102 protein-coding genes, 4 pseudogenes and 1 riboswitch (1 of these 107 running past the window's edge) are annotated in these 115,343 nt (G+C 69.9%); of the genes and pseudogenes, 51 read left to right on the top strand and 55 right to left on the bottom strand.

The genetic code is table 11. The annotated features are described in order from the left end of the window. Positions 1-491: the 5' portion of an isoprenylcysteine carboxyl methyltransferase family protein gene (locus tag ACKUU6_RS07585; RefSeq protein WP_407987693.1), read on the bottom strand. 28 nt of this gene lie to the left of the window's left edge; 491 of the gene's 519 nt are visible here — the first part of the coding sequence; it begins with the start codon at positions 489-491; its stop codon lies beyond the left edge, outside the window. A gap of 7 nt (positions 492-498) precedes the next feature. Next, positions 499-1,563 carry a type III polyketide synthase gene (locus ACKUU6_RS07580; protein ID WP_407987692.1) on the bottom strand — a complete coding sequence of 355 codons (1,065 nt, stop codon included), beginning with the start codon at positions 1,561-1,563 and terminating at the stop codon, positions 499-501. A gap of 78 nt (positions 1,564-1,641) precedes the next feature. On the opposite strand from ACKUU6_RS07580, the gene ACKUU6_RS07575 reads away from it, so the two are divergent. Together ACKUU6_RS07575 and ACKUU6_RS07570 are read left to right on the top strand one after the other, a co-directional pair. Next, the gene (locus ACKUU6_RS07575; protein ID WP_407987691.1) at positions 1,642-2,490 is read left to right on the top strand and encodes a UbiA family prenyltransferase; all 849 of its coding nucleotides are present in this window, start codon (positions 1,642-1,644) and stop codon (positions 2,488-2,490) included. Positions 2,491-2,600: 110 nt separating this feature from the next. Further along, positions 2,601-3,170, top strand: coding sequence for an EF-hand domain-containing protein (locus tag ACKUU6_RS07570; protein WP_407987690.1), 570 nt, complete (start codon positions 2,601-2,603; stop codon positions 3,168-3,170). A 123-nt stretch (positions 3,171-3,293) separates the two neighbouring features. Here the strand turns inward: ACKUU6_RS07570 and ACKUU6_RS07565 are convergent, their stop codons facing one another. Beyond that, positions 3,294-3,704: a hypothetical protein gene (locus ACKUU6_RS07565; RefSeq protein ID WP_407987689.1), complete on the bottom strand. Its 411-nt coding sequence runs from the start codon at positions 3,702-3,704 to the stop codon at positions 3,294-3,296. Between the two features lie 148 nt (positions 3,705-3,852). Here ACKUU6_RS07565 and ACKUU6_RS07560 point away from each other — a divergent pair, with 148 nt between their 5' ends. After that, positions 3,853-5,106, top strand: coding sequence for a hypothetical protein (locus ACKUU6_RS07560; protein WP_407987688.1), 1,254 nt, complete (start codon positions 3,853-3,855; stop codon positions 5,104-5,106). 77 nt (positions 5,107-5,183) lie between these two features. Here the strand turns inward: ACKUU6_RS07560 and ACKUU6_RS07555 are convergent, their stop codons facing one another. Next, a complete protein-coding gene (locus ACKUU6_RS07555) occupies positions 5,184-7,184 on the bottom strand; it encodes a transglycosylase domain-containing protein (RefSeq protein WP_407987687.1) in 2,001 nt (666 codons plus the stop codon). 173 nt (positions 7,185-7,357) lie between these two features. Between ACKUU6_RS07555 and ACKUU6_RS07550 the strand changes: the two genes are divergently transcribed. Next, complete coding sequence (locus ACKUU6_RS07550; RefSeq protein WP_407987686.1) at positions 7,358-7,798, top strand: hypothetical protein; 441 nt, start codon at positions 7,358-7,360, stop codon at positions 7,796-7,798. 58 nt (positions 7,799-7,856) lie between these two features. On the opposite strand, the gene ACKUU6_RS07545 is transcribed toward ACKUU6_RS07550, so the two are convergent. Together ACKUU6_RS07545 and ACKUU6_RS07540 are read right to left on the bottom strand one after the other, a co-directional pair. Next, positions 7,857-8,837 (bottom strand): glycoside hydrolase family 16 protein, encoded by a 981-nt coding sequence (locus ACKUU6_RS07545; protein ID WP_407987685.1) that lies wholly within the window; start codon positions 8,835-8,837, stop codon positions 7,857-7,859. A gap of 268 nt (positions 8,838-9,105) precedes the next feature. Further along, entirely contained in the window at positions 9,106-9,606 is a 501-nt protein-coding gene (locus tag ACKUU6_RS07540; RefSeq protein ID WP_407987684.1) for a hypothetical protein, read from the bottom strand. Between the two features lie 62 nt (positions 9,607-9,668). Here ACKUU6_RS07540 and ACKUU6_RS07535 point away from each other — a divergent pair, with 62 nt between their 5' ends. After that, positions 9,669-11,756: a bifunctional polysaccharide deacetylase/glycosyltransferase family 2 protein gene (locus tag ACKUU6_RS07535; RefSeq protein ID WP_407992058.1), complete on the top strand. Its 2,088-nt coding sequence runs from the start codon at positions 9,669-9,671 to the stop codon at positions 11,754-11,756. A 70-nt stretch (positions 11,757-11,826) separates the two neighbouring features. Here ACKUU6_RS07535 and ACKUU6_RS07530 read toward each other — a convergent pair whose 3' ends face one another. Then, positions 11,827-12,246 (bottom strand): MarR family winged helix-turn-helix transcriptional regulator, encoded by a 420-nt coding sequence (locus ACKUU6_RS07530; protein WP_407987683.1) that lies wholly within the window; start codon positions 12,244-12,246, stop codon positions 11,827-11,829. A gap of 61 nt (positions 12,247-12,307) precedes the next feature. On the opposite strand from ACKUU6_RS07530, the gene ACKUU6_RS07525 reads away from it, so the two are divergent. Continuing rightward, positions 12,308-13,084 (top strand): alpha/beta fold hydrolase, encoded by a 777-nt coding sequence (locus ACKUU6_RS07525; RefSeq protein ID WP_407987682.1) that lies wholly within the window; start codon positions 12,308-12,310, stop codon positions 13,082-13,084. Positions 13,085-13,430: 346 nt separating this feature from the next. On the opposite strand, the gene ACKUU6_RS07520 is transcribed toward ACKUU6_RS07525, so the two are convergent. Beyond that, complete coding sequence (locus tag ACKUU6_RS07520; RefSeq protein ID WP_407987681.1) at positions 13,431-14,432, bottom strand: LuxR C-terminal-related transcriptional regulator; 1,002 nt, start codon at positions 14,430-14,432, stop codon at positions 13,431-13,433. 705 nt (positions 14,433-15,137) lie between these two features. Between ACKUU6_RS07520 and ACKUU6_RS07515 the strand changes: the two genes are divergently transcribed. From ACKUU6_RS07515 to ACKUU6_RS07480, 8 genes are all read left to right on the top strand, one after another. After that, positions 15,138-15,272, top strand: a complete 135-nt coding sequence (locus tag ACKUU6_RS07515; RefSeq protein WP_407987680.1) for a hypothetical protein — start codon at positions 15,138-15,140, stop codon at positions 15,270-15,272. Positions 15,273-15,296: 24 nt separating this feature from the next. Beyond that, on the top strand, positions 15,297-15,551 hold the full coding sequence (locus ACKUU6_RS07510) for a hypothetical protein (protein WP_407987679.1): 255 nt from the start codon (positions 15,297-15,299) through the stop codon (positions 15,549-15,551). Positions 15,552-15,830: 279 nt separating this feature from the next. Then, on the top strand, positions 15,831-16,268 hold the full coding sequence (locus ACKUU6_RS07505; protein ID WP_407987678.1) for a hypothetical protein: 438 nt from the start codon (positions 15,831-15,833) through the stop codon (positions 16,266-16,268). A gap of 388 nt (positions 16,269-16,656) precedes the next feature. Continuing rightward, positions 16,657-17,538, top strand: coding sequence for a peptidoglycan-binding protein (locus tag ACKUU6_RS07500; protein ID WP_407987677.1), 882 nt, complete (start codon positions 16,657-16,659; stop codon positions 17,536-17,538). An 88-nt stretch (positions 17,539-17,626) separates the two neighbouring features. Next, positions 17,627-18,451, top strand: coding sequence for a CHAP domain-containing protein (locus ACKUU6_RS07495; RefSeq protein ID WP_407987676.1), 825 nt, complete (start codon positions 17,627-17,629; stop codon positions 18,449-18,451). A 365-nt stretch (positions 18,452-18,816) separates the two neighbouring features. Beyond that, positions 18,817-19,293 (top strand): MBL fold metallo-hydrolase, encoded by a 477-nt coding sequence (locus ACKUU6_RS07490; protein WP_407987675.1) that lies wholly within the window; start codon positions 18,817-18,819, stop codon positions 19,291-19,293. Positions 19,294-19,520: 227 nt separating this feature from the next. Beyond that, a complete protein-coding gene (locus ACKUU6_RS07485) occupies positions 19,521-21,134 on the top strand; it encodes a peptide chain release factor 3 (RefSeq protein ID WP_407987674.1) in 1,614 nt (537 codons plus the stop codon). A 450-nt stretch (positions 21,135-21,584) separates the two neighbouring features. Further along, positions 21,585-22,031: a restriction endonuclease gene (locus ACKUU6_RS07480; protein ID WP_407987673.1), complete on the top strand. Its 447-nt coding sequence runs from the start codon at positions 21,585-21,587 to the stop codon at positions 22,029-22,031. A gap of 187 nt (positions 22,032-22,218) precedes the next feature. On the opposite strand, the gene ACKUU6_RS07475 is transcribed toward ACKUU6_RS07480, so the two are convergent. From ACKUU6_RS07475 to ACKUU6_RS07440, 8 genes are all read right to left on the bottom strand, one after another. After that, a complete protein-coding gene (locus ACKUU6_RS07475; protein WP_407987672.1) occupies positions 22,219-23,538 on the bottom strand; it encodes a cellulase family glycosylhydrolase in 1,320 nt (439 codons plus the stop codon). 608 nt (positions 23,539-24,146) lie between these two features. Continuing rightward, positions 24,147-24,419, bottom strand: a complete 273-nt coding sequence (locus ACKUU6_RS07470; RefSeq protein ID WP_407987671.1) for a hypothetical protein — start codon at positions 24,417-24,419, stop codon at positions 24,147-24,149. Between the two features lie 30 nt (positions 24,420-24,449). Then, positions 24,450-25,754, bottom strand: coding sequence for a glycoside hydrolase 5 family protein (locus ACKUU6_RS07465; protein WP_407987670.1), 1,305 nt, complete (start codon positions 25,752-25,754; stop codon positions 24,450-24,452). Between the two features lie 60 nt (positions 25,755-25,814). After that, the gene (gene manA / locus ACKUU6_RS07460) at positions 25,815-27,008 is read right to left on the bottom strand and encodes a mannose-6-phosphate isomerase, class I (RefSeq protein WP_407987669.1); all 1,194 of its coding nucleotides are present in this window, start codon (positions 27,006-27,008) and stop codon (positions 25,815-25,817) included. 94 nt (positions 27,009-27,102) lie between these two features. Further along, positions 27,103-28,131: a LacI family DNA-binding transcriptional regulator gene (locus tag ACKUU6_RS07455; RefSeq protein WP_407987668.1), complete on the bottom strand. Its 1,029-nt coding sequence runs from the start codon at positions 28,129-28,131 to the stop codon at positions 27,103-27,105. A gap of 97 nt (positions 28,132-28,228) precedes the next feature. Then, entirely contained in the window at positions 28,229-29,110 is an 882-nt protein-coding gene (locus ACKUU6_RS07450; RefSeq protein WP_407987667.1) for a carbohydrate ABC transporter permease, read from the bottom strand. Continuing rightward, positions 29,107-30,078 (bottom strand): carbohydrate ABC transporter permease, encoded by a 972-nt coding sequence (locus ACKUU6_RS07445; RefSeq protein ID WP_407987666.1) that lies wholly within the window; start codon positions 30,076-30,078, stop codon positions 29,107-29,109. The genes ACKUU6_RS07450 and ACKUU6_RS07445 overlap by 4 nt, the downstream gene beginning before the upstream one ends. A 97-nt stretch (positions 30,079-30,175) precedes the next feature. After that, positions 30,176-31,459 (bottom strand): ABC transporter substrate-binding protein, encoded by a 1,284-nt coding sequence (locus ACKUU6_RS07440; protein ID WP_408649628.1) that lies wholly within the window; start codon positions 31,457-31,459, stop codon positions 30,176-30,178. 374 nt (positions 31,460-31,833) lie between these two features. Between ACKUU6_RS07440 and ACKUU6_RS07435 the strand changes: the two genes are divergently transcribed. From ACKUU6_RS07435 to ACKUU6_RS07425, 3 genes are all read left to right on the top strand, one after another. Beyond that, on the top strand, positions 31,834-32,835 hold the full coding sequence (locus tag ACKUU6_RS07435) for an ROK family protein (RefSeq protein WP_407987664.1): 1,002 nt from the start codon (positions 31,834-31,836) through the stop codon (positions 32,833-32,835). Between the two features lie 29 nt (positions 32,836-32,864). Continuing rightward, the gene (locus ACKUU6_RS07430; RefSeq protein WP_407987663.1) at positions 32,865-33,857 is read left to right on the top strand and encodes a LacI family DNA-binding transcriptional regulator; all 993 of its coding nucleotides are present in this window, start codon (positions 32,865-32,867) and stop codon (positions 33,855-33,857) included. A gap of 105 nt (positions 33,858-33,962) precedes the next feature. Further along, on the top strand, positions 33,963-34,991 hold the full coding sequence (locus tag ACKUU6_RS07425) for a LacI family DNA-binding transcriptional regulator (RefSeq protein ID WP_407987662.1): 1,029 nt from the start codon (positions 33,963-33,965) through the stop codon (positions 34,989-34,991). A 27-nt stretch (positions 34,992-35,018) separates the two neighbouring features. Here ACKUU6_RS07425 and ACKUU6_RS07420 read toward each other — a convergent pair whose 3' ends face one another. After that, positions 35,019-36,068, bottom strand: coding sequence for a LacI family DNA-binding transcriptional regulator (locus tag ACKUU6_RS07420; protein ID WP_407987661.1), 1,050 nt, complete (start codon positions 36,066-36,068; stop codon positions 35,019-35,021). 348 nt (positions 36,069-36,416) lie between these two features. On the opposite strand from ACKUU6_RS07420, the gene ACKUU6_RS07415 reads away from it, so the two are divergent. The 6 genes from ACKUU6_RS07415 to ACKUU6_RS07390 all read left to right on the top strand — a co-directional run bounded on the left by ACKUU6_RS07415 (position 36,417) and on the right by ACKUU6_RS07390 (position 41,845). Beyond that, positions 36,417-37,718 (top strand): ABC transporter substrate-binding protein, encoded by a 1,302-nt coding sequence (locus tag ACKUU6_RS07415; protein WP_407987660.1) that lies wholly within the window; start codon positions 36,417-36,419, stop codon positions 37,716-37,718. Between the two features lie 257 nt (positions 37,719-37,975). Further along, complete coding sequence (locus tag ACKUU6_RS07410; RefSeq protein WP_407987659.1) at positions 37,976-40,384, top strand: glycoside hydrolase family 2 protein; 2,409 nt, start codon at positions 37,976-37,978, stop codon at positions 40,382-40,384. A 260-nt stretch (positions 40,385-40,644) separates the two neighbouring features. After that, positions 40,645-40,857, top strand: a complete 213-nt coding sequence (locus ACKUU6_RS07405) for a hypothetical protein (RefSeq protein ID WP_407987658.1) — start codon at positions 40,645-40,647, stop codon at positions 40,855-40,857. A gap of 12 nt (positions 40,858-40,869) precedes the next feature. Then, the gene (locus ACKUU6_RS07400; RefSeq protein WP_407987657.1) at positions 40,870-41,142 is read left to right on the top strand and encodes a hypothetical protein; all 273 of its coding nucleotides are present in this window, start codon (positions 40,870-40,872) and stop codon (positions 41,140-41,142) included. A gap of 104 nt (positions 41,143-41,246) precedes the next feature. Beyond that, entirely contained in the window at positions 41,247-41,384 is a 138-nt protein-coding gene (locus tag ACKUU6_RS07395) for a hypothetical protein (RefSeq protein WP_407987656.1), read from the top strand. Positions 41,385-41,605: 221 nt separating this feature from the next. Next, the gene (locus tag ACKUU6_RS07390) at positions 41,606-41,845 is read left to right on the top strand and encodes a hypothetical protein (RefSeq protein ID WP_407987655.1); all 240 of its coding nucleotides are present in this window, start codon (positions 41,606-41,608) and stop codon (positions 41,843-41,845) included. Between the two features lie 101 nt (positions 41,846-41,946). Here ACKUU6_RS07390 and ACKUU6_RS07385 read toward each other — a convergent pair whose 3' ends face one another. The 10 genes and pseudogenes from ACKUU6_RS07385 to ACKUU6_RS07340 form a co-directional block, all read right to left on the bottom strand. Beyond that, positions 41,947-42,621 (bottom strand): response regulator, encoded by a 675-nt coding sequence (locus ACKUU6_RS07385; RefSeq protein ID WP_407987654.1) that lies wholly within the window; start codon positions 42,619-42,621, stop codon positions 41,947-41,949. Next, positions 42,618-45,197, bottom strand: a complete 2,580-nt coding sequence (locus ACKUU6_RS07380; RefSeq protein WP_407987653.1) for an ATP-binding protein — start codon at positions 45,195-45,197, stop codon at positions 42,618-42,620. The genes ACKUU6_RS07385 and ACKUU6_RS07380 overlap by 4 nt, the downstream gene beginning before the upstream one ends. A gap of 202 nt (positions 45,198-45,399) precedes the next feature. Next, positions 45,400-46,029 (bottom strand): potassium-transporting ATPase subunit KdpC, encoded by a 630-nt coding sequence (kdpC, locus tag ACKUU6_RS07375; protein ID WP_407987652.1) that lies wholly within the window; start codon positions 46,027-46,029, stop codon positions 45,400-45,402. Positions 46,030-46,040: 11 nt separating this feature from the next. Then, positions 46,041-48,146: a potassium-transporting ATPase subunit KdpB gene (kdpB, locus tag ACKUU6_RS07370; RefSeq protein WP_407987651.1), complete on the bottom strand. Its 2,106-nt coding sequence runs from the start codon at positions 48,144-48,146 to the stop codon at positions 46,041-46,043. After that, the gene (kdpA, locus tag ACKUU6_RS07365) at positions 48,146-49,807 is read right to left on the bottom strand and encodes a potassium-transporting ATPase subunit KdpA (protein ID WP_407987650.1); all 1,662 of its coding nucleotides are present in this window, start codon (positions 49,805-49,807) and stop codon (positions 48,146-48,148) included. Before kdpA ends, kdpB begins: the two co-directional genes overlap by 1 nt. Positions 49,808-49,809: 2 nt before the next feature. Continuing rightward, positions 49,810-49,899, bottom strand: a complete 90-nt coding sequence (gene kdpF, locus ACKUU6_RS07360; protein ID WP_097237446.1) for a K(+)-transporting ATPase subunit F — start codon at positions 49,897-49,899, stop codon at positions 49,810-49,812. 337 nt (positions 49,900-50,236) lie between these two features. Further along, on the bottom strand, positions 50,237-52,270 hold the full coding sequence (locus ACKUU6_RS07355) for an APC family permease (RefSeq protein ID WP_407987649.1): 2,034 nt from the start codon (positions 52,268-52,270) through the stop codon (positions 50,237-50,239). Between the two features lie 203 nt (positions 52,271-52,473). After that, positions 52,474-53,633 (bottom strand): annotated as a pseudogene (locus tag ACKUU6_RS07350) (APC family permease); the annotation flags it as partial. Positions 53,634-54,035: 402 nt separating this feature from the next. Continuing rightward, positions 54,036-54,683 (bottom strand): nucleotidyl transferase AbiEii/AbiGii toxin family protein, encoded by a 648-nt coding sequence (locus tag ACKUU6_RS07345; RefSeq protein ID WP_407987648.1) that lies wholly within the window; start codon positions 54,681-54,683, stop codon positions 54,036-54,038. After that, entirely contained in the window at positions 54,683-55,003 is a 321-nt protein-coding gene (locus tag ACKUU6_RS07340; RefSeq protein WP_407987647.1) for a hypothetical protein, read from the bottom strand. The genes ACKUU6_RS07345 and ACKUU6_RS07340 overlap by 1 nt, the downstream gene beginning before the upstream one ends. A 552-nt stretch (positions 55,004-55,555) precedes the next feature. Between ACKUU6_RS07340 and ACKUU6_RS07335 the strand changes: the two are divergent. The 5 genes and pseudogenes from ACKUU6_RS07335 to ACKUU6_RS07315 form a co-directional block, all read left to right on the top strand. Next, a pseudogene (locus tag ACKUU6_RS07335) lies at positions 55,556-56,182 on the top strand (IS5 family transposase); the annotation flags it as partial. Positions 56,183-56,886: 704 nt separating this feature from the next. Then, positions 56,887-57,621 carry a hypothetical protein gene (locus ACKUU6_RS07330; protein WP_407987646.1) on the top strand — a complete coding sequence of 245 codons (735 nt, stop codon included), beginning with the start codon at positions 56,887-56,889 and terminating at the stop codon, positions 57,619-57,621. A 105-nt stretch (positions 57,622-57,726) separates the two neighbouring features. Next, positions 57,727-58,191, top strand: coding sequence for a universal stress protein (locus ACKUU6_RS07325; protein WP_407987645.1), 465 nt, complete (start codon positions 57,727-57,729; stop codon positions 58,189-58,191). 47 nt (positions 58,192-58,238) lie between these two features. Further along, positions 58,239-59,414, top strand: coding sequence for a PP2C family protein-serine/threonine phosphatase (locus ACKUU6_RS07320; protein WP_407992057.1), 1,176 nt, complete (start codon positions 58,239-58,241; stop codon positions 59,412-59,414). Positions 59,415-59,510: 96 nt separating this feature from the next. Next, positions 59,511-60,359 carry a universal stress protein gene (locus ACKUU6_RS07315; RefSeq protein ID WP_407987644.1) on the top strand — a complete coding sequence of 283 codons (849 nt, stop codon included), beginning with the start codon at positions 59,511-59,513 and terminating at the stop codon, positions 60,357-60,359. A gap of 315 nt (positions 60,360-60,674) precedes the next feature. On the opposite strand, the gene ACKUU6_RS07310 is transcribed toward ACKUU6_RS07315, so the two are convergent. The 3 genes from ACKUU6_RS07310 to ACKUU6_RS07300 are packed head-to-tail and all read right to left on the bottom strand — an operon-like array spanning position 60,675 to position 62,097. Further along, a complete protein-coding gene (locus ACKUU6_RS07310; RefSeq protein WP_407987643.1) occupies positions 60,675-60,974 on the bottom strand; it encodes a DUF4193 domain-containing protein in 300 nt (99 codons plus the stop codon). Positions 60,975-61,033: 59 nt separating this feature from the next. Continuing rightward, positions 61,034-61,633, bottom strand: a complete 600-nt coding sequence (locus ACKUU6_RS07305) for a transposase (protein WP_407987614.1) — start codon at positions 61,631-61,633, stop codon at positions 61,034-61,036. Further along, positions 61,558-62,097 (bottom strand): winged helix-turn-helix domain-containing protein, encoded by a 540-nt coding sequence (locus ACKUU6_RS07300; protein WP_407987615.1) that lies wholly within the window; start codon positions 62,095-62,097, stop codon positions 61,558-61,560. The genes ACKUU6_RS07305 and ACKUU6_RS07300 overlap by 76 nt, the downstream gene beginning before the upstream one ends. A 353-nt stretch (positions 62,098-62,450) precedes the next feature. Between ACKUU6_RS07300 and ACKUU6_RS07295 the strand changes: the two genes are divergently transcribed. The 5 genes from ACKUU6_RS07295 (at position 62,451) to ACKUU6_RS07275 (ending at position 75,258) form a co-directional block, all read left to right on the top strand. Then, positions 62,451-63,956 carry a DUF2397 family protein gene (locus ACKUU6_RS07295; protein ID WP_407987642.1) on the top strand — a complete coding sequence of 502 codons (1,506 nt, stop codon included), beginning with the start codon at positions 62,451-62,453 and terminating at the stop codon, positions 63,954-63,956. Positions 63,957-64,033: 77 nt separating this feature from the next. Next, entirely contained in the window at positions 64,034-65,275 is a 1,242-nt protein-coding gene (locus ACKUU6_RS07290) for a DUF2398 family protein (RefSeq protein ID WP_407987641.1), read from the top strand. Further along, entirely contained in the window at positions 65,268-70,649 is a 5,382-nt protein-coding gene (locus ACKUU6_RS07285; protein WP_407987640.1) for an SbcC/MukB-like Walker B domain-containing protein, read from the top strand. The genes ACKUU6_RS07290 and ACKUU6_RS07285 overlap by 8 nt, the downstream gene beginning before the upstream one ends. After that, on the top strand, positions 70,649-72,034 hold the full coding sequence (locus ACKUU6_RS07280) for a DUF2399 domain-containing protein (protein ID WP_407987639.1): 1,386 nt from the start codon (positions 70,649-70,651) through the stop codon (positions 72,032-72,034). Before ACKUU6_RS07285 ends, ACKUU6_RS07280 begins: the two co-directional genes overlap by 1 nt. A gap of 374 nt (positions 72,035-72,408) precedes the next feature. Then, positions 72,409-75,258, top strand: coding sequence for a hypothetical protein (locus ACKUU6_RS07275; protein WP_407987638.1), 2,850 nt, complete (start codon positions 72,409-72,411; stop codon positions 75,256-75,258). A 171-nt stretch (positions 75,259-75,429) separates the two neighbouring features. Here the strand turns inward: ACKUU6_RS07275 and ACKUU6_RS07270 are convergent, their stop codons facing one another. After that, positions 75,430-75,630, bottom strand: coding sequence for a hypothetical protein (locus tag ACKUU6_RS07270; RefSeq protein ID WP_407987637.1), 201 nt, complete (start codon positions 75,628-75,630; stop codon positions 75,430-75,432). A gap of 165 nt (positions 75,631-75,795) precedes the next feature. Between ACKUU6_RS07270 and ACKUU6_RS07265 the strand changes: the two genes are divergently transcribed. Further along, positions 75,796-75,999 carry a hypothetical protein gene (locus ACKUU6_RS07265; RefSeq protein WP_408649627.1) on the top strand — a complete coding sequence of 68 codons (204 nt, stop codon included), beginning with the start codon at positions 75,796-75,798 and terminating at the stop codon, positions 75,997-75,999. Between the two features lie 17 nt (positions 76,000-76,016). Here the strand turns inward: ACKUU6_RS07265 and ACKUU6_RS07260 are convergent, their stop codons facing one another. From ACKUU6_RS07260 to argS, 4 genes and pseudogenes are all read right to left on the bottom strand, one after another. Beyond that, positions 76,017-76,616 carry a transposase gene (locus ACKUU6_RS07260; RefSeq protein ID WP_407987614.1) on the bottom strand — a complete coding sequence of 200 codons (600 nt, stop codon included), beginning with the start codon at positions 76,614-76,616 and terminating at the stop codon, positions 76,017-76,019. Further along, positions 76,541-77,080, bottom strand: a complete 540-nt coding sequence (locus ACKUU6_RS07255; RefSeq protein ID WP_407987615.1) for a winged helix-turn-helix domain-containing protein — start codon at positions 77,078-77,080, stop codon at positions 76,541-76,543. Before ACKUU6_RS07255 ends, ACKUU6_RS07260 begins: the two co-directional genes overlap by 76 nt. 86 nt (positions 77,081-77,166) lie before the next feature. Continuing rightward, positions 77,167-78,054, bottom strand: a pseudogene (locus ACKUU6_RS07250) (helicase-related protein); the annotation flags it as partial. A gap of 60 nt (positions 78,055-78,114) precedes the next feature. After that, entirely contained in the window at positions 78,115-79,875 is a 1,761-nt protein-coding gene (gene argS / locus ACKUU6_RS07245; protein WP_407987635.1) for an arginine--tRNA ligase, read from the bottom strand. Positions 79,876-80,047: 172 nt separating this feature from the next. Between argS and ACKUU6_RS07240 the strand changes: the two genes are divergently transcribed. Both ACKUU6_RS07240 and ACKUU6_RS07235 read left to right on the top strand, forming a co-directional pair. Next, on the top strand, positions 80,048-80,383 hold the full coding sequence (locus tag ACKUU6_RS07240; RefSeq protein ID WP_407987634.1) for a nucleotidyltransferase domain-containing protein: 336 nt from the start codon (positions 80,048-80,050) through the stop codon (positions 80,381-80,383). A 12-nt stretch (positions 80,384-80,395) separates the two neighbouring features. Next, positions 80,396-80,671 carry a hypothetical protein gene (locus ACKUU6_RS07235; protein WP_407987633.1) on the top strand — a complete coding sequence of 92 codons (276 nt, stop codon included), beginning with the start codon at positions 80,396-80,398 and terminating at the stop codon, positions 80,669-80,671. A gap of 31 nt (positions 80,672-80,702) precedes the next feature. Here ACKUU6_RS07235 and ACKUU6_RS07230 read toward each other — a convergent pair whose 3' ends face one another. Further along, positions 80,703-81,656, bottom strand: a complete 954-nt coding sequence (locus ACKUU6_RS07230) for a class I SAM-dependent methyltransferase (protein WP_408649626.1) — start codon at positions 81,654-81,656, stop codon at positions 80,703-80,705. A gap of 29 nt (positions 81,657-81,685) precedes the next feature. Here ACKUU6_RS07230 and ACKUU6_RS07225 point away from each other — a divergent pair, with 29 nt between their 5' ends. Next, positions 81,686-83,446 (top strand): proline--tRNA ligase, encoded by a 1,761-nt coding sequence (locus ACKUU6_RS07225; protein ID WP_407987631.1) that lies wholly within the window; start codon positions 81,686-81,688, stop codon positions 83,444-83,446. A 341-nt stretch (positions 83,447-83,787) separates the two neighbouring features. On the opposite strand, the pseudogene ACKUU6_RS07220 reads toward ACKUU6_RS07225, so the two are convergent. The 9 genes and pseudogenes from ACKUU6_RS07220 to ACKUU6_RS07180 all read right to left on the bottom strand — a co-directional run. Then, a pseudogene (locus tag ACKUU6_RS07220) lies at positions 83,788-84,126 on the bottom strand (PIG-L deacetylase family protein); the annotation flags it as partial. After that, entirely contained in the window at positions 84,123-85,004 is an 882-nt protein-coding gene (locus ACKUU6_RS07215) for a radical SAM protein (RefSeq protein ID WP_407987630.1), read from the bottom strand. The pseudogene ACKUU6_RS07220 and the gene ACKUU6_RS07215, both read right to left, overlap by 4 nt. A gap of 55 nt (positions 85,005-85,059) precedes the next feature. Then, on the bottom strand, positions 85,060-86,103 hold the full coding sequence (locus tag ACKUU6_RS07210) for a glycosyltransferase family 4 protein (RefSeq protein WP_407987629.1): 1,044 nt from the start codon (positions 86,101-86,103) through the stop codon (positions 85,060-85,062). An 81-nt stretch (positions 86,104-86,184) separates the two neighbouring features. Further along, complete coding sequence (locus tag ACKUU6_RS07205; protein ID WP_407987628.1) at positions 86,185-86,769, bottom strand: hypothetical protein; 585 nt, start codon at positions 86,767-86,769, stop codon at positions 86,185-86,187. A gap of 510 nt (positions 86,770-87,279) precedes the next feature. Continuing rightward, on the bottom strand, positions 87,280-87,864 hold the full coding sequence (locus ACKUU6_RS07200; RefSeq protein WP_407987627.1) for a class IV adenylate cyclase: 585 nt from the start codon (positions 87,862-87,864) through the stop codon (positions 87,280-87,282). Next, complete coding sequence (locus tag ACKUU6_RS07195) at positions 87,864-88,538, bottom strand: SAM-dependent methyltransferase (RefSeq protein WP_407987626.1); 675 nt, start codon at positions 88,536-88,538, stop codon at positions 87,864-87,866. Before ACKUU6_RS07195 ends, ACKUU6_RS07200 begins: the two co-directional genes overlap by 1 nt. After that, positions 88,456-89,097, bottom strand: coding sequence for a hypothetical protein (locus ACKUU6_RS07190; RefSeq protein WP_407987625.1), 642 nt, complete (start codon positions 89,095-89,097; stop codon positions 88,456-88,458). Before ACKUU6_RS07190 ends, ACKUU6_RS07195 begins: the two co-directional genes overlap by 83 nt. Continuing rightward, a complete protein-coding gene (locus ACKUU6_RS07185) occupies positions 89,090-89,992 on the bottom strand; it encodes a radical SAM protein (RefSeq protein ID WP_407987624.1) in 903 nt (300 codons plus the stop codon). Before ACKUU6_RS07185 ends, ACKUU6_RS07190 begins: the two co-directional genes overlap by 8 nt. Positions 89,993-90,099: 107 nt before the next feature. Next, positions 90,100-90,792 (bottom strand): HAD family hydrolase, encoded by a 693-nt coding sequence (locus ACKUU6_RS07180; RefSeq protein WP_407987623.1) that lies wholly within the window; start codon positions 90,790-90,792, stop codon positions 90,100-90,102. Between the two features lie 95 nt (positions 90,793-90,887). On the opposite strand from ACKUU6_RS07180, the gene ACKUU6_RS07175 reads away from it, so the two are divergent. Both ACKUU6_RS07175 and ACKUU6_RS07170 read left to right on the top strand, forming a co-directional pair. Continuing rightward, entirely contained in the window at positions 90,888-91,655 is a 768-nt protein-coding gene (locus tag ACKUU6_RS07175; RefSeq protein ID WP_407987622.1) for an XRE family transcriptional regulator, read from the top strand. Further along, complete coding sequence (locus tag ACKUU6_RS07170) at positions 91,648-92,115, top strand: NUDIX hydrolase (RefSeq protein ID WP_407987621.1); 468 nt, start codon at positions 91,648-91,650, stop codon at positions 92,113-92,115. Before ACKUU6_RS07175 ends, ACKUU6_RS07170 begins: the two co-directional genes overlap by 8 nt. Here the strand turns inward: ACKUU6_RS07170 and ACKUU6_RS07165 are convergent. Both ACKUU6_RS07165 and metG read right to left on the bottom strand, forming a co-directional pair. Then, the gene (locus tag ACKUU6_RS07165; protein ID WP_407987620.1) at positions 92,103-92,666 is read right to left on the bottom strand and encodes an HD domain-containing protein; all 564 of its coding nucleotides are present in this window, start codon (positions 92,664-92,666) and stop codon (positions 92,103-92,105) included. The two genes, ACKUU6_RS07170 and ACKUU6_RS07165, sit on opposite strands and share 13 nt — an antisense overlap. 110 nt (positions 92,667-92,776) lie before the next feature. After that, positions 92,777-94,504, bottom strand: a complete 1,728-nt coding sequence (metG, locus tag ACKUU6_RS07160) for a methionine--tRNA ligase (RefSeq protein WP_407987619.1) — start codon at positions 94,502-94,504, stop codon at positions 92,777-92,779. Positions 94,505-94,780: 276 nt separating this feature from the next. Here metG and ACKUU6_RS07155 point away from each other — a divergent pair, with 276 nt between their 5' ends. The 10 genes from ACKUU6_RS07155 (at position 94,781) to ACKUU6_RS07110 (ending at position 104,727) form a co-directional block, all read left to right on the top strand. Next, entirely contained in the window at positions 94,781-95,233 is a 453-nt protein-coding gene (locus ACKUU6_RS07155) for a nucleotidyltransferase domain-containing protein (protein ID WP_407987618.1), read from the top strand. A gap of 8 nt (positions 95,234-95,241) precedes the next feature. Further along, positions 95,242-95,400, top strand: a complete 159-nt coding sequence (locus ACKUU6_RS07150; protein WP_408649625.1) for a hypothetical protein — start codon at positions 95,242-95,244, stop codon at positions 95,398-95,400. A gap of 404 nt (positions 95,401-95,804) precedes the next feature. Continuing rightward, positions 95,805-96,929, top strand: coding sequence for a tyrosine-type recombinase/integrase (locus tag ACKUU6_RS07145; protein ID WP_407987616.1), 1,125 nt, complete (start codon positions 95,805-95,807; stop codon positions 96,927-96,929). A gap of 166 nt (positions 96,930-97,095) precedes the next feature. Beyond that, entirely contained in the window at positions 97,096-97,635 is a 540-nt protein-coding gene (locus ACKUU6_RS07140) for a winged helix-turn-helix domain-containing protein (protein ID WP_407987615.1), read from the top strand. Then, on the top strand, positions 97,560-98,159 hold the full coding sequence (locus ACKUU6_RS07135; protein ID WP_407987614.1) for a transposase: 600 nt from the start codon (positions 97,560-97,562) through the stop codon (positions 98,157-98,159). The genes ACKUU6_RS07140 and ACKUU6_RS07135 overlap by 76 nt, the downstream gene beginning before the upstream one ends. A gap of 676 nt (positions 98,160-98,835) precedes the next feature. Then, positions 98,836-100,080: a tyrosine-type recombinase/integrase gene (locus tag ACKUU6_RS07130; protein WP_407987613.1), complete on the top strand. Its 1,245-nt coding sequence runs from the start codon at positions 98,836-98,838 to the stop codon at positions 100,078-100,080. A gap of 793 nt (positions 100,081-100,873) precedes the next feature. Further along, positions 100,874-100,993, top strand: coding sequence for a transposase (locus tag ACKUU6_RS07125; RefSeq protein ID WP_407987612.1), 120 nt, complete (start codon positions 100,874-100,876; stop codon positions 100,991-100,993). Between the two features lie 133 nt (positions 100,994-101,126). Further along, positions 101,127-102,110 (top strand): serine/threonine protein kinase, encoded by a 984-nt coding sequence (locus tag ACKUU6_RS07120; RefSeq protein ID WP_407987611.1) that lies wholly within the window; start codon positions 101,127-101,129, stop codon positions 102,108-102,110. A gap of 20 nt (positions 102,111-102,130) precedes the next feature. Next, positions 102,131-102,712, top strand: coding sequence for an ABC-three component system middle component 2 (locus ACKUU6_RS07115; protein WP_407987610.1), 582 nt, complete (start codon positions 102,131-102,133; stop codon positions 102,710-102,712). 5 nt (positions 102,713-102,717) lie between these two features. After that, positions 102,718-104,727 (top strand): DNA recombination protein RecN, encoded by a 2,010-nt coding sequence (locus ACKUU6_RS07110; protein ID WP_407987609.1) that lies wholly within the window; start codon positions 102,718-102,720, stop codon positions 104,725-104,727. A 286-nt stretch (positions 104,728-105,013) separates the two neighbouring features. On the opposite strand, the gene ACKUU6_RS07105 is transcribed toward ACKUU6_RS07110, so the two are convergent. From ACKUU6_RS07105 to ACKUU6_RS07085, 5 genes are all read right to left on the bottom strand, one after another. Then, the gene (locus ACKUU6_RS07105; RefSeq protein ID WP_407987608.1) at positions 105,014-105,427 is read right to left on the bottom strand and encodes a nuclear transport factor 2 family protein; all 414 of its coding nucleotides are present in this window, start codon (positions 105,425-105,427) and stop codon (positions 105,014-105,016) included. A 2-nt stretch (positions 105,428-105,429) separates the two neighbouring features. Then, a complete protein-coding gene (locus ACKUU6_RS07100) occupies positions 105,430-106,236 on the bottom strand; it encodes an MBL fold metallo-hydrolase (RefSeq protein ID WP_407987607.1) in 807 nt (268 codons plus the stop codon). A 182-nt stretch (positions 106,237-106,418) separates the two neighbouring features. Then, a complete protein-coding gene (locus ACKUU6_RS07095) occupies positions 106,419-106,547 on the bottom strand; it encodes a hypothetical protein (protein WP_407987606.1) in 129 nt (42 codons plus the stop codon). Between the two features lie 262 nt (positions 106,548-106,809). Beyond that, positions 106,810-106,985: riboswitch (M-box (ykoK) riboswitch) on the bottom strand. Positions 106,986-107,299: 314 nt separating this feature from the next. Further along, positions 107,300-107,626, bottom strand: a complete 327-nt coding sequence (locus tag ACKUU6_RS07090) for a winged helix-turn-helix domain-containing protein (RefSeq protein WP_407987605.1) — start codon at positions 107,624-107,626, stop codon at positions 107,300-107,302. A gap of 114 nt (positions 107,627-107,740) precedes the next feature. Beyond that, the gene (locus tag ACKUU6_RS07085) at positions 107,741-107,971 is read right to left on the bottom strand and encodes a hypothetical protein (protein WP_407987604.1); all 231 of its coding nucleotides are present in this window, start codon (positions 107,969-107,971) and stop codon (positions 107,741-107,743) included. Positions 107,972-108,238: 267 nt separating this feature from the next. On the opposite strand from ACKUU6_RS07085, the gene ACKUU6_RS07080 reads away from it, so the two are divergent. Then, positions 108,239-108,748, top strand: coding sequence for a universal stress protein (locus tag ACKUU6_RS07080; protein ID WP_407987603.1), 510 nt, complete (start codon positions 108,239-108,241; stop codon positions 108,746-108,748). Between the two features lie 478 nt (positions 108,749-109,226). After that, positions 109,227-110,048 carry an SDR family NAD(P)-dependent oxidoreductase gene (locus ACKUU6_RS07075; protein ID WP_407987602.1) on the top strand — a complete coding sequence of 274 codons (822 nt, stop codon included), beginning with the start codon at positions 109,227-109,229 and terminating at the stop codon, positions 110,046-110,048. Between the two features lie 150 nt (positions 110,049-110,198). Here the strand turns inward: ACKUU6_RS07075 and ACKUU6_RS07070 are convergent, their stop codons facing one another. From ACKUU6_RS07070 to lanKC, 3 genes are all read right to left on the bottom strand, one after another. Next, positions 110,199-111,971 carry an ABC transporter ATP-binding protein gene (locus tag ACKUU6_RS07070; protein WP_407987601.1) on the bottom strand — a complete coding sequence of 591 codons (1,773 nt, stop codon included), beginning with the start codon at positions 111,969-111,971 and terminating at the stop codon, positions 110,199-110,201. A 165-nt stretch (positions 111,972-112,136) separates the two neighbouring features. Next, the gene (locus ACKUU6_RS07065; RefSeq protein WP_407987600.1) at positions 112,137-112,274 is read right to left on the bottom strand and encodes a SapB/AmfS family lanthipeptide; all 138 of its coding nucleotides are present in this window, start codon (positions 112,272-112,274) and stop codon (positions 112,137-112,139) included. 111 nt (positions 112,275-112,385) lie between these two features. Further along, positions 112,386-115,001 carry a class III lanthionine synthetase LanKC gene (lanKC, locus tag ACKUU6_RS07060; protein WP_407987599.1) on the bottom strand — a complete coding sequence of 872 codons (2,616 nt, stop codon included), beginning with the start codon at positions 114,999-115,001 and terminating at the stop codon, positions 112,386-112,388. Positions 115,002-115,343 lie beyond the last annotated feature (342 nt).

Here is a 115,343-nt window from a genome sequence, read left to right as displayed (position 1 = left end):
GCGGCGGTCTCGCAGCGCAGCCGGACGGTGAGCAGCGGCAGGTTGAGCAGGGTGAACACGGCGGCGGTGACCCAGGCCGAGTGCACCAGCGGCAGCGCGGCCCCTTCGACCACCACGGCGAGGTAGTTGGGATGGCGCAGTCGGCGGTACGGGCCGCCGGTGACCAGGGGCAGGCCGGGGACCACCAGGACCCGGGTGTTCCAGCGCGGCCCGAGGGAGGTGATGCACCACCAGCGGAGCGCCTGGGCGCCGAGGGCCAGCGCGAGCATCGGCCAGCCCAGCCAGGGCAGGAAGGGGCGGTCCGTCAGCCAGGTCTCGGCCAGGCAGCCGGCCAGCAGGGCGGTGTGCAGGAGGACCATCACGGGGTAGTGGCCGCTGCCGTACTCGACCGCGCCGCGGTCCCGGCTCCACCGGGAGTTGCGACGGGCGACGACGAGTTCGGCCAGCCGTTCGACGGCGACCAGCAGGACCAGGACGGTGTAGGGGATCACGGCGCCCCTACCAGCGCAGCAGGACGAGTTCGGAGCAGAACCCCGGCCCCATCGCCAGGAGCAGGCCGGGTGTCCCGGCCGGGGGCGGCCGCAGCGCCAGGGTGTCCCGGAGGATGTGCAGGACCGAGGCGGAGGAGAGGTTGCCGACCTCGTGGAGCGAACGCCGCGTCAGTTCCATGGCAGTGGCGTCCAGTTGGAGGGTCTCGCCCAGCGCGTCGAGGATCCGGGGGCCGCCGGGGTGGCAGACCCAGGCCGTAACGTCCGGCGGTTTCAGGTCGTGCTCGGAGAGGAACGACCTGACCTCCTCGCCGACGTGCAGGCGGACCAGCTCCGGCAGTTCGGCGCCGAGGACGATCCGGAAGCCGCTGTCGCCGATCTCCCAGCCCAGCGCGCCTTCGGTGCCCGGGTAGAGCCTGCTGCGGCTGGCCGTCACGGTCGGGCCGGGTGCTCTGCCGGCGAGCCGGTGCCGCGCACCGACGGCCACCAGGGCGGCGGCCCCGTCGCCGAACAGCGCGCCCGCCACCAGGTTGGCCGGGGTGATGTCGGCGCGTTGCAGGGTCAGCGAGCAGAGTTCGACGGAGAGCAGGACCGCGACCTGGTCCGGATGGCCCGTCAGGTAGTCGTGCAGCCGGGCGATCCCGGCGGCGCCGCCGACACAGCCGAGGCCGAAGACCGGGACGCGCTTGACGTCCGGCCGTAGGCCCAACCGCCCGGCCATCCGGGCCTCCAGGGACGGTGCGGCGATGCCCGTCACCGAGGTGCAGACCACCAGGTCCACTTCGTGCGCGGCGATCCCGGCCTCGGCCAGGGCGGCGGCGATCGCCTGCTCGCCGAGCCGGGACGCCTGCTCGATGAACAGGTCGTTGGCCTGACCGAAGCCCGTCACCCCGGCGTACTGCTCCAGCGGGAGCGCGAGGTGGCGGGCGCCGACTCCGGAGGTGGCGTGCAGACGGTCCAGCAGCGACCGTTCGGCCTGGTGCGGCAGGGACATCGCGGCGACCGCCGCAGTGATCTCGCTCTGCTCGTACCGGTGCGGGGGGAGCACTCCGTGGACAGCGGCGATTCGCGTCATTCCTGCATAATAGGGCGCAAAGTGACTTATCGTCAGAAATTGGGGGTTGTCGGCAATTCGCCCGCCTAGCATCGGGGCATGCAGACCCTCGCAGCACCGGGCCAGGCGGCCATCGCCCTGGTCCGGGCCTCGCACGCCCCACCAACCTTCGCCGTCACCGGGGTGGTCGCCGCCCTGGCCGTCGGCTCCGGGCACGACGCGCCGGGCGCCGTCCTGGTCGTACTGGCGGTGCTGACCGGCCAGTTGTCGATCGGCTGGTGCAACGACCTGGTCGACCACCGGCGGGACGCCGCCACCGGGCGGCGGGACAAGCCGCTGGTGTCAGGAGCGGTCGGCCGCCGGACGGTCGTACGCGCGGCCGGGGGTGCGCTCGCGCTCTGCGTCCTGCTGTCGTTCGCCAACGGGAGGGTGGCCGGTCCGGTGCACCTCGCCGCGGTCGCGGCGGCCTGGACGTACAACCTCGGGGTCAAGCGGACGGTTCTGTCCTGGCTGCCCTACGCCGTCGGGTTCGGCCTGCTGCCCGCCTTCGTCACGCTCGCCCTGCCCGGCCGCCCCTGGCCGCCGCTCTGGGCGGTGGCCGCCGGTGCGCTGCTAGGGACAGGCGCCCACGCGGCGAACGTGCTCCCCGACATCGAGGACGACCTCGGAACAGGTGTCCGGGGCCTGCCCCAACGCCTGGGCCCGCTCGGCGCCCGGACCCTGGCGGCGGCCACGCTCGCGACGGCGTCGGCGGTCCTGGTCCTCGGCCCGCCCGGACCGGTCGGCGTCACTGGCTGGGCGGGCCTCCTGGTCACCGGGGCCCTGGCCTTCGCCGTCGTGCTGCCGCCGCGCTCCGGACCGGACAGCCGACTGCCGTTCCACGCCGCCCTGGGGCTGGCCGCACTCGACGTCGCCCTGCTCCTCGCACGGGGGGTGGCGCTCGCCTGACCTGTCGGGTCGCCTCGCTGCGGGGGATCCGAGTCGTCGGGGTGTCCGACCGTCCGCCGGCTCGTTGTGCGAGTGACGGGCACGGTGATGTGAGCCCCAGGGAGGAAACCATGTCTGATGATCTGCTGATCGCCAAGATCGGCTACGGCTTCGACCACCTCGACGCGGACGGGGACGGGCGACTCACGGAACAGGACCACGTCCTGATGGGCCGTGCGTCGGCGCGTTCGCTCGGGCATGGCGAGGGATCGGCGGAGGAGGCCGGCATCGTCGCGGCGTACGTCGCCGTGTGGCGGGACCTGCACCTGCCCACGCTCCCGCCGGGGAGCGACGCGATCAGCCGTGCGGAGTTCATCGCCAGCACCGCGACGCTGGCCGACGATCCGGCCGCCGCGCAGGCCACCGTCGGAGCGCTCGCGAAGGCGTTCCTGTCCATCGCGGACGCCGACGGCGACGGGCGGGTCGACCGGGACGAGTTCTTCGCCTTCCAGCGCGCGCACTTCCCCGGCCTCGACCGCGCCGCGGCCGACACGGCCTTCCGCCACCTCGACCGGGACGGCAACGGGACGCTCTCCGCCGAGGAGTTCATCACCACGACGATTGAGTACTGGAGCAGCCGAGACCCGCAGGCCCCAGGGAACTGGTGGGCCGGCAACCCCGCGCTGACCGGCTCGGTCTGACGGGCCGACGGCTGCCGCCCCGGTCCCGCGCCCTCCGCGAGCACCGGGCACCGAGCACCGAGCGTCGGACGGAGAAGGCCGTTGGCCTGGATCACCAGAGCCAACGGCCCCGCCGCTCACCGGTCAGCCGCAGTGCGACCAGCCGGACGCCCAGCTGATGCCCTCCGCCGAACCGCCCCAGGAGATGCAGGTGTTCGCGGCGCTGAGCTTCACCGGCCCGGCGTAGTACTTGTAGAAGCCCGCGTCGGGAGCGTCCTGGAGGTCGCTCTGCCGCTCGATGTGCACCCGCAGGTCGTACGTCCTGGTCCCGTTCGGGCTGCGCACCCAGGTGACGGCACAGTTGCTCGAACCGTTGTAGAAGAGGTATATGTCGGCCACCGTGCCGAGGGCGTGGTGGTCGATCTGGTAGTAGCCGCTGCCGCAGGCCCCGCTCGGCGTCGTGGCCGCTTCGGCCGGAGCGGCCACGGACACCAGTCCCGCGGCGGTGCCCAGAGCGCTGAGCGCGAGGGCCATTGTCCGCTGAATCTTGCGCATGAGTCTCCGTTTCGTACGTCCCTGGCCCGGATCGGCCGCAGGCACGATAGCAGCGACCAAGATCGTCTCGCCAGGGTTTCGCATACAGTCCTACTGGCATACTGAGTGATCGTCAGTTCACGAGCGGTGTGGTCCGGGGGCGGGGTCGATGGTGGGGGCGGGGCGCGGGCGGGGCCGGTTCACGGCGGGGGCGGTGGCCGTGGTGCTCGTCGCGGTCACGGCCGCCTGCAGCGCACCGGAGCCGGGCGGCGGGACACCGGCGGTGGCGCCCGCCAGTCCGCAGGCGCCGCCCTCCTCCACCGCACCCACGCCGAGCCCGATGCCCTCCTGGGACGGCCAGGTCCGGCCGATCGGCGACGGTTCGACGTCCGACTCCGGCCCGCAGCCGGGGCAGGTGCCGGGGGAGAAGCTGGCGCCCGGTCAGAAGCCGCCGCAGTTCGTGGTCTTCTCCTGGGACGGCGCGCTGGAGAACGACGACCACCTGTTCTCCCGCTTCCGCCGGGTGGCCCGGGAGAACAACGCCCAGATGACCTTCTTCCTGACCAGCATCTACCTGGTGCCCAACGCCAAGCGCCAGCTGTACCACCCCCCGCAGCACGCCCCGGGAGAGGCCGCCATCTCCTTCCCCACCGACGACCACCTCAAGGAGACGCTGCATGAGGTCGGCGAGGCGTGGCGGGACGGCCACGAGATCGGCACCCACTTCAACGGGCACTTCTGCGAGGCCAAGGGCGGCGGCGAGTGGAGCGTCGACGAGTGGCGCTCCGAGATCGAGCAGGCGTACTCCTTCGTGGCGAACTGGAAGACCAACACCGGATACAAGGACCTGCCGCCGCTGCCCTTCGACTTCCGCAAGGAGCTGGCCGGTGGCCGCGCCCCGTGCCTGGAGGGGCAGAAGAACCTGCTCGCCGCCGCCAAGGGCTACGGCTGGCGCTACGACGCCAGTTCGCCCGGCGAGTTCCAGGTCTGGCCGGGTAGGAAGGACGGCATCTGGAACTTCCCGCTGCAACTGCTGCCCTACCCGGGGCGCCCGGTCCAGGTGCTGTCCATGGACTTCAACTTCCTGGCCAACCAGTCCGGCGACAGCACCGAGGGCGACCCGCGCAAGTACGCCGGCTGGCTGAAGGAGACCCGCGACGGCTACCTCAACGGCTTCGAGCGGGTCTACAACGGCAGCCGAGCGCCGCTGTTCATCGGCAACCACTTCGAGACCTGGAACGGCGGCATCTACATGCAGGCCGTCGAGGACGTGATGAAGTCCGTGTGCCGCCGGGACGGCGTCCGCTGCGTGTCCTTCCGCCAGCTGGCGGACTGGTTGGACGCGCAGGACCCGAAGGTGCTGGAGCGCCTGCGGCAGCTGGATCCGGCGCAGTCCCCGGACTGGGCGAGCTTCCTCAAGTAGCCTGCGGGCCCGGACAGGGCCCAGTCGGTCCGCCGGGCCGGGTGAGATCCCTCAAGTACCCTGCCCGGCGGCCCGGTTCACGGCGAGGCCGCGTTGGTCCGCCAGATGTCGGCCGGGTAGGACCAGTCCGGGGTGGCCGGATCCGCGCCCGCCAGGCCCTCCAGCGAGGCGAGTTCCAGCGTCTTGGGGTCCATCCGGAACACCACGACAGCCGTGGACACCCCGCCCGAGTAGCCGACGAACCAGCCGGCCGTACGGTCCGGGGTGGTGCCGGTCTTCGCGGCGGTCCGGGGACCGGCAGCGCGGGCGGCCCCGGCGGTGCCGCCGGTGACCGCGCCCTCCAGCGCCTCGTCGACCTGGCGGGCCACGTCCGGGCGCAGCGCCTGGGCGGCGGCGGGGAGCCGCAGTTTCACCGGCACTCCGCCCCGGGTGACCCGGGTGACCGAGTACGGGTCCGTCCGGCGGCCGTCGCCGAAGGCGGTGTAGGCGCCGGCCATCCGGATCGCGCTCGGCTTGGAGTTGCCCAGGGCGAAGGCCGGCACGGCCTCGCCGAGGCTGGTGGGCAGCAGGCCGAGGTCGAGGACGGTGCGACGCACCACGTCCAGGCCAACGTCCATGCCGAGCTGGGTCAGCGGCCCGTTGACGGACTGCTCGACGGCGGTGCGCAGGCCGATCCTCCCGTACGAGCGGCGGCCGTCGTTGACGGCCTTCACGATCCGGCCGTTCCGCCCCCAGTACGGCCCTTCGGGGGTCATCACGCTGATGCCGTCGTCGCCGTCGTACGGCGTGGCGGGGGAGACGGGGGTGCGGGCGGCGCCCCGTCGGAGCTGCACGCCGTGGTCGAGACCGGCGGCGTAGACGAACGGGGTGAAGGCCGAACCGGCCGGTACGTTCGAGGCGTTGGCGTTGTTGAAGCCCTGCTTGAGGTAGTCGGGGCCGCCGTAGAGGGCGAGGATCCGTCCGTCCGAGGCGACGCTCGCCGCGCCCACCCGGGCGTTCCGGTCGGCCGGGCGGTGCTCGGGGTCCAGCCGCCGCCCCTCCTGCTCGACGGACCGGGTGAGCGCGGCCGTCCTCGGCCGCTCGAAGGTGGTGTAGATCTGGTGGCCGCCGAGGTCCAGTTGAGCCGCCGTCAGGTCGCTGTTGCCCTCGACGTACGCTCGGGCGAGCTCCACCAGGTAGCCGGTCTGCCCGCTCAGGCCGGTCTGCGGCGGCGGGCTCTTCGGCTCGGGGAACTCGGTGTACCGCCCCCGTTCCTCGGCGGACAGGTGCCCGGTCTCCACCATCCGGTCGAGGGTCCAGGACCAGCGCTCGACGGCCCGCCGGTGGTTCTCGGCGCTGATTGCCGGGTCGTAGAGGCCCGCGCCCTTCAGCACGGAGGCCAGGAAGGCGCCCTCGCTGGCGTTCAACTCGGAGGCGTGCTTGCCGTAGTAGGCGCTCGCGCCGCGCTCGATCCCGTAACTGCCCCGGCCGAACCAGCTGGTGTTCAGGTAGCCGGCCAGGATGTCGTCCTTGCGCAGCCGCCGGTCCAGTTTGACGGCGAGGAAGACCTCGTTGATCTTGCGGGTGAAGGTCCGGTCCTGCCGCAGGTAGATGTTCTTGACGTACTGCTGGGTGATGGTGGAGCCGCCCTGGGTGTCTCCGCCGGTGCCCAGCTGGACCACGGCCCGGCCGATGCCCTTCACCGAGATGCCCGGGTCGGAGTAGAAGGACGCGTTCTCGGCGGACAGCACCGCCCAGCGGACCGACTCGGGCACTTCCGCCAGCGGGACCTCCTGGCGGTTCACCAGGCCGGTGCGGGCCAACTCGGTGCCGTCGGCCCAGAAGTAGACGTTGTTCTGCTGGGTGGCGAAGGCGTTGAGGTCGCTCGGGATCTCGGTGTGCACGTACATCCAGGCGGCGGCGCCGGTCAGCGCGGCCGTGCCGAGCAGTGCCGTGCCGAGCAGTTGCCGCCAGGACGGCAGCCAGCGCCGTACCCCTCTGCGGCCCCGGCGCGGGTAGTCCGGGCGCGGCCGTCTCGCCCACCGACGGATCCGCCCGAATGCCGCTGCCGCCCTCGGCCCGCCCGATCGGATCCGCACAGTCCGCCCCCGTCTCGTCGCCGTTCGTCACGCTGTTCCCTTGGGAGACACGTGTCGGGCGGCGGCGGGGGTTTGCCGGTCCGGACGTGATCATGATCACATCAGCGGCGCCCCGGTCCCCCGGACGGGTCGGCATTGCCGCCCGTGGCGGCCGGGCAGGCTACTTTGCTCGGGTGACTCTCCTTGATGATGTGGCCGAACGCGACGGCTGGCTGTGCTGGGTGTGCGACGAACCGGTGGACCCCGACATGTCGGTGAACGACGCCCGCGGGCCGAGCGTCGACAGCCGGACCGCCGACCGGAAGGCCAAGGTCGCCGAGCGGCTCGCGCACCGGGCGTGCAACACCCGCAAGGGCGCGGTCAAGGTGGTCATCGCCTGGCCGGATCGCCTGTACGTGGTCGAGCCCGCGCCGCTGATCACCGTTGCCGCGCGGCTGGAGCGCAAGGGCGGCCGCGAGATGGTGGGCCGCTGCCCGACCAGGAAAGACGCCCAGGAGGCGGCGGACTGGCTGGTGGACCGGTTCTCCCGCCTGGTCCCGGGGCTCCCGGTGACGGCCGACATCGAGCCGGGCGGCGGCCAGTTCCTCGTCGTCCTGGCCACCGGCCGCCGCTGACGACGGATCACCCCCGTCAGCTCGGTCCGGGGCGGGGCCTCCGCCGTTCCGGCCGGGCTCAGGGCTTCGCGAGGGTGTCCACGAAGTCGGTGCCGGCGCCGTAGAAGCCGTCCACCGTCTTCTGGACATCCGCGTACGGGACGGCCGCGGCATCCTTGTAGTAGAACCAGTTGATCTTCATGTTCCAGGTGCGCTGTCCGCCGAGGGACGGCAGCAGGTCGACGAACCAGTTGCTGAAGTGGACGTCCATCTTCTCGCGCGGCACGTACTTGCCGGTGCTGGTGAACAGTTCCTTGCCGTCCATGGAGTAGGTGGCCTTCCCGTCCACGGCGGTGACCATCATGACGTGCCAGCCCTCGAAGTGCTGCTTGTGCGGCTTGGTGGCCCGGTCCACCGGATCGGCCTTGAACCAGCTGGTGGTGTCGAGCTGCGGACCCGGCGCGCCCCAGCCGCCGTTCGGCATGTACTCGTAGTCGAGCTCGCTGTAGTTCGCCGAGTCGTCCGAGGGGGAGATCGGGAAGTAGGACTGGACGACGTGGTCGCCGTTCTTGCCGCCGGCCGGCTTGTCGCTGAGGTAGACCCGGGCGGCGTAGGTGCCGTTGAAGAGCTTGGTGCCGGTGCTCTGGATCTCGACCTGCTTGGTGCCCTTCCGGGTGCCGTCGGTGGACGCCTGCAGCTGCAGGGTCCGGCCGCCCTGGGCGGTGGTGTCGGCGGGGAAGCTCGCGCCGTCGGCGGACCAGGTGTCCTTGATCCCGGGGCCGCCCTCGCCGCTGCGCACCTCCCAGCCGTGGGCGGTGAGCGCGGGGTCGGTGGGGCCGGTGTAGTGGAAGCTGTCGAACAGGGTTCCCGGCGGGCCGGTCGGGACGCTCGGGCTCGGCGAGGCGCTGGTCGCGGACCCGCCCGTCGCCGTCGTGGTGCCGGCGCCGTCACCGCCCCCGGACGCCGGACCGCTCGAACAGGCGGTGAGCACGCCCAGCAGGACCGGCAGGGTCAGTACGCTCCACGCGCGGTGACGACGGGTGCGGCGGGGCTGACTCACGCGGACTCCTTGGGTCGTACCGATCACGCGTGCGCACTGATCAGATGAGGGGCCATCCTAGCCGGGCCCGCAGGCCGCTCGGGCGTGCGCCCGTCCGGGTCCGGAGGGACGGAGTCCGTGGTCGGAGGAGTATGCGCGGCTCCATTTCGATCCACGCCATCCGGCATTCCAATCCGATTACAACCCCCTGCCAGATCAGGCCAAATCCACCCATTGAACCTTATTCGATTCAGGCGGTGCACTAGCGTTCGCTCTACGCTCCCGCGGTCTACGTACCCTGCACTGAAAGGCGTCGCACGGTGCGCCCAGTCACCACCTCCGTCGAACGCGGACCGGCATGCCCGCCAGATGTTGACGTGTACGAATCAAGTCCCGAAGAACCTGCTCCCGCACCGGTGTTCGTCTCCCAGTCGGGTCTGCGCGGCCGGCTGCTGCGGGGCCTCGGCTGGCCGGTCTCGGTGGTCGGGGCGATCCTGGCGATCGTCATGGCCAGCAGCCTGGTCGGCATGCAGGCGGATGCACCGGCGATGGGGATACCCCTGCCGTCGCCCCCCCAGTCGCCCGCACCCGTGACGTCGCCGTCACCCACCCCGTCGGCCACCCCTTCGCCCTCGCCGTCGACGTCGCCCAGGACGCCTTCGCGCTCCGCGACCCCCCCGGCGAAGAGCACGTCGAAGCCGACGACCGGCTCATCGCGGGGCGCGAAGCCCTCGGGCCAGTCGACCAAGCAACCCTGAACCGCCGCACCACCCATCTCCAGGAGCGCCATTGTCCCGCCACCAGCGTCGCCGGCAGTCCCTGCGCAGGCCGCGCCGCCTGGCAGCGCCGCCCTTGCGCTTCTTCATGCCGCTGTCCCTGCTGGCGTGCCTGCTGTCGCTCATGGTCCTGCGCGGCCTGGCCACCAACGAGGTGTTCCACGACACCCGGGTCGCCGACTCGGGTGACAAGACGACCGTGCCGGAGGAGCTGCTCACGGGCGGCCCGATCATCGACGCGCGTGGCGACAGGAACGACCACCCGGTGAGCTACGGCATACCGGACCGCACCGTGGTCCTGAGCTTCGACGACGGTCCCTCGGAGGAGTGGACCCCGAAGATCCTGGAGATCCTCGCGGCCCGCAAGGTCCACGCGGACTTCTTCGTGACCGGCGCCATGACCGCCCGGAACCCCGACCTGATCCGGAAGATCGTGGCGGACGGCCACGAGATCGGCCTGCACAGCTTCACCCACCCCGACCTGGCCTTCCAGTCGCACGTCCGGATCAGCTGGGAGATGGCCCAGACCCAGCTGGCGCTGGCCGGCGTCGCGGGGGTGCACAGCTCGCTGTTCCGCCCGCCGTACTCGTCCAACGCGGCCGCGCTGGACGACTGGAGCTACCCGGTGATCAAGTACCTGGGTGCCCGCGGCTACGTCACCGCCTTCATCGACCACGACACCGACGACTGGAAGCGTCCGGGGGTGGACGCCATCGTCAAGGAGGCGGTGCCGGCCAAGCCCGGTGCGGGCGAGCTGATCCTGATGCACGACGCCGGTGGCGACCGCTCCCAGACGGTCGAGGCGCTCGGCGTGCTCATCGACAAGCTGCAGGCCGACGGCTACCGCTTCACCACGATCTCGGAGGCGCTCGGCGCCTCCAGCTCCACCGCGCCGGTGCACGGCTTCCAGCTGTGGGCGGGCAAGGGCTACATCTGGGCCACCCAGCTCTCGCTGCACACCCTGCCTGTGCTGATCGGGCTGCTGGCCGTGGTCGGCTTCCTGAACTTCGGGCGGTTCGCGCTGATGCTGGTCCTCGCGCCGATCCACGCCCGCCGCGCCAGGCGGCCGGACGCCTGGGGCGAGCCCGTCACCGAACCGGTCACCGTGCTCGTCCCGGCCTACAACGAGCGCGAGTGCATCGCCAATACCCTCAACTCGCTGGCCGCCAGTGACTACCCGATCGAGGTCATCGTCATCGACGACGGCTCCTCGGACGGCACCGCGGACATCGTGGAGGAGATGAACCTGCCGTTCGTCCGGCTGATCCGCAAGGTCAACGGCGGCAAGTCCAGCGCCCTCAACGTCGGCATCGCGGCCGCCTCGCACGACATCGTCGTGATGATGGACGGCGACACCGTCTTCGAGCCGTCCACGGTGCGCGAACTGGTCCAGCCCTTCGGCGACCCCGGGATCGGCGCGGTCTCGGGCAACGCCAAGGTCGGCAACCGCGACACCCTGATCGGCGCCTGGCAGCACATCGAGTACGTCCTCGGCCACAACCTGGACCGCCGGATGTACGACATGCTCGGCATCATCCCGACCATCCCCGGCGCGGTCGGCGCCTTCCGCAGGGAGGCCCTCCAGGCGGTCGGCGGGATGAGCGACGACACCCTCGCCGAGGACACCGACATCACCATGGCGGTGCTCTGCGAAGGCTGGCGGATCGTCTACGCCGAGCGCGCCCGCGCCTGGACGGAGGCCCCCGCGAGCCTCCAGCAGCTCTGGTCCCAGCGCTACCGCTGGAGCTACGGCTCGATGCAGGCGATGTGGAAGCACCGCCGCGCCGTCATCGCCGGCGGGCCTGCCGGGCGCTTCGGCCGCCTCGGGCTGCCGCTGGTCGTGCTGTTCGGTGTGGTCGCCCCGCTGCTGGCGCCGCTGGTCGACGTCTTCCTGATCTACGGCGTGCTGTTCGCGGACGCAGGGCTGACCCTCACCAGCTTCGGCGGTTTCCTGGCGATCCAGGCCCTGCTCTCCTGGTACGCCTTCCGACTCGACCACGAGAAGCCCTGGCACCTGATCAGCCTGCCGACCCAGCAGCTGGTCTACCGGCAGCTGATGTACATCGTCCTGCTGCAGTCCGCGATCACCGCGATGACCGGCGGCCGCCTGCGCTGGCAGAAGCTCCGTCGCACCGGCGAGGTCTCCGCCCCGGTCGAGGCCTGACCGCCCCCGGGCGGCGAGCCCGGCTCCCGTGCGACGAACACGCGATCGGTAGCTGAACGGTTAGGCCGAACTACGCGTCCGCTCCGGCGGCGAGCCGCCTCAGCAGGCCGAGCAGGATGGTGCGGTCCGCCTCGGGCAGCGGCGCGAAGCAGTCGGCGAGCACCTCGTCGGCGATCGCGTGGCCGGCCGTCAGCACCTGTTCGCCGGCGGGTGTGAGGTGGTGCTCGATGCGGCGACCGTGTCCCGGCCGACGCTCCACCAGGCCCTGAGCGGCCAGGCGGCCGACGAGCGCCCCGAAGGCCTGTTCGCTCTGGAAGGTCGCGGCCGCCAGCGCGCGCGCCGATGCCCCGGGTGAGCGGCTGACCGCACGCAGGGCGTCCCACTGCGCCAGCGTCGTGCCGACGGCCGCGAGAGCACTGTCGAGCGCCCGGTGCTGCCGGTACTGGGCCTGCTTGACCGCCCTGCCGAGTTCTTGCAGCTCACCATGCATGGAGCGATTCTACGACACAACCAAGCTAGCTTATATAAAGAACCTTAGTTACTGTGAGGGCATGCATCCCGACCTGTCCCTCACCCTGTCCGAGACCGGAGCCGGCCGGCCCGTCCTCCTTCTGCACGGCGGCGGAGGCCCGGCCACGGTCGCCGGCCTCGCCGAGCGCCTCTCCCGGAGCGCCCGCACCATCACGCCCGTCCACCCCGGCTGGGACGGCACCCAGCGGCCCGACTGGCTCACCGGCGTCGACGACCTCGCCCTTGCCTACCTGCACCACCTCCACGACCGCCGACTGCGGGACGTCCTCGTCGTCGGATCCTCACTCGGGGGTTGGATCGCCGCCGAGATGGCCGTCCGCGACAGCTCGGGAGTCATCACCGGCCTGGTCCTGATCGACGCCGTCGGTGTCCACGTCGAGGCGGAGCCCATCACCGACGTCCTCGCTCTCGACGCCCGCGGCCTCGCCGAGCACTCCTGGCACGACCCGGACCGGTACCACGTCGACCCGGCCGACCTGCCACCCGGCGAACTCGCCCGCCGGCAGGCCAACATGGCCACCATGCGCACGCTCGCCGACAACCCGTACATGCACGACCCCAAGCTGCTGCGCCGGCTCGGCCGCGTTCACGTCCCCACCCTCCTGCTCTGGGGCGAGAGCGACCGCATCGTCACCCCCGCCTACGGCGCGGCGTACGCCGCCGCCTTCGGCAACGCCCACCTGGAGCTCGTCCCGAGGGCGGGCCACCTCCCGCAGCTCGAACAGCCGGAGGCCACGTACGAGCTGATCGAGACCCACCTGCTCCGGACCACCACCCGGCCCGTGACCACCGGGTGACCCATGCGTCGCCTCAGTGCTGAGCCGGTCGGGCGTCGGCCTGCGGTGCGGGATCGATGCCGGCGGTGGTGTTCTCATGGCCCACGGTGATGTACGGCATGGTGGCCTTCCTCGCTCCGGATCGGTCCGTCCACGCGCCCTTGCAGCGCGGAACGCCGCCACGCTATGGCGAGGCAGGTGCCGCCTTTTGCCGCCCGGTGCCTGGGGCCTTGCCTGCCTGCGCAGAGTCCTCACCGGCTCCTGTGCGGGACCGGTGGCGCCGTGGGAGCGCGAGAGGGGCCGGCCGGTGGACGGGGGCGACGTCTTTCGTCGCGTCAGACGGCAACCCCGGCGGCCCCTCTCGCGGTCAGAGCCAGTCCTTCCGCACGGCTTCGGCCCCTGCCTGGAAGCGACTTTCGGCGCCCAGACGGATCATCAGGTCTTGCATCATGCGACGCACGGTCCGCAGGGACAGGCCCAGCTTGCGGGCGGCGGACTGGTCCGTGTGGCCCTGGCCCAGCAGTTGCAACAGAGCGCGCTCGGAGCCGGTGAGGTCCTGATCGTCACGGGGCGCGGGCTGCCCGAAGTCGGCTCCGCTGCGCCACAGTTCATCGAAGAGTGCGCACAGGGGCTGGATGAGGGCCTCGCCGTGCAGTTCCAGTGCGCCGCGGCGGCCGTCGGTGGGGTCGGTCGGGATCAGAGCGATGCTGCGGTCAACGATGACCAGCCGTATCGGAAGGACCGGCACGGTGCGCGCCAAACCGCCCAGATCGGCCAGCCACCGGGCGTAGCGGAGGGTCTCGGGGTCGTTGCGGAAGCTGTCCTGGAAGATGCTGCGGATGACCACTCCGCGCTCCAGTGCCATCTGGTTGGGGTGCTTGCCGGCTTGGATGGAATCGGGGCGAACGGCGCCCCCGCGCATCAAGGACAGGCACTCCTCGGTCGCGGTCGCCGCGAGTTCCTCGAGACGGTCGCGGACGGCTTCGAGGGAGTTCAGCCGCAGGACCCTGTCGTCGTCGGGTCGTCGGTCGACGTACTCGGCGGAGAGGGCTGCGATCGCGGTCCGGGTGCTCTCCAACTGCCGCTGCTGGAAAAGCAGTTGGTTCTGATTGTGGGCGAGTAGCCGGGTCAGCCCGACCTCCGGGCTGACGGCCCGCAGGGTTTCGGAATCGGCTGCTGGCCGAAGCAGCGTCAGTTCCAGTAGTTCGTCGAGGGCTTGACGTGTCTCTGCTTCGGACAGCTGCAGACTGGTGGCAATCCGGTCGACCCCCCAGTCCGGCTCGGCCAGAAGGCTCCGGTAGACGTTCTCGGTCACTGCGCTCAGCCCGAGTGCTTGCAGCATCGCTCCCCCTTCGATGTCGATGATCATCATCGGTCCAGGGCGGCCTGCGACGCAATGCTTTTCTGCGAAGTGAGAAGACATCTCATTTGGGGGTTTTGCGGCGGCAGGTGAGGGTTGCGGCGATACCGGCAAAGGGCGGCGAAGTGGTCGGCTCTGCGTGAGTGGCGGCGAGGGAGCGGGCGGAAGCTGCCGAGCTTGGTCTTGTCTGGGCGTCGACCACCCAGCGCTGTCGGCCGAAGTACTGGGAGGGGTCGTGCGGCGGGTGAAGCGGGCTCGTATCCGGGGGTTCCCAGGGGTCGGGGCAGAGGTGATCAGGTGGAGCCCGGCTCCTGCGCCACTCGGTGAACCACCGGTGCATACAGGATGTCAACGGGCTTAAGGACAAAGGTCATTGGGCTCTGGTGCACCCGGATGACGGGACGCGCACGGCCGTCGCCGACGCCTCGCGAACCCGGCGCGGGAGGCTCCACGCTTCAGCGCGTCCGGAGTCCCTCCAGTGTGCCGGCCGGAGTGGCTCTCTAAATGATCTTGCACCTAGCTGCCAGGCGACTTGGTGCCATACCTGTAGCCGTGACATCGCCCTGCGTGGACGGCAGGATCTTTCTCAGCAGCGGAAAGCACCACAGAAACCGGGGCGAGTTCCGCGAAGCATTCACGGACACAGCATTGGTTACGAAACAGGAGAGAACAGTCGTGGGTCACTCAATACGCATCGTGTGTACTGCCCTGGTCGTGGCATTCACCGCCGGCCTGGTCGCCACCGCGGCAGGCGGCATCGTCACAGACCGCTCGGCCGTCCAACACACCGTCCTCGCCACGGGTTTCGACTGGGACAGCACCCGCCCGGCACCGCCCGCACAGAGATGACCGGATTCCGTGCAATTAGTCGCAGTGACTCTCATCTGTCCTGACCTGGCGCCATCGCAGCTGACGGCCGAAGCGGTCACCGATCTGATCTGGGTCCACAGTCAACACGAAGACGGGGTGGAACACATCCGCACCCGCTTCGACCTCAATCGCTGCCACGTAGCTGCCGCGATCATCGCAGCCACTCCGGATGTGGCAGTCGCGAACCTGCGCCGCGTCTGCGAACGCGCTCTGCAGTACACGCCGGCCTTGCATGCCTGGTGCCTCGCCCTCACGTAAGGCCGCCACGAACCAAGCCCGCGGCTCTCCTGGCCACATGAGCGCAGCCGCAGGATCTTCCGCCTCATCCGCCGGTGTCCGTGCGCGCCCTTTGGTCCCTGGTCGGCCACGCCGACGAGGTGGACCGGCGCCCACGTGACCCGCGTCGGACCGGATGCGCCGTCAACTCAGTTCTATCACAAGCGAGTTCAGCCTGTCCGTGAACAGGCCCACTCAGACGCCCCGGCATCGCCCGAGAACTTCTCCTCATTCCCTTTTCTGAAAGAAGGCTGTTTCACCATGGCTATCTTCACCAAGATCGCTGCTGTCGCCGCCCTTGCCGTGCCGCTGCTGGTCGCGGTTCCCGGTACCGCTCAGGCCGCCGCCACCCCGTCCGGTTGTTCCAGCGTCACGCAGATCGGCAGCACCGCCTACCTCAACGTCGGCGGGGAGACGATGGCGTCGGTGAAGCAGTACAAGGGCTGCGGGAAGAACTACTCCTACATCTACGTGTGGCAGGGCTACCGCTCCAACCACAGCAGTTGGGACGTGTGCGCGGCCATCGTCACCGGCGGAGGCCACGACGTCCAGGACCCGCAGTGCGGTCACAACGACGTGGAGCTGTGGTCCTTCGGCGCCGCGACCCTGTCGGAGTGCACCCAGGCGCTGGGCTGGAACGGGACCGGCCCGATTCCCTACGCCGGCGAGGTCGCCGTCAAGACCGACGTCCGCTGCTGATCCCTCGGCCCGCGGCCGCCGCAGTAACGCCGTTTCCCACCAAGGCCGTTGTCGACAGTCCGGCGGATGCTGCGCAGCCGGTCATGTCCATCGAGCAGTACCGGTCGCCGAGTTGTGACCGGCACGCGTAGCGCCCACCCGGCTCCGCCGGGCTCCCGCCGGCTCAGAGCCGGTCATCACCGCCGCTGCGGACGAGCGGCGAGCGCGCCCGCGCGGGCGCCGTCCGTCTCCGTGGCGACCAGGTCGGCGACGGCCGCACCCATCACCGGTGCCGCTGAGCGCTGCCCCCAGCCCCAAGCTCTCCGCCCAGCCTCTCACCCGTCGGTGTGTCCGCCGCCGGGTCCGAGGTCAGGGCCGATCCTCTCCACCGAACCAGAAGGAACCACCCATGGCATCCGCCGTCAAGACCCGCAAGACCGCAACCCGGCTGCTCACGGCCGCGGCCGTCCTGAGCGGCCTGGTGCTGAGCGCCGTACAGGCCCACGCGGCAACGGTGCCGTCTCCCACCGAGGCCGTCGCCACCGTGCTGCCCGTGGTGGACATGGAGGCCACCGTCAAGGCCGCCCAGATCGACCCCCGGCGTGCCGACAGCACGCAGACCCCGGGGGCCCACGACTCGGTCCTGGCCGTCGAGCAGGCCCTGCAGGCCCGGGGCCTCCTGGACGCCCGCTGGGTCGACGGGTACTTCGGTACCACCACCGTCTCCGCCTACGCCGCGTTCCAGCGCTCGCTGGGCTACACCGGCCTGGACGCCAACGGGCTGCCCGGTGTCACCTCCCTCACCACGCTCGGGCAGGGCCGGTACACCATCACCCACCAGATCGGCGTCGGCGCGAAGCTCAAGCGCGACGGATACACCGTCAACACCCGCACCCAGAACATGCTCACCGAGGCCGAGCGCCTCGCGGGCCTCCACCTCACCCTGGACCAGGGTTCCTACAACCCCGGCGGTGACCCGACTTCGGCGGGCACCCACGACGGTGGTGGCGTCGTGGACATCAACGTCGACGGCATGACCAGCGCCACCCGCACCGCCGTCGCCAAGGCCCTGCGCCAGGTCGGCTTCGCCGCCTGGGTCCGCAACCCCACCCAGGGCGACTGGCCGTGGCACATCCACGCCGCGGCGATCAGCGACACCGACCTGGCCACCCAGGCCCAGAACCAGACCGGCGACTACTACCTCGGCTTCAACGGCCTGGCGAACCACGCCGCCGACGACGGCCCCCGCATCGCCATCCAGACCTGGGAGGAGTACCAGCGCACCCACTGACGGCGCGCGGTACCACCCGAGCACGACCCGGCACGGCCCAGCACTACCCGACAACCCGTCGATCACACGTCATGAGAAGAGACAAGCCTTGAAGAACATACGCACCACGCTCACCATCGCCGGCACCGCCCTGGCCATGGCCGTCCCCCTCGTCGCCGCCACCTCTGCCCCCGCCTTCGCCGCCGGCCGCGACGGAAACTGCGACTCCGGTGAGTTCTGCCTCTACTACAACAGCGACCAGGCCGGCTCGGTCTCCGACTTCACCACCTCCATCAGCGACTACGGCGCCACCCAGCCGAGCTGCTACGAGTTCAAGGGCTCCGGCTCCGGCCAGGGCGTCTGCGTCAAGAACAACGCCGCCTCGGTGTGGAACCGCACCGGGAAGACCGTCCGCGTCTACTTCAACAGCGGCTACGCCGGCGCCAGCCAGGACTTCGCCCCCGGCGCCAAGGGCAACCTCAACTCGACCCTGAAGAACAACGAGGCCTCGCACCAGTTCCTCGGCGCCAGTGGTGGCAACAACGAGAGCGCCACCAACGACTTCGACCACGGCACCCGCGGCTTCGCCGCCGACAACTGCACCGCCTTCGCGGCGTTCCGCATCGCCGACCGTCTCGGCGTCCCGAACTTCAGCAACTCCTGGGGCGGCACCACCTGGGGCAACGCCGAGAACTGGGACGACGCCGCCCGCAGCGTCGGCGTCACCGTCAACACCACCCCGACCGTCGGCGCCATCGCCGTGAACGACACCCACGGGGCCTACGGCCACGTCGCCTACGTCAACGCGGTCTACTCCGACGGCTCCTTCGACGTCGAGGAGTACAACTGGAACAACTACCACGCCTACGGCACCCGGAAGGGCCTCCGCGTCAGCAGCGCGGAGAACAGCTTCCAGCACATGCTCCACTTCTGAGCAGACTCCAGCAGGACACCGGCACTTCCCCGAACCAAGGGCAGCTCCACAGCCGGGATGATCTTGTAGGTGCGCAGGCCACGGCGGCGTGACGCCGTCCGCCGGAGCCGCAGCGGTACACAACGAAGCCCCGTCGAACGTAGGTGACCCGGAAAGCTCACCTACCCGACGGGGCTTCGACGCGCCGCCACGCTGGCGACGACCGACCGGCCCGGCCGTGAGTGCCGCGGCTGTCCCGTCTCCCTACGCCTCTAAGCGGATAGCTCATCCGATTGTGTGCTGCGGTCCGAGCAGGCGGATGAGCTATCCGAATAACTGGATGGGCACATAACGAAGACAGTCGTGGTCACAGTGTTGAGGTCGGCGTGCTGCTGACTGTTCCGCCCGGGCTCGACCATGTGTACGGAGTATTGGCGTGGTTCACCCGTATCGGTGATCAATTCGGGCGTCGGCCGCCAGGAGCGGGGGTAGGGAGGCGGTATGGACTTGCCTGCGGACCCGTACGACGCTCCGGGCGCCCTGTACCTGCCCTATACGGCTCGTCGGAGGAAGGCCAGGTCCTGGACTTCGCCGGCGGCGCCGTCGTGGTCGCCGTGCCGGGGCACACGGACGGATCGATCGCACTCCACCTGCCCGAGATGAAGGTGCTGGTCACCGGCGATGCCGTCGCGAACGTCGGCCGCACCATGCTGGGCGTCTTCAACACCGACCGCGCCCGAGCCGTCGAATCGCTGCACCGACTGGCCGAACTGGACGTCGACACAGCGCTCTTCGGACACGGCGAGCCGATTGTCCACGGCGCGGCCATCGCCCTGCGGCGAGCGGCTGCCGCAGCCGTGTGAAGTGGTAGGCGGTTGCCTGCCGCCGGGAGTTGATTCGGCACGGGTGGCCTGGAAACCGGCGAGGAGGCTCTTACGTCGCTCCAGCCTCTGCCCCCAGATCACGGGAATTTCGGGGTCACGCCGCCCGACAGCCTATTATCGCTTCCTGGGCCTGCGGACCTGATCCGGGCTCACCAGGTACGGAGAGGCGTCACCGGCCTGCTGTCGAGACGTACCCGAGGGAACACGTGAGCACCGTACAGTCAGTCCCCGTCCCGCAGGTCCTTCGTGAGGCCGGCCGCCGGCGGACCTTCGCTGTGATCAGCCATCCGGACGCGGGCAAGTCCACGCTCACCGAGGCGCTGGCGCTGCACGCGCGGGCGATCACTTCGGCCGGTGCGGTGCACGCCAAGGGCGACCGACGCGGCGTGACCAGCGACTGGATGGAACTGGAACGCGAGCGCGGTATCTCGGTGACCTCGGCCGCATTGCAGTTCGGCTATCGCGGCCACGTGATGAACCTGGTCGACACCCCCGGCCACGCCGACTTTTCCGAGGACACCTACCGGGTGCTGGCCGCCGTCGACTGCGCGATCATGCTGGTCGACGCGGCCAAGGGCCTGGAGGAGCAGACCCGCAAGCTTTTCGCGGTCTGCCGCCATCGCGGCGTCCCCGTGATCACCTTCATCAACAAGTGGGACCGGCGCGGCCAGGAAGCACTCACTCTGCTCGAGGACATCGAGACGCACCTCGGGATCACCCCCGTCCCGGTCGTCTGGCCGGTGGGCAGCGCGGGCAACCTGCGCGGCCTGGTCGAAGCGGGGAACACCGAGCAGATGCTGCGCTACACCAAGGTGCCGGCCGGCACGCACGCCGCCCTCGAGGAGCAGCTCACCTCCGAGACGGCCGCCGAGCAGGAGGGCGAGGCCTGGACGACCGCGCTGGAGGAGCTGGAGCTGGTGCTCTCGTCCGGCCCCGGTTACGACCAGGAGGCCTTCGAGGCCGGCAAGATCAGCCCGGTCTTCTTCGGCGCCGCGCTGACCAACATCGGTGTGAAGCTCCTGCTGGACGCCGTGGTCGACCTCGCTCCGGCTCCCGGGCCCCGCCCGCTGGCCAAGGGCGGCAGCCGCGACGTCAGCGAGGAGTTCTCCGGCCTGGTGTTCAAGATCCAGGCGAACATGGACCCGGCCCATCGCGACCGGATCGCCTTCGTCCGGGTCTGCTCCGGCGTCTTCGAGCGCGGCATGCACGTCACGCGGGCGGCCAGCGGCCGCTCGTTCGCAACCAAGTACGCGCACACCGTCTTCGGAGCCGAGCGCACCGTGGTCGACACCGCGTACCCCGGCGATGTGGTCGGCCTGATCAACGCGAGCGCGCTGCGGGTCGGCGACACCCTCTTCACCGGCAAGAAGGCCGAGTTTCCCCCGCTGCCCGCCTTCGCCCCCGAGTACTTCGCGGTGGCACGGCCCAAGGACATCAGCCGGTCCAAGCAGTTCCGGAAGGGCATCGCCCAACTCGACGAGGAAGGCGTGATCCAGGTGCTGGTCTCCGACCGGCGTGGCGACCAGGCGCCGGTCATGGCTGCGGTCGGCCCGATGCAGTTCGACGTGATCCTGCACCGGATGGAGCACGAGTTCTCTTCCCCGATCGCCCTCGACCAGCTCTCCTACCGCGTGGCCCGGATCACCGACGCCGACGGCGCAGCTGTCCTGGGCAAATCCCGCCTGATCAACGGCGAGGTGCTCACCCGCCGCTCGGATGACGTGCTGCTGGCGTTGTTCTCCGACAAGTGGCAGCTGAATGCCTTCCAGCGCGCCCAGCCCGACATCGTGCTCCAGCCGCTGATCGCCACGGCGGACTGATCGCCGACCTCTCCGGCCAACCCGCGCCGCGTCGCACGGCGCGGGTTGGCCGGAGAGCGTCCGCGGCGCCACGAAGGTTGACCGTTCACCGGCCTTCTGTTTGCGTGGTCGACAGAGTAACGACGGGCCTCCGAGATCGGCATCGGGTCAGTGCAGTCCGGGTGCTGCGGTTCCGCCTCCGTCGTGCATGCGCACGGGAAGCTCGTTCCAGTTCTGCAGGGTGCCCTGGAGCCGGTTGTCGAGCTGGGTTCTGCCTTCGTTTACGAGGAGGTCCCGTAGGCACGCGCAATCTCGCATCGCGCCTCCGTCGGTGAAGCAGATGAAGATGCCAGCTGCTTGGAGGCCTCGGGCGGCGACGGCGAGCTCGTGTCCGAAGGTCAGCGGTAGCCGACTGGCGAGTTCCCGCACGAAGACCTGCTCGATCCGGGGCCGGCCAAGGGCTGCCCAGATATGGCCGATGAGGCCGCCGAACAGATTGTGCAGCGACTTCTTGCCGTCCAGGAGCGCCCGCGCCAGGGTTGCGAGGGCTTCGCATCCGCCTCGATGCCGGTCGACGAGGCTGTCCCAGTCTGCTTCGCCGAACTCGTTCCCGATGAGCCGAGGTTGGATCCGCAGCGGTGCCTGCGCAACCTCGGGGCGGTGGTCTCCAAGAACGTGGTCGGGCCCGAGGCCGTGCGCGCGCTCCTGGGAACTCTGCAGGACAAGCAGGCCACCAGAGGTGTGCTGGTCACGACGTCCTGGTACGGCAAGACCAGCCTCGACTTCGGGCACCGCCACAAGCTGGATCTCATCGACGGCCGCAATCTCAAGGCTCTGCTCCTCGAGTACCTCGGCATCGACGCGCTGATCGGGTTGCCGAAGATCCCGCCCAGCTGGCAGCAGAGGGACATCAGTTGAGGGCCGGCACGGTGGTGGATGTGACTGTGCGGGTGATCAGCTGCCGGTTCAGCGGGTTCCGCTGTGGGTGCTGTGCCGTGCCGCAGAAGCCGGACACGCGGCCGTAGGCGCGAACCAGATGCCGAGGTGTGCCCCCCCGGAGACACAGGGGCGGCACACCTCGGCCCTCTGCTGACCGGGGGAGCGGTCAGAAGTCGGCGCGGCTGCCGCGGACGACGCAGGAGGCGCTGTTCTCCCAGCCCCAGCCGTCGCCGTCCGGGTCGGAGGAGGAACTGGCGCAGTACGGGTAGCCGTTGGGCGCCTTGGTCGGGAGCGGGGACTGGGAGGGGGTGGTACCGGTGTCGGCGCGGCTGCCGCGGACGACGCAGGAGGCGCTGTTCTCCCAGCCCCAGCCGTCGCCGTCCGGGTCGGAGGAGGAACTGGCGCAGTACGGGTAGCCGTTGGGCGCGGTGCCCGGCAGGGACTGGGACGGCGAGGGCGACTGGGTGGGCCGGTCGTAGATGGTGGCGGGGCGGGCGGTGGCGGCGATGCCGTTGGCGCCGTTGAAGAAGCGGTTGCCCCAGGCGGTCAAAGAGTTCTTGTCGAAGTTGTTGACCAGGTCGAGGTACTCGACGCCGCCGCCGTTGCCGCTCCAGGACCAGCCGATGTAGCCGACCGACAGGGACTGGGCGGTGGCCATGATGGCGTCCTCGTCGGGGTTTCCGTCGCTGTGGTTGGCGCCGAACTCGCCAACCACGATGGGCAGTCCGGCGTTGACGTAGGTGGTGAGGTAGCTCTGGACCTCGGCGGCGGTGTCGTAGACGCCGTACATGTGGATGGAGAAGACCGTGTTGCGGTCCGGGTCGGCGGCGAAGACCGAGGCGGCGTTGTCGCGCATGGTGTTGGACCAGTCCTGGCCCCAGTTCGGGCCGTCGACCATCAGGGCGTGGCGCAGGCCGGCGGCCCGGATCTTGCCGATGGCGCTCTTGGTGGCCGCGGTCCAGGCCGTGTAACCGCTGTTGCCCCACGGCTCGTTGGCGATGTTGACGACGATGTAGGCTTCCTGGCCGTCGAGGGCGGCCTTGTTGTCGACCCAGAACTGGGCGGCCCGGTCGAGGGTGGTGGCGGCGCCGTCCTCGCCGTAGCCGGTGGCGTCGTGTACCTCCAGCACGCAGATGACCTTGACGGCCTTGCACTGGCCGATCAGGGCGGAGACCTGGGCGGAGCTGGTGCGGGTCCAGCGGTCGCCGTTGCTGAGCACGACGCGGACGGTGTTGGCGCCCTTGGCCGCGATGTCGGCGATGGCGGTGGTCTGCCCGGGGTACCAGGTGTACGCGTGGTTGACCCCACGCATCACGAACGGGCTCCCGTTGGCCTCCAGGATGCGGCCGCTGCTGACGTGGATGCCGGTGCCGACGGCCTGGGCGCTGCCCGGGGTGATGCCGAACACCGCGAACAGCAGTCCGAAGACGGCTGCGATCGCCGCTCCGAGCGTCGTGAGCGCTCTGCGACTCTGAGGCTTGTCCATGGCTCTCCTCAAACTGTTGGGTGGGGGGACGGCCGACCCGGCGCCGTGTCAGCTGCAGCTCCCCATCTGGGGGCTTGGACAGGCGGAGGGGGCGGGCGAGCCGCTCGTCAACGTGGTGCCGGTCAACCCGCCAGGGGTGGGGGCGGGGACTTGGCCGTCGTTGCCATCGGGATCCTGGCACACCGTCAGCTGCCGGTCAACGACTTTGACTTAACCGGTTAGTCATACCTTGCAGGCCTGCTGCTGGGAGCACTTGAGGTGTTTCAAGTGCAGTGATGGTGATCGCTCGATGGGGCGATGGCCGTCTGGGCGTGCAGCTGATAAATCAGTTCACCAATGGCTGTTCCGGATTCCCGGCGGGGTCTCCGCAAGTCGCTTCCAGGCCGGTTGCCCGTCGTTGCACTGCACAGGGTGGTGCCGCTGATCGCGTGCTGCCGACGTGGAGCGGCAATGACGCGGAGGCGGAGGGCACGGCGCGCCCCCGGCCCGGCCCCTGGGCACCGGAGTCCCCTTCCGGCGGCGAGGAACGTTGTCGTGGGAGTGTTCCCAGGCGTCGACCGGGCTGGGCAGGCCCTGGTCGTGGCGGCGCCAGGTGTCGTTGACGCCGATCAGGACGGAGACCAGCGCGGGTCGGTGGGCCAGGGGTGTCGGTCTGCCAGCGCTCGCGCAGGTCGGTGAGGCGGTCGCCGACCGTGGTCGAGCACCACCGGGGCGCCGGGCAGCCCGGCGGCGGCCAGCGCGGCGTAGCCGTGGCCGAGGTCGGCGGGGCGGGTGCGGTCACGGACGGCGTCGGTGATGCTGTCGCCCTGGAAGAGGACGCTGGCGCGGGGGTGCAGCCGGTGCTCCTCGCAGCGGGCCCGCCGCCCGGGTCTGACGGTCACCGGGCGGCGCGCGGTCGGGGTCGGCGGGGGTCAGCTCGCTGAGGTCATCGCCTTCGCGTGGACGGCGAAGAGCTGGGCGGCGGCGCGGGTGGGGTTGGCGGGGTCGTTGTTCCACATGATGCGGTGGCCGTCGTAGTCGGGGTAGAAGGAGCCGTCGTCGACACGGGAGGTGAGCAGCCAGAACTGGTCGCCGGCCGCGCCGTTCGCGAGCGCGGCGTCGGTCCAGGCACGGTAGGCGGCGTCGCGGGCGGCGGCGTCGGGGACGTCGCGGGCGGGGTCGATCTGGAGGCCGAACTCCTCGACGACGACGGGCTTGCGGAGCTTGCTGCCGTCGGCGAGGTGGTCGGTGATCCAGCGGGTGCCCCAGGCGGTGGCGTCGGTGCCGGGCTTGGAGCCGCTGGTCTCGCCCCAGTTCTGCGGGTAGACGTGGACGGTGCCGTAGTCGACGGCGGGCAGGGCGGTTAGCTTCAGCCAGTCGGCGCCCTCGTAGTCGGAGTAGGGGTAGTCGGCGTGGCCGGCCTTGCCGTAGAAGCCCTCGTCGCCGACGGCGAGGAGCTGGCGCGGTGCCAGCGACTTGACGTAGGAGCTCATCTCGCGGGCCCAGCCGAGCAGCGTGGCACCGGACTTGTCGCTGCGGCAGCGCGGCTCGTTGGCGAGCTCCCAGGCCATGACGGTGGGGTCGGCGTCGTAGCGCAGGCCGGTGTAGCGGTTGCAGCGTCCGATGACGTGCTTGGCCCACGCCCGGTAGGCCTTCTTGCAGTTGGCGTCGGTGTAGAAGCGGTCGTGGTTGACGCCCTCGGCGTAGGAGTCGTCGGGCAGGCCGAGGAACCAGGAGACGTACTGGCGCATGCCGCCGTAGTCGGGCCAGTTGTTCACCAGCGGGAGGACCAGGCGCAGGCCGAGCTGCCCGGCCTTGTGGACGGCGTAGTCGAGGCTGTCGAAGGCCGCCTCGTCGTACTGGAACGGCTTGGGCTGCAGGGCGCGGTGCGAGTGGCCGTCGCCGTCGGCGAAGGCCCAGGCGCGGATCACGGTCAGGCCCATCGCGGCGGCGTCGTTCAGCACCGCGTCGATCATGTAGTGGGACTGCTGGTGGAGGTAGTAGCAGTTGGTTCCGCCGAAGCGGAACTTCCGTCCGTCCAGGCGCAGTTCGCCGCCTCTGGCGGTGACGAACGAGCGCTTCGCGCTGTCCTCGCGGCCGCGGTCCCGCTGATCGGCGTCCTGGCCCGCGCTGGTGGTGGCGAGTGCGGTGCCGCTGAGCAGGGGGGTGGTGGCGAGGCCGAGGGCGGCGGCTCCCAGCAGGGTGCGGCGGCTGGTGGTGCGGGGCTGGTCGTTCACGGGGCTCCTCCGGACAAGCGTGGGTGGGGTGGTGCCTGGGGGCGTGGTGGGTGGGTCCGGTCAGCGGGGCTGCGGGACCTTCGCGCGGAACAGGGTGGCGTCACCGTCCAGCTGGACGGGTCCGCCGGCGGCCGGGAGGTAGGCGGACTGCCCGGCGCCGAGGGCCGGGCCGCCTTCGATCCGGGCGGTACCGCGCACGCAGAGCAGGATCTGCGGGCCGTCGTCGGCGATCTCCAGGGGTTCGCCGAGTTCGATCCGGGAGAGGCTGAACTCCTCTGCCGCAGTGAGGAATTCGAGCTCGCCGGGGCCGGTGGGAATGGCGGGGACGTGCTGCGGGGCGGTGGGGCGGAAGTCGACCACAGCGGCGAGTGAGGCGGTGTCGACGTGCTTGGGGGTCAGGCCGCAACGCAGCACGTTGTCGGAGCCGGCCATGATCTCGACGCCGAGGCCGCGCAGGTAGGCGTGCGGCATGCCGGCGTCCAGGTAGAGGGCCTGGCCGGGGCGGAGGCGGACGCGGTTGAGCAGCATCGCGGCGAGGATCCCGGCGTCGCCGGGGTAGTCGCGGGCGGCGTCCCGGTATGCGGCCCAGGTGGCCGCGTCCGCATCGTCGCCCGAGGCCAGGGCGGCCAGGGCGGAAGGGAGTTCGGCGGCGGCCCGCTCTCCCCTGGCCCGGTCGTCCGCGAGAGCGGCGGTCAGTACCGTGCGCAGTGCCTGGTCGGCGGGGGCGGTGCGCAGCTGCCGGATCCAGGGGGCCAGCACCGGCAGCGCCAGGCGCTCCCAGAGCGCGGCGGTGGCCCGGGGGTCGCGGAAGCCGCAGAGTGCCTCGAAGTCGCTGAGGGCGCAGATCAGTTCGGGCTTGTGGTGGCGGTCGCGGTAGATCCGGTGCGGGGCGTCGAGCGGGATGCCGGCGGCCTCCTCGGCCCCGTACCCGGCTTCGGCCTGGGCGGTTGTCGGGTGGACCTGGACGGAGAGGGCGTGGTCGGCGGCCAGCAGTTTCAGCAGGAAGGGCAGGCGGGTGCCGAAGCGTTCGGCCACCCGCTCGCCCAGTTCGTGCCGCGGGTCGCGGGCGATGACGGCGTCGAGTGTCTCGCTGCCTCGGCCGCGGTCGATCCGGGCGGGTGCGCCGGGGTGGGCGCCCATCCACAGCTCGGCCTCGGGTTCGCCGCTGGGCCGGCGGCCCGTCAGTTCGGCGAGGGCGGTGGTGGAGCCCCAGGCGTAGGTGCGGATGGTGGTGCTGAGCAGGTCGGCGGTCATGTCGGTGCTCCGGTGTGCGTGGGCCCCGGCCCGTCCTCGAACTTCCTCACCCTCAAGAGGAGCCGGGGACGGGCCGGGAGTCTGCGGGAGGTGGTCAGGAGGCCGGCGGTCCGCTGCTTCCGCGCGGTACCAGGACAGGCGTGGGGGCAGGCGAGGTCGGCGGACGCCGGTGCTCGATGACGTCGAACAGGGTGCGGGCGACCTGGACGCCGTACCCGTGGACGTCGTGGCTCATCGCGGACAGCGGGGGGTGGGTGAGCCGGCAGAGCTGGGAGTCGTCCCAGGCGATCAGGGACAGGTCCGCAGGGACCTGGAGGCCGAGCTCGGCGGCGACCGCGATGCCGGCCACGGCCATGATGTCGTTGTCGTACACGATGGCGGTGGGGCGCTCGGCGGAGGCCAGCAGCATCCGGGTGGCCCGGGCGCCGGCCCGCCCCGAGAAGTCGGTGGGCAGGCTGCGCGGCGGCTCCAGGCCGAGCTGCGCGGCGACGGCCTCCAGCGCCCGGGTGCGGATCGCGGTGTGGCCGAGGGCCGGGTCGCCGCCGACCCGGGCGATGCGGCGGTGGCCGAGCATGGCCAGGTAGCGGACGGCGTCCTCGACGGCGGCGGAGTCGTCGGTCCACACGGTGGCCAGTGCTGGGCCCGCGAGGGCCGGGTGTCCGGCGGCGACGGCGGGCATGCCGAGGGCGGCGACGGCCGGGATCCGGGGGTCGTCCTCGGTGAGGTCGACCAGGACGGCGCCGGACACCCGGCGTGTGCGCCACCAGGTGCGGTGGACGGCGACCTCCTGCTCGCGGTCGCGCACCAGGCGCAGCAGCAGGGTCGCCGAGCGCTCCTCCAGGACGCTCTCGATGCCGGAGATGAACTCCATGTAGAAGGGTTCCAGGCCGAGTTGGTGGGCGGGGCGAGCGATGACCAGGCCTACGGTCTCGCTGCCCGGGTGGAGGCGGGCCAGGCTGCGCGCGGCTTGGTTGGGTACCCAGCCGAGTTCGGCGGCGGCGGCCCGGATGCGGCGCCGAGTGGGCGCGGAGACGCCGGGCCGGTCGTTGAGGGCGAGCGACACGGCGCCGGCGGAGACTCCCGCGTGGGCGGCGACGTCGCGGATGGTGACGCGTCCGCTCATCGCCCCGGTCTCCTTGCCGTGGTGGGTGCGCCCTGCCGAGGCGGAGGCACCACGGCGCAGGTGTGGTGCCTCCGGGTCGTCTGACCTGGGGGCCGGCTCACTTGCTGGAGCCGGCGGCGAAGCCGGCGTAGATCAGGCGTTGCAGGGCGAGGAAGACGATCAGGGTCGGCAGGATGACCAGGATGGTTCCGGCCGAGATGATCTCCCAGTTGACACCGAACGGGCCCTGGAAGCGGAACAGCGAGGTGGAGATGGTGCCCAGGTTGCTGGAGGGCATGTAGAGGAAGGGGATGAAGAAGTCGTTGTAGACGGTGACGCCCTTGACGATGACCACGGTGGCGATGGCGGGCTTGAGCATCGGCAGGATGATGCGCCAGTAGATGGTGAAGCTGTTGGCGCCGTCGAGGCGGGCGGCCTCGTCGAGGGAGACGGGGATGGAGCGGATGAACTGCAGGAAGATGTAGATGGAGATGATGTCGGTGCCGAGGTAGAGCAGGATCGGTGCCCAACGGGTGTTGAACGCGCCGAGGTTGTCGATGATCTGGAAGGTCGCGACCTGGGTGGTGACGCTGGGGACCAGGCTGGCGAGCAGGAAGAGCGCCATGACGAGCTTCTTCAGCCGGAAGTCGAAGCGGTCGATGGCGTAGGCGGTCATCGAGCCGATGACCACCGTGCCGGTGACCGAGATCAGCAGGATGAAGGTGGTGTTGAGGAAGGCGGGCAGCATCTTGCCCTGGGTGAAGGCGATCCGGAAGTTCTCGAAGTTGAGCCAGTTCCCCGGCAGGTCCAGCGGTCCGCTGCCGAGGGCTTCCTGACGGGTCTTCAGCGCGGTGAGGAGGATCACCAGCAGCGGGATCAGGACGACGGCGCTGGCCAGGACGAGCGAGAGGTACTTGGCGCCGCTCGCGGCGGCGGAGCGGCTGTGGATCCGGCGTGCGGCGCGGGGGCGCCGGGCGGGGGTGACGGGGTTGGTGGTCACGAGAGTTCGACCCTCTCCTCCGGCACCAAGCGGCGCTGGATCCAGGTGACGAGCAGGATCAGGATGAGCAGGACGACGGCGCTGGCCGAGGCCAGGCCGAACTTGTCGAACTTGAAGGCCATGTTGATGCTCTGGATGACGAAGGTCTGTGAGCCGTTGGCGCCGCCGGTCATGATGTAGGGGATCTCGAAGACGGCGAGCGAGCCGGAGACGGCAAGGATCGCGCTGAGGCTGATGACGGGCTTGATGCTGGGCGCGATGATGTGGCGGAACTGCTGCCAGCGGTTGGCCCCGTCCAGGGCCGCAGCCTCGTAGAGGTGCGGCGGGATGGACTGGATGGCGCCGAGGAACAGCACCAGGTTGAGACCGGTGTAGCGCCAGACCGAGACTCCGGCCAGCGACTTGTTCACCAGGTCCGGGTCGCCCATCCAGAGGTGGTCGCCGTGGACGCCGAGCAGTGCGAGCAGGGAGTCCAGGGTGCCTTGAGGACGGAAGAAGTACAGGAAGATGAAGCCGATCGCGACGCCGTTGATCAGGTACGGGAAGAAGAGGATGCCCTTGAAGAGGTTGCGGAACTTCGTGTTGAAGCTGAGCACGGTGGCGAAGTACAGCGCCAGGCAGATCTGCAGCACCGCGGCGATCAGGTAGACGCCGCTGACCAGGAACACCTTGAACAGCTCGGGCCGGGTGAACAGGTTGGTGTAGTTCTCCAGGCCGACGTTGTTCTTCTCCGGGCTGATGCCGTCCCAGTCGGTGAAGCTGTACCCGAGCATGTCGGCGATCGGCAGGTAGGTGAACGTGGCCAGCAGCCCGAGCGGTACCAGCAGGTAGAGCCACGGTGTGAACCACCAGTGCCTGCGCACACCCTTGCGCCGGGGGATGCGGGCTCGGCCGGCAGGGGCGGCGCCAGCGGCGGCGGTCCGCGCGGGGGGCTTCGCGGTGCCCCGGTCCCTCTGCAGTGCAGTCATCTTCGTTCCTTCGTAGGTCCTGGCGTCCGGTGAGCGGCACGGCACGGCCCGCTGTCAGGGCGGGTGGGCGCGGGCCGTGCCGCTCGGTCCCGGTGGGTCAGCCGACCGTCTTCTGCGACTCGGACCACTTCTTGTTGAGCTCGGCGAAGTAGCTCTTCTGGTCGCCCGGTGCTGCGCCGCGGGCGATGTCGACCAGCTTCTGCCGGTAGTCGGGGGCGTCCAGGTTGATCTCGGCGCCCTTGTCGATCTTCTTGACCGTGGCCAGCTTCTCCTGGTTCTGGCCGATCATCTGCACGCCCTTCTCGGTGAAGGGCTTGAGGGCGCTGGGCAGTTCGGTGCCCTTGACGGAGGAGATGCCCTGCTCGTTCTGGGCGGCGCCGGATTTGTTGATGAACCAGTCGATCCAGGCGCGGGCCGCCTCCTGGTTCTTGGAGTGCTTGTTGATCGCGTACTTGTAGTCCGGCTGCAGGACGGTGCAGGGCTTGCCCGTGGTGGATGGGAACGGCATGTAGCCGATGTCGTCCGGGTTCGCGCCGGCCTTGGTGGCGGCGTCGCGAACCTGGGAGATGGACCAGGAGCCGAGGTACATCGAGCCGACCTTGCCGGTGGCCAGCAGGACCTTCGAGTTGTCCCAGTTGGTGGTGGTCGGGTCGGTCTCGGAGAGCTTCTCGCTGACCACCGAGTAGAGCAGGCTGTCGATGGTGAAGATGTCGTTGCCGCTGGTCCACGGCAGCGGCGTGGTGGCCATCGCGTCCTTGGCCTTGGGGTCGCAGCTGGGGGAGCTGACTGCGTCGGTCCACTGCCGCAGCGGCCAGCCGTCGTGGTAGTTGGTGTAGTACGGGGTCGCGGCGCCCTTGGCCTTGATGGCCTTCAGAGCGGCGGTGAACTCCTCGGGGGTCTTCGGCCACTCGGTGATGCCGGCGTCCGCCCAGACCTTCTTGTTGTAGACGAAGCCGGTCACGGTGCCGTAGTTGGCGATGCCGTAGACCTTGTCGCTGACCGTCGAGTAGTCGGTCCACTGGTACTGCTTGGACAGCTCGGCGGCCCCGCCCAACGGCGAGAAAAAGTTCGGGAACTGAGCGATCGACAGGTCCGAGGGGATCGGCAGCACGTCACCGTAGCTCTCGGTGTTCATGCGGATCTTGACTTCGCCCTCGTAGTCCTTCATGCCCTCGAACTTCACCTTGACGTTCGGGTAGAGCTTGGTGAACTCGGCGGCGTACTTGTCCAAGGTGCCGTCGCCCAGCTGGTCCGTACGGTTCGTCAGGACCGTGATGGAGCCGGACACCTTGGTCGGGTCGGAGTTGACCGTCGGGACCGAGGTAGTGCTGCTGCCGCCGTTGCTGCTACACGCCGTGAGCACCACCATGGTCGCGGCCATAACGGCCACCCATCCTCTTCGCATCTCGCCCATCCTTCGCGCTGATCGTCTTCTGAACACGGGGGAAGCGACATCCAGCGGACCTGACCGGCCCCCCTGGCTGCTGGACGCTTAACGTAGACGTCACTTTGCTGCCATGTCCATAGAGCGGTCAACTTTGATATTCACCAGTTTTGTTACCAATCAAGGCCAGCTTTACTAAAACTTTGCCTAACATCTGAGTGGATCGACTCCGTTACCCGACCGCGACCGGCGGGCGCTAGACAACGTTGTCGGAGCGGGTCAGAATCGCCGGGAACACCCCGGTGGCGCCCTGTCCAGTACAGCGGCACCCCCCCAGCCCCCCACGCGGAGACGTCACAATGAGTTACGACATGGCCGGAGCCGCAACCACAGCCGGACCCGCAGGGTCACCGCCGGACCACACCCCCGCAGGACCGCTGATCGCGGCCCTCGACATCGGCGGAACCAAGATCGCGGGCGGCCTGGTCGACACTGATGGCACCCTCCTGCACCAGCTCCAGGTGCCCACCCCCGCCGCCGGCGACCGCCACGAGCTGATGACCGCCGTTGACCACGTCCTGGACGACCTCGCCCGCCTCCCCGCCTGGCAGCACGTACGGGCCCTCGGCATCGGCAGCGCGGGCCCCGTCGACATCGCCGCCGGCACCGTCAGCCCGGTCAACCTCCCCGGCTGGCGCGGCTTCCCACTCCGCTCCGAGGCCGCCGAGCACCCCGCCGTCCGCGACCTGCCCGTCGTCCTCGGCGGCGACGCCGTCGCCATGACCGCCGCCGAACACTGGCGCGGAGCGGCCCGGCCGTACCGCAATGCGCTCTGCCTGGTAATCTCCACCGGCGTCGGCGCCGGCCTCGTCCTCGACGGCCGCCTCCACACCGGCACCACCGGCAACGCCGGACACCTGGGCCACATCAGCATCGACTACGGTGGCCGCTCCTGCCCCTGCGGCTCCCGCGGCTGCCTGGAGACACTCGCCTCCGGCACCGCCATCGCCCGCACCGCCGCCGAACTCGGCTGGCGCCCTGGCCCGGACGGCGACACCACCGCCGGCGCCGTCGCCACCGCCGCCCGCGCCGGGGACCCGCTCGCCCTGACCGCCTACGACCGCGCCGCCCGGGCCCTGGCCGCCGGCATCGCCGCCACCGCCACCCTCGTCGAACTCGACGCCGCGGTGATCGGCGGCGGCGTCGCCAAGGCCGGCTCCGTCCTCTTCGACCCGCTCACCCGCCACCTCGCCTCCTACGCCACCCTCTCCTTCACCCGCGGACTGCGCCTGGTGCCCGCGCACCTGGGCACCGACGCCGGCCTGGTCGGCGCCGCGGCCCTCGCCCGCCCCGTCCTCCCCGCCCACCGGTGACCACCGGCCGACACGGCCTCAGGCCGACCATGAACGACGTCGCCGCCGAAGCAGGCGTCAGCCTCAAGACCGTCTCCCGGGTCGTGAACGGCGAGAGCGGCGTCACCCCCGCACTGGCCGAGCGGGTCCAGGCCGCCATCGCTGAGCTGGGATTTCGCCGCAACGACACCGCCCGCCTGCTGCGCACTGGCCGCACCGCCAGCATCGCGTTGCTCCTGGAGGACATCGGCGACCCGTTCTCCTCCCTCCTGGCCCGCGCCGTCCAGGACGTGGCCGTCGAACAGGGCTGCCTGCTGTTCACCGCATCCAGCGGGGAGGACGCAGAGCGGGAGCGCGAACTGGCGATGGCCTTCTGCGCCCGCAGGGTCGACGGCCTGGTCATCGTCCCCTCCGGCACCGACCACTCCTACCTGTCACCGGAGATCGTCGCGGGCACCCCGGTGGTGTTCCTGGACCGGCCCGCAGCGGGCATCGACGCCGACGCCGTCCTCAGCGACAACGCGGGCGGCGCCCGCCAAGGCGTCACCCACCTGATCCGGCACGGACACCGCCGGATCGGATTCGTCGGCGACCTGCCCGGCATCCACACCTGCGCGGAACGGCTGCGCGGCTACCGGCAGGCCATGGCCCAGGCGCACCTTCCGGTGGACGAGCGCTGGATCGCCACCGGCCCGACCACCCCAGCCCAGGTAGGGCTGTCCCTGGCCCGCCTGCTGGAAGGGCCCGAGCCCGTCACGGCACTGCTCACCGCCAACAACCGGATCACCACGGCGGCCCTCGGCGTGCTCGGACGCCACGACACCAGGCCGGCCCTGCTGGGGTTCGACGACCTCGAACTCGCAGCCCTGCTCACCCCTGGGCTGACCGTCGTCGCCCAGGACCCCACCGCCCTCGGCAGGACTGCCGCCGGCGTGCTGTTCGACCGGCTGCGCGGCGAGACCGGCCCGGGCCGCCGGATCCAGATCCCCACCCGCCTGATCGTGCGCGGATCAGCGGAGCAGGCCCCGCCGCCCGGGAGGTGACCCCGGGCGGCGGCAGCGGACCGCTGCCGCCGCCCGACCTGACAGGATGTGCCTGGAACGCGTGGACGCGTGCCGCGGGCCCGCCAGCCGTCAGAGGGGAACAGCATGCAGCACCGGGTGACGATCCGAGACGTTGCCGCCCGCGCCGGGGTCTCCGCCGGCGCCGTCTCGCTCGCCCTCAACAACCGGCCCGGCGTCTCCCAGGAGACCCGCCGCCGCATCACCGAGGCCGCCCGCGAACTCGGCTGGTCCCCCAACCTCGCCGCCCGCTCCCTGGCCCGCGGCCCGCAGGTGCACACCATCGGCATGGCGATCAGCCGCGAAGCCGTGGACGAGGGACTCGACGCCCTCCACATGGCCCTCATCGGCGGCATCGAGCACGTCCTGGAGGAGCGGCCCTGCTCCCTGCTGCTCCACCTCACCACCAGCCGGGAGATGGAGACCGCCCTCTACAAGAAGTGGTGGCAGTCCGGCCGGGTCAACGGGGCGGTGCTGACCGGCGTGACCGCGGACGACCCCCGGATCGAGCCGACCCACCGCCTGGGTATGCCGGTGGTCGCCGTCACCCACCCCGACCACAGCGGCCCGTTCCCGGCGGTCTGGAGCGACGAGGCGGCGGCCGTCACCGAGGCGGTGCGCTACCTCGCCGTCCTCGGACACCGGCGGATCGCGCACATCGCGGGCCCGGCCAGACTCGGTAGCGCACAGATCCGCTCGCGGGCGTTCGAGGACGTCGCCGTCGAGCTGTCCCTCGACGGGCACCGCATCCTGTCCACCGACCTGTCGGCGCATCAGGGTGCCGCGGCCACAAGGGAGTTGCTCGCGGCCACCGAGCGGCCCACCGCGATCGTCTACGACAACGACCTCATGGCCGTGGCCGGCCTGGCCGTCGCCGCCGAGCTCGGACTGCGGGTCCCCGACGACGTGTCGCTCGTCGCCTGGGACGACTCCGACCTGTGCCAGATCACCAGGCCGAACCTGTCCGCCCTCAGCCACGACCCCTTCGCGTTCGGCTCCGAGATCGCCCGGTGCCTGCTCGAACTCCTGGACACCGGACGGGCCGACCACCGCATCTTCGGCACCCCCGAACTGGTCCCGCGCGGAACCACCGGCCCGCCGCCGCGCCGGCCCTGAGCCCCGCCGCTCCGGGACCGGGGCCGATCAGGCCGACGGCGCCGCGGTGCTCCCACGAGGCGTCAGCTGCGGAGCGGCGTCCTCGTACCCCTCGCTCTTTCCGCCCGCGATGAGCGTCAGCAGGGTCCGGGCGGCGTGCGCGCCGTAGGCGTGGATGTCCCGGGTCAGTGCGGTGAGCGCAGGGCGCACCACCTGGACGAGGGGAGAGTCGTCCCAGGCGACGATCGACAGGTCCCGGGGCACCTGGAGGCCCATCTCCTGGGCGACCGACAGGCCGGCGACCGCCGTCATGTCGTTGTCGTAGAGGATGGCGGTGGGCCGGCCGGGGGAGAGCAGCAGACGCCGCGTCGCCCGCGCGCCCTCCACGCCGGTGTAGTCGGTGTGGACGACCGGAGCGGCCTCCAGTCCGAGCTCCCGGCACGCGGCGATGAATGCCGCATCGCGCAGCGAGGTGTGCACCAGGCCCGTGAGCCCGGCGACTCGGCCGACCCGCCGGTGGCCCAGCGCCGCGAGGTACTCCAGCGTCTCGCGGATCGCCGCGGCGTCGTCCGACCACACCGGGGTCAGGCCACCGGACCCGGACGGGTGGCCGATGACGACCGTCGGCAGGCCGGTCTCCTCCAGCGCCGGCACCCGCGCGTCGTCCTCCCGAAGGTCCACCAGGATCGCGCCGTCGATCTGCCGCTCACCCCACCAGCGCCGGTACGCCTCCAGCCCGCGTTCGTGGTCGGAGACCACCTGGAGCGCCAGCGAGTAGGACGCCTCGGACAGCACGTTCTCGATCCCGCCGATGAGCTCCATGAAGAACGGCTCGGTCCCCAGCATCCTCGCCGGCCGCGCGAGCGCCAGGCCCACCGCCGAGGACTTCGCGCCGCTCAGCGCCCGGGCGGCGCTGTTGCGCACGAACCCGATCTCCTCAGCCACCTCCGCGATCCGGGCCCGGGTCGCCTCCGAGACGCCCGGCTGGCCGTTGAGCGCGTTCGAGACGGACACCTTCGACACACCGACGATCTTGGCGATGTCGGCGATCGTAGGCCGACGCGCGGTCGGACTCTGCTGCGGGGACACCTGATCCACGAGGACCCTTCTGAACCGATGAGGCAGACCTTCCGATCCCAAGCTACTACGGCCCCGGCCGTCCGCAGTAGCCAACCCCGCGTACCGGGGACAACCGGTTAACCAGCTATTGACAGCGATGAGATGGCAGCAATAGCGTCCATCCCCATTAACCGGTTAACTCGCTGTGGGCGGGCACCTGCCGTCCGGCAGTGACTGTCGGGCCGGGGCGGCTCCCGCCCGCGCCGCGTCACGCCCCACCCGCTGCGCACCGGCCTGCAGCCGCCGTGCCCGGCACCGTCGTAGTCCTGCCTGATGTGCCGGCGGTCCGCACCGATGTTTCCGACGACCAGCGCGAAGGACGAGCGAATGCGCAGAGGATGGGTGGCCGCCGTGGCCGCGACGGCGATGCTGCTGACGGCCTGCGGGATCCTGGACGACAGCGGCCCGCCCCCGGACGGAGGCGACACGCGGGTCTCCGGCGAGATCACGGTCCTGACCAACCGCACCGATCAGCTCTCGGACGGAACGCTGAAGAAGTACGCGGACCGTTTCCACAAGGCGCACCCCGATGTCAGGGTCCGGTTCGAGGCCCTCGCCGACTACGAAGGCGAGATCGGCGTCCGGCTGGACAGCACCAGCTACGGCGACGTGCTGCTGATCCCCAACAGCATGACCCTCGGCCGGTATGCGACCTACTTCGCCCCCCTCGGCTTCGCGGACGAGCTCACCCAGACCTTCGACTTCACCGAGTACGCCACGGTGGATCACCAGGTGTACGGCCTGGCGAACATCGGCATAGCCACCGGCTTCGTCTACAACAAGGCCGTCTGGGACCAGGCGGGCATCACCGAGTGGCCCCGGGACCCCCGGCAGTTCATCGACGCCCTCAAGGCCATCAAGGCGAAGACCCAGGCCATCCCCTACTACACCAACTACCACGACGGCTGGCCGCTGCGGCAGTGGTCCGACCACATCGGCGGCCCGAGCTGCGAGAACTCGGCCCGAGACGCCTTGGCCGCCACCCCGGACCCCTGGAGCCCCGGCAGGGACCTCCACGCCATCGACAGCCTTCTCTACAGCGCCGTCCGTGAGCAGCTGACCGAACCCGACCCCGTCGCCACCGACTGGGAGAGCTCCAAGACCCTGATGGGCACCGGGAAGATCGGGGCGATGTTCCTCGGCTCCTGGGCGATCCCGCAGATGCAGAAGGCCGCCAAGGCCGCCGGCCGCAGCCCCGACGACATCGCCTACATGCCCTTCCCCGCCCTGTACAAGGCCCACTTCTGCACGGTCGTCCAGCCCGACTACAAGTACGCGGTCAGCGCGCACTCCAAGAACAAGGCAGCCGCACGGGCCTGGATCGACTGGTACCTGACCATGTCCGGCAGCGCCCAGGACGAACAGGCCATCTCCACGGTCAAGGGCACCCCGCTGCCTCCCGCCCTCAAGGCGTTCGACGAACGCGGAGTGCGCATCATGACGCAGACCCAGGACAAGGCCGCCCTGGTGAGCGAGATCGACAAGGACGCGCGGATCGGGCTCGGCTCACCCGACTACCGCCGAAAGCTGGTCGACATCGCCCGCGGCACGGCTCCGGGTGACCAGGCCGGCTACTTCGCCGACCTCAACAAGAGGTGGGCCCAGTCCCAGCGCAGACTCAGCCAGTGACCCCCGCCGCGCCCGCCACCCGACAGCAGAGCGGGCCGACCGTCTGCAGTGAACCGGTAAAGATTAAGGCCTGGCCGACTGGCTCTGACCCGGGGGCTGGCGCGCCAGGTATCGAGCAAAGACTGTATCCATCAGGACGGTTCGCGTTTAGTGAGCCCTCTGATCTCAACCTAACCGGTTTATAGACAGGTGGGAACTGACGGGCTACCGTTGCTCCGCCAACCCCCGGAACCGCCCTCAGCGAATGGAGCCGCACGATGAAGGACGTCACCCAGCTCGACCAGGGCTGGACCCTGCACCACGCGGGAGACCAGCTGCCCGCCGTCGTGCCCGGCTGCGTCCACACCGACCTGCTGACCGCCGGCCTCATCCCCGACCCGTTCCTGGAGGACAACGAGACCAAGGTCGCCTGGGTCGGCCGCCAGGACTGGACCTACACCCTCGACCTGCCCGCCCACGACACCCGCCACGAGCGCACCGACCTGGTCTTCGACGGGCTCGACACCGCCGCCACCATCACCTACGGCGGCACGGAACTCGGCAACACCCGCAACATGCACCGCAGTTACCGCTTCGACGCCACCGGCCTGACCGGCGAGCTGGCGGTCCACTTCACCAGCGCCTACCGGGAGGCCGAGCGCGTGCGGGCCCTGGTCGGCGACCGCCCCAACGTCTACCCGGAGCCGTTCCAGTACATCCGCAAGATGGCCAGCAGCTTCGGCTGGGACTGGGGCCCGACCCTGCCCACCGCCGGCATCTGGCGCCCCGCCCGGATCGAGCGGTGGTCCACCGCCCGACTGGCCCGCGTCCGCCCCCACACCACTGTCAATGGCGCCACCGGCACCGTGGAACTCCACCTCGACCTCGAGCGCACCGCCACCGGCGCGAGCCGCGAACTCACCGCCACCGCCACCATCGGCGAGCACACCGCCACGGTCATGGTCCCGGCCGGCCAGGACGCCGCCGTCCTCGTCCTGGAGGTTCCCGACGCCACCCTCTGGTGGCCGCGCGGCTACGGCGACCAAGCCCTCCACGAACTCGACGTCACCCTCGCCGACGCACAGGGCCCCCTCGACACCTGGCAGCGCCGCATAGGCTTCCGCACCGTTGAACTCGACACCTCCGCCGACGAACACGGCACCGGCTTCACCCTGGTCGTCAACGGCGTTCGCCTCTTCGTCCGCGGCGTCAACTGGATCCCCGACGACACCCTGGTCACCCGGGTCACGCCCGAACGCTACCGGCAGCGCCTCACCCGCGCCGCCGAGGCCAACATCGACCTCGTGCGGATCTGGGGCGGCGGCATCTACGAGGACGAGGCGTTCTACGACGCCTGCGACGAACTCGGCCTGATGGTCTGGCAGGACTTCCTGTTCGCCTGCGCCGCCTACCCCGAGGAGCAGCCCCTGCGTAGCGAGATCGAGGCCGAGGCCCGGGAGAACGTCGCCCGCCTCATGCCCCACCCCTCCCTCGTGCTGTGGAACGGCAACAACGAGAACCTCTGGGGCTTCCGCGACTGGGACTGGGAGCAGGACCTCGCCACCGACTCCTGGGGCGAGGGCTACTACCTCGGCATGTTGCCGCGCATCGTCGCCGAACTCGACCCCACTCGCCCCTACACGGCCGGCAGCCCCTGGTCCGGCAGCTGGGACCACCACCCCAACCACGTCGACCACGGCACCCACCACTCCTGGGAGGTCTGGAACCGCCAGGACTACGCCGAGTACCGCGCCACCGTCCCCCGCTTCGTCGCCGAGTTCGGCTGGCAGGCCCCACCCGCCCACGCCACCCTGCGCCGCGCCCTGCCCACCGAGGAACTCACCGCCGACTCACCCGGCATGCTCCACCACCAGAAGGCCGAAGACGGCAACGGCAAGCTCAACCGCGGCATCGAACGACACTTCGCCCCGCCCGCCGACTTCGACCGCTGGCACTACCTCACCCAGGTCGTCCAGGCCCGAGCCGTCGCCGCCGGCATCGAACACTGGCGCTCCCACTGGCCCCGCTGCGCGGGCACCGTCGTCTGGCAGCTCAACGACTGCTGGCCCGTCTCCTCCTGGGCCGCCATCGACGGCGACGGCCGCCTCAAGCCCCTCTGGTACGAACTGCGCCGCGTCTACGCCGACCGACTCCTCACCATCCAGCCCAACGACGACGCCACCCCCACCCTCGCCCTCGCCAACCAGGCGGCCCAGCCCTGGAACACCGTCGTCACCCTGCGCAGGGTCTCCGCCGACGGCACCACCACCACGACCACCGACATCCCGGTGACCGTCGAAGCCCGCTCGGTGCTGCGCCTGCCCGTACCCAACGCGCTGACCCCGGCCGCCGGCTCGACCAAGGAGTTCATGACCGCTGACGCCGACGACCTGCGCGCGGTCCACTTCGCGGTGCCCGACAAGGAATTCGACTACGGGCAGCCCGAGTTCGACGTGACCATCGAGCCGGCCGCCGACGACGAAGCGGCCCTCGATGTCGTCGTCACCGCCCACACCCTGGTCCGCGACCTGCTCCTGCAGGCCGACCGACTGGCACCCGAGGCGGTCGCAGACCAAGGCCTGCTCACCCTGCTCGCGGGCGAGCAGGCCCGGATCCGGATCACCGGAGCCCCCGGCACCGACGCCGATACCGCCTCTACCGCCCTGTACTGCGTGCAGCCCGCGTGACCGCCTTTCCTTGACCGCGTCGGCGCGACTACGTCCGTCTGACACACCGCCGGCAACGGCGTGATCAACCGGCCCGCCACAGGGCCGAAGGCGGCTCGCTGCCGCCGGGCGCCCACCGCCCGGCGGCAGCGAGCCGCCCCGCCGTACCCGGCGCGGTACCGCACACCTCCACCACCGACCCGAAGGAAGTCCAGGCGTGGTTCCGCGAGCGCCTCGGCGACGCCCGCCTGCTGCACCTGGCCGCCCCCGCCACCAGCCGCATGATCCATCCCGACGAAGGACCACCCCACGCCACCATCAGCATGGTCGACGGTCACCCGGTGCACCTGACCACCACCGCCTTACTGGCCGCACTCAACCACCACCACACCCAGGATCACCCGACGACAGAGCCGCAGGCCGGCCGACTGCCGATGAGCCGCTTCCGCCCCAACCTCGTCGTCGGCACCGAGCCGTGGGAGGAGGACACCTGACACAGGGTCAAGGTGGGCGACGTGGTCTTCCGCACCGCCGAACTGTGCGGCCGCTGCGTGGTGATCACCCTCGACCAGGAGACGGGCGAGCGCCGCGGAGCCCACCCGCTCCGCGCCCTCGCACGACACCACCGGTACGGCAGAACGCTCGCCTTCGGACTGAGCATGATCCCGGAACGGCCCGAAGGCCTGAGCGGCGACCGCCTGGGCATCGTGCGGCTCGGCGACGAGATCAAGAGGCCCTGCCGATACGCCCACGTGCCTCCGCGCTCGGCTGCGGCCTGACAATGACCCGGAACATCAGCCGCCCGAGGTCACTCTCCGTATCCGCCAGCCGGGCCTCGTGGCTGGCTGCGCTACCAGCTCTGGGCCGCCCGCTGGAGGCCGTCGTGGCTGTTTGCGCCGAGTGTGCGGCCCGCAGTTGGGCACTGACCACCTTCGTCGCAGCCACCCGCGCCAAGCACCTGCTCGCGGTCGCCGTCCACGAAGATCGCGCGCACCCCCACCTCGACGCCCTGACGCGCTAGGGCTAATCCATGGCCAGCCTGTGAGCGGGCGCACGTTTCAGCGCGGGACCTGTCCAGGAACAGCAGGGCACAGGGTCGCCGAGGCTGATGAGATCCGCAAGCAGTTCAACCGGTTCCGCCCGCTGATGCCGCTGATGCGCCCGACGGCCTGACCCCGAGGATGGCCGTCGGCGAGATGACCGAGTGCAACATCGAACTCGGAAGGATCGCGCGCGAGCGCGATGGGCCCAGCCCTCGATGCCATCGCGGTCCCGGCGCGGTACGTGGTCGCGTCGGGGTCGTCCCTCGGCAGCAAGGGCGACGAACAGGAGCGGATCCGCGCGAGCCTCCAGGCCGTGACTGAACGGAATCCGAACATCAAGATCAGCGCGAAGGTCGCGAGCAACCACGACACGATCCTCAAGAACGACTTCGCGGCCGTCGCCGAGGCCGTACGCGACGTCGCCGGCACCCACACCTGACCGGGTATGCCCGCGCCACGGCCATGCGCCGCCTCGTGGCGGCTGTGGGCCCCGAACAGCCCCAGGCCCTTCGTGCCCTCTATGCCGAACTTTCCAGCCCGTTACGGTTCGAAGCGGTAGCCGATGCCGGGTTCGGTGATCAGGTGACGGGGGCGGCTGGGGTCGGGTTCGAGCTTGCGCCGCAGGCCGGCGAGGTAGACCCGCAGGTAGTTGCCGTGGTTCTCCGCGTCCGGGCCCCAGACCTCGCGCAGCATCTGCTTGCCGGGTACCAGCCGCCCCGGGCTGGCCAGCAACAGCCGCATGATCTTCCACTCGGTGGGTGTGAGCCGCACCGGGCCGTCCGGGCCGGTGACGACGGCGGCGGCGAGGTCGACGGTGTGGGCGCCGACTGTGAACCGCGGTACGGCGGGCTCTACTGCGGGCCGGCGCATGACGGCCCGTAGGCGGGCGAGCAGTTCGTCCATGACGAACGGCTTGGTCAGGTAGTCGTCGGCGCCCGCGTCCAGGGACTGCACCTTCTCGTGAGCGTCGGTACGGCCGGACAGGACGATGATGGGCACGGCGCTCCAGGCACGCAGCCCGCGGATGATGTCCATGCCGTCGAAGTCGGGCAGGCCGAGATCGAGCAGCACCGCGTCCGGCGGCGTGCGGCCGGCCACTTCCAGGGCCTCGGCCCCGGTCGCCGCAGTGAGCACCGAATAGCGACGGGCGTGCAGGTTGATCTTCAGCGCGCGCAGCATCCGTGGTTCGTCGTCCACGACCAGAATCTGCTTCACTCTCCCGGCCCTCCGTTCTCGTCCACCGCCAGGTCGTCCATGCTCAGGTCGGCGTCGGACAGTTCGGCCGCAGGCAGGGTGAGCAGCATCGTGGTGCCGCCGCCCGGGGTGTCCTCGACGTCCAGGGCGCCGCCCATCGCCTCGGCGAGGCCACGGGAGAGGGCGAGGCCGAGACCGACGCCGGTGGTGTTGTCGGTGTCGCCGAGGCGCTGGAACGGCAGGAAGACCCGGTCGCGGTCCTCGGCCGGGATGCCGGGGCCGCGGTCGATCACCCGGATCTCGACCCGGTCGAGGTGGTGGCTGGCGGCGACCAGGACGGGCGCGCCGGGTGCGTTGTACCGCAGCGCGTTGGTGATGACGTTGGCCAGGACCCGCTCCAGCAGCGGCGGGTCGGCGAGCACGGGCGGCGTGGTGTCGAGGTCGAGCGGCTGGACCGGCGCGTACGTGTCGAGCAGGGAGTCGAGGGCGCGGGGCAGGACCTCGTCCAGGTGGGTGGGTTCGAGGTGCAGGGTGAGGGCGCCGGCTTGCAGGCGGCTCATGTCGAGCAGGTTGTCCACCAGCCGGGTGAGCTTGACCAGGGATTCGTCGGCGGTGGTGAGGAGTTCGGCCTGGTCCTCGGGCGAGAACTCGACGTCGGGGCTGCGCAGCGAGCCGACCGAGGCGAGGGCGACGGCGAGCGGGGTGCGCAGGTCGTGGCTGACGGCGGCGAGGAGCGCGGTGCGCATCCGGTCTGCGGCCTTGATCGGCTCGACCTCGGCGGCGGCGGTGGCCAGACGGTCGCGTTCCAGCGCGGCGGCGATGTGCGCGGCGAAGGCGGTGAGCACGCGCTGGTCGGCGGCGGGCAGGCGGCGACCGGCCAGGACGAGCAGCGCGCCTGCACCTGCCGGCAGTTCGGTGACCGTGCGATCCGGAGCCGCTTCGCCCTCGGCGTCGCTGCGGCCCAGCGCCTCACCGCTCACGCGGTCGAGCAGGGCGACCGAGTCCAGTGCGAAGGCGGTGCGGGTCTTGTCCAGCAGTTCGGGCAGCGCGTCCGCGCCCCGCAGGACGCTCCCGGCCAGCGTGGACAGTGTCTCGGCCTCGGCGGTCGCGCGGGCGGCCCGTTGGGTGAGCCGGGCGGCGCGGTCGACCACCGTGGAGACCGTCAGCGCGACCACCGCGAACACCAACAGCGCGATGACGTTGTTGGGTTCACCGATGGTGAAGGTGTGGACCGGCGGGATGAAGTAGTAGTTGAGCAGCAGCGAGGCGACCAGCGACGCCAGCAGTGCGGAGGTCGCCCCGCCGAGCAACGCCACACCGACGACTCCCAGTTGGAAGATGAGCGCGTCCGTTGTCAGGTTGACCTGGCTGTGAAAGTGCGAGAGCACCACCGTCAGGACCGCGGGCACCGCCAGGCCGGCGAGGATTCCCGCGACGGTGCGCCGCCGGGAGTGGCGCCGTCCGAGGGAGGGGAGCCGGCCGCGGCCGGTGAACTCGTGGGTGACCATGTGGACATCGATGTCCTCGGATCCGTCCACGGTGGTCTGGCCGGTGCCGGGTCCGGTGAGGAAGCGGTTCAGCCGCCCACGGCGGCTCGTGCCCAGGACCAGCTGGGTGGCGTCGTGGGCGCGGGCGAAGGCCAGCAGTGCGGTCGGGACGTCGTCGCCGACCACGACGTGGTAGATGCCGCCGAGGGTCTCGGCCAGTTGCCGCTGTTCGGCGAGGGCGCCTGGGGAGGCGCCCGCGAGGCCGTCGCTGCGGCTGATGTGGACGGCGAGCAGTTCGCCGCCGGCGGTGCGGTCGGCGATGCGAGCCGCGCGGCGGATCAGCGTTTCGCCCTCGGGGCCGCCGGTGAGGGCGACCACGACGCGTTCGCGAGTCTCCCAGACGCGGTCGATGTTGTGGGTGGCGCGGTAGTCGCGCAGGCCCTCGTCGACCCGGCCGGCCACCCACAACAGGGCGAGTTCGCGCAGCGCGGTGAGGTTCCCGACGCGGAAGTAGTTGGAGAGCGCGGCGTCCACCTTCTCCGCCTTGTAGACGTTGCCGTGGGCCATCCGGCGGCGCAGGGCCTGGGGAGCCATGTCGACCAGTTCGATCTGGTCGGCGCGGCGGACGACCTCGTCGGGAACGGTCTCGCGCTGCGGGATGCCGGTGATCTTCTGGACGACGTCGTTGAGTGACTCGAGGTGCTGGACGTTGACGGTGGTGACGATGTCGATCCCGGCTGCGAGGAGTTCCTCGACGTCCTGCCAGCGCTTGGCGTTGCGTCCGCCGGGGATGTTGGTGTGCGCGAGCTCGTCCACGAGGGCGACCTGCGGGCGGCGAGCGAGGATCGCGTCGAGGTCCATCTCCTGGAAGTCGCTGTCCCGATAGGTCCGGGTCAGGCGCGGCACGGTCTCCAGGCCCTGCAGCATGTTCTCGGTGTGCCGTCGGCTGTGGCACTCGATGTATCCGACGACCACGTCCGCGCCCCGGTCGAGCCGTCTGTGCGCCTCGTCGAGCATCCGGTAAGTCTTTCCGACGCCGGGGGCCGAACCGAGGTAGACCCTCAACTGCCCGCGGCGCGTGGTGGTGCCGGGGGTGAGGTCACGGGACATGGGCGCTGCTCTTTCCGTACGAAAGCGGCCGGGGAGGAGGCTGTCAGCGACAGCATCTGCGCGGATTGTGTTGTTCCGGTGGGCGGGTGCCGGCTGGGTGCCGAAGGCAGGCCGACCCGGGCGCGGGATTCACTTCCCTCGCCCGGGTCGGCCTGTCACCAGCCGGTCGTCCGAGGCGTCGCCTCGGCTCCGCCGAACACCGTCACTTCTGCTCGCTGATCGCCTTGTTCAGCAGGACGACGTTGACGCCCTGCTGGCCGAGGAAGCCGAGCGGGCGGCCTTCGGTGTACTTGTCGATGAGCGTGTTCAGCGTGTCGGCGGTGAGGCCGCGGGCCTTGGCGACCCGGCCCACCTGTTCCTTCGCGTAGGCGACGGAGATGTGCGGGTCGAGGCCGGAACCGGAGGCGGTGACCGCGTCCACCGGGACGCTCGCCGGGCCGACGCCGTCGAAGGCGGCGATCGCGGCGCGGCGGTCCTCGACGGCCTGGGTCAGCTTCTCGTCGTTCGGGCCGAGGTTGGAGGCACCGGAGGCCTTCGGGTCGTAGGAGCCGGCGGAGAAGCGAGGCTGGAAGAACTTCGGGTCCGGCTGGGCCTCCTCGTCGGCGTTGTTCGGATCCTTCTTCGGGAGGTTGTAGTTCTGGCCGAGCAGGCTGGAGCCGATCTCCTTGCCGTCGGACTTCACGATCGAGCCGTTGGCCTTGTCGGCGAACGCGAGCTGGCTGATGCCGGTGACCAGCAGCGGGTAGGCGAGGCCGAGGATGACGGTCATCACCAGCAGCATCCGCAGCGCGGTGACGTGCGTGCGCACGATGGCGGGCAGGGGCTTGGACATCTCTGCTTCTCTCAGCTCAGGCCGGGGATGAACTGCACGATCAGGTCGATCACCTTGATGCCGACGAACGGCACGACCAGTCCGCCGAATCCGTAGACCGCGATGTTCCGCGCCAGCAGCGAACCGGCGTCTGCCGGCCGGTACTTGACACCGCGCAGAGCGAGCGGGATCAGGCCGATGATGACCAGCGCGTTGAAGATGATCGCCGAGGTGATCGCCGACTGCGGGCTGTGCAGGCTCATGATGTTCAGGTGCCGCAGGCCCGGGTACACGCCGGCGAACATCGCGGGGATGATCGCGAAGTACTTGGCGACGTCGTTGGCGATCGAGAACGTGGTCAGGGCGCCGCGGGTGATCAGGAGCTGCTTGCCGATCTCGACGATCTCGATCAGCTTGGTGGGGTTGGAGTCCAGGTCCACCATGTTGCCGGCCTCCTTGGCCGCCATGGTGCCCGTGTTCATCGCCACGCCCACGTCGGCCTGGGCGAGCGCGGGGGCGTCGTTGGTGCCGTCGCCGGTCATCGCGACGAGCTTTCCGCCCTCCTGCTCCTTCTTGATCAGAGCCATCTTGTCCTCGGGCGTGGCCTCGGCGAGGAAGTCGTCCACGCCCGCCTCGTCCGCGATCGCCTTGGCCGTCAACGGGTTGTCGCCCGTGATCATGATGGTCTTGATCCCCATGCGGCGCAGCTCCGCGAAGCGCTCGCGCATGCCCTCCTTGACCACGTCCTTGAGGTGGATGACCCCGAGGACCTTGGCCGGGGCGGCGGCCACCTTGGTGGCGACCACCAGCGGGGTGCCACCGGCGGCGGAGATGCCGTCGACCAGGGTGGCGATGTCCGCGCCGACCGAACCGCCGTTCTCGGTGACCCAGTTGGAGACGGATCCGGCCGCGCCCTTGCGGACCTGGTGCAGACCGTCGGCCTCCACGAGGTCGACACCCGACATGCGGGTCTGCGCGGTGAACGGCACCCAGGTGGCGTGCGCCAACTCGCCCTGCGCACGGGCCCGCAGACCGTACCCGGTCTTCGCCAGGACCACGATCGAGCGGCCCTCGGGCGTCTCGTCGGCGAGCGAGGAGAGCTGCGCGGCGTCCGCCAGCTCAGCCACCGTGACGCCCTGGGCGGGCTGGAACTCGGCGGCCTGGCGGTTGCCGAGCGTGATGGTGCCGGTCTTGTCGAGCAGCAGCGTGTTGACGTCACCGGCGGCCTCGACCGCACGGCCCGACATCGCCAGTACGTTGCGCTGGACCAGCCGGTCCATACCCGCGATGCCGATCGCCGACAGCAGCGCCCCGATCGTGGTCGGGATCAGCGCGACGATCAGCGCGACCAGCACGATCATCGACTGCGGGGCGCCCGCGTAGGTCGCCATCGGCTGCAGGGTGACCACCGCGACCAGGAAGACGATCGTCAGCGAGGCCAGCAGGATGTTGAGCGCGATCTCGTTCGGCGTCTTCTGCCGGGCGGCGCCCTCGACCAGGGCGATCATCCGGTCGATGAACGACTTGCCGGGCTCCGAGGCGATCTTCACCACGATCCGGTCGGACAGCACCTTGGTGCCACCGGTCACAGCCGAGCGGTCACCGCCCGACTCGCGGATCACTGGCGCGGACTCACCCGTGATCGCCGACTCGTCCACCGAGGCGACGCCCTCGACGACGTCACCGTCGCCCGGGATGACCTGCCCGGCCTCGACCACGACGTGGTCGCCGAGGCGCAGCGCGGTGCCGGGGACCTCCTCCTCGGCCTGGCCTTTCGGCCAGTCGAGGAGGCGCCGGGCCATGGTGTCGGTCTTGGTCTTGCGGAGAGTGTCCGCCTGGGCCTTGCCCCGGCCCTCGGCGACGGCCTCGGCCAGGTTGGCGAAGATCGTGGTGAGCCACAGCCAGACGGTGATGGCCCAGCCGAAGACGGACGGGTCGGCGATAGCGGCGATCGTGGTGACCACCGAGCCGACCTCGACCACGAACATGACCGGGTTCTTGACCATCACCCGGGGGTCGAGCTTCTTCACCGCGTCGGGGAGCGACTTGGCGATCAGCTTCGGGTCGAGCAGACCGCCCGAGACTCTGTGGGGCGCCTGCCCCTGCTCAACGGGTGCGGGGTTGAGGGTGGTGGACATCAGTGGAGACCTTCCGCGATCGGCCCGAGAGCCAGGGCCGGGAAGTAGGTGAGGCCGACGACGATCAGGACGACGCCCGACAGCAGGCCCACGAACAGCGGCTTGTGGGTGGGCAGAGTGCCCGGGGTGGCGGGCACGGGCTGCTGCTGGGCGAGCGAGCCCGCCAGCGCCAGCACGAACACCATCGGCAGGAACCGGCCGAACACCATGCACAGACCCAGCGCGGTGTCGTACCACGGGGTGTTCACCGTGATCCCCGCGAACGCCGACCCGTTGTTGTTGCTGGCGGAGGTGAAGGCGTACAGCACCTCGGAGAAGCCGTGGGAGCCGGAGTTCAGCATCCCGGCCCGCTCGCCGGGCAGCGCCATCGCGACACCGGTACCGATCAGCACCAGCGCGGGCGTGGTCAGGATGTAGAGGGAGGCGAACTTCATCTCCCGGCCGCCCAGCTTCTTGCCCAGGTACTCCGGGGTGCGGCCGACCATCAGACCGGCCACGAAGACCGCGACGATCGCCAGGATCAGCATGCCGTACAGGCCCGAGCCGGTACCGCCGGGCGCGATCTCGCCGAGCATCATGTTGAAGATCGTGATGCCGCCGCCGAAGGGCGTGAACGAGTCGTGGAAGGAGTCGACCGCACCGGTCGAGGTCAGCGTCGTCGACGCCGCGAAGAGGCTGGAGGCGGCGATGCCGAACCGCTGCTCCTTGCCCTCCATCGCGCCGCCGGCCGCCTGCAACGCGGTGCCGGAGTGCTGCGACTCCGCAAAAGTGATCAGCGCGGCCGAGGCGACCCAGAAGAGCGCCATCACGGCGACGATCGCGTAGCCCTGGCGGTTGTCGCCGACCATCTTGCCGAAGGTGCGGGGCAGCGAGAAGGAGATCACCAGCAGCAGGAATATCTCCAGCCAGTTGGTGAAGCCGTTCGGGTTCTCGAAGGGGTGTGCGGAGTTGGCGTTGAAGAAGCCGCCGCCGTTGGTGCCCAGCTCCTTGATGACCTCCTGCGAGGCCACCGGGCCGCCCGGGATCGACTGGGTGTCGCCGCCCAGGGTCGCCAGGTCGTGGAAGCCGTGGAAGTTCTGGATCACGCCGTTGGCGACCAGCACGAGGGCGAAGACGATCGAGAGCGGCAGCAGCAGGCGCAGCACGATCCGGGTGAGGTCGACCCAGAAGTTGCCGACGCGGTCGGTGCGGTTGCGGGTGAAGCCGCGGATCAGCGCGGCGACGATGGCGATGCCGACGGCGGCGGAGACGAAGTTCTGCACCGCCAGGCCGGCCATCTGCACCAGGTGGCCGAGTGCGGCCTCACCGGAGTAGGACTGCCAGTTGGTGTTGGTGGTGAAGGAGATCGCGGTGTTCCACGCCTGGTGCGGGGCCATCTCCGGCATGCCGAGGGAGAGGAACAGGTGCGTCTGGAGGCGGATCAGCCCGTACAGGAACAGGATCGAGAGGGCCGAGAAGGCAAGCACCGAGCGCAGGTAGACGGGCCAGCGCTGGTCGGCGTCACCGTCTACGCCGACCACCTTGTACAGGCCCTTCTCGACTCTCAGGTGCTTGGCGGACGTGAGGAGGTGGGCGATGTAGTCGCCCAGGGGGCGGTAACAGAGGGCCAGCGCGCCGACCAGGGCGAGGGCCTGCAGCCACCCGGCAAGAGTGGAGCTCATGATCAGAACTTCTCCGGGTAGATCAGCGCGACGACGAGGTAGCCGACGAGTGCGACGGCGACGATGAGACCTGCGATGTTCTCGGCGCTCACAGCTTCTCGACCCCCTTCGCGATGAGGGCGAGGACGGCGAACACGGCGACCGTGACACCGACGAAGACGAGATCGAGCATGGGTGCTCCACCAACTGGTCGAAGGGGGCTGTCACCGCCGGAGATCCCCGGAGGCTCCGGGCGGGGCCGGTGAAGGACCGGCGAGAGCAGCAAACCAGCCGGTCAGTGCCGTTCCCGGCTCCCTGACGCCCTCCATACGGGTGGATAGGCAACATTGACGCCGCCTTGACGCCGGCGTCATTCGGCCGAGACCGAGGCTTGGCCGAAACGTGCCGATGCCCCGGGCAGCGGCGCTGTCCGGGGCATCGGGGACCGGGTCAGATCTTCTGCGGCTCGGGCACGTCCTTGACCGGCGCGGGCTCGCCGCGACGCATGGCGCCCGGGGCGCGGCGGGCCGGTCGGTCCGCGTGTGGCGCGGAGGCCAGCTGCCAGGGCACGCTGATCACCATCACCCCGGGGGTGAACAGCAGCCGCGACTTCAGCCACAGCGCGGACTGGTTGTGCAGCAGGTGCTCCCACCAGTGGCCGACCACGTACTCGGGGATGAACACCGCGACCGCCTCGCGCGGACTCGAGCGCCGGTACTCGCGCACGTACTGCACCACCGGCTTGGTGATCTCCCGGTACGGCGAGTCCAGCACCTTCAGCGGCACCTCGATCCCGTACGCGTCCCACTGAGCCTTCAGCTCGTCCGTGGAGTCCTTCTCCACAGCGACTGTGAGTGCCTCCAGGGTGTCCGGGCGGAACGCCTGGGCGTAGCCGAGCGCCCGCAGGGTGGCCTTGTGCAGCTTGGAGACCAGCACCACGCCGTGCACCTTGGACGGCCTGACGGCCTCCTCGCGCGGGTCCTCGATCGCCAGCTCGTCGGAGACTGCGTCGTAGTGCCGGCGGATGCCGCGCATCATCAGCCACAGCAGCACGGCCGCGACCACCGCCAGCCACGCTCCTTGCGTGAACTTGGTGATCAGCACGATCACCAGCACCAGTGCGGTGGTGACGGCGCCGAGCGCGTTGATCACCCGGGAGCGCTGGGCAGCGCCGCGCACCGCCGGGTCGGTCTCGGTGGCCAGGGCGCGGTTCCAGTGCCGGACCATGCCGATCTGGGAGAGCGTGAAGGAGGTGAACACGCCCAGGATGTACAGGTGGATCAGGCTGGTCACGTCCGCCCTGTAGAACCACAGCAGACCGCCGGCCACCACGGCGAGCGCGATGATCCCGTTGGAGAAGGCCAGCCGGTCGCCGCGGGTGTGCATCTGCCGGGGCAGGTAGCGGTGCTCGGCGAGGATCGAGGCCAGCAGCGGGAAGCCGTTGAACGCGGTGTTCGCGGCCAGGATCAGCACCAGCGCGGTCACGGCCTGGATGAAGTAGAACAGGATGCTGTTGTCGCCGCCGAGGAAGGTGGAGGCGAGCTGGGCGATCACGGTCTGCTGGGTGTAGTTCGCGCAGTCGCCGGCGATGCCGGTGAGCTGGCAGGCGTTGTCGACGTAGTGCACGTGCGAGGTCATCGCCAGCACGGTGACGCCGACGAACATCACCACGGCGGTGATGCCCATGACGGCCATAGTGGTCGCGGCGTTCCTCGCCTTCGGTTTGCGGAAGGCCGGCACGCCGTTGGAGATCGCCTCCACGCCGGTCAGCGCGGTGCAGCCGGAGGCGAAGGCGCGCAGACCGAGCAGCAACAGCCCGAGGCCCGCCAGGGAGTCCTTGCCGTCCTCCGGGTTGATCCCGAACGCCGCCGTCGGGGCCTGCGGGTTGTCGCCGAAGGCCACCCGGATCAGCCCGGTGACCACCATCAGCAGGATGCCGCCGATGAACAGGTACGTCGGAGCGGCGAACGCCTTCCCGGACTCCCGTACACCGCGCAGGTTCATCGCGGCCAGCAGCGCCACGAAGGCGACCGCCAGCACGACCCTGAAGTCGGCGAGCCCGTTGAACGCGGAGATGATGTTGTCCACGCCGGACGCCACCGACACCGCGACCGTCATCACGTAGTCGACCAGCAGCGAGGCCGCGACCACCAGGCCGGAGTTGGCGCCGAGGTTCTTGGAGACCACCTCGTACGAACCGCCGCCGGACGGGTAGGCATGCACCACCTGCCGGTAGGACAGCACCACCACCGCCATCAGGGCGACCACGGCCGCCGCGATCCACGGCGTCAGGTACAGGAAGGCGGTGCCGCCCACGGTGAGGACGAGCAGGATCTCGCCGGTCGCGTAGGCGACGGAGGACAGCGGGTCGGAAGCGAAGATCGGCAGGGCCAGCCGCTTGGGGAGCAGCGTCTCGCCCAGCTCCTCGCTGCGCATGGCCTGGCCGATCACGAGGCGCTTGAGCGCCTGGGGCACGTTGAACACGTAAGCGAGAGTAGGGCCGCGAGCATTAAGGAAATCAGCCCGAAAAGCTGCCCCCGACGTGCTTCTGCCGTCGTCCGTTGCCGAGTTTCCGCAGGTCATATGCCATCCAGGTGACCGAGGCGGGGCCATGCGAGGGCGCTAAGAGGCCCCGTTAAGGAATCGTCAATATCAGCCCCCGAACTCCACCAGGTGGAGCAATTCGGTCATTTCGTCCTCTGCTTGCCGGGCACGGGCAGCCGCAGTCGGCAGACGACCGCCTCGGTGTCCCGGCGCAGTGCGCGGACGATGACCGCGCCGCGCTGGTTCTGCAGGGCCCGCTGCCAGATCCGGGCGCGGCTGTGTCCGGTGGCCAGCCGGTTGACGAAGGCAGCCAGCGGCGTCCCCAGACGGCGGTGGCCGTCCGGGACCTCGACCAACGGAACGCCGGGCTGCCACAGCTCCCAGTCGCGGCGCAGGGCCTCTGCGGCTCGCAGGTCCTCCTCGTCGGGCGCGGTGTGGACGACGGTCACGGCCAGCACCTCGTCGCCTAGCGAGGCCGCCGCGCACAGCGCATCCCGGGTGAGGCGGGTGATCGCGTGAACGGGAACGACGACCAGCGAGGGCTGCGGCGCAACGGGCTCCGGGAGCCGGCCGAGCTCCAGCCGTTCACCGATCCGCCCGTACGCGCGGTGCACCGCCTCGAAGAGCAGGACCAGCAGCGGCAGGGCCAGGCAGATGCCCCACGCGCCCTCGGCGAACTTGGTGCCCGCCACGACCAGCGTGGCGGTCCCGGTGAGCAGGGCGCCGAAGCCGTTCAGCAGCGCCCGGCCCCGCCACCGCGGGCCGCGCTCCTGCCGCCAGTGCCGAACCATGCCGACCTGGCAGATGGTGAAGCCGACGAACACACCGATCGCGAAGAGCGGCACCAGGCTGTTCACGTCGCCGCCGGAGCCGACCAGCAGCGCCGCGGAGATCGCCGCGAGGAACAGCACGCCGTGCCGGTGCACCTGCCGGTCGGCATGCAGCGCGAAGACATGCGGCAGGTGTTGTCACGGGCCAGGAGGTGCAGCAGCACCGGCATCCCGCCGAAGGAGGTGTTGGCAGCCAGCGCCAGCAGCACCACGGTGGCGCACTGCACCAGGTAGAAGCCGCAGCCGTGGCCGAGCGAGGCGTCCGCGAGCTGGGCCAGCACGGTCACCCCGTCGACCGGCTGGAGGTGGAAACGGCCGATGAGCACCGCGAGGCCGACCAGCATCACGCCGAGCAGCGCACCCAGAGCGACCTCGGTCCGCTGCGCGCGCCGGACGCCCGGCGTGCGGAAGGTGGGCACCGCGTTGGCGATCGCCTCCACGCCGGTCAGTGCCGAGCAGCCGGCGGCGAATGCGGTGCACCGCTCGGGCGCCATCACGGCCGCGTTGTCACGGTGACGGTGGAAACCGACCACTCCGAAGACCCCGTCGGCAAGGTCGTCATGTTCACCGCTGACGGTGGAGTAGTTGTGCAGTTCCCACTGGCCGGGGCTGGGGTGCACGCTCCCCAGGAGCTCGCGCCGGCCCCTGGCGAACCGGAGTGCGAACAACCAGATGCCGGTCCAGCCGATAGAGGCTGACCTGGCTGACGGCCGACCGGCAGGCGCAGTTGCGGAGGGAAGGACTCCGCCGACCAAGCCCTTGCTCGGGCACTCGACCCAGCGCAAGCAGGCCGGCTCCGTACTCTCCCGGACGACGATGACGGGATGCTGGTGGCTGCGTAACTACGAGCTGTCCCGAGCTCTCGGGGCAGGCGGTTACTCCTGGTCGAGGTGGCTGCGCCAGTCGGCGAACTCTGCCCTGACCGCGGCGGCGGCAGGCGGTTCGGTGCCGTACGCGGCGAACTGTTTGTCGCTGTAGCGTTCGACGCGGCGCAGTGCGTCGGCGAACATGGCGTGGTCGAAGCCGGCGTCGTTCTGAGCGGCGAGTTCGAGGAGCCGTTCGCGGGAGTATCCGGCGTGCAGGAGGCCGTGGACGTCGATGGCGTCGCGGACCTCGGCGCGGCTGAAGAGCGCGCCGGTCTTGCCGGCGGCGACGTCGTCGCGGTGCAGAACCGGGCCGAGGTCGGATGCCACTGGCGGGTGGTGCAGGAACTCCGCCACCAGCTCGACCTTGTTCTGGACGCCGGTTACCGGGTCGGTGACGTTCATGCGTGTGTAGGTCGGCACCTGCTGCACGACCTCTACCGCGTAGCCGGCCGCTTCATAGGCGGCGACGGCCGCTGCGACGGCGGCCGGCATCTCATCCGTCGCGCGGTGGATGGGGGCGAACAGGTCGACGTCGTCGCTGAGCCGGTCCACGATGCGGTGCGCCTGCACCGCATAGCCGCCGGCGAGGGCATAGCCGAAATTCTCGGCGAGGGCGTCCAGGCCGATCTTGATCAAGCGCCGGTGCTGCTCGTCCACTACGCCGCTGCCGCGCGCGGGCCGAGCTCGGGAAACCGTGCCTGCCACAGGGCGCGTAGTTCCCTGGGTAGGAACAGCTCCGCCCAGGTCCGCAGCAGGGTGTTCCGATCCAGATGTTCATGGAGGTCGGCGGGCGACTGGGCCTCGCGGATCACCCTCTCGTACATCAGGACGAGGTCGGCCGGATCGCCGAGATCGTAGGTGTACGGCGGGCCCCAGTCCAGGTGCCGTGGCAGCGTGACAGCTCCGACCGTAGGACCGGCCAGCTGGTCCAGTGACGCCGGGAGAGCGTACGGCTTGGCGACGGCATACCTACTCATGGTCACTAGTCTGCCGCACCGAGACCTGGTGTTCCAGGGCTATGATCCTCTCCGAGCCCGAGTGGAGGATGTCGAGGAGGTCCTGGGCTGCCCAGTCCGGGAAGGTCGCTGCTGGCGGGACCGGCAACCGGGCATCGCATAGGAGGCTCATCGCCCGCCGTGCTGCGCGCTGCTGGGATCGAGCGGATCCGTGTAACGTCGCCTCGCCGACGCTCGAAACCGCGACTGCTGCCTGGTTCGCCGCTCCGGTGGCCTCATCCGGCCGTCACTGTCTCCGATACGGTTAGCCCCATGACACAAACCTTCGCCGCACCCGCCGAGGCCGCTGAAGCCGTCATCAGGGACGTCGGGCCTTCACCCGTGATGGTGGACACGCGGTTGGTTGTCACGGCGGCGAGCGTGAGCTTAGCGGTGTGGTGGCGTCGTTCGTACTCGTTGGGGCTGAGGTGGCCGTTGGCGGAGTGCCGGCGGCGGGTGTTGTAGCGGGTCAGCCAGGCGAAGACGGTCCTCCGGCAGGTGGCCGGGTCGCCATAGTCCCGGGCGCCCTGGAGCCACACCACGGTGTTCTCGCACTTCAGCGCGTGGACCGCGGACGGCACGATCGAGAAGGTCGGCATCCGGCTGCACCGCCTGGTCCGCGAGAAGGAGGGCCGGGATCCCGAGCCGACCGCTTGCGTGATCGACGCCCAGAGCGTGAAAACCGCGCCCAGCGTGCCGACCGAGACCCAGGGCATCGATGCCGGCAAGAGGATCATCGGCCGCAAGCGCAGCATCGTCGTCGACACGCTCGGGCTCCTTCTGCTCGTCATGGTCACCGCCGCGAGCGTCTCCGACGACGACGCCGGGAAGCAGCTCCTCACCCGGCTTGCCGAATCACACCCCACGATCACCAAAGCCTGGGTCGACACCGGCTACAAGACCCAGGCCATCGAGCACGGAGCGAAGCTCGGTATCGACGTCGACGTCGTCCCCCGAAACACCCAGGTCAAGGGCTTCTCAGTCGTACCGCGCAGGTGGGTCGTCGAGCGCAGCTTCGGCTGGATCATGATGCACCGCCGGCTCGCCCGCGACTACGAGACCAAGCCCGAGCACTCCGAGAGCATGGTCCGCCTCGCGATGATCTCGAACCTCGCGAAGCGAGCAACGGGCGAAAGCACCATAACCTGGCACAAACCATGAACTACCCCGCATTCAAGCAGGACGTCCTCTGAGAGAGGCTGACGATCAAGCCACCAGTAGCTCGCCCCACTCCAGCCCCACACGTTCTGACGATGCGTCACAAATGCAGTGAGACAGTCTATTTGAGAGTTCCGCTTGACAGTGGCCAGGAAGGACGGCACGGACGCCCAATAGTTGCCGCCAGGCGCGGAACCGCCCCCAGGCAGCAGTGGGGTTACTGCGGACCGCCAAGTCGCAGATTGGCCAGTTCTGTCAGGGTTGGACTGCCGCAGTCGTCTGACTCCGCGACGACTCAGAGGGCGATAAGAGCCGCTTCCTCGCATTTGGTCCTGATCTGCTCCACCTGGTGGCGGACTACCTCCTGCGGAATTCGCGTGGACGGCCCCGCCAGCAGGCTTCGAACGCCGACTCCCCGCCTCGCTGGAGGGAGTTCTGTCTGGCAAGTCCCCTCTGGTCCTCTGGCACGATCACACAAACCAGGGCGAGTTGGCTCTTATCGCCCTCTCACCCGACGGCAGCGATCGGGATTCGACTCTCTCCACCGCCGGCTCGGCACCATCGGTTCGGCCTCCGCTGTCCTCCCGCCCGAGCTGGCGCCGCCGAACAGCCTGGCGCGGTCCACGGTGATACCCGCCGAACCCCTGCCACGCGAACGGGTCGGGACACCGTGGCAACTACACCCGGCGGGGTACTTCCGTCAGGGCTTGGTCGGCGAGTCGTACCACAGTGACCAGCTCGAGCGGATCTCCGGTCCGGAGGCGGCGGGCGAGAAGCAACTCGTCGCCGAGCTCCGGCGCGAACCGCGCAACCCGGACGACCGAGACGCCATCCAGGTGCTCATCAACGGCGGTCTCGTCGGCTACATTCCGAAGGAGGACGCCCCGGACTACCAACCCGAACTGAAGGCCGTGGAGAGCTGGGGATACACGGCGCAGTGCCCTGCGCGGCTGTGGTGGCGCAGGGAGCAGCACGAACTCGTGGCGTCCGTCTCCCTCAACCTGGCCGAACCCGGGAGGATCGTGTCCATCGTCCCCCGGCCTGTCGGTGAGCTGGTCCTCCCGCCCAGTCGGTGGTTCCAGGTCAGCGGAGAGGCCGAGCACATGGACATGCTCGTGCCACTGCTGAACCGGGCGTACTTCCCTGGAAGGGCGTTCGCCTACGCCCAACTGGAACTGGTCGATCGCACAGGACCGCGGTCCGTGATCCCGATTGTGGTCGTGCGCATCGGCGGCGGCGTGGTCGGCGAGCTGAGCCGACAGACCTCCGCAAGGCTGAAAGCGCTGCTGGAGCCGCTGCGGGACGCGCAGGTGGCCTGCTACGCCGAGGCCGAGCTAACTGGCAACGCTCTCGCCGCGGAGGTCCGGGTGTCCCTGACGATGCCCGAAGAGCTCCGAGCGGGCTTCGTGCAGCAGGTCGAGGCCAGACTCGGACGATCGTGAGCCCGGACGATTGCGCGACATCAGGGCCGCCGAGCGGCCCGTCAGGAGCTTGGAGCCGATCATTGACAGTGACGGTGGAGACCACACAGCCATCGGAGGCGAGTGATGAGCGGGCAGGCCAGCCGATCGACTCGGATCCTCGTGGGAGTGGACGGTTCGCCGTCGTCGAGGGCCGCGCTGGCGTGGGCAGCCCGGCAGGCCGAGCTCACCGGCGGCACCGTGGATGCCGTGCTCGCCTGGCGGTACCCGGCCGGGTACGGCTGGACCGCGTCGGTCCTGCCGTCCTTCGACTTCGTGGGCAACGCTGACCGGGCCCTGGCCGAGGCCGTCGCGGAGGCCGCCGCCGAGCACCCGCAGGTCGAGATCCGCGAGCACGTCGTCCAGGACCATCCCGCTGCGGCGCTTCTCAAGGCCGCCGACGGCGCGCAGCTGCTCGTCGTGGGCAGCCGCGGGTACGGCGGGTTCACCGAGGCCCTGCTCGGGTCGGTCAGCCAGCACTGCGTCCACCACGCACACTGCCCGGTCGTCGTCGTCCGCGCCGCCACACCCGGGCCTGGGACGAAGCTGTGACCGGCCCCGGAGTCGACTACCGGGCAGTGTTCCACGCCCTGCCCGGCATGGTCGCACTGCTCATCCCCGACCTGGCCTACGCCGACGCCAACGATGACTTCCTGCGGCTGTCCGGGCGTACCCGCGAGCAGCTCATCGGCCGGTACCTCTTCGATGTCTTCCCCGACAACCCGAACGACCCCACCGCCACCGCGGCCCGCAACCTGGAAGCCTCCCTGCGGAGGGTTCTGGCGTCCGGCGAGCGCGACACCATGGCCCTGCAGCGCTACGACGTCGAGTCCACCACCCGGCCCGGTGAGTGGGAGGAGCGGTATTGGAGCCCGGTCAACGCCCCGGTCCTCGACGACGAGGGCCGCACGGTTCTGCTCGTCCACCGCGTCGAGGAGATCACCCAGCTAATCCGCGCCCACGGCCTGCCCGAGGGCAACCGCGCCCGCGTCCTGGAAGCCGAGCTCTACACCCGCGCCCGCGAACTCCAGGAGGTCAATGAACGCCTGCGCGAAGCCCATGCCCGCGAACGCGAGGTCGCACTCGTGCTCCAGGAGGCGATGCTGCCCGCCCCCAGGCCGCTGGAGCGCCACCACGCCGCGGTCCGGTACCGACCCGCCGTAGGCGCGCTCAACGTCTGCGGCGACTGGTACGACCTCGTCGAACTGCCGGGCGACCGAGTCGCGGTCGCCGTCGGCGACGTCGTCGGCCACGGCCTGGTCGCCGCTGGCGTGATGGGCCAGCTCCGCAGTGCCCTCAGCGCCGCCTCCCGGGTCGCCACCGGCCCCGCTCAGGCCCTCGAAGTCCTCGGGCTGTACGCCCGTTCCGTCGAGGGCGCCGAATCGACCACCGCCGCGACAACCTTCATCGACTCCGGCACCCGCACCCTCACCTACAGCAGCGCCGGCCATCCCCCGCCTGCCCTGCTGCACCGCGACGGCACCGTCGAATTCCTCGACCAGGCCACCGACCCGCCGCTCGGCGCCCGGCCCGAGCACCAGACACGGCCCGAGGCCGTCACCCGATTCGCCGAGGGCGACATGCTCGCCCTCTACACCGACGGCCTGGTTGAACGCCGCCGCGAGGACATCGACACCGGCCTGGACCGCCTCGCGCACGTCCTCGCCACGCACCGCTCGGCGGACCCCGACACCCTCGCCGACACCGTCCTCACCGAACTGCTCCCACCCGGCGGTGCCACCGACGACACCGCACTCGTCGTCATCCGGCTATGACGGCGGCTCCGGCCTGCCGAGGGACCCCGGGGTCGCCGGCCGGGGGCGCGCGGGGCTGAGTGCGGACCCGCCGTCCGAAGCCTCTTGGAGGACATCGTGAATGGCCTGATCACCGTCGGATACGACGGATCGCCCGAAAGCATCGCGGCCGCGCAGTGGGCCGCGCGCGAGGCCGAACTCCGGGGCATGCGCCTTAGACTGCTCCTGGCCTGGCCGTGGACCGCCGATCACGTGCTCGGCACCCCGGATGCCGTGGCCGAGAGCCGAACGCGACTCAGTCGGCAGGAAGCCGAACTGCGCGCCCAACTGTCGACGGTCGAAGTGACCGCCGTCCACCGGTCCGGCCTCGCCCGGGACGCGCTCGTTTCGGCGGGTGAGCACTCCTCGATGCTGGCTCTGGGATCCCGCGGGCTGGGTGTGTTCCACGGCTTCCTCGTCGGATCGGTCAGTCGGCACGTCCTCGGCCGGGCCCACTGCCCGATCGTCCTCGTTCGCGCCGCGAAGGACACGCCGCGGTCCGCCGGCGAGGTCGTCCTCGGGCTGGACCTCGACCACCGGTGCGACGCGGTGCTCCACTTCGCGTTCGAGTCCGCGGCCCTGCGCTCGGTGCCGTTGCGTGTGGTCCATGCCTGGCAGCCACCGATGGGCAGCGACCTGGCCCCGGCGGTGACCGCGAGCCTCGGCAGGGTGGTGGCGACCGAGGCGATGCAGCGCTTCACCGACACGCTCGGCCCGTGGCGGGAGAAGTACCCCGACGTCGAGGTGGTGGCCTCCCTGCTGCGCGGCAGCACTGCCGCGACGCTCGTCGAGGCCGCAGGCCGGCCGGATCTCCTGGTCGTCGGCCGTCGCAACCGCACCGCGGTTCTCGGCGCGCACCTGGGCCCGGTCGCCCAGGCGGCGGTCCACCACGTCCACAGCCCGCTCGCGGTGGTCCCCTACGGCTGACGCTCTCCGTCGATCGCCCTTCTCCGCCGTCGCGTTCGCTCAGTGCGGCTCACTCCTCGCGGCCAAGCCGGCCGGGCGGCGCTGCCCACTTCCGTCACGGGGTGGTCCGACTCGCCTGCCTCTACGGGGCGGTGATGACCGTCCACCCGTGGCGTCGCGTCTGCGCGGTCGTTGTCGCCTCGCTTCATCCGGCCGGACCGTACCTCGGCCAGCCATCGACGCTCGGCACTGGCGGGTCGTGCGTCCAGTCTCGTTCGCCGTCCTGACTACTCGCCGCAACTGACACTGTCCACTCAGCGGGCGCGGCGACGGCTGTCAGGGGGCGCAGTCGCGGCAGATCATCCTGCCCTGGTCGTCCGTGTGGGCGAGCTGGCTGCGGTGGTGGACCATGAAGCAGGTCGCGCAGACGAACTCGTCTAGCTGTTGCGGCAGGACCTTGATGGTCAGCTCCTCCCCGGAGAGATCGGCTCCGGGGAGTTCCACGGTCTCGGCCTCTTCCGTCTCGTCCAGGCCTGCTGCGCCGGGTCGCCGCTCTTCACGGCGGGACTTCAGTTCTTCGAGGCTTTCCGCGTTGTCGTCCTCGGTGCGCCGCGGGGCGTCGTAGTCCGTGGCCACAGTGATTCTCTCCTTGTGTGGGTACTGAACTTGAATTCGTGATGTCGGCTTGAGGTTGATCAGCCGTCCATGATCAGGCCAGTGGTGGCGAGGCAGGCGTCGATGAGGTGAGGCCGGTACTGGATCTTCTTCAAGCTGCGCCTGACAGCTCGGGCGAGTTGATCGAGATCGGCGGCGGCGAGGTTGCCGATGGTGCGCTTGACCAGCGACCAGATGCCCTCCTGCGGATTGAGGTCCGGTGCGTACGAGGGGAGTTGGAAGACGGTCAGCCAGTCCTTACTCGCCTGGACGAACTCCTGCATCGGCGGCATCAGGTGGGCGCGGAGGTTGTCCCACACGAGCACGATCGGGCCGCCGAGCTGAATGTGCGCGCGAATCAGCAGGTCCCGGTAGTCCTGCCAGGTCAGGCCCTTCTTCTCGCCCTTGCGGCCGCGGTAGACGTGGAAGCTGTAGAACATCCGGGACCGCTGACCCGCCTTGTAGCAGCTCAGCCCCGCCATGGAGACCCGACCGGATCCCCGGCCGCGCACCCGCACGACGGGGGTACACCCGAGCCTGCCCCAGGTCCTGGCGCGCGGCGGCCTCATCGACTGCCCGGCTTCGTCCTCGAAGACGAGCCAGGCGTCGCGGGCCGCCGCGGCGCTTTTACCTGCGGCCACGTGTCCTTCTTCCACAACTCCACTGCCGCATCGTCGCGTTCGATCGCCCGGCGGGCCGGTTGCTGCCACGACCAGCCGTGCCGCTTGAGCAGGGCCCAGGTGCCCTCCACGGTGTAGGAGACGTGGAACAGCCGGCCGATCAACGTCTTCACCCGTGCCAGGGTCCACCGCTGGTCCTGCCAGCCGTGGACCAGCGGCCCGCGCTCCAACTCCCGCTCCAGTCGCACGATCTGGATGTCGGACAGCTTCGGACGACCGGGCGATCCCTTCGAAGCCACACCTGCCGAACCGCCCTCGCGCCACTGCCGGCGCCAGCGCTCCACCGAACGCACGCTCACCCGCAGCGCGGCCGCGATCTCCCGGTTCTTCTCGCCGCCCTCGAAGCGCTCCACGGCCTGCTGCCGGATCCGCTCCCGCGCCGCCCTCTCCGCGTCGGTCAAACCGCCGCCCTGTGCATATCTCACAGCACACGACTACCGGGACCGTCCCTCCACCGGCAGGCGAACGCTGCTGCTTCACCCGTCCGAGCGACATCACGCATTCAAGTTCAGTAGCAGTCGGGCGGAGAGGGGGCTTCCACTTTCAGCGGCTCTCTCGTCAGGCATTCGCCGGAGTGAATCAAGTCAATGTCAGGCCAATTATATTCGCCCCTTTGTTCTATTTCTGTGAATTGTCAGTGCTGCTCCTTATGGTGCTCGGTGTCTCTGTGTCGGGGGGAGTCGGACACTGGGGTGGCTGTGCCGCGCCCGACTCCGGCTGATTTCTCGCCTCGGCCATCGACGTGTCCGGGGAGTCGCACTCGAAAGGGCAGCTGAAGGTGACCGGTGCCTGGTGGCGCATGCTCGATACGGACCTGTTCGGGGTCTTCGCCGACAAGGACGACGAGCGGAGGGAGTTGTCGGCCGCAGTGCTCGGGGCGCTGCTGCTGGCGAGCAGTCGCGGGCCGATGTGGACTTTGTCCGACATCCGTGGGCTCCTCTCCGAGGTCGGATATGGCGATCCGGTCGGCAACGAAGCCCTGTCTGACGTCGTGGAGAGGCTTACGGACACGGGATATGTGACCCGTTTCCGGAACTACAGCGCCCCGGTCGGCAGCTACGCCGATGGCGGGCGACGGCGTGAGGCGTGGTCGTTGACCAGGGAGGGGCGGGTGATGGTCGCCGCCGTGCGGGAGGCAGTGGGTCGGCTCGACCGCACCCTGCAGCTGCCGCCTCGGCTGCTCGATGCCGTGGAACAGACCTTGCGCGGGCTGCTGCTTCACTACCGGGAGGACGCGGGGATGCTCGCCCCTGCCCTGGGGCACGTCAACGCGCATCTGGAGCAGTTGCAGGAGGCGGGCGGCGACTTCTACAGCGCGGTGGGGACGCTGGCCCAGCACGACGTCAGCAACGACGCCGTGTTCGCGACGAGCCGCGAGCACATTCTGCTGGCTCTGCGGCAGTTCGCCCGGCGTACCGAGCAGTCCCTGGGGCGGGTGCGTTCGGCCTTCGACGAGCTGAACGCGGTGGGTGTGGCGTCGGTGGTCAAGAGGGCCGTCCCGGGTGCTGGCATCTTGGAGCCCGAGGCCCAGGACAGCTGGTCCGCCGACAGGGAACGGGAGTTGGGCGACCTTCAGGCGTGGTTCACGCCCAGGGGGTCCATCGAGCGTCTCGTGGATGCGGCGGCGGATGCCATTCACGCGTTGCTCGGCGCCATTGACCGCCGTTACTACGCCACGACGCGCGGCAGTGATGTGGGTGCGGACTTCCGGCAGATCGCTCGGATGCTTCACGCGCAGCCGACGGCTGCCGCTGCCTATGAGGTGTTCGCGGCGGCGTTCGGGATGTGGCCGGCACGCCACGCGCTCGCGCCGACCGAGGAGGACATCGCCGTCCACGACACCGCGCAAGGCGGGGCCTGTCACGAGGTGAAGGTCGTCCTGCGCAGTACCGAGCGCGGGGCGAAGTCGACCGGGCGGCCTCGCAAGATCCCTGACCTCGGCCTCGAACGACGCCATGGAGAGGAACAGAACGACGCGGAGCTGAACCGTCTGGAGGCGATTGCGCGCGATCTGGCCACCCCCGGCCCTGTCCCGCTGTCCTTCTTCAAGGGCCTGGCCGCGGACCACACAGCGGTGCTGGTCGGACTGCTGGAGGAGGCCCTGAACGGTTTCGACGACTCCGCCGGGTACGGGTCGACCTACACGGTCGGCGCGGCGCTGACCCTGTGGCCTGGCGATCCGGAGCAGATGGTGACCGTGGAGTTCGAGGACGGGACCTTGACCGCGCCGGATGTGCTCGTCGAGGTCAGCCTGCTGGACTACGAGGAAGGAGCGGTTGCGTGATGAGTGCTCAGTCTCGTACTTCGGGCAGCGGCTCCGCCCGAGGGCTGGAGCCCGAGGCCGGCGTCGTGGTGGCAAGGATGCTGCGCCAGCAGATTCATTCCGTCGAGGACGATCCGGAGCTGTTCGGCCTGGCTTCCGCGCACCAGCGGGAGGTGGCTTCCTGGTTCGACCACACAGTCGGCTGGCGCTTCGAGGTCTACCGCTCCGAGGGGCTGTGCCGGTTGTACAAACGGCGAGCCGACCCGCCGTCGGACCGCGGCCCTGTGGTGCGGCGAGGCAAGTCCGGTGAGGTTCCCGCATCCCCGCTGGTCCTGGTCCTGGCCAGCCTGATCTGCGAGCAGTTGTGGCGCAGTACGCAGGCGACCTTCAACGACCTGCAGCGTGCGGTGGTTCAGGCGTGCGGGACTGAGGCGGACCTTGGCCGCTTGCCGCGCTTTCGTCCGGTGGCCGACGCCGGCGAGAAGCAGGCAACCGCGGGCGCTCACAGGCGGGCGTTCATCGACGCCCTGCTGCTGTTGGAGTCCTGGCACGTCATCGAGTCAGATGTCGCCCTGGACCAGCTCAAGCAGGACCAGGGACTCGATCTGGTCATTACGGCGCGCCGCGAGCGCCTTGCCCTGCTGACCGCTTCCGTCGCGCCTTCGTTGCTGGATATCGATGTCGACCGGCCGGACACCCATGCCGCGGCCCTGTGCGCGGATCAGCAGGACCTGCCCGAGGACGCCCCGGTGAAGGCCCAGGAGAGGCGCCGCAGGCACCTGGCGATGCGAGCGATCCTGGATGATCCCGGCGTGGTACCGGACCCCGCCAGTGAGGCGGGCAAGTACCTGTCCTCCTACACCGGGCGCGAGCGCGCCCTGGAAGCCGCCGCAGCTGCCGGACTCGTGTGCACCGTGCGCCGCGACTGGTGGTCGGTCTCCGACCCCTACGGACGGAGCACCGATCTGACGTTTCCCGCCGGGCGCAGTCTCGAACAGCACGGGGCGCTGCTCCTGCTGGAGGCTCTTGTCGGTCGGGACGAACCGATGGACTGGTTCGGAATTGAGTGGGCGTCATCGCAGCTGCGGAGGGAGCTGGCCGAGCGTCCGTGGTGGGCCCGCCGGTATCAGGGCCCGGGCGGGGAGCGTGCACTGGCCGAAGCCGGCATCCAGCAGTTGCGGTCGGCCGGGATCGTGAGCGCCGATCCTCCGCCGGGCTCGGGCTGGCGGCCGACACCGGCCGTCCACCTGTGGCAGGTCCGGGTTTCCCATGCCACCAGCACGGCAAAGAACGCGACCGTTTCAGGCGTTACCGATGGGCGGGAGAGCCTCGATGACTGAGCACCACCGTACGCTGGAGAGCCTGGCCGGGCTGGGCAGTTCGCGCAGGAAGACGCTCGTCCTGGATCCGCATCCCAGTGCCGTGGGCCGGTGGCAGGCGACCCGGGCCGGCGCCGTGAACTCCTGGCAGTGGAGCGAGGAACAGTTCGTCTTCAGCGCCGGGTGGCTGGCCCTGGTCGGTATGAACGGCTCGGGGAAGTCTCTGACTGGTGGCGTCCTGTGTCCGACGTTCATCGACGGCGACATCAGTTCCAAGAGCCTCTCGGCCTCTGGCGATGCTGCCGGAACCCTCACCAGCATCCACACCCAAGGGCGGCCAGGCCCGGCGAAGAGCGGGACATGGTGGCAGGAGTACGGCCGCACCGACCCCGGCCCCGAGGGCACCAATTGCACGCAGTGGCTGACCGCCGGCCTGTGGCTCAAGAGCAGCGGCGGCGAGCGCACCTCCCTGGAGCGGGCCTGGTTCCTCGTCCCGGCACGGGTGAACGCCCAGCTGACACTGGAACGCGACGGCATGCCGGTCGACATCGGCGACCTGGCGAGCCAGCTCGCCCAGCACGGTGGCCTGCTGTTCACCTCCTCCACCACCCTCGAGAACGCCTGCAAGGAGCACACCTCCGTCGTGCGCCGCGAGGAGGAATACACCGAGGCGGTGCGAACGGCGATGTACCAGCCGCTGGACCTCTCCAAGATGGACGCGCTCGGGTCGGTCCTTCGCGCGCTACGAAGCGTCCAGGCCAACGACAAGATCAGCCCGAGCACGATGCAAGCCACACTCACCTCGGCGCTGCCGTCGCTGGATGCCAGGCGGGTGCAGACTCTCGCCGACGCGCTGGCGAAGACGGAACAGCTTCAGGACCGGCTGCGCAGCGCCCGCAAGGAGAAGGAGGTCCTCAACGGCGTTCGCGCGGTCTACCGCCGCTACGTCGCAGCTGCGGCCTCCACTGCGGCGGTGGAATTCCGCGACGAGCACGCACGCCACCGCCAACTCCTCGGGCAGCACCGGACCTTGTCAGACCGGCAGCACAACCTTACGGAGAGTCTGCGGGAAGCCAGCCGACTGGTCCGGGACGAAGAGCGCCGGCTCGGCCTGCTGGCCCAGACGATCAAGACGTTGGAAGGCCGAGTCGCCGGCCATCCCGGGGCGGACCTAGGCGGCCTCGCGGCCTTGGCACAACAGCAGGAAGAGCGGGCCCGCACGAGCGCTCGGGACGCCGGGGACGCCGCCGGCGCGCACCTGACGGCGCACAACGCCTGCAGCGAAGCGGAACAGGAAGCCGAGGAGGCAGTCGGTCGGCTCGCCTCGTTGACGCGGGAGGTCGGCCAGTCGGCGGCCGAGGCCGGTGCAGGCGCCTTTCACGACGCCATGGCCCAGGCGGCCGACCGGCTCGGGAAGTCCCGTACGCAGGAGCCGACCGCCGCGCTCGAACAGGAGGTGAAGGGCGCCCGGGAACAGATGGCCGCCTGGCTGGAGGCGCAGTCGTCCGCGGCGGAGGAGGTGAGCGCGGCCCTCGGTGCGCTCAGTTTGCTGCTCACGGCGCAGGCCGACGCTAAGGAACGGTACGACGGTGCCCGGCAGGACTCTGAAACCGCAAGTGAGGAAGCCCAACGGCTCGTCGCAGCGGCGGAGCAGGCCGAGGATGACGCCCGCCAGGCATTGGCGAGGTTCACCGCCGGGTTGGTGCGCCTACCGGCTCCGCCACGTGAGCTTGTCGCCGCTCCTACGCTGGATCCGGATGCCGTCTACGGCTGGCTTCAGGAGAGCTCGGCCGAAGCACTGGCCGCGCTGGATCTGACCGGCATGCAGGTCCGGGCCCAGGCGCTGGCCGCCGGTGCCGCATCCGCCATCACGCAGGCCGAAGCTGCCCGTGTCACCGCCTCCGAGGCCGGCAGCCGGGCCCGGGAACGCGCGGGCGCCCTTGCCACCGAGGCCAGGAAGCTGGCGCGCATCCCTGTCGGCGTCGAGGAAATGGTCGAGGCCGTCCAGCACGTCGCCGAGCTCGCCGAACGCATGCCCTCGCCGGACACCGCCCCGATGACGGACCACCTGGAGGCAACTGTCGCCGAACTCGCCGACAGTGCCCGTGGCGAACTCGGCCGACGACGAACACTGTTGCAAGACGCAGGCGAAGCGCTCGACGCCGCCACCACGGCCACCGCCCACGCCTCGCGCCTCAGTAACGACGCCCGCGACGCACGGGAGACCGCAACCGGGCTGCGGACCCGCGCCGACGAACACCAGGCGGATGCCGAACAGGCAGGCCGCCAATGGGCACGGGAGACCAAGCGGTGGGCGGCCTCGCTCACCCTTCTGGACCGTGAGCTGCTGCGACTGCCGGACGAGCAGAGCATCCCCCGGGCCGTGGACGCGGAAGCGCTGACGGAGGACGTGGCCACGGCATACCGCCTCGCCTCCACCCGGATCACTGCCGAGCTCACCACCGCGACCATCGACGTGGCCTCCCGCGAGGCCCGGGTGGACGAGATCGACGATCGGATCGAGGAAGCCGAACGAAGCGAAGCAGGTCCAGCCCAGTCTGGGTGGCGCCCCGCGCGCCACGGCCGTCCGGGTGCCCCGCTGTGGGCCCTTGTCGACTTCGCCGGCCACCTGCCCGCCGAGGAGGCCGGCCAGCTGGAGGGCGCACTGCTCGCGGGCGGTGTTCTGGACGCCTGGGTGTCACCGGACGGGGAACTGACGGCCGGCGACGTCACACTGCTGCCAACGTCCAGGTGCGAGGGCCCGACACTCGCCGATCTGCTGGTGCCCGACCCGCAAGCGCCGGTCGCTGCTGACCGCATCCGAGAGGTGCTGGCGTCGATCCGGGTCCTGGAGCACGGCGAGCCTCCCGTCCCCGGGCAGGCGGCCTTCGCTCCCGACGGCACCGTCCACCTCGGCCCGCTCCACGCCCAGAGCCCCACAGGCTGGACGCCGCGCTACATCGGCGCGTCCGCCCGTGAACGCATGCGCCAGATCCTGCTCACCGACCTGCGCGCCCAGCGACAGGAGGCGGTCACAGCTCTCGATACCGCCCGTCAGCTGGTCGAGGCGCTGACCGGCAACCTGGCCACAGCCGACCGGGAGCGGATCTTCCCCCACCCTGCCCGGTGGCTGGAGCTGGCGAGCATCGCCACGACCGCCACCACGAACGCGGCCAGGCAGGAGGCCGCGGCCGGCGAGGCCGAGAGTGCCGCCGCTTCGGCGCTGCACGCCGCCGAGGACGCCGACCTGACAGCGTCGCTGTCGTGCCGGGCCGCCTTCGTGGAACCGTCCACCGGCGCGGTGCGCGCCGCTCAGGCTGTGTGCACGGAACTGCCCGGCCTGGTGATGGCGTGCCTTGAAGCTGCCCGCACGGCGCTGACCAACACGGCCGTCATGCACGCCGCCGCTCAGCACGCCATCACGGTCGAAGGTGAACACACCGTGGCCGAAGCCGCCTGGCGAACCGCGCAGGAAGCCGCAGCTGAGATCGACCAGGACCGCAGCAGCCTTCCTGCCGAACTCGCAGCGGTCCTGCCCACCAGGGCCGCCGCAGCCGAAGGGCTCCGACACGCAGCACAGGCCGCCGACGCGCTCGTCGACCTGGAGCGGGAAGTTGGCCGGCACAGTGCCGTGGTCCTCGGCGCGAAGACGACCCTGCACCGCAAGGCCCGCGTCACCAACGTGACCGTGCCGACCGACGCCGAACCCCTCCGCGGCCACCGGCAGACACTGCGCGATCTTCATCGCGGGCTCGGGGACTGGGCCGACGAGGCAATCCGGACATTCTTTACCCTCGCGGCCGCGGTAGCACACCGCACAGCAGCCTCCGACGCGGAACGTCACGCCGGCTCTCTGCGTGAGCGCGCGGAAGCTGACGCCTCGGCCGCGGAAACCGCCCGTCACCACTACACCGAGGAACTGCGCCAGCACGACCAGCCCTACAAGGACCTCCTGGCCGAGCTCGAGGACTCGCAGAACGCCCAGACCGAACTACGCGAGCTGCTCACCGCGCACACGCAGGAGGAGAAGGACGTCGAGGTCGACCTCGCTCTCGTCACTCAGGAGATCGGCAGCCACGCCGGCCTCCTCACACAGGCGTCCGAGGTGGCCGAGAAGGCGTTGGAGACCGTCCAGGGACTCTTCGACCACGGCCTCGTCGACGAACTCGCCGGAGCGGAGACCCTCAGCCGTCCCGAGACCGCGACCGACGCGGTCCACACGGTCCAGCTGATCCTCGAACAACGAGCCACCTCCGCCGGCCTGAACACGGACGAGGCCCGCCGCGCCGAGCAGACGGCGCGCAGCAACCTGGAAAGCCGTGTACGTATGGTCCTGGAGAAGCTGCTGGAGATCCGCCGACACGTGACCACCGAGGAGGACCCCCGCACCGGCTGGCGACGCGTCATCGTCACCGAATACGGTCGCGACCAGGAAACCGGCACCGCCTCCGTCGGTGCCAAAACCCTGCGCCAGGCACTGGCCGATCTCGACATCGCCATCACCTCCCTCGAGGACGACTTCAACGAGCAGGTCCAGACCGAGATCAAGGGAGTCGTCTTCTCCGAGCTCCGCAAGGACATCAACGTCCGGATCCACACCGCCGAGCAGATCGTCAGCGACATCCGGAACACCCTCAAGAACGTTCGCACCGGTGTCGCCCGCGTCGGCGTGAGGCTGGACTGGAAGCCCAAGAACGACGACCCCGTGGCCCGCGAAGCCCTGTCCTTGATCCGCGACGTCAACCACGAAGGCAGCTTCGACCGGATGTACGACTTCTTCGTCGAGCAGCTGAAGAACGAAGAAGGCACCCACGTCACCTGGGCCAAGCGCGTCGAGCACGTCTTCGACTACCGCAACTGGTACACGTGGGAGATCTCGCTGACCCACCGTTCCTTCTCCGACGACCCGACCAACGACACCGAGGTCTTCCAGACCGTCAACCCGCGCCGCAACCCACTGGCCCGACTCTCCGCAGGCGAAAAGCGCCTGGCGACCATGCTGCCGCTGCTCGCCGCCGCCCACGCGTTCTACTCCACCAGCGGATACGAAGGCCCGCGGGCGATCTTCATCGACGAGCTGAACGCCGCCCTCGACGCCCCGAACCTGCGCATGCTGCTCGCCCTCCTGCGGACATGGGACTTCGACGCACTCGTCACGCTCCCCGCGATGCAGCCGCTCCTCGTTCCCGAAACCGGCGCCGTCGGCATCCACCGCATCCACCAGAAGAGCAACACCATGCGTTACACCATCCCCAGCATCTGGACCGGGCGCGGGACTCCCCAAACCGCGCGCATCCACGTCGGCGCTCCCCGCCTGCCTGCCGACGACCTCACCGTGGACGCCGAGGACCAGCACCCAGACGATCTGTTCTCAGCATTCGCGCAGGAGGACTGATGTCCGGAGACCTCGCCGACCTCGACGTCCGTCCACTGTGGGAGGCGGTCGCCAGCCGCCTCGCGCAAGGGGACGATCCCGCAGCGATCAGGACCGTCACCGCGTCGCTGTCTCGGACCGGCCAGGCGATGGTCGCCGGGTGGCTCACCCGGGGGCGCCGACCCGGCAGTCGGCCTGTCGCCCTGCGCTCGACGGGGAAGGGCTGTGTCGTTCCGATCGCGAAGCTGCTCGATGCCCTCGGCCGGACCCCGGATGATCTCCGCGGTCTGGTGGAGGCGGCCGGGGTGGAGATCCCTGACCTCGCCGGGGAGCGCCGGGCCGCCGACCAGATGCGCGCGGACATCAACGACTACGCCGCGCGGGCTCTGCCCGACGCCCCTCTGCTGACCGCGCGGCTGCGGACCTACGGCATCAGCGACGAATCATGGGAGGACCGGCGACGGCTCATCGACTCCCTGTCCCGACTTTGCGAACTCCTGCCGCTGCCCCGGCCCGTGACGCTCGCGCGGCTGGCTCACCACTGCGCCGGTGACCCGCACTTCTTCGACCTCAACGACAGCGGGCAGGGAGACAAGGTCGTCCTCCTCGCCCGCGACCTCCTGCAGGCCCCGCAGCCGGACACGCCGGCCGCCGAACGTGCAATGCTCGCGCGCCTCGGCGTCATCGCGGACCGCCTCTCCCAGACAGTGCTCGTCCTCAACGTCGCGGCCACCGGCGACGGACCCACCGATCGCGCACTGAATCTCGCGCGCTCCGACAACCGCCCCGTCCACATGACCCTCCACGACCTGACCGCTCACCCGCCCACTCTCGACCCCAGCCGGACCTGGCTGGTGGTGGAGAACCCGTCGGTCGTCGACGAGGCCCTCATGCGGGGCACCGACCGGCCGATCGTGTGCACCTCGGGAACGCTGACCGCGGTGGACCACACCCTCCTGGCCCTCGCCGTCGACAACGGTGTCCCGCTGGAGTACTCCGGCGATCTTGACCCCTCGGGGCACGCGATCGCTTCCGCCGTACGGGCCCGGTATCAGGCGACCATCCGGCACATGGATGAGGCCACTCGGCACGCAGCCCTGGCAGCCCGGTCACCTAGCCAAGCGGCGATCCTCAACGCCGCTGCTGAACGAACGCCGACGGCCGGGGCAAGTCCTGCGGCCGAGACCTCGAGCGGCTGGTTTGGCGGTGAGCTGTCTCGGGAGATCGTGTTCCAGGAGCACGCGGTGATACTGGACCTCCTCCTGGGGCCGAGCGACCACGACCCGCTGAGCCTGCGACGGCAGGCTCGCCCCGGCACCGACGCGCGCAGTGCGGGCCCGGTGGGCCAGAGGCAGGAACGGGGATCAGCGCCCCGTGTCAAGGTCGGCCAGGATGGCCGTCACTGAGTGGGTACCCGCTGACCTTGTCGCGGGCACGGCCAAGGTAGCCCATTGCGGAATGGCACCGAGTCTTCAGTCTGCGTATCACGTTCGCCTTCTCCGCTCAGGGCACACGTGAGGGTGCGTCAGCTGCGCTCGCTTCCTTCACCGCGCAGGTCCGGGGGCGCAGCAGATTCGTTCTTGGGTTACTCCGTCAACTCGCCCGCATGAGCGTGGCTTACGCGACGTGGGGGGTCCCGAGTGTTGAGCAGCTGGCCATGTTGCGCGAGCAGACGCCCCTCTTCGCCGCATCGTTCTACGCTGGCCCTACGCGCCGCACCGGAGAGGGTCGGCGGTCTCTCCCTCATCGCAATCGGACACCTGACCGGAGAAGTCCCCACGTGTGTGCAGCCTTCGACCATCGCCTCGTCCAGACCGGCGTCATCGGCCACGCGAGTTCCGAAATACCGATCATCCTGCCGATGGAGGCTCACGAACTGGAGCGCTGGCGGAAGCTGCACCCCAGCCACACCTATTGGTGTGGCACCAAACTCGGAGGCTGCGGTAGGCAACTGGCGGACCGTCTCTATCGAGACAAGGTATGTCATTTCGCACACCACCCCAACCATGACGGTTCGCCGTTCGTATGCCATCGCACTGCCAACGGGGAGGACAGCGCAGATCACCTGTTCATCAAGCAGGGCGTGGAGCGATGGCTCCGGACGAGCCGGCTTTCCGGCAGTGCCACGCTTCGCAACCTCGGCACCGGCCCGGGCGACGCTGTCGACGTCCACATCCCGAAGACACGCCAGCGATTCCGCTTCCAACTCAGCGGTCTCGACTACCGCGCCTGGCGCCGAGCCGACATGGAACTCGCCGACGATTCAGACGGCATCGACTGGATCTTCAACCAGGACGGCCCGATCACCCGGGAGATGCTGGGCCGGTTCGGCTACACCCTCAGGGTCCGGTGCGAGACCGAGGGCGCAGTCCGTCGCATCTATGTCGGCGCCGAGCGGCCGCACCAGGCGGTGATCGACTGGACGCCCTTCGAGGACTGCACCCTTACACTCACAGGTCTAATTACGAAGACGCCCGAGGGACCGATATCAGTCGGCACGATCGGGCGGCCCCGTCCTCGCCCTGCCTCCTTCGCAATGCAGCCTGGCGCCGTCTTCGCCCTGGACACCACGGCCGCAGCCCCGGCCAGCTCGCCGCTCGCCGATGTCGGCCGGTACGTCGTGGCCGCCGACGTCAGACCTCCGGACAGCCGGATCATCCGTGCGCTGATCTCGATCCCGGACGGCGTACCGCACCCGTCCGCGGAACACGTCTACCGCTTCACCGGCACCCCACGGATCGCACTTACGGAGCCAGACGGCACCGGTGACCCACAATGGCTCATCCAGGCGGGGACGTTCGAGCGTCTCAACGCGCGCGAGGCCCACCGTACCGGCCTCTGGACGCCGCCCCCGTCCCCTCCGCCCGTGTCAGCGTCCCCAGCTCCCAGGCCCGTCGCTATGCCCGCGAAGAAGGTTGCACCTGCCCTGCCCACCCAAGGCGCACCTCGGGAGGAACCCTTCAAGGGTAGTCCCCCAGGCGAGTCTCGGACCGCCCACCGTCAGGCCGTGGTGTCCTCCGCCGAGAAGCGACGGCCAGTCACACCGGGCAGGCTACCGGAGCATGCCAAGGCCGCGGTGAGCAGTCTGAAGCTGGCATTGGAGAGAGCAGCCGGCCGTGGGATGACGGTGACCTGGGACGAACTCGCCGAAGCAACGGACCTGGTGCTTTCCAGTCTTCCGATCTCCGTCCGTCGGGACCTTCTCATCGAGGTGGATCGGCGAAGTGGGCGCCTGCTGTCTGCACTGGTGCGGACCTCTACAGGCACCCGACTGCCATACCTGGCGGACATCGCATCGGCGGTCGGAATGGAAGTACCTCCGCCCACCGACGGGGCCCGGCCTACCGTCCGTCTGCCGGAGAGCCCCACACCCCCTACGTCCCGGGCGAGGGACGGCGGCGCAAGCGTGGAGCAGGTCCAGAGGCTCGTCACCGCAGCGCTCGGATATCGGCGGACCATACCCGGAAAGCCCGGGCGCCATTTGGCAAAGGTGATCGGCAGCGCGCAACGCTGGCTGGCGGGCGTGCAGGGGCAGGGCGGCGCGGCCGTGCGTCTGCGCCCGCTCAACAACCGGGGAATCTCCCAAGCACAGCTCCACACCACGGCGCTCACCCGCGCCATTGCCGCGGCGCAAGAGAGGCCAGCTGCGACACGGAGCGGACCTCACAGCGACGAACCGCTGCTCCCCGCCGCACCGGTCGAAACGCCTGCCATCGTCGCCCCGGGGTTCCAGCAGACTCCTGAGGAGCCCGCGGATACCGGCGCGTTGCTGACTCAGGGGCACGCCGGGCTGAGCCGGCAGCGTCAGACTGACGGCGTCTCAGACAACCGAGGGGAGGACCAGAAGCGCTCTTCGGAGGCGCACAACGCCCGACTCCCTCCGCCGCCTCGCCTTGCAGGCACGCTCATGTCCTCTGCCGAAGCGGGGCAGCCTGGCAACAGTGAATCGCTTGCGTGTTTGGAAACCGTGCTCGACCTGCTCGACGGCCAGGACGCAACCCCTGCTTTCCTCGACCTGTACCGAGCCCTCGAAGAAGCCGACCGCATCGCACATCGGATCGGCGAATCGTCGATTCCGCCGCTTCTTTGGGAACGGCTCTATGACTGGCGAGCCGTGTTTCGCACCGCGCCTTCCACGGACGGAAGTGCCGCGTACCGCGCCCCTGGCACCGGCCAATCCCCGCCCGATGCGTCGGCCTCCCGCTGTACCACCGCAGACGCCCCAGGGGTGCACCACTCCGAGGCGCGTGCGCTCCTCGACGACCTCGCCATGCAGTTCCGCGCCGCCCGAGACGCGGGCGATCTGGGCGAGACGAAGCGCATCCGCAAAGCCATGGGCCCCGTCTACGCACAGCAGCTGTCCTCGGAGGATCGCGAGGCGGTGACCCCGATGATGCGTGAGTTCAAGCGGTGGGTCATCGATCAGAGGCCAACCGATCCTGGCCTGCAACGTATCCGGGCTCTCCTCCAGGATCTCGGACAGCGCAAGGCGACGGTGACCGTCGCCGACATCCGCAGCGTCCTGCAGGAGGCCGACAGATTGCGCCGCCGGCTGGCCGCTCCCCTGCCGGAGCCCGAACGCAGGCTTATGGCCCGCTGGCGCACCCGCATGAAGCACCGGCGGGCCTAGCACTCGACTTGCTCTACTGGTTGACGCTCTCCAACTGCAGAATACGTGTGAAGGGATGGTCCACCCTCCACCTCGACAGTCCGCCAGGCCAAGCACGCATCGGAGCCCAGGCGAGGCAGCCTTCGTGCTATGGGTCGCGGTGGTGAAGCCAGGTCGCCGGGACCGGCGCGCTCACTTCGCTTGGATGGAGAACCTCACCGGTTCGGCGAGAACGGCTGTCGCTGAGTCGAGGTCTGAGAGCCTGGTGGCGAGCGTGGCCATGGCGAGGCGTTCCGGCAGCGCCTCGTGGAACTTCAGGCCGCGCATCGCTTTCACATCGACGTCGGGCAGGCACAGGCGTGAGACAGCGTCCGCCGTGCCGGCCTTCCACATCTGCGGTGTGAGGTCGGTGCGCAGGCGCAGGTATTCGTCGGAGAAGCGCTGGCGCTCGTCGGTGACTCCCGAGAGGGTGGCGGTGAGGGTGGCGTTGGCCCGGTACCCGGCCCAGGTCCACCAGCGGATGTCGTCCCCGGCTCGGGTGATGACCGTGCCGCCGGGGTGGACGGTGTCGACGTTCTGCTCGCGGACATGGGCGAGTTGCTGGGTGGCGCGTCGGGTGAGTTTGACCTGCGGGTCGGCTCCGAGCAGGACGTCTCGGGCGGCCTGGTTGAGGGCGTAGGAGGTTCCGCTGTACCCGGTGCCGAACCAGCGCGCGCGGCCGGCGAGGTCGGAGGCTTCGACGTACTGAACTTGAATTCGTGATGTCGGCTTGAGGTTGATCAGCCGTCCATGATCAGGCCAGTGGTGGCGAGGCAGGCGTCGATGAGGTGAGGCCGGTACTGGATCTTCTTCAAGCTGCGCCTGACAGCTCGGGCGAGTTGATCGAGATCGGCGGCGGCGAGGTTGCCGATGGTGCGCTTGACCAGCGACCAGATGCCCTCCTGCGGATTGAGGTCCGGTGCGTACGAGGGGAGTTGGAAGACGGTCAGCCAGTCCTTACTCGCCTGGACGAACTCCTGCATCGGCGGCATCAGGTGGGCGCGGAGGTTGTCCCACACGAGCACGATCGGGCCGCCGAGCTGAATGTGCGCGCGAATCAGCAGGTCCCGGTAGTCCTGCCAGGTCAGGCCCTTCTTCTCGCCCTTGCGGCCGCGGTAGACGTGGAAGCTGTAGAACATCCGGGACCGCTGACCCGCCTTGTAGCAGCTCAGCCCCGCCATGGAGACCCGACCGGATCCCCGGCCGCGCACCCGCACGACGGGGGTACACCCGAGCCTGCCCCAGGTCCTGGCGCGCGGCGGCCTCATCGACTGCCCGGCTTCGTCCTCGAAGACGAGCCAGGCGTCGCGGGCCGCCGCGGCGCTTTTACCTGCGGCCACGTGTCCTTCTTCCACAACTCCACTGCCGCATCGTCGCGTTCGATCGCCCGGCGGGCCGGTTGCTGCCACGACCAGCCGTGCCGCTTGAGCAGGGCCCAGGTGCCCTCCACGGTGTAGGAGACGTGGAACAGCCGGCCGATCAACGTCTTCACCCGTGCCAGGGTCCACCGCTGGTCCTGCCAGCCGTGGACCAGCGGCCCGCGCTCCAACTCCCGCTCCAGTCGCACGATCTGGATGTCGGACAGCTTCGGACGACCGGGCGATCCCTTCGAAGCCACACCTGCCGAACCGCCCTCGCGCCACTGCCGGCGCCAGCGCTCCACCGAACGCACGCTCACCCGCAGCGCGGCCGCGATCTCCCGGTTCTTCTCGCCGCCCTCGAAGCGCTCCACGGCCTGCTGCCGGATCCGCTCCCGCGCCGCCCTCTCCGCGTCGGTCAAACCGCCGCCCTGTGCATATCTCACAGCACACGACTACCGGGACCGTCCCTCCACCGGCAGGCGAACGCTGCTGCTTCACCCGTCCGAGCGACATCACGCATTCAAGTTCAGTAGCAGCGGCGCCTGGTCCAGTCGATCCAGGTGACCTTCCAGCTCCTCCCACCGAGGAGCAGGACCCGCGGTCCGTCGATCTTCTCGGTCAGGAGCATGGGGTCGGTGCGGCCGATCTCCTGACGGCCGGCGAGGACGGTGAATTCCGGCGGGGCGATGAAGACGGCGGTGATGCCCATGAAGTGGCGGCGGCCGAACTTCTCCTCGGCGGCCGGGCCGATGAACAGGAGTTCACCGTCCTGGTCGAGGAATCCGTGGTCGACGAGGTGCCGCAGGATTGGTTCCGCGCTGCGGTCGAAGGGGGGAAGGCCGTTCCAGCCCTCGTCCCACAGCCCTTGGGTGATCTTGTGTTCTTGCAGGCTCAGGGCGAGGAGCTGCTGCGCGACGATGTGCCTGGGCTCGGGCGGCGCGGTGACGGGTTCGACGTAGCCCCGTCCCCAGAGGACGAGGAGGGCGGCGGCGCCGAGGAGGGCCTCGTGGCTGCGTGCGAGGAACAGGCAGTTGCGGGTGGAACCGGCGCGACGGCCTGTACGGCCGATGCGTTGGAGGAAGGAGGCGACGGTCGTGGGGGCGTCGATCTGGATCACGCGGTCCAGGTCGCCGACGTCGATGCCGAGTTCGAGTGTGCTGGTGGAGACGATGACGCAGTCGCGGGCTTCGGCGAAGGCGGCTTCGGCCCGGCGTCGTTCGTCCAGTGAGAGGGAGGCGTGGGAGAGGAAGGTGGTCACGCCTGCGGCCCGGAGTGCGGCGCCGAGCTCCTCGACGAGTTGCCGGGAGTCGCAGAAGACCAGCCGTTTCTCCCCTCGGTGCAGGGCGGCGATGACCTTGGCCGCATTGGAAGTTGATCCGACGTAGTCGAGTTCGATGTCCCCTGGCGGCGGCGCTGCGACCTCTGCGCCGGCTCGGATGAGCGGGCTGTGCCTGTCCACCCGAGCCGTCAGCGTGATCTACAGCCGCTCAGGCGTTCCGATGCCCAGGAGGTCCATACCCTGCCGAAAGGTCTGGCTAGTGAGCTGGCACAGCAGCAGGCGGGTCTCCATGACCTCTCGGGTCGGGGCCTTGAGAACCGGGCAGTGCTCGTAGAAGGTGGTGTACGCCGATGCCAGGCTGTGGAGGTAGGCGCAGAGGCGGTGGGGTTCGAACGTCTCGGTTACGAGGCCGATGGTGGCGCCGAACTCGTCGAGGAGGAGGCCGAGGGCGCGCTCGGCCGGCTCCAGCGACAGGTCCTGGTGTGCTGTGGGCGTGGCCCCTTCGGGGGCCTTGCGCAGGATCGACTGGATGCGGGCGTAGGCGTACTGGAGGTAGGCGCCGGTGTCGCCCTTGAGGGAGACCATGCGGTCGGTGTCGAAGACGTAGTCGCGGGTGCGGGAGGTGGAGAGGTCGGCGTACTTCACCGCACCGATGCCGACCTGCCGTGCCCGGTCTTCGAGTTCTTCGGTGCCGAGCTGGGGGCTCTTCTCGGCGACGACGGCGCGGGCCCGGTCGACGGCCTCGTCGAGGAGGTCCATCAGGCGAACTGTCTCGCCGGAGCGGGTCTTGAAGGGCTTGCCGTCCTTGCCGAGGACGGTGCCGAACGGCAGGTGCAGGGCGCGGACGTTCTCGGGGAGCCAGCCGGCGCGCCGGGCGGTCTCGAAGACCATCTGGAAGTGGAGGGCCTGACGGCTGTCGACGACGTAGAGGAGCTGGCCTGCGCCGAGCGTATCGACGCGGTCGCGGATGGCGGCGAGGTCGGTGGTGGCGTAGCCGTATCCGCCGTCGCTCTTCTGGACGATGAGAGGGGTCGGCTCACCGTCGGGGCCCTTGATGTCGTCGAAGAAGACGCACAGCGCACCGTCGGAGCGCACCGCGACGCCGGACGCTTCGAGGTCGGCGCACACGTCGGCGAGCATGTGGTTGTAGTAGCTCTCGCCGACGGCGTCGGTGTCCTCGAGGAGGACATCGAGGTTCGCGTACACGGCTTCGAAGTACAGCTTCGACTCGTCGACCATCCGCTGCCAGGACGCGACGGTCTCCGCGTCGCCGGCCTGGAGGCCGACCACACGCCGACGGGACCGGTCGGCGAACTCGGAGTCGCCGTCGAACAGGGCGCGCGATGCCTTGTAGAGGCGGTTCAGGCGGGACATCGACGGACCGGACTCGGCTGGCTCCGTGCCGCTGTCCAGCTCGCCCGGGTGCTCGACGAGGTACTGGATGAGCATGCCGAACTGGGTGCCCCAGTCTCCGAGGTGGTTGCGCTTGATGACCATTTCGCTGGAGAACTCCAGGGTCCGCACCAGTGCGTCGCCGATGATCGTCGAGCGCAGGTGGCCGACGTGCATCTCCTTGGCGATGTTCGGCTGGCTGTAGTCGATCACCGTGACGCCGGGTGCGGTGCTGCTGCCGACGCCCAGCCGCGTGTCCGCCGCGCGGGCGGCCAGCCGGTCGAGGATCGCGCTGTCGGTGACGGTGATGTTGATGAAGCCCGGGCCCGAGACCTCCAGGCTCGCGATCACCTCGTCTGCGGCCAGGTCCTCCATGACGCGCGTGGCGACCTCACGGGGATTGGCCCGCAAAGGCTTGGCCAGACTCATGATGCCGTTGGCCTGGAAGTCCGCTCGGTCGCTTCGTCGCAGCTGAGGGTCGCTATCCGTGGCGTCGGGGAACGCGGTGGAGATCGCCTGCTTGAAGCGCTGCTGCACTGCGTCGGCGATGGAGAGGACCGTAGCCATGGAAGGAGGGACCACTTCTGTGAGAAGGCGGATCTGTGGAGGAGCCGCGGGGCGCGCGGCTACCGCGCCGGGTGGACGTTCGGCGCCGCGCGCCGATCGTCCCACGTGAGGTCCCAGGAAGCGGACCGATTTGCGCTGCCGCCGCCCGATGGGAGGTACCAGGACGGAGGCTGTGATCGATACGAACTCGACTGTGCCGGCGCAGGGCCCGTGGGCTCCGCTGCAGCCGCACGAGGTGGCCAGGTTGTTGGCCGGAGCGGACTTTCCCTGGTGGATCGCGGGCGGCTACGCGATAGAGCTGGCCGTTGGCGGGGCGTATCGCGAGCACGGTGATGTCGACGTGCTGGTGTTGCGCCGCGACCAGGCCCGTGTGCGTCGCTGGTTCGGCGGATGGGATTTCCTGGCCGATCCGCCCGGTGCCGGGACGCTGCGCGCCTGGCCGACGGGCATAGGTCTTCCGGGCCGGGTGCACGACGTGTGGTGCCGCCGTGAGCCCGACGAACCGTAGTCGGTCCAGCTCATGCTGGACGAAGGCGACGGCGAGGAGTGGGTGTCGCGTCGGGACTCCCGGATCCGGCGCCCGTTCGTGCAGCTCGGCCACGTGTCCTCGACTGGCATTCCGTACCTGAGCCCCGAGGTGCAGCTGTTCTACAAGGCGAAGAATGTGTGGGAGAAGGACCAGCTCGACTTCGACCTGGTCTTGCCCCACCTCAACCCCGGCCAGCAGGCTTGGCTCGCGAACGCCCTGGAGCTGGCGCTCCCCAGCCATACCTGGCTGGGGAGGCTCAAGAGATAGACCCGGTCCTCACACCTAACTCGTCAGGTTCTCAACTGCGGCGGGCGGCAAAGAGGATATGGGTTCCACCGTCCCGGGCGCCGACGCTGGCGCAGGCGGCGGTCTCGTAGGCGATGAATCGTTCCCAGAGCTGCGGGGATCGTTCGATGTCGGCCAGGATGGTTGGGTCTTCGAGGCTTGCCCAGTTGCTGGCCGATCCCGCCAGGATCTCACCGCCGCATTCGGCGACGAGGGTAGCGATCTGTTCCCAGGTGAACATGCGGCAGACGTGGGTCATGCCGGGCACGTGGCGCAGGTCGCCGGTGCGGATGACGGCGTCGGTGACGTCGGTGCCGTAGCGGATGGCGAGTTGGGTGGCTCCTGGGAACCGGGCTCGCCAGCTGCCCCACAGGGACATGACCGAGGCGATCACCACGCCCTCGGGCTTCACGATGCGGAGGAGGCCGGCGAGGGCCTGGCGCTCCTGGTCGAAGGCGTAGGAGAGCGGGCCTCCGTAGGCAAGGACCATGTCGAACGAGGCGTCAGGGAAGCGACTGGTGTCCCGGACGTCGAGGGTGTGGCGTGCTTCGACGGCATGCTCGGATCCGGCCGCGGTGACGTTGACCTCGTTCAGGTGGAGCTGGACCGGGGAGATGTCGGTGACCACCACGCGGGCGCCGTGTTCGGCGAGCACCGTGGTGAAGCGGCCCGGGCCGGCGCCGATCTCCAGGATTCGCTGACTCTTCGTCAAGTGATTGACCATGAAGCGGCGGTGGATCTCGAATGAGACCCTGCCGGCGACATCCTTGGTGAGCCGGTCGGCTTCTCCTTCGGCGAAGGTGTCGTAGTAGCGGCGGATGGCCTCGACGGAGCGATCACTGCTGGGCGCGTCGCCCGGTGTGTCAGCCAACCTGCCTCCGTCCGTGCGCCGAGTCCGCCCGCCGCCGCTCTGCGGGCCCTGGCCTGGGCTTCTCAAAACGGAGCGATTCGGGCGAGGCTCCGCCACTAGAATGCGTCTCCCGTCGTGATGTCGGCGTGAGCGCCGCCGCGACACTCCGCAGTTTCACCGAGAGGACGGTCTCCGGTCTCATGCGCTGGTCCCAGCTGTACGTGCCCACTCTCCGCGAGGACCCGGCGGACGCGGATGCGGTGAGCCACCGCCTGCTGGTGAGAGGAGGGTTCGTCCGGCAGCTGATGGCCGGTCACTACTCCCTGCTGCCGCTGGCCGTGCGCGTCCGCGCCAAGATCACGGACATCATCCGCGAGGAGATGACCGCGATCGGCGCCCAGGAGTTCGCCTTGCCCGCTCTGCACCCGGCTGAGATCTGGCAGCGCAGCGGCCGCTGGGAAGTGATGGGCGAGGAGATGTTCCGCCTCAAGGACCGCAAGGGCGCGGACCTGGCGCTCGGCATGACGCACGAGGAGATCTTCACCGTCCTGTCGCAGGAGCTGAAGTCGTACCGGGACCTGCCGCAGATGTGGTATCAGTTCCAGACCAAGTTCCGCGACGAGGCCCGCCCGAAGAGCGGCCTGCTGCGGGTACGTGAGTTCACGATGAAGGACTCGTACAGCTTCGACATCGAGTCAGCTGGCCTCGACCGTTCCTTCGATCTGCACAAGGCCGCCTACGAGCGGATCTTCGCCCGCCTGGGTCTGCCCGCCATCCCGGTGCAGGCGTCCAGCGGCAGCATGGGCGGCAGCGCGTCGGTGGAGTTCATGAGCCCCTCGAACGCCGGCGAGGACCTGGTGGTCCGCTGCCCGGGCTGCGACTACGCGGCGAACACCGAGAAGGCGACCTCCGCGCTGCCCGCCGTGGTCGACGGCCCGGGACTGGATGCCCCGGAGCGGTTCGACACCCCCGACGCGCGCACCATCGAGGAGCTGACCCGCCGTCACGAGGTGCCCGCCGAACGCCAGATCAAGACGCTGGTATATGTGGTCGACGACCAGCTGACCCTCGTCCTGGTGCGTGGCGACCACGCCCTGGTCGAGCAGAAGCTCATCGACACCCTCGCCGCCACCGCCGTCCGCCCGGCCACCCCCGAGGAGATCAAGGCGGCGCTCGGCGCGTCCCCCGGCAGCCTGGGCGCGGTCGGCGTCGCCGAGCTGCCCGTCCTCGCGGACGAGGCATTGCGCGGCCGCACCGATATGACCACCGGCGCCAACACCGACGGCGTCCACCTGCGCGGTGTGTCCGTCGAGCGGGACATCGCGGTGCGGCGCTGGGCCGACCTGCGCGAGGTGACAGCCGGCGAGCCCTGCCCCCAGTGCGGTACGCCGCTGGAGGTGGTGGTCACGATCGAGGTGGGCCACATCTTCAAGCTCGGCCGCAAGTACACCGAGATCCTGGGGGTGACCGTGCTCGGCCGGGACGGCGAGCGCGTTGTCCCGATCATGGGCAGCTACGGCATCGGCGTGGAGCGGGCCCTCGCCTCGATCGTGGAGACGCACCACGACGACAAGGGCATCATCTGGCCTGTCTCGGTCGCGCCGTTCGAGGTGGCCGTCGTCATGCTCGGCACGAGCGACGAGAAGGTGACCGAGGCCGCCGAGGGCCTGTACCGGCAGCTGCAGGGCGAGCGGGTCGACGTCCTGCTGGACGACCGCGACGAGCGGCCCGGCGTGAAGTTCCGCGATGTCGAGTTGATCGGCATCCCGTACCGGATCACGGTCGGCGCCCGTGGTCTGGCCGACGGCACGGTGGAGGTCACTACCCGGGCCACCGGCGAGACCCAGTCGGTGCCGGTGGCCGAGGCGGTGGAGCACGTCCGTAAGCTGCTGACCGCCGCCGTGTGAGGCGTCGGATTGTCAGCCCCGGACACTCGGTGGAACGCCTCGGTGAGAAGCGTTTCCGGGTAGCAGCGGAGGATCTTCGCGATGCTGCGCGCCTGGGTCTCGTAGTGGCCCATGGCGCGCAGCTTCGCCTCCAGGCTGCTTCCTACCGGTATCCGCGTGGTGGTGGGCAGCCGCAGCGTCTCGACCTGGTCGGGGGCCAGGAAGCCGGGCCGGGCGGGTTCGGCGTACGGGGTGGTGCTGGTCACTAGTAGCACGTCCGGGGTGGCGCGGTGGCGGTCGAGTGCGGCGAGGGCGATCCGGTGCGCGGCGAGGTGGTCCGGGTGGCCGTTCATCCCGTTGGGCGGAAAGGCCACCACTTGGCGGGGCGCCCAGCGGCGCAGCGCCTCCAGCACTAGGTTCGCTGCCACCGGTTCGTGCTCCGTGAGACTGCCGTCGGGCAGGTCGTGAACTTCGGCGCAGGTGACGCCGAGGGCTTTGGTGGCGAGGCGCAGTTCCCGCTCGCGGAGTGCCGGCAGTTCCTCCTCGGCGCACATGCCGAGGGTCCTGCCGGCCCCGCCGCGGGTCAGGGTGAGGGTGACGGCGATGCCGCCGCGCAGGGCGGTGCGGTGGAGGAGTCCTCCGCAGTGCAGGGTTTCGTCGTCAGGGTGGGCGGCGACGACGAGCAGGGCGGCCTGTGTCATGTCGTGGCCTCCGTGGTGGAGTTGTAGAGGTCGGCCAGGCGGTCGAGGATGTCGCCGTCGCCGATGTTGCCGATCAGGTTCCGCCGGTCGTTGGCGTCTTCGCTCTGCCAGGAGGTGGCCTGTGACTGTTCGGGTGTCCAGACGAGTCCGGCGGAGTCGATCAGCAGGTAGCGGTGCTTGCGGCCGCTTGCACTCTTGGCGGCGACCCGGAGTTGTCCGCGTGCGTTCTGCCTGGCGACGACGACCGCGGCCTCGAAGGCGGTGTCGCTGATGAGGTAGCGCTCGCGGTTGCGGTGGCCGAGCGGTCCGATCGGCATGAACTGGAAGAGCTGCCACTCCCGGGCGCAGGCGTAAGCCCCGAGCAGCTCGGCGACGGCCGCGATGTCCTGGGAGTTGCCCGCGTGCACGACCGTGTTGACGCAGACGTCGGCGCCGATGCCGTCGAGGAGAGCGAGGACCGCCAACTGGCCAGCGACGGTGGAGTGTCGGCGGAACTGCTGCTGCACGGCGTCGGTGCTGCCGTCGAGCGGGATGCCGATCAGGTCGGTGACGGCGGCGACCTCGGCGGCCGGTACGTGCTCGGCAACTCCCGTGCCCATGAAGCGGATGCGGGCCGTGCCGAGGAAGGCGGTGCCCACAGTGTCCAGGCGGATTCCGAGGCCCAGCCCGTGCAGGCCCCGCAGAAGCGGAACGATGTCAGGCCGGGTGAGCGGATCGCCGCCCCCGACGGTGATCTTCTCCAGGGCGAACCGGTCGCGTAGGCCGGCCGCGAAGTCCAGCACCTGAGAGGTGTCGCTGACGGTGCGGCCGAAGTAGTTGTAGCAGCCCGGGCAGGCCACGAAGCAGCTCTTGCCCGCGCTGAGGATGACACTGCGCATGGTGCCTCACCAGGAGTAGTGGGGACGGGAGTTGAGCAGTGTGCTGCCGACCTGATCAGCCCTGTAGGGCCGTCCGGTAGGCGGATTCGTAGCCGTTCGCCATCCGGCGGATCGAGAACTCGGACGCCACGTGCCGGCGGCAGGCCGCTCGCTCGATCGCCGGAAGGTGACGGATCGCGTCGGCCAACCCCTGGGCGTTGGCGGACAGGTAGCCGGTGATGCCGTCCCGTACGAGTTCGGCTGCGGCTCCGGTGCGCAGGGACACCACCGGCGTGCCGCAGGCCATGGACTCGATCGGGACGAGTCCGAACGGCTCCGGGATGAGCGAGGTCATCAGGGTTGCCGAAGCTCCGGCGAGGAGAGCCGTCTTCCTCGGGAAGTCGAGCTCCCCGAGGAAGGACACCCGCTCACCGTCCACATGCGGTTGGATCTGCTGCTCGAAGTACGCCTGGTCGCTCGGTTTGATCCGGCCGGCGATCTTCAGTGGAAGTCCTGCGTGCCTGGCCGCCTCGATGGCGACGTGCACGCCCTTCTCCGGTCTGATCCTGCCGAGGAAGGCCAGGTACGGGCTCGAGCTGGCAACCTCCGCGCCGAACGGGAACGCCTCCGCGTCGATGCCGTGGTGGACAGTGCCGAGGTAGTTGAGCTCCGGCAGGTGCGAACGCTGGTCTCGGCTGATCGCCACGTACCGCTCAGCGGCGAACCGGCGGAACAGCGGTGCGTTGTCCTCGTTGAAGAAGCAGTGCACGGTGTGGATCACCGGGGTGCGCAGTCCGTGGAGCGCCGGGATCGCCAGGCACCCGCTGTTGGAGTGCACGTGGGAGTGGACGACGTCGAACTCATCGGCACGGTCACGGACTTCCAGCAGCTGGAGCATGCGGTAGACCTCCGGCTCGCGGATGCGCGGGTCCGCGAGCAATGCCGTCCTACCAACGCCGTGGAGATTGCCGGCCACCTTGGAGTCGCCGGAGGCGAAGACGGTGACCTCGTGCCCGTCAAGGACCTGTGCCGCGGTGAGCTCGGCGACCAGCGACTCGACGGCCCCATAGCCTCGGGGAGGGACTCTCTCCCACAGCGGGGCCACGTGTGCGATGCGCATGTTCGTGCTCCTCCCGATGGGGCGGTTCGCCTCGTGGGCGAGCCGCCTTGAGTGGTCGAGGGCAGCGGATCTTGCTGTCCGTCAGATGGGCGTGCCATCGCGGAGTTCGGGGATCTCGGCAAGGAAATCGCGTACGTCGGCGGTGCACCTGCGGATCGCCGCCTCGTGCGAGCCGAGGCTGAAGAGGGTGAGGTACTGGGCGACGTTCGACTCGTAGATCCTCGGGTTGATGCCGTGTTCGGCCATGACATCCGGCCACAGGGGGAGCATCCACACGTGGAAGTGCGGCCGCTCGAGCTTCTCCTCCTGGTACATCTGCACGGCGGCCAGGCCCAGCCGCTCACGCATGGCCCGGCGGACGAAATGCGTCACCCGGCCGATCCGCTCGACGAGCGGCAGCTCCATCTCGTCGAGTGCGCCGATGTGCGGACGGACGCCGACGACCATGAACCCGGGCACCGCCCACTCCGCGTCCTGCCGGACGGTGATGACGCCGTCGTCGTACACGGGGGCCAGGATGTCGGGTAGGTGGCGTTCCGTCAGGTTCATGAAGCAGCCGCGGCAGGTGTCCTCGCTGACCAGACGGCTGGGGCCGCCGAGGAAGTCGAGGTAGCGGTAGCCGGGTGCAGCTACGGGAGACTGGGGGTGCGCGGGCGAATCGGGCACGGGTCCTCCTTCGGGTGCCTCCGGATTGCTGCCTGCAGGCGGGGCGGTGTCGGCTGCTGGCGTGCCGAACGGCCAACGAAGCCTCACCGAGTCCCGCGTTACGCGGCCTCCGGCATCAACTCCAGCTCGGGGCCGCCTGGTTGTGCGCGGCTCTGCCGCCGAACAAGCCGCGACCCGCAGGGCATCGAGTTCACGGACGGAAGCAGAGGCGCTCGAGCGGCCGTCGCCGCGGGGGCCCCAGCGTCGGCCAACCATCACGGGCCACGCCCTTGCGGCGGCTGCCGAGGAGTTGCAGGAGATCGGTCCTGGCCGGTGTCATCAGCTCGTCGTACATGCGAACACCGCAGGCCGGCCCGCTGCCAGCCACGGTGGACCCTGCGGAAGTTATCGACCGACCGGTTGCCGTTGTCGGTGGCCACTGAAGCGGACGGGCTGTCACGGGCAATATCGGCGATTCCGGGTATCACCCGTGGCAGCGCGGCAGGCTACGTCAATAGCGCGGCCTGGTCGTCAGTGCTGGGCAGCCGCAGGAGCCGACTGGGTCTTGTCGCTGTCGGCGAAGAGTAGGGTGGGCTCGGCGAGGATGTCCCGGCCGGACTCGCTTTTGTAGATCTCGTCGACGCTGCCGAACCGGGCCTCGGAGTAGTCGAGTTCGAGCAGGGCCGCAGCCTGACGGACCGACGCCTCGTCAGGTCCCTCGATCTCCAGGAAGGTCGGGAGGTCGGGCCAGGTGTCGAAGTCGAAGGCGACCTCGCCCAGGCGCCACTCCTCGCGGTAGTTCTCCTGGTAGCGGACCTCCTGCATTCCGAGGCGGCGCAGGATCTCGGCCATGGCGTGCAGGTCGGTGACCTCGGTCTCGATCTCGATGGTGCCGTCGATCGTGGTGGCGTCGGTGACCTGCTTGAGCGTCAGCGTCGAGCGGGTGCCCTCGTCGCGCAGTCGGACCCATGCGCCGCTGTCGAGCGCGTCGTTCTCGAAGATCTTGCGCGTCAGGAGGGTGCGCGGGAACGCCTGGTTGGCGCCGAGGGCGGTCAGCTTTGCCTTCAGGCCGTCGACGTCGACGGACAGGAACTTGGCCTCGTACTCGTGCTTCATCAGTCCTTCTTCCCGTAGAGGTGAGAGATGTTGGGGGTGCGAGCCGCGAAAAGCAGCCCCATCCGGTGGGTGTGGTCGCGGAGTTGGCCGAGGTGGGCCCGCTCGGTGAACTCGCCCGTCCGCAGCGTCAGCAGAACTCTCCAGTCGCTGGTGAAGTGACGGCTGAGCTTCTCGGGGGAGGTGTAGTGCTCGATCATGTGATGGCGCGGCTCGACGGGCATCATGAACTCCGCGCCGAACAGGCCGCCTCCGCGCACCAGGAGTTGCATGCGGGTGACGAATTCGGCGAGCGGGCAGTGGTGGTTGGCACTGTAGTGCCAGGAGCAGCTTGTCCAGACGGCGTCGCAGAGCATGTCCAGGGGTTCGACCTGGAGGAAGTCCTCCTCCAGGACCTGCACACGGTCCTGGAGTTCTTCGATCTTGAGCCGGTCGATCAGGCCCATGGCGTGGGCGCTGATGTCGCCCGGCAGGTGGACTTCGCCGCCGTGGAGGGCGAGCGGGTCGCGCTCGATGGCGATGACGCGGTAGCCGGCGGCTGCCAGGGGCAGGACGAACTTTCCGTCGCTGGCGCCGACCACGGCGACGGTGGCGTCAGGGGAGGCGTGCTCCTTCAGCGTGGCGAGGAACTGGGGGAAGAAGGTGAGGGTGTGCTCCCACAGGCTCTGTGTCTGCACGGTGGTGGGCTCCTTGCGTGTCGGCGGCGAGGATGGCCTCGATGACCTGGTTGGGGTCGAGCCCTGTGGTGTCGATGCGGTGCATCGGGAACCTGGCGTAGGCGTCGGTGATCAGGTGGGCGGCGTCCTCGCCGAGGCCGTCCCAGCGGGAGACCGGCTTGTCCCGTCCGGCCAGGCGGCGCCGACGCTCGTCCTCGGCGCAGACCAGCTGGTAGGTGACAGGTTGGGGCAGATCCGGCGGCAGCGTGACGCCCAAGCGGGCGCCGAGGGCCTGGTGATTGGCGAGGCAGCGGGCGAAATAGCTCTCCACGACGACCGGGGTGCCGGCAGCCAGATGGCGCTGTATGTCGTCGACAGCGGTGAACAGCGCGGAGAGGTAGAGACACATCCGGGCCTCAACGTTCTCGCGCATGTCCACCTCGCGCCGCAGCGGCTGGTAGAACAGCGGCACGGTCGGGACGAGGACCGCCTCGCGGGCCGCGGCGAGCATCGGCGCGATGGTCGACTTGCCGGTGCCGCGCAGCCCTTCGAGGCTCTCGAACAGCGGGCGGTCAGACACGCGCGTACACCACGTCCGGCACAGCGAGGGTCAACTCGTCGCTGGCGGAGGGCCGGTGGATGATGTGGTCGGCGAGCTTGTCGTACCAGAAGGCGTGCGAGTCCTTGCCGACGGCCTTGCAGGACATGGTGAGCGCGCCGCGCGGGTCCACCTCGATCCGCTCGATCTCTCGCGGGCTCCCGGCCGGAGCGCAGATCTCCGGGGCACCGCCCTCGGAGAGGTCCTCGTCGACGATCACCTCGATGGCCAGGTCGGCCTCCTGGAGCTGTTCGCGCAGGCGGCCGTATGCAGTGGGGTCGGTGATCAGCAGCTCGGGGTGCAGGGCGGCGTTGCCGACGGGACGCAGGCAGTGCAGCTTCAACTGCCGTGCCCCGAACTCCTGCAGGGTGCGGGCCAGCGGCAGTACCTCGTCGATGTTGCGGGAGGTGACCGTCATGGTCGCTCCCGTGCGGACGCCGAGCTCCCGTGCCAGGGAGAGGGCACTGAGGGCGCCCTGGTAGCTGCCGAACCTGCGGATGTGGTCGTTGGTCGCCCCGACGCCCTCCAACGAGACACGCAGGAAGTCGAGGTACGGGGCGATCTCGGTGAGCCGGCGCTCGATGCGGTAGCCGTTGGTGCAGATCTCGACCTGCAAGCCGAGCTCCTGCTTGGCGTACCGGACGACACGGGTGAGGTCCTTGTAGACGAACGGCTCGCCGCCGAGCAGGGTGACGGCCTCGGTGCCGTACTGGTCGCGCATGAGCGTGAGGAGGTTGACCGCCGCCTCGGGGTTGAAGGCATCGGCGTGCTTGAGCCGCTCGCCGTGGAAGCAGTGCAGGCACTCGAAGTTGCAGCGGTAGAGCAGCTGCAGGTACAGCATCCGGATCTTGCGGATACCGGTGACTTCCCCGATCACGTGGGTCTCCCTGAGGCAGGTGCCTGTTTGGAGAACCGATGGTGACCGACAACACGGGGACCGCATCACCGCGTACGCGGACAGTCCAAGGACGTCCCGGGACGTTTTCAGCGGCCCGCGAAAGACGTCAGCAACCGGAGAAGGCCGGCCGTGTCCGACAGATCTGGAAGCACTACTGGCGCGCCGGCGCTCACCAGTTCATCCCGGCTGTGAATGCCGGTGGCCACGCCGATGATCCCCGAAGCCGCGACGAGAGCTGCTTCGACGTCCCTGGGTGTGTCGCCGACCAGCACGACCGGCGTATCAGTGGGCAGGCCGCGCAGCTGGTGGACGCGCTGGCGGGCGATCCCCACCAGGTCGGGGCGGTCCACGGCGTCGGCTCCATAGGCCCCGACGCGCAGGTCCAGCAGTGGGTCAAGACCGAAGGCCGCCAGCTTGACGCGGGCATTGGCCGCGATGTTGCCGGTCAGCACGGAGGAAACCCAACCATCCTGCTCAGAAACCGCCTTGAGGGCATCTCGTACCCCAGGCAGAGCTGTGCCGCGCCTGCGGAGCTCCCCAAGTCGCTGTGCGCCGGCCTCGGCCAGTGCGGACTCGACGTCAGACCAGCCCGGCTCTGGCAGGCCGTGCCGACGGAACATCTCACGCATGATCAGGCGGTCCGTGCGGCCCTCGGTGGACGCCGCCCCGGTCGGTGCGGCTCCCGCGAGCGCGGCGAACGCGGCCGCGTAGATCTCCTTGCTCACCCCCGCGTTGTCAATGAGCGTGTGGTCGATATCCCACAGGACGATGAGGTGCATACCGCCAGCGTAGGTGCCCTGTCGAACCGTCAGCTCCGTCGAAACGTCCCGCACCGTCCTTGCAGAGCCGAGCGCGCCTAGGCTTGTATAGCTGCGTGAACGAGCGACTTCACTCCGTACTCACCCAGCGCGGTGTCGCGCCCGAAGCGCTCGCCGCAGCCTGCGAGGTGGACCCCAAAACCGTCGGCCGCTGGCTCCGCGGGCGGCTGCCCCACCCACGGCACCGCTTCAGCGCGGCCCAGCACCTGCGCGTTGAGGAGACCTTCCTCTGGCCTACGCAGCAACCCCGGGCGGGTCGGCCGGCCGGAGGGTTAGGTGTCGAAGTCGTCGGCACTTACCAGAACCGGGCCAGCGTTCCCCGCGAGATGTGGCTGACCCTGCTTCAGGAAGCAGAGGAGCACATCGACGTGCTCGTCTTCTCCGGCACCTTCTTCGCCCAGTCCAACCCGCACGTCACCAAGATGCTCGCCGAACGCGCAGCCGACGGCGTCCAGATCCGCCTGTGCTTCGGCGACCCGAACGGCCAGGCCGCCGCGATCCGAGGCCGGGAGGAAGGTATCGGCGACACCCTCGCCGCGAAGATCCGGGCCTCTCTCACCTACTACCGTCCGTTGCTGCCGGAGGAGGGCTGCGAGGTGCGCCTCCACGACACCACGCTCTACAACTCCCTCTTCCGCTACGACGGCACCCTGCTGGTCAACCCGCACGTGTGGGGTCAGCCGGCCAGCGCCAATCCCCTGATCCACCTCAAGCGAGTCGACGACACCGGCTGGTTCGACAACTACGCTCAGAGCTTCGAAGCCGTCTGGGCCACCGCACGGCCCTGGACAACCGAACTGGAGGGGACCACCGCGCATGGGTAGGACCGAATATCTCAACGACCCCGCCGCACCGAAGGCGAACACCCTCATCCCCGCCAGCAACCTGCTCGTCGTCGACGACAGCGGCGCGATCCTGCTCCAGCGCCGCCGTGACACCGGCCAGTGGGCCCTGCCGGGCGGTGCCCAGGACATCGGGGAGACCGCCGCCCAGTGCGCTGTGCGTGAGTGCCTGGAGGAGACCGGCGTCATCGCCGAAGTCACCGGCTTCCTCGGCGTCTACACCAACCCCAAGCACATCGTCGCCTACACCGACGGCGAGATCCGCCAGCAGTACGAGAACGCCTACATCGGCCGCCCCGTCGGCGGCGAACCCACGATCAACGACGAGGCGGACGGCGTCCGTTGGATCCAGCCGGCCGATCTCGACCAGTACGACATCCACCCCAGCATGCGCCAGCAGATCGGCGACTATCTCGCCGGCACCTACCCCTACCTCGGCTGAGCCGACAGCGCCGCCTCCACCCGTGCCACCGCCGCGAAGATCTCCGGCGACGCCCGGCGGATGAAGCGCCCCACCAGGCTGTCCGCCCCGTAGCGGCCGACGATCTCCGCCACCCGCTCCTTGGCGGTGGTCGGCTCACCGTCGGGTGTCGTCGTCATGTCGCACCACACCAGTGCGTCGACCAGCAACTGGTCCTCCACCAACGGGAATTCCACTTCCAGGGCATTCCGTAGCCCGCGCTCCTCCGCTTCCAGCAGGGCGAACGAATGGTTCGCCACCAAGCGGACCAGGCGCTCATCCGCCTCGTGGACGTCGCGGAGGAACCGGGCACCGTCGAGGGGGTGGAATCCTGTGGCTGCCAGCCGTGGCGCATAGCCGACGTCGTGCAGCACGGCTGCCGCGCGGAGAAGGTGGGCGTCGTCACCCAGCACCGTCCTGAGCTCCGCCGCGCGTGCCGCCACGCCCTGCGAATGCGCCCACCGTCGCGGAAGCGAGCCGCCCAGCTCTGCCTCAGCCGTGTGCACCGCCCAGTTCGTCAGCTCGTCGTCCATGCCGGATACATGCCCAACAGAGCAGGCAGCAGTCGGCCCGTCGGGCAGGCCGACCGGGCCGACGTCATGGCTCTGCAGCCCGCGACGCGGCCGCCCCTACACCCTTGCGTCTACTGGCCGCCGAACCGGGTGGACCAGGCCTCCAGGTCCTCGTCCGTGATCTTGGCGAAGAGGACCGGCGGCACAGTGAAGCCGGTACCGGCCGGCACGAAGTCCAGCGCCTGGGCCTCCTGCGCGCTCACCCACGCCTGCGTGCGAGCCGGAGCATCCTCGGCGAGCGCGAACGACTGGCGTGCGGCCTTGCTGCTGGCCGGGATGAACGGCTCCGAGACGACCGAGTAGAGGTAGATCAGGTTCATCGCCGTGCGCAGGGTCAGCGCGGCGGCCTCCGGGTCGGTCTTGACCTGGAGCCAGGGCGCCTTCTCGTCGAGGTAGGCGTTGCCCGCGCTCCAGAGCGCGCGCAGACTCTGCGCCGCCTTACGGAAGTTGAGCGCGTCGAGGTTGCTCTCGTAGTCCGCGAGCAGTTCGGCGATCTGGGCGCCGAGGCGCTGCTCGGCCTCGCCCGCCTCGTGGCCGGCGGGGACGTCGTCACCGAAGCGCTTGCGGCTGAAGGAGAGCACGCGATTGACGAAGTTGCCGAGGGTGTCGGCGAGGTCCTTGTTGACGACGGAGGCGAACAGGTCCCAGGTGAAGCTGGAGTCGTCGGACTCGGGGGCGTGCGCCATCAGGAAGTAGCGCCAGTAGTCGGCGGGCAGCAGCTCCAGGGCGACGTCGGTGAAGATGCCCAGCTTCTGGCTGGTGGAGAACTTGCCGCCGTAGTACGTCAGCCAGTTGAAGGCCTTGACGTAGTCGACCTTCTTCCACGGCTGGCGCGAGCCGAGGATCGTGGCGGGGAACATAACCGTGTGGAACGGGACGTTGTCCTTGGCCATGAACTCCGTGTACCGGACGGTGTCGTCGGCCTCGTACCACCAGGACTTCCAGTCCCGGGTCTCGCTGGCTGGGGCTGCGTCCGCCCACTCCTTCGTCGCGCCGATGTACTCGATCGGGGCGTCGAACCAGACGTAGAACACCTTGCCCTCGGCGGCCAGTTCGGGCCACACGTCGGCGGGGACGGGGACGCCCCACTCCAGGTCGCGGGTGATGGCGCGGTCCTGCAGGCCCTCGGTCAGCCACTTGCGGGCGATGGAGGAGGCGAGCACCGGCCAGTCGTCGCCGTTGGCGGCGATCCACTCCTCGACCTGGTCCGTCAGCTTCGACTGGAGGAGGAAGAGGTGCTTGGTCTCGCGGACCTCCAGGTCCGAGCTGCCGCTGATCGCGGAGCGGGGCTCGAGCAGGTCGGTGGGGTCGAGGACGCGGGTGCAGTTCTCGCACTGGTCGCCGCGGGCCTTGTCGTAGCCGCAGTGCGGGCAGGTGCCGACGATGTAGCGGTCCGGCAGGAAGCGCTCGTCGGCGACCGAGTACACCTGGCGGATCGACCGCTCCTCGATGAAGCCGTTGGCGTGCAGCTCGCGGGCGATCTCCTGGGTGATCTCCCGGTTCTGCGGGGAGGAGCTGCGGCCGAAGAAGTCGAAGGACAGCTGGAAGCCGTCGTAGACGGCCTTCTGCTGGTCGTGTGCCTGCGCGCAGAAGTCGGCGACCGGGAGGCCGGCCTCCTTGGCGGCCAGCTCGGCGGGGGTGCCGTGCTCGTCGGTGGCGCAGATGTAGAGGACCTCGTGACCGCGCTGGCGCAGGTAGCGGGAGTACACATCCGCCGGGAGCATCGATCCGACCATGTTGCCCAGGTGCTTGATCCCGTTGATGTAGGGAAGGGCGCTGGTGATCAGGTGTCGAGCCATCCTCGGATGCTCCAATTATCTTCTGCGGCCACCCCAAGGTGCGCCGCGGCGGGCACGTCTGGGGCGAGGCCAGCACCCGATCTCACCGATCGGCCTGGCAACCTCACGGAACAGTGAACTGCTGTGGGCAGCAGCATCGTACCGAAGTCGGCCCTACGCCGAGCACGACTTTCCCACCCGCGCAATCAGAACCGGTCGTCCCGAACAGGCGGCCAAGCGAGCCCGGGACGACCAGCGTCCAGCAGCCTACCGGTGTCGGGTGCCAGGATGGGCGCTGTGATCAACGCGAACGAGCCGGCGCAGGAGCCGTGGGCTCCGCTCTCACCGAAGGAGGCGGCCGAGCTGCTGGCCGGGGCGGACTTCCCTTGGTGGATCGCGGGCGGCTACGCGATCGAGCTGGCCGTCGGCGGGGCGTATCGCGGGCACGGCGACCTCGACGTGCTGGTCCTGCACCGTGACCAGGCCGGGGTCCGCCGGTACTTCGGCGAGTGGGATGTCTTCCTGGCCGATCCGCACGGAGCGGGGACGCTGCGGACCTGGCCGATGGGCGAGGACCTGCCGAGTCGGGCGCACGACGTGTGGTGCCGCCGTGCACCCGACGAACCGTGGTCGGTGCAGCTCATGTTCGACGAGGCCGACGGTGACGAGTGGGCCTCATGTCGGGACTCTCGCATCCGGCGGCCGACCACGCAGCTGGGCCGGTGTCCTCCACTGGGATCCCGTACCTGACTCCCGACGTGCAGCTCTTCTACAAGGCGAAGAACATCCGAGAGAAGGACCAGCTCGACTTCGACCGGGTCCTGCCCCACCTCGACGTCGGCCAGCGGGCCTGGCTCGCGGGCGCCCTGGAGCTGGTCTTTCCTGGGCACGTCTGGCTGAGCCGGCTCAGGCCGTAGGACCGAAGGTGAGCAGCGGAACGTCGTAGAGGGCAGGGTTCGCGATGCACACACCGGGAGCGGGCACGACAGCGTCGCTGCCCGGCGACAGTAACTCCTTGTGTGACCCTCATCGCTCAGGCCCACCGGGGCCTGTGCCCGTGCGGACTCTCACTGAGAACCCCCAGGTCAGCGGCAGGATTCAGGGCTGGTGGTCGCATGGTGGTCGCAGTCGGCCATCCGGGTGCCGTTAGTCTCCGGAGCTGATCGGGAGTCAGGTCTGCAGGAGGAGCGAGGAAGTGCGTTGTTCAGGCCGTCGGGGCCGGGTCTACCGTCGGTGCGGGTGCCGTGACGGGGAGCGGCGCCAGCTGGGGGCCGCGTGCCCGCGTCTGGCTGAGGGAGGGCACGGCACCTGGACGTTCGCCGTGGACATCCCCTCCCTGGATGGCCGGCGGCGCACAGTTCGGCGTGGCGGGTTCGAGGACGAGTGGCATGCCGAGACGGCGTTGCGGCGCCTCCTGGAGGGCCGACGGCTGGGGTTCGACGCGGATCCGCACGAGACGGTCGCCGCCTACCTGACCCGGTGGCTGAAGTCGATGGAGTTCCTGCTCAAGCCCACCACCTTCGTCCGCTACCGCGCCTACGTGTTGGGCGAGCTCATCCCCGTGTTCGGCGAGATGCGGCTGGAGGAGCTCGCCCACGACCACATCGCCGCCTACACCCACCGGCAACTCGCCGCCGGCCGTGGGCGCCAGGCCCTCTACCACTGCCTCGCCACGCTCTCCAGCGCGCTGGGCTCGGCGGTGCGCAGCCACCGGCTGCCGTTCAACGCCGCCCAGCCGATGCCGATCCGAAGGCCCCGCTCGGATGAGCGGGTGCCCTGGAGCGCGGAACAGGCCGTCGAGTTTCTCACCCACTGCCGGGACGTCGACCCGGCGTTCGCCGACCTCTTCGAGGTCATCGTCGGGACCGGCCTGCGCAAGGGCGAGGCGCTCGGGCTCCAACGCCGGTGCGTCCGGATCGAGGACCGCGTCATGTTCATCCGCCACACGCTCTCCGCGATCGACAACCACGAACTCGTCCTGACCACACCCAAGACGAAGAAGAGCCGCAACTGGGTGCCCCTGTCCGACCGGGTTGCAGCGGCCCTGGAGCGCGCCATCGCCAGGAACACCTCTACCGACAACGACCACGTCTTCCAGGACGCCGATGGCAAGCCCTTCCACCCGGCCGCGGTCCGCCGGCGCTTCCACGAACTGCGCAAGCAAGCCGGACTGCCCCACGTCACCATCCACGACCTGCGACACCTCGCGGCCACCCTCGCGCTCGAGGGCAACGTCTCCATGGCCGTCATCTCCAAGACCCTGCGCCACTCCACGCTTTCGACCACCGCGAACATCTACAGCCACCTGACCTGGGACGTCGCCATGGCCGCGGTGCACACCATCGAAGCCAGACTCCACCTCGTCGAAGCCCTGGCCCGCTCCAGTGCCGGCGTCCTCGACCTCGGCGGGCCACCACCCAACCCCCTCTTCAGCCACGCGGCCTGACAGCCCAACAGCTGACACAGGCTCGGTACGCCGAACCGGTCGCACCGACGGGACCGAGCAGCCGGCCTCCCAGCTCGTACTGAACTTGAATGCGTGATGTCGCTCGGACGGGTGAAGCAGCAGCGTTCGCCTGCCGGTGGAGGGACGGTCCCGGTAGTCGTGTGCTGTGAGATATGCACAGGGCGGCGGTTTGACCGACGCGGAGAGGGCGGCGCGGGAGCGGATCCGGCAGCAGGCCGTGGAGCGCTTCGAGGGCGGCGAGAAGAACCGGGAGATCGCGGCCGCGCTGCGGGTGAGCGTGCGTTCGGTGGAGCGCTGGCGCCGGCAGTGGCGCGAGGGCGGTTCGGCAGGTGTGGCTTCGAAGGGATCGCCCGGTCGTCCGAAGCTGTCCGACATCCAGATCGTGCGACTGGAGCGGGAGTTGGAGCGCGGGCCGCTGGTCCACGGCTGGCAGGACCAGCGGTGGACCCTGGCACGGGTGAAGACGTTGATCGGCCGGCTGTTCCACGTCTCCTACACCGTGGAGGGCACCTGGGCCCTGCTCAAGCGGCACGGCTGGTCGTGGCAGCAACCGGCCCGCCGGGCGATCGAACGCGACGATGCGGCAGTGGAGTTGTGGAAGAAGGACACGTGGCCGCAGGTAAAAGCGCCGCGGCGGCCCGCGACGCCTGGCTCGTCTTCGAGGACGAAGCCGGGCAGTCGATGAGGCCGCCGCGCGCCAGGACCTGGGGCAGGCTCGGGTGTACCCCCGTCGTGCGGGTGCGCGGCCGGGGATCCGGTCGGGTCTCCATGGCGGGGCTGAGCTGCTACAAGGCGGGTCAGCGGTCCCGGATGTTCTACAGCTTCCACGTCTACCGCGGCCGCAAGGGCGAGAAGAAGGGCCTGACCTGGCAGGACTACCGGGACCTGCTGATTCGCGCGCACATTCAGCTCGGCGGCCCGATCGTGCTCGTGTGGGACAACCTCCGCGCCCACCTGATGCCGCCGATGCAGGAGTTCGTCCAGGCGAGTAAGGACTGGCTGACCGTCTTCCAACTCCCCTCGTACGCACCGGACCTCAATCCGCAGGAGGGCATCTGGTCGCTGGTCAAGCGCACCATCGGCAACCTCGCCGCCGCCGATCTCGATCAACTCGCCCGAGCTGTCAGGCGCAGCTTGAAGAAGATCCAGTACCGGCCTCACCTCATCGACGCCTGCCTCGCCACCACTGGCCTGATCATGGACGGCTGATCAACCTCAAGCCGACATCACGAATTCAAGTTCAGTAGCCGGGCCCGATAAACGTGCGGAAAATCGAAGCAGATGACGCCGCAGGTTCCTTCGGCATGCCCGCTTCCCGAAAATCCAGCCCACTTCGGCATCGCGGACGCGACCCGCCCGCAGCCGACGGCACGCGGATTCCCAGATAGGCGGACTGACGACCCGTCACAACCGCATGGAAGGGGCTAGAGCTGCGGAGATGCCCCCGACGAGGTGGTGTGAACGAGCGTTCACGACCACATTGCGACCACCAATGGAAAAGGCCACTCTCATCATTTCGATAAGAGTGGCCTCCGACCTGCATAAATGCCGGTCGGGACGACAGGATTTGAACCTGCGACCCCTTGACCCCCAGCGCCCGCAGTCACTGCCAGCGACGATGATCTGACGAGCCTTCAGTAGGTGTAGTCGTGGTCCCAGAGGATCCCCCGACGGCGTCACCCTACCGGGGCGGTGCGGGTCGCAGATCAGGGGCCGACTACCCACCGGTCGCACGGGGTGATCATCCGGGCGGCGTGTCGTTCTGAGCGTGTCGTCGCTGGTCAGCCCCGGCGTGCCTCGCGCACTGCCCTGCACGCTCTGCCGCCGCACCCGCCCGTCGGGCGAATCTTGGTCCCGCAATCACCGGTCCGAGATGGAGGCGTACATGGGGCAGCGTATGAAGCGGGGCAGGGTCTACCGGCGGTGCGGCTGCAAGGGCGCCGACGGGAAGCAGCTCGGTGCATGGTGCGTGCGGCTGCTGGAGGACGCGGGGCACGGGACGTGGACCTACGCCGTCGACCTGGCTCCTGAGGACGGAATGCGCCGCACTCGCCGTCGGGGCGGTTTCATCTCCCGGGCCGAGGCGGCCCGGGAGATGAAGGCGGTACTCGACGGTGAGCTGCGCGGTGTCTACGAGGACCGCCGCACCACCGTCGCGAGCTTCCTGCGGGAGTGGCTGACCACCAGGGAGCCGAATCTCGCCCCGAACACGTTCGCGGGCTATCAGGCCTGCGTGGAGCGCGACCTGATCCCCGCCTTCGGCCACCGCCGCCTTCCGGACCTTCGCCCCAAGCACATCGACGACTGGATCACCGACCAACTCGCAGCCGGCCGAGGGCGCGTGACCGTCTACCGGGCCGTCTCGACCCTGCGCAACGCGCTGAACCACGCGGTGCGCTCGTGGCGGCTGCGCTACAACCCCGCCAAGCACTCCGTCCCCACCAGGCCCCGCGCCGAGGAGCGGGTGTGCTGGACCCCCGACGAGGCCGCCGCGTTCCTGCGCCACAACGTCGCACACTACGCCGACCGGCTCAGCGACCTGTTCGAGGTCATGCTCGGCACCGGCATGCGCCGCGGCGAAGTCCTGGGCCTGCACTGGTCCGACGTTCACCTCATGGACCGCCAGCTCTACGTCCGCTGGACCCTTGCCGCCGTCAACAACAACGACATTCTCTTCCGCGAGCCCAAGACCGAGGCCAGTCAGGCCTGGATCAGCCTCTCCTCCAGAGTCATGACCGCCCTTCATCGCCAGGCCGCCCTCCAGATGGCCGCCCACCCCGACGGCCGGCTCGAAGGGCTGGTCTTCGCCAAGCCGGACGGCTCGCCCCTGCGCCCGCAGTGGGTCCTCGACCAGCTCCGCAAGCGCACCACCGAGGCCGGCCTCCCCAAGATCGGCCTGCACGACCTGCGCCACACCGCCGCCAGCATCATGATCGCCGAAGACATCCCCGTTGCCGTCGTCTCCAAGACGATGCGCCACTCCGCCATCGCCATCACCATCAACCTCTACGGACACCTCCTCAAGGACTCCGCCGACGAAGCCGTCAAGGCACTCTCCACCGCACTCAACCGAGCCGACGCCCATCACGTCGTTGACGGCCCCACCCGCGCACTGCGGTTCGCCGCGTAGGCAATCACAGCCTTGGCCGTCATCGCCGCGCCGGGCAGGACGTTGGGCGGAGAAGGAACGCCGGTGGCCACGTGGACTGCCCGGTGGGAGTCAGGGCCGGTTGGTCCGCCGTCCGTGGTGGGACTGGCCTGCCCCGTTGGGGCGGGGTGGACTGCTTGGTGGGGAGCGGGCGCCGGGTCGTCCACCTGCCCGCTGTCCCGTCCTGTCCGTCGTGCCGGGTCCGCTCGCCCGCCGGGCCCGGCCCGTTCCGGTCTCCGCCCTCGGTCCGCTCGCCCCGCCGGTCCTGCGGCTGTCGGGCCGCCAGGCTGCCCGCTGGCTCCCGGGGGCTGCTGCTCCGCCCCCGCTCTCCGCCCTTCGGTCCGGCTCAGCCCTGGCCGTCCGAGCCGCCCGCCTGGTCCCCGGTTCCAGCCGCTCTGGCCGCCTGGGCCGGGTAGTTGCGTGACATAGCGGGTGTGACGGAACTGCGAGCGGCCCCCGGGCTTTGGTTCTGTCCCGTGACCTCACGGCGTTCCGGGCACTGGTTTCGCCTTCCGGTGGACCAATCCGGGCCGGTATCCCGGGCCCGGTCCGTCCGTTCGGGGCGCTGCAGGGCGCTCTGGTTTCGGTGACTGCTGGTGGTCGTCCGCCGGGTCGGCCGGGCGGCCTGATGGTCGGTCAGGGCCGGACGGTGGCGGGTGCTTCGTCGGCCAGGCGGTGGTCGAGGCAGCCGGGACGGTTGGGCACGCGGGCCTTCGCCCTGAGCGGTGGACACGCTGATACTGGATCTGCTTGATCCGGAGCGAGGACACCGCCGATGGCGATGAAGGACTACTCGGACGAGTTCAGGGCCGATTCCGTGGCCCTGTACGAGTCCACGCCCGGGGCGACCTACAAGGACATCGCCGCTGACCTGGGCATCAACAGTGCCTGCTGACGAAGAGCGGGAGCGAGTTGTGAAGGACTCTTGATCAGTTGAATCCCGGACGATACGATCACGATCCTCACCGTGCGTTGCTCGGCGCGCACTGTCGGCTTCCGTGGTCGATTGGTCAACCGTGGGGGTGTCCGTGCCTGATCAGGCGATAGCCGTTGCAGCCGGGGTTCCGCCGATCAGCTTTCAGGTCCACGACGCCCGGACCGGCGGTCTGGGCGGCGCCCGTGAAGACTTCGAGAAGATGATCGCCGAGCTGGCGGCCGCCACTAGACCGGGTGTTCGCATGATCGCGGCCAACCCCGGGGACTGGGGTATCGACGCGTTCGGGGGGAACCTGGGCGGCGCGATCGCGGTGTGGCAGTCGAAGTACTTCTACCCGGTCACCGAGGCGGGCCACCAGCAGAAGATCCGCGAGTCGTTCGCCTCCGCGCTCAAGGCCGCGAAGACCCAGGGGCACACGGTGGAGATGTGGGTGCTGTGCATCCCCTCCAGCATGGACGGGCCAACGGCGAAGTGGTGGGACAGCTGGAAGATGAAGCAGGAGAGGGACTACGGGCTCGTCATCGAGCTGTGGGACGAGACCGCGCTGAGGATCGCCCTGCACTCTCCCGAGGGGGACTCGGTCCGGCGCGCGTACTACGAGCCGTTCACCCCTGTCCCGCAGCAGGAACAGGGGCACGAGCAGTTGCGGCTTGTGCTGGAAGTCGAGGAGCAGAGAGCCACCGAGCTCGAGGCAGCACTGTTCGTCCGGCAGATGACCGCGGCTGGCCATGTCGAACTCGACTCCGCGAAGCGCCAGTTCTTCAACGCCGACCTGGTCGCCCGCGAGATCGCGCACAAGGCGGTTCCCGCCGAGCTCGCCGCCCTGAGCTCCACCGACGCGACACTGCACGGACTGTGGGAGATGCACTTCAACGACTGCACCGCGGAGGGCGTCCTCACTGCCCTCCACAGCAGGGTCTGGCGTGACGTGCGAGCCGAGCACGAACGCCTTCCCAAGGTCCTTCGGCTGGAAGTTGTCCACGCATGGGGGCTGGTTCACCGCCTCGTCGACAACCGCAAGGCCGGCTGGGTCAAGCACTGGCGAGAGATCGCCACCGCCCACGAGGACGTCTGACCCGCGAGAGGAGCAAGTCCATGCAAACCCGCCCCCCGGTCGTCATGCCCGAGGACGAGGTGCAGTTCCGGCTCGCCCAGCTCCTCCTGCTCCTGGACGCCGTATGTGGCCACGAGCAGTACGGCGCCAGCCTGGAACGCATCGGGTACTACGACTTCCTCTCGGCCAACCCGTTCCTCGTCGTCCCCTCCGAGGACCGGGACGCCGGGAGACTGCGCCTGGCAGGCTTCGACCCCCAGGTCTTGGCCTACGCCTCCTCGTCGCAGCGGTTCACCAGCCGCCGCGAGCGCATCCAGCACGACCTCGCACTGCTGGTCGCGTACGACTGCTGCGCGGTCAGCAATCACGACAAGGCGCTCCATTACGCGATCACCGACATCGGCCGTACGTTGAGTGCCCGCCTCACCGCCACCTACGCGACCAGCTTCAGCACCGCAGCCGCCATCGTCGTGCGCCGCCTGCGCAGACTCAGCGACAAGGCACTGCGTGAACAGACCGCCCAGTGGCTTCGCCCAGCCAGCCACGACGGACCCGCCGCCGCACTCCTCGGCATCCTGGGCACCGGACCGGCCCCCTTCACTGACACCCCTAGGGGAGAGTGACCGCCGTGCAGATCCCGCAGGGCATCCGCATCCGCCGGCTGCGCCTGGCCGGCGTTGGCCGGACCTACGACGTCGACTTCACTACCGAAGGCCAGGTCCGCAACCTCTCCCTGGTGGCCGGTGCCTTCAGCTCCGGCAAGACCGCAGTGCTGGAGTTCATTGCCTACGGCCTCGGCGCCAAGCGCCACCCCAGGCACCAGGAGATTCTCAGCAAGGTCCGCTCCTGCCTCCTGGAAGTCGAGCTCTCCGGCGAGCCGTACGTCATCGAGCGATCGGTCGGCGAACCCTCCAAGATCGCCTACATTCGTGGCGGCACCATCGACGCCCCCAGTCCCGCACCCGCCGAAGCCCGGCACCTGGACCCTCCGGGCTCCCCGGAGAGCCTCTCCAGCCTGCTCCTGAGCCACTGCAAGCTCGAAGGCGTCCAGCTCCGCGAAGCCCCCACCCAGAGCGAATCACGTACCGATCCGCTCAGCTTCCGCGACCTCATGTGGCTCACCTTCCTGCCCAACGAACGCGTCGCCGACAAGAACTTCCTCTTCGAGAACGACCGCATGCGCAAGCACAAGCTGCGCCAAGTCGTCGACGTCGTCTTCGGCGTCCACGACGACCGCGCCGTCGAACTCGGCAATCGGATCCAAGCGCTCGAGTCCCGCCGCAACCACGCCAAGAACGACCTGTCCGCCGCCCGCGCCTTCGTCGCCGAACAGGACCCTGGCGCCCTCGACACCGACCCGCCTGCAAGCAACTCCGCCGAGCAGGAACTCGCGGATATCACCGCCCAACTGGCCCAGATCGACCAGCACGCCCGCGCCGCCACCGACTTCGCCGCCGGACTGCGCCACAGCCACCAAGAAGCCGCCGCGCAAGCCCGCCGCACCGCCGCAGTAGTGCGCGACCACGAGACCCAGCTCACCCGCATGATGCCGCTGCGCGCCCAGTACGCCGACGACCTCCTCAAGCTCGGCATGCTCGCCCAGGCGAAGCAGCTCTTCGACCCCCTGCGCGTCACCACCTGCCCGGCCTGCCTCAACCGACTGCCCGCTCCACCCGTTGCGGTGGCCGGCCACTGCAGCCTCTGCGCCCACGAGCTGCAGCCCGCCGACGGCAGCCTGACCCTCGGCGACGCAGCCCAGCTCAGCACGCCCCCTGAGGGCCAGCTGGATGTCGCCGCAGAGGTCCGCGCCACCAAGGCACGGCTCAAGGAGATCACCGCCTACATCGAGGACCTCGGCACCTCGCTCTCGCGGGGGAAACTGCAGGCGGAGAAAGCGCGCCTGGCGGAAGAACGGGCCGCCGCCGCCCTTGATGAGGCAACAGCCCCGGCCGTCTCCACCTACCTCGCGGCCCGGGACGAGCTGCACCGCCAACGCGAGCAGGCCCTGCGCCGTCTCGAGCAGGCCCGCAGCACCGCCAAGCTCCAGGAGGGCATCACCAAGCGCGCTACAGCGGTGGCACGCCTCGAAGGACAGCTCACTCTGGTGCGGGAGGAACTGAGCGAACTCGGCGACGCCACTCGCGACCGGGACGCGGTGATCCGCCGTGTCAGCGCCCGCTACGGCGAACTGCTCAGGGCGTGGCAGTACCCGAAGGTCAGCCTGCCGCGCATCAGGGAGGACCTCACCCCGTTCGTCCGTGGCGAGTCCTACCACGATGCATCCTCGGGTGCCCGGACGCTTCTGACCCTGGCCTGGCAGCTGGCCGTCTTTGAGATCGCGGTCGAGAGCGGCGCAGCCCATCCCGGCTTCCTCATGATCGACAGTCCGCAGAAGAACCTCGGCCATGGTGGCACACTCGACGCCGTGATTGCCGACGCTGTGAGCATCAGCGACTTCTATGACCACCTCGCTGCCTGGCTCGCCGATCGCGGCGTCCGCGCACAGCTCATCGTGGCCGACAACAGCCCACCGCTCGTGGTGGAGGACTGCGTCGTGGTCCGCTACAGCCGCAGTGAGGATCATCCGCCCTACGGCCTGATCGATGACGAGACCGAAAGCGCGGATGCCGGGACCTGATGTGCTGTTCGGAGTGCGATCGGGGAGTTCGTGATCTGGTCGTCGTGGCAGGGCTGGGCGCCGCAGACGGTGGTCAGCCAGCTGGTGCAGCCCGGGTTCCTGCGGTTCGCCCCGGGGGATTCGCTTCGGGCGCCGTGCGTACAACGGGGGACCCCAGCTGTCTGGCCGAACGGGCTTCGTGCTCCGAGCTGCACGCCGGGCCCCTGCACGGACGAGCTTGGTGCAGGGGCCTGGTTCGCGTTTCCGGCTGCGGAAGTTCGCCCGGCCTTGGTGGTGGCGCGCTGGTTCAGGCCGTCGCGTCGCGGACCTTGGCGGTGTCGACGAACTGTTCGAAGCGCACGATGCGGCCGCCGCGGACGACGAAGGCGTGGGCGACGCGGACGTCGATGGGCTTGCCGGTGGCCTTGTTGGCGGCGGTGTAGCGGGCCAGGACGACGACGTTCTCGCCGTCGACGACGTAGGTGTCGTCGTGGGCGGTCCAGTCGTCCCACTCCTTGCCGAGGCGTTCCATGACGCCCGCGGTGACGCCGTCGGGGGTGCGGTAGGTGCCGGCCAGGGGGAAGCCGGCCATTTCGGTCCACTCCACGTCGGGGGCGAGGGTGGCGCGTAGGGCTTCCAGGTCGCCCGCGGCGGAAGCGAGGTACTGGCGGCGGACCACGTCGGCCGGGGCGGTGGAGCTGGTGAAGTCGGCGTTCGTCATGGTCAGCCCCACTTCATCTCGCCCTTGGCGACCTTGGCGCCGATCTGTGCGGCGATCAGCATGCCGTGGTCGGGGTAGCGCTTGACCAGGGCGTCGGTCAGCGCGGCGCCGTCGGCGGAGTTCGCGAGCTCCTGCTCGAAGGTGGTGAGGTACTCGCGGGTGCCCGCGATCGCGGTGGCGTCGGTGGGGGTGCCGGGCAGGCGGTGGCCGGGAACGACCAGGCGCGGGTCGAGGGCCGCCATCTCGTCCAGCAGGGCGATCCAGGCGGCGCGCTGCTCGGGAGTGGCGGTGTCGGCGACCCATACGTGCTCCTGCTGGAAGAGCAGTACGCCGCCGAGGATCGCGCGGTGCTCGGCCTGCCACAGGTAGTGCCGGTCGGTCAGTGGAGCTGCCCCGCCCTTGAGTTCGAAGCGATGACCTTCCAGCGTCAGGTCGCCGGTCAGCGGGGAGAGCTCGACCAGGCGGGTGGGCAGGTTCGCGCCCAGTGACTCCCAGGCCTTGAGCTTGCCCTCGTAGGAGTCCCGGATGTGCTCGATGACGAGCTGGGTGGCCACGAACCGCGCGTTCGGGAAGGCGTCGTCGATCACTTCGGCGCCGAAGTAGAAGTCCGGGTCGGCGTGGCTGACGAAGACGGTGGCCAGCTCCTTCCCGGAGTCCAGCACGGCAGCCGCCAACCGGTGGCCGTCTGCGAGGGTGAAGCCGGCGTCCACCAACAGCGCCTCACGCTCGCCGGTGACCAGGGTGGCGGTCTTGTTCTTGCTCCCGGCGGGGAAGTCCAGGTCGAGGACGGTGAAGTCGAGGTTGCTCACGGGGGTTCTCCTCGGACGGTACGGCGCCGCTGATGCGGAGGATTTACCTGATTGGGCAGTAACTGCTTCTCAGATATTTCTACTCGGGCTGCGGGATGCGGGCCGCAGTCGCTACCGACACTGGCCGGTCCGACGGGTGCCCGCCACCGCGCGTGGTCCGTCCGATACCCGATGCCACCGGCTCACGGGAGACGGGGCAGGGCGTCGCGGGCCGCGTGGCTGAGCAGTCGCAGGTCCCGCACGAAGCGCTCTTGGTCCTCCGTGGGCAGCGGGTCCAGGAAGAACCGCTGGACGTTGACCGCGTGGACCAAGCCGACGCCGACTGTGAGAACGCGGCGGTGGACGGGGCCACGGTGACCCGATTGGCTGCCTGACCCCTGTGGTCCTCAGACGATGGGGAGTTGGGCGGCCAATGTCGACGAGATCATCTCGGGGCGGGGCCTATCTCGGCCCGGACTACTGCAGTCCACTGATCTCACCTCCTCGCCGTCGGGACACCCGCAGGGGCGTCGCCGGAATGCGGCATCAGGAGGATTCCCCGTCCGTCGCGGGTAAGGCTGCCTGCGAGGCGGGTGGGCACCCCTGAACTCGTCAGAGCTTTGGCACGCCACGGCGTAGCACCCGAGGAGGTGCAGCCACTTGGGATCACCCCTTAAGTCGGGGAGACCTGTCCTGAACCTGGGCGTCTCTCGACGTCGTGGGGTCAGTGGCCTGTGTCCATGGCGACGCCTCACCGAACGAGGTGCCTTCACAACCTGGCCAAGTGTAGACCCGTACGGCGAACCGGCCGACCAACGTGCGAGCTGCACCTGGTGGGGCGGCTACGGCGCCGCCTGTTCGTCACCCGGACTGCCGACGCCCCGTGGCCGGAGAGTGAACAAGTGCTCTCCGCCGGTACACACCTGTCTGCGCCCCGGAGTTGTGCACCTACTGGTCCTGGTGGATCCAGAAGGTGACGAAGGAGATCCAGGAGAGGAGGACGCAGAAGCCGGCTGTCGGGGTGTGGCGGTGCATGGGGGTTCCTCTCGATCGATGCGGGACGGCCGGTGGGGTGAGGGGCCGATCAGCGCGTAGTGGCAGGTGGGGCGTTCCGGGGGGCGAAGCGGTAGCCGATCTGACGGACGGTCGAGATCAGGTCCCGGCGGTCGGGGCCGAGCTTGCGGCGCAGCCTGGCGACGTGGACGTCGACCGTGCGGACGCTGACGATCGCCTCCTGGCTCCAGACCGTGGCCAGCAGTTGGTGGCGGCTGTAGACCCGCAGGGGGTGGGCCACCAGGTGGGCGAGGAGCTCGAACTCCATGAAGGTGAGGGCGAGCGGGCGGCCGCCCGAGGTGATCGTGCGCTGTTCGGCGTTCACCACGATGCCGTGGTCACGGTGACGCGCCGGCACGGGCGGTTGTCCGGCTGTGGCGGTGATACCGGGGGTGGTCGGCCCGGCCGAGTGGATGCGAAGGACCCGGGGGTAGTGCAGGGACATCTCTTCCTTCGTGCGGCGGTGGCGAAGTCACGGACTCGGCGGTCGCACCGGGGTGGTCGGCGGTCGGTCAGCCGGACCCGGCGCGAGGGGCGGAGCGGTCCGGTCGGCGGCGGGGGCGCCGAGGGCCTGCCAGACCGTGTTGTCCAGCGGGCTGTCGGCGATCCGCCGGACGACGGCGGCGAGCAGCTCCAAAACCGGCCGGTGAGGCCGGGCCGATGCCGTAGCGGGCTGGACGCGCAGGACTGAGGGGACTGCCATGGCACACCGCTTTCGTGAGGCGCCGTCAGGGCGACTCCGACGCTAGGCCCGGCGGGGCAGGGAGCGCCCGTTCCTGACGGCTCGTTGACTGCCGGAGGGCGGTCCCTGACGCCGCCCTGACACAGCGCCGAAGACGGCCGGCCGCCGCCCGGCGTCAGGGAAGCGTCGAGATCCCCCGCCGGGCCGCCAGAAAAGTGTCAACAGCGCCGCCTGCCGTGACTTCATCACCTTGGCTGGGCCGCATCCGAGGAGAGGTGGAGAACGGACATGACGGGGATGCCACCTGGCTGGCACCGGAGAGCGCGGAGCAGCCGGGTCGTCGTCGGGGTCAGCGGATCACCGGGGAGCACGGCGGCCCTGCGCCGCGCCGTCGCCGAGGCGGGCCGGACTGGCGTGGAGCTGGTGGTGGTACTCGCCTGGTCGCCACCACCGGTCACCGGGCGAGGGCACTGGGGCGTCCCGCTCCTCTCGGCGCTCGACGTGGGCCTCGACGCCGCTGCCGAGCGCCTGCGCGGCACCCTCGACGGGGCTGTCCCCGCCGAGCTGTCCCGCGCACGGCTCTCCTCCTTCGTCGTGCGCGGCGACGCGGGCGAGGTCCTGGTCCGGATGGCCGACCGCCCCGAGGATCTGCTGGTCGTCGGCGCCGGGGCCGAGGGCCTGCTGCGATGGGGACTGCGGCCCTCGGTGGCCTCCCACTGCGTCCGGCGCTCCGCCTGCCGGGTGCTCGTCGTGCCCAGGCTGGCGCACCGACGCGGCCCGGACGTTCCGCAGCCCTGACGGCCGTCCGGCGGCGGCTCACGTCCTACCCGGCCGGGTCGGTGGTGAACCATCACGCGGATGTCAGTACGACGGCCGCTCGGACGAGCAGGACGGACAGCACCCCTGGGTGATGCGGTATCAAGGAACCGTCAGAGCGGACGGGAAGTCATTGCCGGTGGCCTTCGGCTGCATTTGAATGGGCGTCATGAACCGCTCGACACGCCACCACGACCGCCCGCCGCATCCGCGGGCGCTGGCTGTTGTCGCGGTCCCCGACGCCCGGTAGCGATTCCCTCCCCGGAACCACCTCCCGGACGTGTCGCGGGCGGGCCGCTTCGGCCCGCCCGCGCCGCACTTCCCCGCCCGAGCAGGAGCGTCTCCACGTCGCCCCGGCGGGCACTCCGCAGTATCACTCCTCTCGCAACTCCGGCTCCTGGTAGGCACGTTTGGCGTGCCAGCCGGCCCCCCGGAGCTGCCGGTCACCCTTGGATGGGTCATGTCCGACGCACTGCTGTCCACCCGTACCGCCCTGGTCACCGGGGCCTCCTCCGGCATCGGCTGGGAGAGCGCCCGGCTGCTCGCCGCCCACGGCGCCACCGTCATCGTGCACGCGCGCACCGCCAACGAGGGCGAGCGCGCCGTCGACCGGCTCGTCGCGGCCGGCGCGACCCGCGACCAACTCCACATGTTCGCTGCCGACTTCACCCGCCTGAGCGAGGTGGCGGTGCTCGCCGCCACCGTGGTGGCGGCCTTCCCGGCGCTCGACCTGCTGGTCAACAACGCCGCCACCGTGGCCCCCGAGCGGTGCATCCTCACCGAGGACGGCAACGAGACCTCGCTCCAGGTCAACTTCCTCGCCGCCCACCTGCTCGCGAAGCTGCTGCGTGCACCGCTGTCGGCGGCCGGGGGCACCGCGCGGATCGTCAACGTCTCCTCCTCGCTGCACCGCACCGCCTCGATGAACTGGAACGACCCGAACCGGGTGAAGAAGTACTCCCGGGTCGCCGCCCATGCCCAGTCCCAGCTCGCCCTCGCCATGGCCGCCCGCGCCATGGCCCCGGAGGGCTCCGGCATCACCTCGGTCAGCGTGAATCCCGGCCTGTGCGACACCGCGCTGCTCCCGCTCTACGGTCGGGTCGGCGCGCCCGCCGCCGAGGGCGCGGCCGCGGTGGTCAAGCTCTGCCTACCCGACTTCCGCCTGACCAACGGGGAGTACTACGACGGCGGGGACATCGCCCCGGCCGCGAGCGCCGTACACGAGGACCGCTCGCAGCGGCGGATCGCCAAGCTGGCCGATCTGCTCGTCAGCCACACCTGAGACCACCCGCACCACCAGGAGAGCACGGCATGTCCAAGCGCGCCCGTAAGAAGAAGGCCCGCCGTAAGAAGAAGGCTCGCCGTAAGAAGAAGGCCAACCACGGCCGCGGCGCCTGCCGTTACAGTAACGACGGATCTCCGGCGCAGGACACTAGTGGCGCTCGAGGAGGGGCGAGCCGGCCTGGCTGGCCACGAGTTCGCGGTACGGAACGCAGCGGGTGAGCAGGGTGGGGTGGTCTGCGGCGTCGACGATGGTGCCGCGGTTCATCATGATCACGTGGTCGGCGTGCTGGACCGTGGAGAGCCGGTGGGCGATCACCACGACGGCCCGGTGACCGGCGAGACGCTCCACGATCTCGCGGAGCCGCAGCTCGTTGATGCCGTCCAGTTGGCTGGTGGGCTCGTCGAGCAGGACGAGGTCGGCATCGGTGAGCAGTGCCCGGGCCAGTGCCATCCGTTGGCGCTGGCCGCCGGAGAGGTCCGACTCGCGGCCCAGGACGGTGTCGAGGCCCTGGGGGAGGCGTGCGATGTCCTCGGTGAGGCCGACGGCGGCCAGGGCTTCGGCCAGTTCGTGGTCGTCGGCCGGGTGTGCTCGACCGAGTTGGAGGTTCTCCCGGGCGGTGGCCTCGACGAGGGTGAACGCCTGGTCCACGTAGGCCATGTGGGCGCGCAGTGCGTCGAGCGGCCAGCTCTGGACATCGTGGCCCAGGACGCTGACCGAGCCGCCGGAGGGGCGGACGAAGCGGCCGACCAGCGAGATGGCAGTGCTCTTCCCTGCGCCCGACGGGCCCACCACGGCGGTGAGGCCGGTCCGCGGAACGCTGAAGGAGACGGCGCGCAGCGCGGGTTGGTCCGACCCCGCGTGAGTGTAGGACACGGAGCGGAAGACCACCGCCGGGGCGTCGGGGGCCGGCGTGGGGGTGGGCCGGTCGGCGTCGTCCGGGTCTGCCTCGGGCGGCAGCGCGAGCAGTTCGTTGCAGCGGTCCCGGGCGGCCAGCCCCGCCTGGAGCCGTCCGAGGCCGGTGGCGAGCGTGTTCACGGAGGGGACGGTCTGGAGCAGGTAGAGCAGGAACGCGGCGAACGCCGCCACCTGGAGCTCGCCCGCCGCGAGCCTGGCTCCGCCGGTGAGGATCACCGCGATCATCGCGAACTGGTTGCCGAGGGTCAGGACGGCGGGGACCAGGGCGCCCAGCCTGGCTCCGGTCAGCGACACCGCGAGCAGTTGCTCGGCGTCCTTGGCCAGGCTCCGGTCGGCCATCGGTTCGGCCTGGTACGCCTTGATGGTGGTGAGGGCCTCCAGGTTGGCCGTGAAGCGTTGCGCGATCTGTCCCACGGCGTCCTGCTGCCCGGTGACGTTGGCTCGCATCCGGCGCAGGATCAGCAGCACCAGGACGGTCAGGCCGGCGAGGGCGGCCACGGTGACCACCGTGAGCACCCAGTCGATCCACGCCATCACGGCCAGGGTCGCGGCTACGCTGAGCGCGGCCAGCGGCAGCTGGGTCGCCACTTCCACCACCTGGCGCAGCAGTTGGGCGTCGGAGGTGACCCGGGCGGCGAGGTCGCCGATGCCCTGGGCCCGTACCACGGGAAGGGGCAGCCGCAGTGCGTGCGCCATGAGGGCGGTCCGCAGGCGGTAGGTCATCCGCTCGCCGATCTGCGCGAGCTGGAAACCGGCGAGGGCCTGTGCCAGTGCCCCGCCGAGGGCGGCCACACCCATCATCAGCAGTCCGGGAGCGGGGGAGCGGTGGGTGGCGAAGTCTCCGATGATCTTCTGGACCAGCAGCGGGAGGGCGAGTCCGGCCGCGGTGGCGACCACGGCGAGCAGCAGGGCTCCGGCCAACCGGGCAGGATGGGCGGCGAGTTCGCGGCGCAGCCGGACCGCTGGCGGCGCTGGTTCGGCGGCGTTGGTGGGCTGGGTTGCCACCTGAGTACCTCTCTGCTGGGGCCGGTGCGGGCGGTCCGCACACGGAGACGGGCCGGGCCGCAGCGGTGAACCGCTGCGGCCCGGTTACCGGCCGGGTGGGCCAGGTGTCCCTGGATCACCCGGCCGGTGGCACCGTACGGATCGCCCTGGCGGGCGGCGTACGGATCAGAGGCAGAGGAGCGTGCTGACCGTGCTGGTGCCGCAGTTCAGGACGCTCAGCGAGCTGGTGCTGGCGAGGGTGTCGTCGATCGGGGCCGCCTCGGTCTGGGGCAGCTCCATGGTCTGGAGGTCGAGGATCTTCATGATTTTCTCCTTCACTCTGTTGTGAACGACCCGGCCGGACGGCCGGGGGTCTGTGGGCGTGCGGGTCGCACGCGGGGCTGGCGGACCGACGGCCCGTCAGCAGGGAGGTGGTCAGTGGTCGGTGGGGCTGCGGCGGTGCGCGGCCGCGCCCAGAGGCCCGGTGAACGGGAGGAACGGGGTGCCCGCAAAGGCGGTGCCCAGGGCCAGCAGCACTCCGGCCGAGCCGGTCGCGAGGTCTGCCGACAGGCGCAGCAGTTGGTCGCCGGGGAAGGCGAGATGCCCCTGGTAGGGGATCTGGTGCAGGGCCAGCAAGGATCGGTGACGGTCCGTCGACCCGGCTGCGTGCACTGGATGGTGGCTGATGGTGGTTCGCTCGGTGGTGAGCGCGAGGTAGGCGAGCAGTCCCGCCCGTCCGTTGAACAGGCCGGGCTGGATGACGAATTCCGGTTCGGCCGCCCACCGGATCGGTGTCCGCCGATCCGCCAGGGCGGAGTTCGGCCGGTGGGCGAGCAGCGCCTCGAGTACGAGGCCGATCCCGGCGCTGCCGGTCTCGATGTAGGGCAGGGCCCGGCGGCCGTCGACCACTTGGAGCGTCCCGTCGGTCATGTTGACGCACCGTTCGAGGTCCAGTTCCAGCAGGGTTTCGGCCTGGTCGAGCAGGGTGTGGTCGCCGGTGTGCTCATGGAGTCGGACGAGGGCGAGTGCGGCACCCGAGGCCCCGGCCAGCAGCCCGGCCCGGCGTGCGGGGTCACCGGGCCCGGCCTTCTCCCAGCTCTCGGCTGCGGACCTGGCCGCACCGAGCGCCTCCGCCAGCAACCGGTCGTCGCCGGTGGTGAGCGCGAAGTGCAGCAGGGTGAGCGCGATCCCGGGGCCGCCGCCGACGAGTCCTGGTGCCGGTTCGCCGTCTCCGGTTCCGGCTTCGGTGAGGCGGTGCAGGAGATCCAGCGCCTGTTCGTGCTCGCCCAGCAGGTCCAGCACGTAGGCCACGCCATGACCGCCGTGGTACAGGCCAGGCAGGAGACTGCGGACCCGGACGGCGTCCGCCAGCCAGCGGACGTGCCCGGGGTCGACGGCGGCCCCGACCGCGTGCAGGGCGTAGAGCACGCCGGCCGCGCCGTGCGCCAGTCCGAGCCCGCCCAGCGTGAACTGGGCGACGTCGCCGGGGAACAGCCGGTCGGTGCGCTCGGGGGTGGCCATCGCCGCGATACCGGCGGCCAGCGAGTCCCTGACGGCGGGCCAGTCGGCGACCGGCGCCGTCAGCAGCGCGCAGGTCTCGGCGCGGCCCCGGTCCAGTTCGGGACGGGGCGTGCGGCCGTCGCCCGGCGCAGAGCCGAGGTAGCGGCGGATGTCGTCGGTGTAGCCGGGGGACACCGGGAAGCGGTGCTCAAGGGCGTCCGCGAGCTGGCCGGCCTTGCCCGGGTCCAGGGCGGTGAGCTGGACCAGGGGATAGAAGAGCCAGAGCCGGACCGCCGCAAGCCCGTACCGGTCGATGTCCGTCCCGGTGTAGCCGCGCGGGGCGGTGAACCCCGCCGCTCCCAGTGCGGGCCGCAAGAAGTCGTCGACGGTGCTGGCGAGTTCGAAGTCGATGAAGCAGAGCTCGCCGTCCGGCCGGATGATGATGTTCCGCGGGTGGAGGTCTCCGAAGACGACACCACGGGCGTGGATCTCCGCCAGGGCGCGCTCCGCCTGGTCCACGATCGCGAGGGCCTCGCGGGTGTACTCCGCGACGGCGTCCTCGTCGGTGCCGGGGTGGATCAGCGGGTAACGGGCCGTCAGCCACTCGCTGAGGGACTGCCCGGCCACGTACTCCTGGACCAGGAACTCGTGCTCCCAGGCCTTGAGCAGTCCGTGCTCGGCGGGGACCCCGGGGGCTCCGGCCAGCCGGGCGAGGATGGCGTGCTCGTTGCGCAGCCGGGTCACCGCATCGACGCCGCGCTGGTCGAGGCCGGCGAACGGGCGCGCCTCCTTCAGCACCACGGGCGGCCGCTCCGCCCCGTCGCGGGCCAGGTAGACGCCGCCGGCGTTGGAGAAGTGCAGGACGCGCTCGACCGTGTAAGGCAGGCCGGAGTCCTGGGGGGCCGCACGCTCGGCCACGGCCGGGGCGATGCAGGCCGGGACGGGCGCCCAGGACGGGACGGCGAAACTCGCGCCGCGGACGTCGGGGACCAGGCGGCCGTCCGGCCGGGCGAGGGCCAGCACCCTGTCCCCCGCCGCATTGCGGCAATGGCGTTCGGCGAACCCGCCGTACCTCAGGTAGAGCGGGCCGTCCTTCCACCGCAGGTCGCTGAGGATGTACGGGCCCTTGCGGCCCGCCAACCGGGCGCCAAGACCGTCGAGACAACGCTCGAGCTCCGTGTCGTTCACCGGGTAGAGCGTGCAGAACTTGCCGCTGGAGCCGCGCGGCGCGTACTTGGAGTTCTGCACCTGGAGGATGGGCAGCCCGCGCAGGAACTTGAAGGTCACGCGTTCGTCCAGACAGAAGGAGTGGACGGTCTCCAGCACCTCCTCCGCGGTCTCGGTACACGAGGAGACGTGGATCTTCCAGCCCTGGTCGGGTATCCGGACGCCGGAGGGGCGCACGACGGCCCACATCTCCAGGTCCCCGCGCTCCCAGCCGTCGGGCAGCGGCCGGGTGACGGCGGCGAACTCCTCCTGCGCCCCCCAACGCCGGGGCGAGTCGTAGAAGATCGGGTCGGCGTAGGCGTACGCCTCGTACCGGTTGTCCAACGGAAACCCTCCTCGTTACGGGGATCTGCGCAGGTGGGATAATGAAAGAAGACGGCGGAACGGAGCTTCGGGGCGAGCGCGATGGAAAGTCCGCACTTCCCGGGGGCACGGAATTTCGACCCCGACTGCAAAGTGCTCGCGTATCTCGTACGACGATCCGATGGTGGGCCCGCCCGGAATTCCCCGCAACGGCGCAAAGTTTCACCCGGCCAACAAAATCCGCACACCGGCTCGCACGCGAGTGCCGTCGCACACCCCAGGCACTGATCTTGCGCCGTCGGCCGTGGCGCAGCTCGGGATCGCACACATGGCCGTCCGCCCGGCCTGCCGGACCGACTATCG

The sequence above is a fragment of the Kitasatospora sp. CMC57 genome, from assembly GCF_045866025.2.
GTDB lineage: Bacteria > Actinomycetota > Actinomycetes > Streptomycetales > Streptomycetaceae > Kitasatospora.
This window is presented reverse-complemented; position numbering and strand designations above follow the sequence as displayed.

Bases quoted from the DNA above. Each gene is read 5' to 3' on its own strand.
- ACKUU6_RS07580 (WP_407987692.1), bottom strand. From the start codon at position 1,563: ATGACGCGAATCGCCGCTGTCCACGGAGTGCTCCCCCCGCACCGGTAC.
- ACKUU6_RS07210 (WP_407987629.1), bottom strand. From the start codon at position 86,103: ATGCGCATCGCACACGTGGCCCCGCTGTGGGAGAGAGTCCCTCCCCGA.
- ACKUU6_RS07575 (WP_407987691.1), top strand. From the start codon at position 1,642: ATGCAGACCCTCGCAGCACCGGGCCAGGCGGCCATCGCCCTGGTCCGG.
- ACKUU6_RS07290 (WP_407987641.1), top strand. From the start codon at position 64,034: ATGCTGCGCCAGCAGATTCATTCCGTCGAGGACGATCCGGAGCTGTTC.
- ACKUU6_RS07105 (WP_407987608.1), bottom strand. From the start codon at position 105,427: ATGACGAACGCCGACTTCACCAGCTCCACCGCCCCGGCCGACGTGGTC.
- manA (WP_407987669.1), bottom strand. From the start codon at position 27,008: ATGACCGCCGACCTGCTCAGCACCACCATCCGCACCTACGCCTGGGGC.
- ACKUU6_RS07325 (WP_407987645.1), top strand. From the start codon at position 57,727: ATGAGCGGGCAGGCCAGCCGATCGACTCGGATCCTCGTGGGAGTGGAC.
- ACKUU6_RS07115 (WP_407987610.1), top strand. From the start codon at position 102,131: ATGCAAACCCGCCCCCCGGTCGTCATGCCCGAGGACGAGGTGCAGTTC.
- ACKUU6_RS07410 (WP_407987659.1), top strand. From the start codon at position 37,976: ATGAAGGACGTCACCCAGCTCGACCAGGGCTGGACCCTGCACCACGCG.
- ACKUU6_RS07320 (WP_407992057.1), top strand. From the start codon at position 58,239: ATGGTCGCACTGCTCATCCCCGACCTGGCCTACGCCGACGCCAACGAT.
- ACKUU6_RS07270 (WP_407987637.1), bottom strand. From the start codon at position 75,630: ATGTGGAAGGCCGGCACGGCGGACGCTGTCTCACGCCTGTGCCTGCCC.
- ACKUU6_RS07565 (WP_407987689.1), bottom strand. From the start codon at position 3,704: ATGCGCAAGATTCAGCGGACAATGGCCCTCGCGCTCAGCGCTCTGGGC.
- ACKUU6_RS07180 (WP_407987623.1), bottom strand. From the start codon at position 90,792: ATGCACCTCATCGTCCTGTGGGATATCGACCACACGCTCATTGACAAC.
- ACKUU6_RS07570 (WP_407987690.1), top strand. From the start codon at position 2,601: ATGTCTGATGATCTGCTGATCGCCAAGATCGGCTACGGCTTCGACCAC.
- ACKUU6_RS07235 (WP_407987633.1), top strand. From the start codon at position 80,396: ATGCTGGACGAAGGCGACGGCGAGGAGTGGGTGTCGCGTCGGGACTCC.
- ACKUU6_RS07480 (WP_407987673.1), top strand. From the start codon at position 21,585: ATGGCCGATGAGGCCGCCGAACAGATTGTGCAGCGACTTCTTGCCGTC.
- ACKUU6_RS07505 (WP_407987678.1), top strand. From the start codon at position 15,831: ATGGCTATCTTCACCAAGATCGCTGCTGTCGCCGCCCTTGCCGTGCCG.
- ACKUU6_RS07080 (WP_407987603.1), top strand. From the start codon at position 108,239: ATGACGGGGATGCCACCTGGCTGGCACCGGAGAGCGCGGAGCAGCCGG.
- ACKUU6_RS07475 (WP_407987672.1), bottom strand. From the start codon at position 23,538: ATGGACAAGCCTCAGAGTCGCAGAGCGCTCACGACGCTCGGAGCGGCG.
- ACKUU6_RS07200 (WP_407987627.1), bottom strand. From the start codon at position 87,864: ATGAAGCACGAGTACGAGGCCAAGTTCCTGTCCGTCGACGTCGACGGC.
- kdpB (WP_407987651.1), bottom strand. From the start codon at position 48,146: ATGTCCACCACCCTCAACCCCGCACCCGTTGAGCAGGGGCAGGCGCCC.
- ACKUU6_RS07065 (WP_407987600.1), bottom strand. From the start codon at position 112,274: ATGAAGATCCTCGACCTCCAGACCATGGAGCTGCCCCAGACCGAGGCG.
- ACKUU6_RS07525 (WP_407987682.1), top strand. From the start codon at position 12,308: ATGCATCCCGACCTGTCCCTCACCCTGTCCGAGACCGGAGCCGGCCGG.
- argS (WP_407987635.1), bottom strand. From the start codon at position 79,875: ATGGCTACGGTCCTCTCCATCGCCGACGCAGTGCAGCAGCGCTTCAAG.
- ACKUU6_RS07560 (WP_407987688.1), top strand. From the start codon at position 3,853: ATGGTGGGGGCGGGGCGCGGGCGGGGCCGGTTCACGGCGGGGGCGGTG.
- ACKUU6_RS07390 (WP_407987655.1), top strand. From the start codon at position 41,606: ATGGGCCCAGCCCTCGATGCCATCGCGGTCCCGGCGCGGTACGTGGTC.
- ACKUU6_RS07125 (WP_407987612.1), top strand. From the start codon at position 100,874: ATGGCGATGAAGGACTACTCGGACGAGTTCAGGGCCGATTCCGTGGCC.
- ACKUU6_RS07280 (WP_407987639.1), top strand. From the start codon at position 70,649: ATGTCCGGAGACCTCGCCGACCTCGACGTCCGTCCACTGTGGGAGGCG.
- ACKUU6_RS07435 (WP_407987664.1), top strand. From the start codon at position 31,834: ATGGCCGGAGCCGCAACCACAGCCGGACCCGCAGGGTCACCGCCGGAC.
- kdpC (WP_407987652.1), bottom strand. From the start codon at position 46,029: ATGTCCAAGCCCCTGCCCGCCATCGTGCGCACGCACGTCACCGCGCTG.
- ACKUU6_RS07380 (WP_407987653.1), bottom strand. From the start codon at position 45,197: ATGTCCCGTGACCTCACCCCCGGCACCACCACGCGCCGCGGGCAGTTG.
- ACKUU6_RS07540 (WP_407987684.1), bottom strand. From the start codon at position 9,606: ATGGCGCTCCTGGAGATGGGTGGTGCGGCGGTTCAGGGTTGCTTGGTC.
- ACKUU6_RS07415 (WP_407987660.1), top strand. From the start codon at position 36,417: ATGCGCAGAGGATGGGTGGCCGCCGTGGCCGCGACGGCGATGCTGCTG.
- ACKUU6_RS07085 (WP_407987604.1), bottom strand. From the start codon at position 107,971: ATGGCAGTCCCCTCAGTCCTGCGCGTCCAGCCCGCTACGGCATCGGCC.
- ACKUU6_RS07170 (WP_407987621.1), top strand. From the start codon at position 91,648: ATGGGTAGGACCGAATATCTCAACGACCCCGCCGCACCGAAGGCGAAC.
- ACKUU6_RS07425 (WP_407987662.1), top strand. From the start codon at position 33,963: ATGCAGCACCGGGTGACGATCCGAGACGTTGCCGCCCGCGCCGGGGTC.
- ACKUU6_RS07430 (WP_407987663.1), top strand. From the start codon at position 32,865: ATGAACGACGTCGCCGCCGAAGCAGGCGTCAGCCTCAAGACCGTCTCC.
- ACKUU6_RS07530 (WP_407987683.1), bottom strand. From the start codon at position 12,246: ATGCATGGTGAGCTGCAAGAACTCGGCAGGGCGGTCAAGCAGGCCCAG.
- metG (WP_407987619.1), bottom strand. From the start codon at position 94,504: ATGGCTCGACACCTGATCACCAGCGCCCTTCCCTACATCAACGGGATC.
- ACKUU6_RS07075 (WP_407987602.1), top strand. From the start codon at position 109,227: ATGTCCGACGCACTGCTGTCCACCCGTACCGCCCTGGTCACCGGGGCC.
- ACKUU6_RS07285 (WP_407987640.1), top strand. From the start codon at position 65,268: ATGACTGAGCACCACCGTACGCTGGAGAGCCTGGCCGGGCTGGGCAGT.
- ACKUU6_RS07445 (WP_407987666.1), bottom strand. From the start codon at position 30,078: ATGACTGCACTGCAGAGGGACCGGGGCACCGCGAAGCCCCCCGCGCGG.
- ACKUU6_RS07165 (WP_407987620.1), bottom strand. From the start codon at position 92,666: ATGGACGACGAGCTGACGAACTGGGCGGTGCACACGGCTGAGGCAGAG.
- ACKUU6_RS07455 (WP_407987668.1), bottom strand. From the start codon at position 28,131: ATGAGCGGACGCGTCACCATCCGCGACGTCGCCGCCCACGCGGGAGTC.
- ACKUU6_RS07520 (WP_407987681.1), bottom strand. From the start codon at position 14,432: ATGATCATCGACATCGAAGGGGGAGCGATGCTGCAAGCACTCGGGCTG.
- ACKUU6_RS07440 (WP_408649628.1), bottom strand. From the start codon at position 31,459: ATGGCCGCGACCATGGTGGTGCTCACGGCGTGTAGCAGCAACGGCGGC.
- ACKUU6_RS07130 (WP_407987613.1), top strand. From the start codon at position 98,836: ATGGGGCAGCGTATGAAGCGGGGCAGGGTCTACCGGCGGTGCGGCTGC.
- kdpA (WP_407987650.1), bottom strand. From the start codon at position 49,807: ATGAGCTCCACTCTTGCCGGGTGGCTGCAGGCCCTCGCCCTGGTCGGC.
- ACKUU6_RS07340 (WP_407987647.1), bottom strand. From the start codon at position 55,003: ATGAGTAGGTATGCCGTCGCCAAGCCGTACGCTCTCCCGGCGTCACTG.
- ACKUU6_RS07405 (WP_407987658.1), top strand. From the start codon at position 40,645: ATGATCCATCCCGACGAAGGACCACCCCACGCCACCATCAGCATGGTC.
- ACKUU6_RS07500 (WP_407987677.1), top strand. From the start codon at position 16,657: ATGGCATCCGCCGTCAAGACCCGCAAGACCGCAACCCGGCTGCTCACG.
- ACKUU6_RS07215 (WP_407987630.1), bottom strand. From the start codon at position 85,004: ATGCGCAGTGTCATCCTCAGCGCGGGCAAGAGCTGCTTCGTGGCCTGC.